At 35.8% G+C, this 115343-nt stretch carries 113 protein-coding genes, 2 tRNA genes and 1 pseudogene (1 of these 116 running past the window's edge); 60 read left to right on the top strand and 56 right to left on the bottom strand.

The features are described from left to right. Window positions 1-562 precede the first annotated feature (562 nt). Window positions 563-1723 carry a hypothetical protein gene (locus tag ABWU69_RS04095; RefSeq protein ID WP_353284989.1) on the bottom strand — a complete coding sequence of 387 codons (1161 nt, stop codon included), beginning with the start codon at window positions 1721-1723 and terminating at the stop codon, window positions 563-565. A gap of 338 nt (window positions 1724-2061) precedes the next feature. On the opposite strand from ABWU69_RS04095, the gene ABWU69_RS04090 reads away from it, so the two are divergent. Further along, complete coding sequence (locus tag ABWU69_RS04090; RefSeq protein WP_353284988.1) at window positions 2062-2229, top strand: hypothetical protein; 168 nt, start codon at window positions 2062-2064, stop codon at window positions 2227-2229. A gap of 150 nt (window positions 2230-2379) precedes the next feature. Here ABWU69_RS04090 and ABWU69_RS04085 read toward each other — a convergent pair whose 3' ends face one another. The 3 genes from ABWU69_RS04085 to gap form a co-directional block, all read right to left on the bottom strand. Further along, window positions 2380-3489, bottom strand: coding sequence for a hypothetical protein (locus tag ABWU69_RS04085; protein ID WP_353284987.1), 1110 nt, complete (start codon window positions 3487-3489; stop codon window positions 2380-2382). Window positions 3490-3642: 153 nt separating this feature from the next. Further along, entirely contained in the window at window positions 3643-4401 is a 759-nt protein-coding gene (gene tatC / locus ABWU69_RS04080) for a twin-arginine translocase subunit TatC (protein WP_265025473.1), read from the bottom strand. Next, entirely contained in the window at window positions 4398-5384 is a 987-nt protein-coding gene (gap, locus tag ABWU69_RS04075; RefSeq protein WP_353284986.1) for a type I glyceraldehyde-3-phosphate dehydrogenase, read from the bottom strand. Before gap ends, tatC begins: the two co-directional genes overlap by 4 nt. A 168-nt stretch (window positions 5385-5552) precedes the next feature. Here gap and ABWU69_RS04070 point away from each other — a divergent pair, with 168 nt between their 5' ends. From ABWU69_RS04070 to ABWU69_RS04055, 4 genes are all read left to right on the top strand, one after another. Beyond that, window positions 5553-6404 (top strand): hypothetical protein, encoded by an 852-nt coding sequence (locus ABWU69_RS04070; protein ID WP_353284985.1) that lies wholly within the window; start codon window positions 5553-5555, stop codon window positions 6402-6404. A gap of 203 nt (window positions 6405-6607) precedes the next feature. Next, the gene (locus ABWU69_RS04065; RefSeq protein ID WP_353284984.1) at window positions 6608-7504 is read left to right on the top strand and encodes a hypothetical protein; all 897 of its coding nucleotides are present in this window, start codon (window positions 6608-6610) and stop codon (window positions 7502-7504) included. Window positions 7505-7668: 164 nt separating this feature from the next. After that, the gene (locus ABWU69_RS04060; protein ID WP_353284983.1) at window positions 7669-8202 is read left to right on the top strand and encodes an HK97 family phage prohead protease; all 534 of its coding nucleotides are present in this window, start codon (window positions 7669-7671) and stop codon (window positions 8200-8202) included. Between the two features lie 135 nt (window positions 8203-8337). Beyond that, the gene (locus ABWU69_RS04055; RefSeq protein WP_353284982.1) at window positions 8338-10788 is read left to right on the top strand and encodes a hypothetical protein; all 2451 of its coding nucleotides are present in this window, start codon (window positions 8338-8340) and stop codon (window positions 10786-10788) included. Here ABWU69_RS04055 and ABWU69_RS04050 read toward each other — a convergent pair. Beyond that, complete coding sequence (locus tag ABWU69_RS04050; RefSeq protein ID WP_265034327.1) at window positions 10785-11957, bottom strand: CCA tRNA nucleotidyltransferase; 1173 nt, start codon at window positions 11955-11957, stop codon at window positions 10785-10787. The genes ABWU69_RS04055 and ABWU69_RS04050 overlap by 4 nt on opposite strands. A gap of 84 nt (window positions 11958-12041) precedes the next feature. Next, complete coding sequence (locus ABWU69_RS04045) at window positions 12042-12956, bottom strand: hypothetical protein (protein ID WP_265034326.1); 915 nt, start codon at window positions 12954-12956, stop codon at window positions 12042-12044. Window positions 12957-13063: 107 nt separating this feature from the next. On the opposite strand from ABWU69_RS04045, the gene ychF reads away from it, so the two are divergent. Then, window positions 13064-14158, top strand: a complete 1095-nt coding sequence (gene ychF / locus ABWU69_RS04040) for a redox-regulated ATPase YchF (RefSeq protein WP_265034325.1) — start codon at window positions 13064-13066, stop codon at window positions 14156-14158. Between the two features lie 117 nt (window positions 14159-14275). Here ychF and ABWU69_RS04035 read toward each other — a convergent pair whose 3' ends face one another. Then, window positions 14276-16069 carry a reverse transcriptase/maturase family protein gene (locus ABWU69_RS04035; protein ID WP_265034303.1) on the bottom strand — a complete coding sequence of 598 codons (1794 nt, stop codon included), beginning with the start codon at window positions 16067-16069 and terminating at the stop codon, window positions 14276-14278. Window positions 16070-16880: 811 nt separating this feature from the next. Here ABWU69_RS04035 and ABWU69_RS04030 point away from each other — a divergent pair. The 3 genes and pseudogenes from ABWU69_RS04030 to ruvX all read left to right on the top strand — a co-directional run bounded on the left by ABWU69_RS04030 (window position 16881) and on the right by ruvX (window position 18533). Continuing rightward, window positions 16881-17815 (top strand): annotated as a pseudogene (locus tag ABWU69_RS04030) (transposase). Beyond that, the gene (locus ABWU69_RS04025; protein ID WP_353284981.1) at window positions 17799-18002 is read left to right on the top strand and encodes a hypothetical protein; all 204 of its coding nucleotides are present in this window, start codon (window positions 17799-17801) and stop codon (window positions 18000-18002) included. The pseudogene ABWU69_RS04030 and the gene ABWU69_RS04025 overlap by 17 nt, the downstream one beginning before the upstream one ends. A gap of 63 nt (window positions 18003-18065) precedes the next feature. After that, complete coding sequence (ruvX, locus tag ABWU69_RS04020) at window positions 18066-18533, top strand: Holliday junction resolvase RuvX (RefSeq protein ID WP_265034323.1); 468 nt, start codon at window positions 18066-18068, stop codon at window positions 18531-18533. Window positions 18534-18577: 44 nt separating this feature from the next. Here ruvX and ruvC read toward each other — a convergent pair whose 3' ends face one another. The 11 genes from ruvC to pheS all read right to left on the bottom strand — a co-directional run bounded on the left by ruvC (window position 18578) and on the right by pheS (window position 26558). Then, window positions 18578-19066, bottom strand: coding sequence for a crossover junction endodeoxyribonuclease RuvC (ruvC, locus tag ABWU69_RS04015; protein WP_253309367.1), 489 nt, complete (start codon window positions 19064-19066; stop codon window positions 18578-18580). Then, window positions 19067-19894, bottom strand: a complete 828-nt coding sequence (locus tag ABWU69_RS04010) for a cytochrome c oxidase subunit 3 (RefSeq protein WP_265025485.1) — start codon at window positions 19892-19894, stop codon at window positions 19067-19069. Window positions 19895-19941: 47 nt separating this feature from the next. Continuing rightward, on the bottom strand, window positions 19942-20523 hold the full coding sequence (locus tag ABWU69_RS04005) for a TenA family protein (RefSeq protein ID WP_353284980.1): 582 nt from the start codon (window positions 20521-20523) through the stop codon (window positions 19942-19944). A 121-nt stretch (window positions 20524-20644) separates the two neighbouring features. Next, window positions 20645-21319 carry a TenA family protein gene (locus ABWU69_RS04000; RefSeq protein ID WP_353284979.1) on the bottom strand — a complete coding sequence of 225 codons (675 nt, stop codon included), beginning with the start codon at window positions 21317-21319 and terminating at the stop codon, window positions 20645-20647. 125 nt (window positions 21320-21444) lie between these two features. Beyond that, complete coding sequence (gene metK / locus ABWU69_RS03995; RefSeq protein WP_265034320.1) at window positions 21445-22617, bottom strand: methionine adenosyltransferase; 1173 nt, start codon at window positions 22615-22617, stop codon at window positions 21445-21447. 64 nt (window positions 22618-22681) lie between these two features. Continuing rightward, window positions 22682-22758, bottom strand: a tRNA-Ile gene (locus tag ABWU69_RS03990). 9 nt (window positions 22759-22767) lie between these two features. Beyond that, entirely contained in the window at window positions 22768-23037 is a 270-nt protein-coding gene (rpmA, locus tag ABWU69_RS03985) for a 50S ribosomal protein L27 (RefSeq protein ID WP_010082252.1), read from the bottom strand. A gap of 10 nt (window positions 23038-23047) precedes the next feature. Continuing rightward, window positions 23048-23350, bottom strand: a complete 303-nt coding sequence (gene rplU, locus ABWU69_RS03980) for a 50S ribosomal protein L21 (RefSeq protein WP_182366585.1) — start codon at window positions 23348-23350, stop codon at window positions 23048-23050. 330 nt (window positions 23351-23680) lie between these two features. Then, window positions 23681-24148: a P44/Msp2 family outer membrane protein gene (locus tag ABWU69_RS03975; protein ID WP_265034319.1), complete on the bottom strand. Its 468-nt coding sequence runs from the start codon at window positions 24146-24148 to the stop codon at window positions 23681-23683. Between the two features lie 70 nt (window positions 24149-24218). Next, on the bottom strand, window positions 24219-25514 hold the full coding sequence (gene glmU / locus ABWU69_RS03970) for a bifunctional UDP-N-acetylglucosamine diphosphorylase/glucosamine-1-phosphate N-acetyltransferase GlmU (RefSeq protein ID WP_265034318.1): 1296 nt from the start codon (window positions 25512-25514) through the stop codon (window positions 24219-24221). Continuing rightward, a complete protein-coding gene (gene pheS / locus ABWU69_RS03965) occupies window positions 25515-26558 on the bottom strand; it encodes a phenylalanine--tRNA ligase subunit alpha (RefSeq protein ID WP_265034317.1) in 1044 nt (347 codons plus the stop codon). 145 nt (window positions 26559-26703) lie between these two features. Here pheS and ABWU69_RS03960 point away from each other — a divergent pair, with 145 nt between their 5' ends. Beyond that, complete coding sequence (locus ABWU69_RS03960) at window positions 26704-28440, top strand: hypothetical protein (RefSeq protein WP_265034316.1); 1737 nt, start codon at window positions 26704-26706, stop codon at window positions 28438-28440. Between the two features lie 570 nt (window positions 28441-29010). On the opposite strand, the gene ccmA is transcribed toward ABWU69_RS03960, so the two are convergent. Both ccmA and ABWU69_RS03950 read right to left on the bottom strand, forming a co-directional pair. Next, complete coding sequence (gene ccmA / locus ABWU69_RS03955) at window positions 29011-29634, bottom strand: heme ABC exporter ATP-binding protein CcmA (RefSeq protein ID WP_265025494.1); 624 nt, start codon at window positions 29632-29634, stop codon at window positions 29011-29013. A 3-nt stretch (window positions 29635-29637) separates the two neighbouring features. Further along, a complete protein-coding gene (locus ABWU69_RS03950) occupies window positions 29638-30069 on the bottom strand; it encodes a hypothetical protein (protein ID WP_006279891.1) in 432 nt (143 codons plus the stop codon). A gap of 196 nt (window positions 30070-30265) precedes the next feature. On the opposite strand from ABWU69_RS03950, the gene aspS reads away from it, so the two are divergent. Then, on the top strand, window positions 30266-32068 hold the full coding sequence (gene aspS / locus ABWU69_RS03945; protein ID WP_265034315.1) for an aspartate--tRNA ligase: 1803 nt from the start codon (window positions 30266-30268) through the stop codon (window positions 32066-32068). A 52-nt stretch (window positions 32069-32120) separates the two neighbouring features. Next, window positions 32121-33383, top strand: coding sequence for an MFS transporter (locus tag ABWU69_RS03940; RefSeq protein WP_353285425.1), 1263 nt, complete (start codon window positions 32121-32123; stop codon window positions 33381-33383). Window positions 33384-33390: 7 nt separating this feature from the next. Here the strand turns inward: ABWU69_RS03940 and ABWU69_RS03935 are convergent, their stop codons facing one another. Further along, window positions 33391-34350 carry an RluA family pseudouridine synthase gene (locus tag ABWU69_RS03935; RefSeq protein ID WP_265034314.1) on the bottom strand — a complete coding sequence of 320 codons (960 nt, stop codon included), beginning with the start codon at window positions 34348-34350 and terminating at the stop codon, window positions 33391-33393. Between the two features lie 175 nt (window positions 34351-34525). On the opposite strand from ABWU69_RS03935, the gene ABWU69_RS03930 reads away from it, so the two are divergent. The 16 genes from ABWU69_RS03930 to ABWU69_RS03855 all read left to right on the top strand — a co-directional run bounded on the left by ABWU69_RS03930 (window position 34526) and on the right by ABWU69_RS03855 (window position 49918). After that, window positions 34526-35821, top strand: coding sequence for a Na+/H+ antiporter NhaC family protein (locus ABWU69_RS03930; RefSeq protein WP_353284978.1), 1296 nt, complete (start codon window positions 34526-34528; stop codon window positions 35819-35821). Window positions 35822-36278: 457 nt separating this feature from the next. Further along, entirely contained in the window at window positions 36279-36548 is a 270-nt protein-coding gene (locus ABWU69_RS03925) for a hypothetical protein (RefSeq protein WP_353284977.1), read from the top strand. Beyond that, window positions 36533-37126: a transposase gene (locus ABWU69_RS03920; RefSeq protein ID WP_353284976.1), complete on the top strand. Its 594-nt coding sequence runs from the start codon at window positions 36533-36535 to the stop codon at window positions 37124-37126. The genes ABWU69_RS03925 and ABWU69_RS03920 overlap by 16 nt, the downstream gene beginning before the upstream one ends. After that, a complete protein-coding gene (locus ABWU69_RS03915; RefSeq protein WP_353284975.1) occupies window positions 37068-37481 on the top strand; it encodes a transposase in 414 nt (137 codons plus the stop codon). Before ABWU69_RS03920 ends, ABWU69_RS03915 begins: the two co-directional genes overlap by 59 nt. After that, window positions 37465-37593, top strand: a complete 129-nt coding sequence (locus ABWU69_RS03910; protein WP_353284974.1) for a hypothetical protein — start codon at window positions 37465-37467, stop codon at window positions 37591-37593. The genes ABWU69_RS03915 and ABWU69_RS03910 overlap by 17 nt, the downstream gene beginning before the upstream one ends. A gap of 54 nt (window positions 37594-37647) precedes the next feature. Further along, complete coding sequence (locus tag ABWU69_RS03905) at window positions 37648-37779, top strand: hypothetical protein (protein WP_353284973.1); 132 nt, start codon at window positions 37648-37650, stop codon at window positions 37777-37779. 18 nt (window positions 37780-37797) lie between these two features. Next, entirely contained in the window at window positions 37798-37938 is a 141-nt protein-coding gene (locus ABWU69_RS03900) for a hypothetical protein (RefSeq protein ID WP_353284972.1), read from the top strand. Further along, window positions 37928-39634, top strand: coding sequence for an ABC transporter ATP-binding protein (locus ABWU69_RS03895; protein ID WP_353284971.1), 1707 nt, complete (start codon window positions 37928-37930; stop codon window positions 39632-39634). The genes ABWU69_RS03900 and ABWU69_RS03895 overlap by 11 nt, the downstream gene beginning before the upstream one ends. 695 nt (window positions 39635-40329) lie before the next feature. Next, window positions 40330-40848 (top strand): hypothetical protein, encoded by a 519-nt coding sequence (locus tag ABWU69_RS03890; RefSeq protein WP_353284970.1) that lies wholly within the window; start codon window positions 40330-40332, stop codon window positions 40846-40848. Between the two features lie 82 nt (window positions 40849-40930). Continuing rightward, the gene (locus ABWU69_RS03885) at window positions 40931-42367 is read left to right on the top strand and encodes a hypothetical protein (protein WP_353284969.1); all 1437 of its coding nucleotides are present in this window, start codon (window positions 40931-40933) and stop codon (window positions 42365-42367) included. A gap of 133 nt (window positions 42368-42500) precedes the next feature. Continuing rightward, on the top strand, window positions 42501-44207 hold the full coding sequence (gene argS / locus ABWU69_RS03880) for an arginine--tRNA ligase (protein ID WP_353284968.1): 1707 nt from the start codon (window positions 42501-42503) through the stop codon (window positions 44205-44207). Between the two features lie 54 nt (window positions 44208-44261). Continuing rightward, on the top strand, window positions 44262-45821 hold the full coding sequence (locus ABWU69_RS03875; protein ID WP_353284967.1) for an ankyrin repeat domain-containing protein: 1560 nt from the start codon (window positions 44262-44264) through the stop codon (window positions 45819-45821). Further along, entirely contained in the window at window positions 45805-45984 is a 180-nt protein-coding gene (locus ABWU69_RS03870; protein WP_265034305.1) for a hypothetical protein, read from the top strand. Before ABWU69_RS03875 ends, ABWU69_RS03870 begins: the two co-directional genes overlap by 17 nt. Window positions 45985-46067: 83 nt before the next feature. Next, window positions 46068-46196: a hypothetical protein gene (locus ABWU69_RS03865; RefSeq protein ID WP_353284966.1), complete on the top strand. Its 129-nt coding sequence runs from the start codon at window positions 46068-46070 to the stop codon at window positions 46194-46196. Between the two features lie 120 nt (window positions 46197-46316). Continuing rightward, window positions 46317-47567: a group II intron reverse transcriptase/maturase gene (gene ltrA / locus ABWU69_RS03860; RefSeq protein WP_353284965.1), complete on the top strand. Its 1251-nt coding sequence runs from the start codon at window positions 46317-46319 to the stop codon at window positions 47565-47567. A 557-nt stretch (window positions 47568-48124) separates the two neighbouring features. Next, on the top strand, window positions 48125-49918 hold the full coding sequence (locus tag ABWU69_RS03855) for a reverse transcriptase/maturase family protein (RefSeq protein WP_265034303.1): 1794 nt from the start codon (window positions 48125-48127) through the stop codon (window positions 49916-49918). A 497-nt stretch (window positions 49919-50415) separates the two neighbouring features. Here the strand turns inward: ABWU69_RS03855 and ABWU69_RS03850 are convergent, their stop codons facing one another. The 8 genes from ABWU69_RS03850 to rpsD form a co-directional block, all read right to left on the bottom strand. After that, window positions 50416-51522 carry an FtsW/RodA/SpoVE family cell cycle protein gene (locus ABWU69_RS03850; RefSeq protein ID WP_353284964.1) on the bottom strand — a complete coding sequence of 369 codons (1107 nt, stop codon included), beginning with the start codon at window positions 51520-51522 and terminating at the stop codon, window positions 50416-50418. Then, window positions 51519-52235: a bifunctional demethylmenaquinone methyltransferase/2-methoxy-6-polyprenyl-1,4-benzoquinol methylase UbiE gene (gene ubiE / locus ABWU69_RS03845; protein WP_265025511.1), complete on the bottom strand. Its 717-nt coding sequence runs from the start codon at window positions 52233-52235 to the stop codon at window positions 51519-51521. The genes ABWU69_RS03850 and ubiE overlap by 4 nt, the downstream gene beginning before the upstream one ends. A 60-nt stretch (window positions 52236-52295) precedes the next feature. Beyond that, the gene (gene lipA, locus ABWU69_RS03840; RefSeq protein WP_265025512.1) at window positions 52296-53159 is read right to left on the bottom strand and encodes a lipoyl synthase; all 864 of its coding nucleotides are present in this window, start codon (window positions 53157-53159) and stop codon (window positions 52296-52298) included. Then, window positions 53152-53466, bottom strand: a complete 315-nt coding sequence (gene rpmB / locus ABWU69_RS03835) for a 50S ribosomal protein L28 (protein ID WP_265025513.1) — start codon at window positions 53464-53466, stop codon at window positions 53152-53154. The genes lipA and rpmB overlap by 8 nt, the downstream gene beginning before the upstream one ends. Window positions 53467-53503: 37 nt before the next feature. Continuing rightward, entirely contained in the window at window positions 53504-53845 is a 342-nt protein-coding gene (locus ABWU69_RS03830; protein WP_010082513.1) for a DUF721 domain-containing protein, read from the bottom strand. Window positions 53846-54297: 452 nt separating this feature from the next. Continuing rightward, a complete protein-coding gene (iscX, locus tag ABWU69_RS03825; RefSeq protein ID WP_265025516.1) occupies window positions 54298-54492 on the bottom strand; it encodes a Fe-S cluster assembly protein IscX in 195 nt (64 codons plus the stop codon). A gap of 30 nt (window positions 54493-54522) precedes the next feature. After that, a tRNA-Leu gene (locus tag ABWU69_RS03820) sits at window positions 54523-54609 on the bottom strand. A 9-nt stretch (window positions 54610-54618) separates the two neighbouring features. Then, entirely contained in the window at window positions 54619-55233 is a 615-nt protein-coding gene (gene rpsD / locus ABWU69_RS03815) for a 30S ribosomal protein S4 (protein ID WP_353282675.1), read from the bottom strand. A 105-nt stretch (window positions 55234-55338) separates the two neighbouring features. Between rpsD and tkt the strand changes: the two genes are divergently transcribed. After that, the gene (gene tkt, locus ABWU69_RS03810) at window positions 55339-57381 is read left to right on the top strand and encodes a transketolase (protein WP_353285418.1); all 2043 of its coding nucleotides are present in this window, start codon (window positions 55339-55341) and stop codon (window positions 57379-57381) included. Window positions 57382-57514: 133 nt separating this feature from the next. Here the strand turns inward: tkt and ABWU69_RS03805 are convergent, their stop codons facing one another. The 5 genes from ABWU69_RS03805 to ABWU69_RS03785 all read right to left on the bottom strand — a co-directional run bounded on the left by ABWU69_RS03805 (window position 57515) and on the right by ABWU69_RS03785 (window position 65933). Next, on the bottom strand, window positions 57515-57661 hold the full coding sequence (locus ABWU69_RS03805; RefSeq protein WP_265034299.1) for a WPE palindromic element domain-containing protein: 147 nt from the start codon (window positions 57659-57661) through the stop codon (window positions 57515-57517). Window positions 57662-57785: 124 nt separating this feature from the next. Next, window positions 57786-59594: an ankyrin repeat domain-containing protein gene (locus tag ABWU69_RS03800; protein ID WP_353285417.1), complete on the bottom strand. Its 1809-nt coding sequence runs from the start codon at window positions 59592-59594 to the stop codon at window positions 57786-57788. A 70-nt stretch (window positions 59595-59664) separates the two neighbouring features. Further along, window positions 59665-60810 (bottom strand): multidrug effflux MFS transporter, encoded by a 1146-nt coding sequence (locus tag ABWU69_RS03795; RefSeq protein ID WP_353285416.1) that lies wholly within the window; start codon window positions 60808-60810, stop codon window positions 59665-59667. A gap of 142 nt (window positions 60811-60952) precedes the next feature. Further along, entirely contained in the window at window positions 60953-62488 is a 1536-nt protein-coding gene (locus tag ABWU69_RS03790) for an ankyrin repeat domain-containing protein (protein ID WP_353285415.1), read from the bottom strand. A 238-nt stretch (window positions 62489-62726) separates the two neighbouring features. Further along, complete coding sequence (locus ABWU69_RS03785) at window positions 62727-65933, bottom strand: glycoside hydrolase TIM-barrel-like domain-containing protein (RefSeq protein ID WP_353285414.1); 3207 nt, start codon at window positions 65931-65933, stop codon at window positions 62727-62729. 1 nt (window position 65934) lies between these two features. Here ABWU69_RS03785 and ABWU69_RS03780 point away from each other — a divergent pair, with 1 nt between their 5' ends. Further along, a complete protein-coding gene (locus ABWU69_RS03780) occupies window positions 65935-66075 on the top strand; it encodes a hypothetical protein (protein WP_265034293.1) in 141 nt (46 codons plus the stop codon). Between the two features lie 350 nt (window positions 66076-66425). Then, window positions 66426-67316 carry a hypothetical protein gene (locus ABWU69_RS03775; protein WP_353285413.1) on the top strand — a complete coding sequence of 297 codons (891 nt, stop codon included), beginning with the start codon at window positions 66426-66428 and terminating at the stop codon, window positions 67314-67316. Here ABWU69_RS03775 and dcd read toward each other — a convergent pair whose 3' ends face one another. Further along, on the bottom strand, window positions 67317-67874 hold the full coding sequence (gene dcd / locus ABWU69_RS03770) for a dCTP deaminase (protein ID WP_265025527.1): 558 nt from the start codon (window positions 67872-67874) through the stop codon (window positions 67317-67319). A gap of 141 nt (window positions 67875-68015) precedes the next feature. Here dcd and ABWU69_RS03765 point away from each other — a divergent pair, with 141 nt between their 5' ends. Continuing rightward, on the top strand, window positions 68016-69032 hold the full coding sequence (locus tag ABWU69_RS03765; RefSeq protein WP_353285412.1) for a substrate-binding domain-containing protein: 1017 nt from the start codon (window positions 68016-68018) through the stop codon (window positions 69030-69032). Window positions 69033-69322: 290 nt separating this feature from the next. Here ABWU69_RS03765 and ABWU69_RS03760 read toward each other — a convergent pair whose 3' ends face one another. Beyond that, a complete protein-coding gene (locus ABWU69_RS03760; RefSeq protein ID WP_265034290.1) occupies window positions 69323-70063 on the bottom strand; it encodes a hypothetical protein in 741 nt (246 codons plus the stop codon). A gap of 126 nt (window positions 70064-70189) precedes the next feature. On the opposite strand from ABWU69_RS03760, the gene ABWU69_RS03755 reads away from it, so the two are divergent. Next, on the top strand, window positions 70190-71650 hold the full coding sequence (locus ABWU69_RS03755) for a TrkH family potassium uptake protein (RefSeq protein WP_265034289.1): 1461 nt from the start codon (window positions 70190-70192) through the stop codon (window positions 71648-71650). Window positions 71651-72003: 353 nt separating this feature from the next. On the opposite strand, the gene mgtE is transcribed toward ABWU69_RS03755, so the two are convergent. Further along, on the bottom strand, window positions 72004-73374 hold the full coding sequence (gene mgtE / locus ABWU69_RS03745; protein WP_353285411.1) for a magnesium transporter: 1371 nt from the start codon (window positions 73372-73374) through the stop codon (window positions 72004-72006). Window positions 73375-73519: 145 nt separating this feature from the next. Here mgtE and prfB point away from each other — a divergent pair. Continuing rightward, window positions 73520-74624 (top strand): peptide chain release factor 2 gene (gene prfB / locus ABWU69_RS03740; protein ID WP_353285410.1). Its coding sequence is split into 2 segments (ribosomal slippage): window positions 73520-73594 and window positions 73596-74624, totalling 1104 coding nucleotides; the frame shifts between segments, so codons are not numbered across the junction. A 198-nt stretch (window positions 74625-74822) separates the two neighbouring features. Here prfB and ABWU69_RS03735 read toward each other — a convergent pair. The 6 genes from ABWU69_RS03735 to ABWU69_RS03710 form a co-directional block, all read right to left on the bottom strand. Further along, entirely contained in the window at window positions 74823-75041 is a 219-nt protein-coding gene (locus tag ABWU69_RS03735) for a hypothetical protein (RefSeq protein WP_265034286.1), read from the bottom strand. Between the two features lie 563 nt (window positions 75042-75604). After that, a complete protein-coding gene (locus tag ABWU69_RS03730) occupies window positions 75605-75910 on the bottom strand; it encodes a DMT family transporter (protein ID WP_353285409.1) in 306 nt (101 codons plus the stop codon). Between the two features lie 55 nt (window positions 75911-75965). Then, on the bottom strand, window positions 75966-76280 hold the full coding sequence (locus ABWU69_RS03725) for a DMT family transporter (protein ID WP_007548371.1): 315 nt from the start codon (window positions 76278-76280) through the stop codon (window positions 75966-75968). A 99-nt stretch (window positions 76281-76379) separates the two neighbouring features. After that, window positions 76380-77486 (bottom strand): D-alanyl-D-alanine carboxypeptidase family protein, encoded by a 1107-nt coding sequence (locus tag ABWU69_RS03720; RefSeq protein ID WP_353285408.1) that lies wholly within the window; start codon window positions 77484-77486, stop codon window positions 76380-76382. 558 nt (window positions 77487-78044) lie between these two features. Beyond that, complete coding sequence (locus ABWU69_RS03715) at window positions 78045-78233, bottom strand: hypothetical protein (RefSeq protein ID WP_265035613.1); 189 nt, start codon at window positions 78231-78233, stop codon at window positions 78045-78047. A 459-nt stretch (window positions 78234-78692) separates the two neighbouring features. Next, a complete protein-coding gene (locus ABWU69_RS03710) occupies window positions 78693-82391 on the bottom strand; it encodes a UvrD-helicase domain-containing protein (RefSeq protein WP_353285407.1) in 3699 nt (1232 codons plus the stop codon). A gap of 81 nt (window positions 82392-82472) precedes the next feature. Here ABWU69_RS03710 and ABWU69_RS03705 point away from each other — a divergent pair, with 81 nt between their 5' ends. The 11 genes from ABWU69_RS03705 (at window position 82473) to ABWU69_RS03655 (ending at window position 89696) form a co-directional block, all read left to right on the top strand. Next, window positions 82473-83339: a 4-(cytidine 5'-diphospho)-2-C-methyl-D-erythritol kinase gene (locus ABWU69_RS03705; protein WP_353285406.1), complete on the top strand. Its 867-nt coding sequence runs from the start codon at window positions 82473-82475 to the stop codon at window positions 83337-83339. A gap of 4 nt (window positions 83340-83343) precedes the next feature. After that, window positions 83344-83709: an Mth938-like domain-containing protein gene (locus ABWU69_RS03700; RefSeq protein WP_265035610.1), complete on the top strand. Its 366-nt coding sequence runs from the start codon at window positions 83344-83346 to the stop codon at window positions 83707-83709. Between the two features lies 1 nt (window position 83710). Beyond that, on the top strand, window positions 83711-84520 hold the full coding sequence (locus tag ABWU69_RS03695) for a metal ABC transporter permease (protein ID WP_265035609.1): 810 nt from the start codon (window positions 83711-83713) through the stop codon (window positions 84518-84520). 131 nt (window positions 84521-84651) lie between these two features. Next, on the top strand, window positions 84652-84840 hold the full coding sequence (locus ABWU69_RS03690; RefSeq protein ID WP_265025545.1) for a hypothetical protein: 189 nt from the start codon (window positions 84652-84654) through the stop codon (window positions 84838-84840). 5 nt (window positions 84841-84845) lie between these two features. After that, on the top strand, window positions 84846-85838 hold the full coding sequence (gene holA / locus ABWU69_RS03685; protein ID WP_265035608.1) for a DNA polymerase III subunit delta: 993 nt from the start codon (window positions 84846-84848) through the stop codon (window positions 85836-85838). Between the two features lie 169 nt (window positions 85839-86007). Continuing rightward, window positions 86008-87054, top strand: coding sequence for a Fic family protein (locus ABWU69_RS03680; protein ID WP_265035607.1), 1047 nt, complete (start codon window positions 86008-86010; stop codon window positions 87052-87054). Next, window positions 87039-87224, top strand: coding sequence for a hypothetical protein (locus tag ABWU69_RS03675; RefSeq protein WP_265035606.1), 186 nt, complete (start codon window positions 87039-87041; stop codon window positions 87222-87224). Before ABWU69_RS03680 ends, ABWU69_RS03675 begins: the two co-directional genes overlap by 16 nt. 175 nt (window positions 87225-87399) lie before the next feature. Next, window positions 87400-87561, top strand: a complete 162-nt coding sequence (locus ABWU69_RS03670) for a hypothetical protein (protein ID WP_265035605.1) — start codon at window positions 87400-87402, stop codon at window positions 87559-87561. A 146-nt stretch (window positions 87562-87707) separates the two neighbouring features. Continuing rightward, on the top strand, window positions 87708-88502 hold the full coding sequence (gene dapB, locus ABWU69_RS03665; protein WP_265035604.1) for a 4-hydroxy-tetrahydrodipicolinate reductase: 795 nt from the start codon (window positions 87708-87710) through the stop codon (window positions 88500-88502). Continuing rightward, complete coding sequence (pstB, locus tag ABWU69_RS03660; RefSeq protein ID WP_265025549.1) at window positions 88499-89257, top strand: phosphate ABC transporter ATP-binding protein PstB; 759 nt, start codon at window positions 88499-88501, stop codon at window positions 89255-89257. Before dapB ends, pstB begins: the two co-directional genes overlap by 4 nt. 283 nt (window positions 89258-89540) lie before the next feature. After that, on the top strand, window positions 89541-89696 hold the full coding sequence (locus tag ABWU69_RS03655) for a hypothetical protein (RefSeq protein ID WP_265035603.1): 156 nt from the start codon (window positions 89541-89543) through the stop codon (window positions 89694-89696). Here ABWU69_RS03655 and rmuC read toward each other — a convergent pair. The 3 genes from rmuC to ABWU69_RS03640 all read right to left on the bottom strand — a co-directional run bounded on the left by rmuC (window position 89693) and on the right by ABWU69_RS03640 (window position 93065). After that, window positions 89693-91024: a DNA recombination protein RmuC gene (rmuC, locus tag ABWU69_RS03650; protein WP_265035602.1), complete on the bottom strand. Its 1332-nt coding sequence runs from the start codon at window positions 91022-91024 to the stop codon at window positions 89693-89695. The two genes, ABWU69_RS03655 and rmuC, sit on opposite strands and share 4 nt — an antisense overlap. A gap of 107 nt (window positions 91025-91131) precedes the next feature. Then, window positions 91132-91467 carry a hypothetical protein gene (locus tag ABWU69_RS03645; RefSeq protein WP_265035601.1) on the bottom strand — a complete coding sequence of 112 codons (336 nt, stop codon included), beginning with the start codon at window positions 91465-91467 and terminating at the stop codon, window positions 91132-91134. A gap of 398 nt (window positions 91468-91865) precedes the next feature. After that, complete coding sequence (locus ABWU69_RS03640) at window positions 91866-93065, bottom strand: phage major capsid protein (RefSeq protein WP_353285405.1); 1200 nt, start codon at window positions 93063-93065, stop codon at window positions 91866-91868. A 48-nt stretch (window positions 93066-93113) separates the two neighbouring features. Here ABWU69_RS03640 and ABWU69_RS03635 point away from each other — a divergent pair, with 48 nt between their 5' ends. After that, window positions 93114-93257 carry a hypothetical protein gene (locus tag ABWU69_RS03635; RefSeq protein ID WP_265035600.1) on the top strand — a complete coding sequence of 48 codons (144 nt, stop codon included), beginning with the start codon at window positions 93114-93116 and terminating at the stop codon, window positions 93255-93257. A 279-nt stretch (window positions 93258-93536) separates the two neighbouring features. On the opposite strand, the gene pyrF is transcribed toward ABWU69_RS03635, so the two are convergent. From pyrF to ABWU69_RS03615, 4 genes are all read right to left on the bottom strand, one after another. Beyond that, on the bottom strand, window positions 93537-94217 hold the full coding sequence (pyrF, locus tag ABWU69_RS03630; RefSeq protein WP_265035599.1) for an orotidine-5'-phosphate decarboxylase: 681 nt from the start codon (window positions 94215-94217) through the stop codon (window positions 93537-93539). 13 nt (window positions 94218-94230) lie between these two features. Next, on the bottom strand, window positions 94231-95622 hold the full coding sequence (locus tag ABWU69_RS03625; RefSeq protein WP_353285404.1) for a hypothetical protein: 1392 nt from the start codon (window positions 95620-95622) through the stop codon (window positions 94231-94233). Window positions 95623-95695: 73 nt separating this feature from the next. Further along, window positions 95696-97246, bottom strand: coding sequence for a hypothetical protein (locus ABWU69_RS03620; RefSeq protein ID WP_353285403.1), 1551 nt, complete (start codon window positions 97244-97246; stop codon window positions 95696-95698). Between the two features lie 68 nt (window positions 97247-97314). Next, on the bottom strand, window positions 97315-100008 hold the full coding sequence (locus tag ABWU69_RS03615; protein WP_353285402.1) for a valine--tRNA ligase: 2694 nt from the start codon (window positions 100006-100008) through the stop codon (window positions 97315-97317). Between the two features lie 136 nt (window positions 100009-100144). Between ABWU69_RS03615 and ABWU69_RS03610 the strand changes: the two genes are divergently transcribed. Then, the gene (locus tag ABWU69_RS03610) at window positions 100145-100282 is read left to right on the top strand and encodes a hypothetical protein (RefSeq protein WP_341812860.1); all 138 of its coding nucleotides are present in this window, start codon (window positions 100145-100147) and stop codon (window positions 100280-100282) included. Window positions 100283-100510: 228 nt separating this feature from the next. Beyond that, a complete protein-coding gene (locus tag ABWU69_RS03605) occupies window positions 100511-102559 on the top strand; it encodes a hypothetical protein (protein ID WP_265035593.1) in 2049 nt (682 codons plus the stop codon). A gap of 45 nt (window positions 102560-102604) precedes the next feature. Here ABWU69_RS03605 and ABWU69_RS03600 read toward each other — a convergent pair whose 3' ends face one another. Continuing rightward, window positions 102605-103120 carry a gamma carbonic anhydrase family protein gene (locus ABWU69_RS03600; RefSeq protein WP_265035592.1) on the bottom strand — a complete coding sequence of 172 codons (516 nt, stop codon included), beginning with the start codon at window positions 103118-103120 and terminating at the stop codon, window positions 102605-102607. Window positions 103121-103264: 144 nt separating this feature from the next. On the opposite strand from ABWU69_RS03600, the gene secG reads away from it, so the two are divergent. Genes secG through ABWU69_RS03585 form a run of 3 tightly spaced genes read left to right on the top strand, consistent with a single transcriptional unit; the run spans window position 103265 to window position 105638 of the window. Further along, window positions 103265-103585 (top strand): preprotein translocase subunit SecG, encoded by a 321-nt coding sequence (secG, locus tag ABWU69_RS03595; protein ID WP_265025560.1) that lies wholly within the window; start codon window positions 103265-103267, stop codon window positions 103583-103585. Next, entirely contained in the window at window positions 103585-105189 is a 1605-nt protein-coding gene (locus ABWU69_RS03590) for a CTP synthase (protein WP_353285401.1), read from the top strand. The genes secG and ABWU69_RS03590 overlap by 1 nt, the downstream gene beginning before the upstream one ends. A gap of 41 nt (window positions 105190-105230) precedes the next feature. Continuing rightward, window positions 105231-105638 (top strand): nucleoside deaminase, encoded by a 408-nt coding sequence (locus ABWU69_RS03585; RefSeq protein ID WP_353285400.1) that lies wholly within the window; start codon window positions 105231-105233, stop codon window positions 105636-105638. Between the two features lie 212 nt (window positions 105639-105850). Here the strand turns inward: ABWU69_RS03585 and ABWU69_RS03580 are convergent, their stop codons facing one another. The 3 genes from ABWU69_RS03580 to ABWU69_RS03565 form a co-directional block, all read right to left on the bottom strand. Continuing rightward, a complete protein-coding gene (locus tag ABWU69_RS03580; protein WP_353285456.1) occupies window positions 105851-106111 on the bottom strand; it encodes a hypothetical protein in 261 nt (86 codons plus the stop codon). 204 nt (window positions 106112-106315) lie between these two features. Beyond that, the gene (locus ABWU69_RS03570; protein WP_353285423.1) at window positions 106316-107521 is read right to left on the bottom strand and encodes an MFS transporter; all 1206 of its coding nucleotides are present in this window, start codon (window positions 107519-107521) and stop codon (window positions 106316-106318) included. A gap of 134 nt (window positions 107522-107655) precedes the next feature. Beyond that, entirely contained in the window at window positions 107656-107793 is a 138-nt protein-coding gene (locus ABWU69_RS03565; protein ID WP_265035589.1) for a hypothetical protein, read from the bottom strand. A 105-nt stretch (window positions 107794-107898) separates the two neighbouring features. Between ABWU69_RS03565 and ABWU69_RS03560 the strand changes: the two genes are divergently transcribed. From ABWU69_RS03560 to ABWU69_RS03550, 3 genes are read left to right on the top strand one after another with little or no spacing between them, the layout of a single operon-like run. Further along, window positions 107899-108132, top strand: coding sequence for a hypothetical protein (locus ABWU69_RS03560; RefSeq protein WP_265035588.1), 234 nt, complete (start codon window positions 107899-107901; stop codon window positions 108130-108132). Between the two features lie 19 nt (window positions 108133-108151). Further along, a complete protein-coding gene (locus ABWU69_RS03555) occupies window positions 108152-108337 on the top strand; it encodes a hypothetical protein (RefSeq protein WP_265035587.1) in 186 nt (61 codons plus the stop codon). Window positions 108338-108348: 11 nt separating this feature from the next. Beyond that, a complete protein-coding gene (locus tag ABWU69_RS03550) occupies window positions 108349-108537 on the top strand; it encodes a hypothetical protein (protein WP_265034312.1) in 189 nt (62 codons plus the stop codon). A 504-nt stretch (window positions 108538-109041) separates the two neighbouring features. Here ABWU69_RS03550 and ABWU69_RS03545 read toward each other — a convergent pair. Next, complete coding sequence (locus ABWU69_RS03545) at window positions 109042-109848, bottom strand: YgfZ/GcvT domain-containing protein (protein ID WP_353285399.1); 807 nt, start codon at window positions 109846-109848, stop codon at window positions 109042-109044. Between the two features lie 174 nt (window positions 109849-110022). On the opposite strand from ABWU69_RS03545, the gene ABWU69_RS03540 reads away from it, so the two are divergent. The 3 genes from ABWU69_RS03540 to ABWU69_RS03530 all read left to right on the top strand — a co-directional run bounded on the left by ABWU69_RS03540 (window position 110023) and on the right by ABWU69_RS03530 (window position 112982). Continuing rightward, complete coding sequence (locus ABWU69_RS03540; RefSeq protein WP_265035585.1) at window positions 110023-110313, top strand: co-chaperone GroES; 291 nt, start codon at window positions 110023-110025, stop codon at window positions 110311-110313. Between the two features lie 100 nt (window positions 110314-110413). Then, on the top strand, window positions 110414-112063 hold the full coding sequence (gene groL, locus ABWU69_RS03535) for a chaperonin GroEL (RefSeq protein WP_265025571.1): 1650 nt from the start codon (window positions 110414-110416) through the stop codon (window positions 112061-112063). A 415-nt stretch (window positions 112064-112478) separates the two neighbouring features. Next, window positions 112479-112982, top strand: coding sequence for a protein-disulfide reductase DsbD domain-containing protein (locus ABWU69_RS03530; protein ID WP_265035583.1), 504 nt, complete (start codon window positions 112479-112481; stop codon window positions 112980-112982). Window positions 112983-113006: 24 nt separating this feature from the next. Here ABWU69_RS03530 and ABWU69_RS03525 read toward each other — a convergent pair whose 3' ends face one another. Beyond that, window positions 113007-113303 carry a type II toxin-antitoxin system RelE family toxin gene (locus ABWU69_RS03525; RefSeq protein ID WP_353285398.1) on the bottom strand — a complete coding sequence of 99 codons (297 nt, stop codon included), beginning with the start codon at window positions 113301-113303 and terminating at the stop codon, window positions 113007-113009. Window positions 113304-113701: 398 nt separating this feature from the next. Here ABWU69_RS03525 and ABWU69_RS03520 point away from each other — a divergent pair, with 398 nt between their 5' ends. The 3 genes from ABWU69_RS03520 to ABWU69_RS03510 all read left to right on the top strand — a co-directional run. Further along, window positions 113702-113965, top strand: coding sequence for a hypothetical protein (locus ABWU69_RS03520; RefSeq protein ID WP_265035581.1), 264 nt, complete (start codon window positions 113702-113704; stop codon window positions 113963-113965). A gap of 243 nt (window positions 113966-114208) precedes the next feature. Then, window positions 114209-114454, top strand: coding sequence for a hypothetical protein (locus ABWU69_RS03515; RefSeq protein WP_265035579.1), 246 nt, complete (start codon window positions 114209-114211; stop codon window positions 114452-114454). Between the two features lie 441 nt (window positions 114455-114895). After that, window positions 114896-115343, top strand: partial view of an alanine:cation symporter family protein gene (locus ABWU69_RS03510; protein ID WP_265035577.1) — the beginning only. It continues 887 nt past the right edge of the window; the window shows 448 of its 1335 coding nt (coding positions 1-448); the start codon lies at window positions 114896-114898; the stop codon falls past the right edge of the window.

Below are 115343 nucleotides of genomic sequence, written 5' to 3'. Positions count from 1 at the left end.
TAACCACGGGGCTTCTTTTGCCTTTTTTTTCATTTGGTAAATTTCTTAACGTTTATAGCTAACATGAAGCTAAGTACGAACTTTGTTAAACACAACAAATGGTGTCATCCCAGTGCTCCTTTTTTTGTCATCCCAGTGCCCAGACACTGGGATCCAGGAATTTTATTAAGTTGGTAAGCATAAAAGTAGCCGTTTTATGCTAAAGTACAACGTTTTGATGATTATGAAAAAGCTGGATTCCAGTGTCAAGCACTGGAATGACACCGAAGGAGCTACTGGGATGACAGGGGAAGCTGACAACCGTCATCCCGCTGCTTGTTAGCGGGATCTAGAGATACCGTGACGGTATGACGTAGAATTGCTGTCATCCCGCTACTTGTTAGCGGCTGAGATACCGCGAATGAATCGCGGGAAACCTTTCTTGGGTTAGTTATAGACAGAAAATGCAAGAATTTCAGAATGATCTGCCTGGTTTTTTATCTAAGTAATACCACTCCCTTTAGCCTCTCTATATTTGCTGAACAACTAAAAAGGGGAGGGGAGTGGCTATAAAATAGTTACACTACATGAACTCATCAGGTGAGTGATAATGATCTGATAAGTGATCTCTAACATCGTGACCTAACTTATCCACATCAGGTTTAAGCAAAGAAAGATTGTCATCGGATTGTTCTTCTGATAAGTTAAGCAAAGAAAGATTGTCATCAGATTGTTCTTCCTCTTTAGACCCAAATAACCATGAAAAGAATGACGAGATAGAATCAATAATGGATTTAATTGCTGAAAAAATATTGGATAAGAAGTTACTGGGTTGCTGAGTATCCTCTTCGGGTTCTTTTCCTTCTGTATGATCTACTTCATCCACATCTTGTTCAGGTTTACTTCTGCTTATAAGTATCTTATCTAACCAGTCGGACATATTCTTGTCTGGATTATGAAAATACATTTGACTTATCTCCTTATTTTCATCAATAGAAATTACTACAGTTGTATTCTGACTTAATTGCCCTTCATTAATGAGCGATTCATGAGAGTTCTTAATGTCTTTGATAAATTGAAGTTTTTCTTCTTCTGCTGAAAGATAACCATTGTGTTGTATATCATAATTGGTTCCTTTATATTTAAATTGAAACATCCATCCACGGTCGTTATATTCATCTACACCCATCTGCTTGCAAATAGCTTTATAATTTTTTTCTTCTACCTCAAGCCCAATTGCATTTGCCATCAGCTGACTATTTACCTGGTCCAATTCCCTTACTTTTGTTGGGGAAAACTTGAATTGAAATACGTGACCCAATTCATGGGCTAAAACATTATCCATATAAGCATTTTTATAGCACATCAGGCTTTCTTCAGATGCCATTCCCCCAGAATTATCAATCATACTCTGATGTCCAGCAAATCTCGGAATTAGAGCACCATATTTCCTATAATCATCTTTATTATTAAAAATATAGATCTGTACAGCTCCTGGTCTATCAATACAAAACTTTGCTTTATATGCATCATAAGCACTTTGGATATCCATTTTTACTTGATCTTGCTCGCGTTGTGATAGGCTATCAAAATTTATGGTGAAATCTAGATCTTTACACCTATAGTTGAATTGATTAGGCAGCACATCTTGTAATCCTGCGTATTTTGTATTCTCATCAAAGTTTCTTGATTGTGCAGTTTTATATAAATTATTATAGTATGTAATAGAGTTTCCGTTAGGCAACTTAGGTATCTGTGCGATCGTTCTTCCATAGTTATCGTAGAAAGAAATGTCAGAATTACCAATCCTAAAATCCGTTATAGATTGCCCACAAGTACCATCGTTTGCACAATCGTGATGGTCAGTCTTCTTATAAGACCATGCGTTGATGTATTTTCCTATTTTGATACCTCACTACCAAACCTTACTATATTATTATCTTGGTAGAAGTTATAATAATTCGTTAACTTGTAAAGTGCCAATTGTGAGGCTAATGAACTTTATTTGTTTGAAACTTTGCTGAAATAGCTCTTTTTATACTATGTTTTATATAGCTAAACTGACTTAGATTTACCGACAATTTGAAAAACGACAAATTCGTCATTCCGCTACTAGTTAGCGGAATCTATACCGCGAATGAATCCACAGCTGTACGAACATTGCAATTAGCAGGTAATTTGCGCAACAGACGGTGTCATCCCAGTGCTCCGACACTGGGATCCAGCCTTTCCATAATATATATTATGTAATTTTCGATACTAATAAAACTATTTCCCAACCTTTCAAACAGCAACTTGTTGAACCTCCAGATTAGCACTTAAGAAGAAGTGTTAAAGTATCTCTTTAAGTATTATATATTAGTATTTAGAGATCATATTTATTATAGATCTTAAAAGTACTCATAACGCGTAAACTATGATACTGTCTGAGCAACACTCGCTACTTTGTTTGAGGTCTGGTCCATCTAGTTTATTACTAGGTTTTAATACTGCATATGTAATGCCACCAGCAACAATCCCGACTGCCAGCGCAGCAGCTACAGCTATACCAACTAAAGCCAATATTGGTAATTGAACACCAGCAGCAAAACATCCACCGAAAGCTATTAATCCAGCTATAATACTAGAAGCACCACCAACTTTCATTGCTATATCAATTGCCATACTCTTCTCAATTTTATAAATTTCGTTTAGAGAATCATGATTTTCAGTTACCCATAAAGAACGTTTTAATCTTTCATAATCACTTTCTACCATGCTAGTAAGAACTTCTTTTAATATACCTTCCTCTTTAGCTGCATCTAAAATAGCTTTAGTTCTTTCTCCCCCATCATTAAAACCTAGAGCATAGACAATCGGTGTTGCATACGTATTTGCACAAATAAGAACCTCTTTTAATATACCTTCCTTTTTAGCTGCACCTAAAAGAACTCCAGCTTTTTCTTTCCAATCATTAAAATCTAGAGCATAAGTAAACGGTATTATATATTTCATATATTTCGTACTATCTGGATACTTTTTACATATATTTGCAGAAGTAAGAACTTTTTTTAATATACCTTCCTCTTTAGCTGCACCTAAAAGAACTCCAGCTTTTTCTTTCCAATTATTAGAATCTAGAGTATAGCCAAGCGGTGTTATATCATACTCCACACCATCTGGGCACTTTTTACGTATATTTGCAGAAGTAAGAACTTTTTTTAATATACCTTGCTCTTTAACTATAAGTAAGACCTCTTCAGTTATTTCTTCCCTCTCATTAAAATCTAGACGATAGCTAAGCGGCGGTACAGCAAAATCTAGAGCATAGCTAAGCGGCGGTACAGCATATTCCACACCATCTTGGCACTTTTTACGTATATTTGCACAAGTAAAAATCGTCAAAAAATCATCTCTTGATCTTCCCTTTAAAAGGTCATTAACACTCTCGCCTTCGCCTTGCTCTATTATTTCCCTTAACTGCTCGTATACTCTCTGTAATCTTTGATTTACCATATACTTACCTAACATAAAAACTTAAGCTTAATTATTCCATATTTTAACAAAAAAATCAACCGGAGTGGCATCACATATCACATACACTCAAACAAGAAAAGGCGCTCAGGTATTCATCTTTTTTTTCAACAACTAATATTCTTGTTTTTTTAAGCACTCTATCTATATTCAATCCTTTGCCTTCTTCTCAATATACCTACATATCAGAATGGACAATTCATATAGAATCAGCATTGGTATTGCAAGCCCTACTTGGCTTAATACATCAGGTGGAGTTAAGATTGCAGCAATAATAAAAATTACCACTATTGCAATTCTGCGTTTATTTGACAAACTTTGTGTAGTGAGTAACCCTACTCTCACCATCAATGTGAGTATTACTGGAATTTGAAATGCAGTGCCAAATGCAAACATAAATTGGAGAACGAGGTCTAAATATTCGCTAACTGATGGCATAAACTCTATTGGTATACCGAAAGATTTCCCACTATGTTCAAAAGTGATGAAAAACTTCCAGGCTAAAGGAAATATATAGTAATAGACTACAGTAGCTCCCGTTACAAATAAAACCGGTGTTGCAATTAAGTATGGCAACAACACTGCCCTTTCACTTTTATATAACCCAGGTGCTAAGAACATATAAAATTGCCATGCAAACACAGGAAAAGAAAACAAAAGTGCGCTCATTATTGCAACTTGGAGATACACAAAAAATGCCTCTGTTAAGTCTGTGTAAATTAAAGAAAAACCTTCGCTACCTTTTGTTGCTTCTATTAAAGGTGCAAGTAAAAAACGGTATATATTTTCCTTAAAGTAGTAACAAAAACCAAAAGCAACGCAAAAAAATAGAAAGCAAAAGATAACTCTTTTTCTGAGTTCCGCAAAGTGCTCATAAAAAGAGGCATATTTGTTCGAGTTTTCATTCATACTTTACTATGGCTCAATAATGCTATGTCTAACATTCTCAGCGAAAAAGCCCACTCATTGTCATACCACGCTGCAATTCTACAGATGTTGCCTGTAACATATGTACCAGTTGAATCCACAATTGCACTATAAGGGTTATGCACAAAGTCTATTGAAACTAAAGGTTCCGCACATACAGAAAGCACATTGCTTGCTGCATCCTTAAACATTTCATTTATTTCTTTAACGGTCGCTTTCTTATCAGTCGTAAATGTAAAATCAACCATAGAAACATTGCTAACTGGAACTCTGACGGCAGTGCCATCTAGCTTTCCCTTTAATTCAGGAATTACAGAACCGATTGTTTTTGCTGCCCCGGTTGTAGTTGGCACCATAGATAGTCCGCAAGCCCTTGCCCTGCGCAAATCTTTATGATTACCATCAAGAACATTTTGATCATTCGTGTAGGCATGTATAGTAGTCATAAAACCGCTTTTTATACCTAGATTGGAGTGTAGAACCTGCACAATTAGAGCCAGGCAATTTGTAGTGCAAGAACCTGCTGATATCACTTTATGCTCTTTTTCGAGCATATCGTTATTCACACCGTAAACTATAGTGACATCAGCATCCGGAACTGGAGCAGAGACAATTACTTTCTCTGCATTGTGCCTTATTGCTTCTTCACGCTTGTTAAATGCACCAGTACATTCAAGTATTACATCAACATTCCAAGGAATATTTTCAGGGCTCCGTTCTCTATATAAAGAAAATTTTCTGCCGTTTATAGATAGCCAATTTTGAGACTCATTAAAATCAATATCACCACTGAATTTGCCATGAACAGAATCATATTTAATCAAATGTGCATGCTGCTCAGCACCGAGCGATCCGTTCACTGCTACAACTTCTATCTGCTTGCTATATTTTTCCACTTCATGGATAGCGCGCAGAACACTTCTTCCTATTCTACCCAGACCATTAATTCCTACACGAATCGTCATCTCTTCATTCAAAAAATTTAATTATAGAGGATATCGCTTGATATTTCATTCTATTCTTTTGACTGCTAATTGGCATTTTATTCCTTAATATATTAATTATTTATCTTGATTAGATAACTATAGTACCATATTATTTAACTAAATATTTAAATATTAATGGTAATTATTATGGATTTAGAAAACTTACAACAAGAGTTGCTTGAAATAATTCTTCTCATAACTGCAGAAAGTAGTGAAGAAGAAGTAAGAAGTATGCAAGATCGAGCATTTAAGATTATCGATGAATTAAGAGATCATATTAATGATAATATAGGAATGAATGATAATCTGAGAATGCCAACTTTAGACTGGATTGCCTTTTGTGATATTCACGATGGTGTAAGGTTAAATAACAGATCTTTGTTAGACTTAGAAGATGCTGTAAAAAGTATCGGAGGGAAAACTTCACAAGAGTTAGGGCAAGTACGTGAGATTCCACGGCAAATGAATAATCTTGGATTAGCGGAAATTGTAGCACAATATCAGGTGCACATGAGAGAAAGAGAAGAGAGAAATTTAAGGATTATCAACTCAATTGGAATATTCGGTGTAACATTCTTAGGAGCTAATCTTGGAGAATCAGAAGTAGGTGAAATTATTGGGGCAACACTTGGAGGATTGTTATCCATGCCAATAACGGTTATGTTACCAGCGGCACTGGCATCAATATTTGTACGCGGAGGGCATATTACATCAAGAAAAGTAACACAAGAGATAATACGCCCAATGAGTGAACCGATGGCTGGATTATCAGCAGCTTTAGGAGCAGGCATGACAATATTACTTACAAGCAGAGCTGGAACAAATATGGAATTTGGAGAATCATTAAGATCTAGTCTTATAGCTGCGACTGGAGCTGGAATTGGTGCTGCATTGTCATTGGCTTTTATTAGAAGAGCGTTTGCTAATCGTTCTGTTGTTCCTGCAAATTTGGAAAATGTTGCCACTGAACAACCAAATATGCAAGGACAGAATATATAGCTCTTTCCTACTTTCTCCTTTATCGTTATCCCAGTGTTGTGACACTGGGTGTTCCGCTATTTTTGTATTTTGTGGCTAAGCAAAGGATATTATTTTGATGCTAATTGGCATTTTATTCCTTAATATATTAATTATTTATCTTGATTAGATAACTATAGTACCATATTATTTAACTAAATATTTAAATATTAATGGTAATTATTATGGACTTAGAAAAATTAAAAAACTTACAACAAGATTTGCTTGGAATAATTTATCTCATAGTTGCAGAAGCTAGTGAAGAAGAAGTGAGAAATATGCAAGATCGAGCATTTAAGATTATCGATGAATTAAGAGATCATATTAATGATGATATAGAAATTAATGATAATCTGAGAATGACAATTTTAGACTGCATTGTCTCTTGTGATAGTCAAAATGGTGTAAGGTTAAATAACAGATCGTTGTTAGACTTAGAAGATGCTGTAAAAAGTATCGGAGGGAAAACTTCACAAGAGTTAGGGCGAGTACGTGAGGTTTCACAACAGGAACAAGCTACGATGTTGTTTAGAGAAATTATGGAGTCTAGGGCAGAACTTATAGCATCTATGCAAGAAGAAAGACGAAATAGAATTTTAGGACAATGGTCAGGAATAGATATATGTCGTGGAGTACTTGCAATATCCGCTGTAATGACATACCCAGAAACTCGTCTGGGAGAATCAGAAGTAGGTAACATTGTTACGGCAACACTTGGAGGATTGCTGTCCATACCATACCTTGTATTATCACGGCAACTGAGATACTCAGACTCCATGGATATTACAACATCAAGAGAAATAGCACAAAGGTTAGTACACTCAATAAGTGAACCAATGGCTGGATTATCAGCAGCTTTAGCAGGAGGCATGGTAATTTTAGGTTTCAGCATAACTAGAAGAGCAATTGGAATAAATGTGGGATTTCAAGAATCATTAAGATCTGGTCTGATAGCTGCAGCCGGAGCAGGAATTGGTGCTGCATTGTCAACGGCTTTGGTGAGAAGGGCGCTTGCTCCTGTCTCTACAAATTTGGAAGATGTTGCAACTGAACAACCAAATATGCAAGGACAGAACAGATAGCTCTCCCCTACCCTTCTGTATACAAAATAGCAAGTCATAAAACCTTGCTATTTTGTTACTTAAAAAAAATACTTCCCCTTTTTAGAGAACTGCATATAATAGATTTGACATTGCAGTGCATTATACAAACAAAATTCCCAATACTATAACCTACAGGAGGCTTTATGAATAAGAAATTTTTCTATTCACCATTGTCAATAAAAAGTATAGGAGAAAACGGTGTATTTTCTGGTTATGCTAGCGTTTTTAATATAGTTGATAAACAAAATGACCTGATCTTACCTGGGGCATTTAAGGAAAATTTAAACAGAAATAAAATAAAACTCCTTTGGCAGCACAATCCAGGTGAACCTATAGGTAGTATCATAGATATTTATGAGAATGATGTTGGTCTATATATAATTGCACATTTACTTTTGGGTATTCAGAAAGCAGAAGAAGTGTATTTGATGCTCAAAACTGGAGCAATTAACGGACTTTCCATCGGCTATATACCTATAGAGTATGATGTTGATCATAAAAGCGGAGCTAGAGTGTTAAAACAAGTGGAATTATGGGAAGTCAGTCTGGTCACTTTTCCTGCAAACTTGGCTGCTCAGGTAATCAATGTGAAAAATCAGAACAATGAACAGGAAATGTTAGCAAGAGCGATAGGAAAAGCAAATGCTGTACTTACAGACATGTGTATTTCTGCTTAAAGTGTATTAGGCGGGCAAAGACTTTACCATAATTTGACGCCTGCGTTAGTATTTATTTAACATTTATACTAATATATATAACTTTATTACTGTTAAAATTTTCTGTAAATTAAAGTTAAAAAATAAGGTAATTTTATGCTAAATATTAATAATACAGTTAATTATAAAATTAATGTTAAACGAAAGGAAAAAAAATACAGCTGGTCTACTGTATTTGCTTGGTTGTACTTAAAAACAATTGGACGAATACTACCAAAGAAATGGAACAAATGGGCAGAAAATATTCTATATTACGATAAAGCTACTGGAAGTAATGAAATTCGGACTGATGATCCTGAAATAACAGATGAAAGTGCTCAAATTGAACCTGAGATTGCAGAAAAAGGGAGTCAAAGTGAAGTAATAAGTAAGGATGAAACTACATTTCAAGATACGACAATGCAGACCGAATACATTGAAACAACGGATAAAAATATTGAAGCTGATTTAGAATCTGAAGTTGCAGAAAAAGGGAGCCAGAGTGAAGTAATAAGCGAGAATGGAGAGGTTCAAGAAGATGAAGAATATTTAGAGAATTTTACAGTGTTGTCAGAAAGTGATAGTACTGTAGAAAAAATAGATAGCATTTTATTGGAGGTAGGTAAAATTGGAAAAGAACATGAGCACCTTGGCGCTGATCTAAAGAAGCTTATGGATAAGTTCGGAGCACAGGGCATAAATAGTACACATGATCAGTTAATAAGTACCATTAAAGATGGATATAAGGGAATTCTTAATGAACAAAATTTGGTTGCTCAGGAAAGTGAAGTTCTTAAAGAGAAGGTACAAGAATTTATTGATATTTTAACAAATTCAGAATCTGTACTGGGTAGTACTTTTAGTGTATTATTTCAGGAAAAGGAAGAAGAAATTAGCAAGCTAGCAGGTGAATTAAAGCAAGCTCAAGAAAAAAATGCAGAATTAGAAGGCAAAGTTGGGAATTTAGATCATGAAATAGGAAGGCAGAAATCAGATATAGACAGATTGAATGATCAATTAGCTGGAATGGAGGAATTGAGAATACAATTGAAAAGCACTCAGGAATCTAAGCAACAATTAGAGAAAGAAAAGATTGATTTAGAAGATAAATTGAAAGATTTAAATAGTCAATTAAGAACTGCAGTAAAAGAGAGAGAAGACTCAAAAAATGAGGTTTCTAAATTACAAAAACAGGTGCAGATCTTAGAAGGAAGTAAAGAATGGGAGTTAGCTGGAATAGATGATAGCTTAAAGAAAGTTTTTTTGGATGTGATAGGAATGTTAGAAAAAGAGCTATTAATAAATAATCGAGAGCAACGACTACAGGGAAAAGAAGTTGACTTAGAAGATAAATTAAAAATTTTAGTCAGTCAGCTAAATGCTACTGAAGAAGAAAAGCAGATCTTAGAAGGGAATAAAGCTGAAGAAATAGAAAGACTAAAGGCAGAATTAAAGAAAGAATCAGATGAAGCGTTACAAGAAAAGCTTGCAGAACAAGAGAAGTTGATTGAGCAGCTAAAAAAGGAACAGAAGCAAGTAGAAAGCCAATTGGAAGCTGATATTAAGAGACTACAGGAAGAAAAAAGGGATCAGTTAACTGAAATAGATAGCTTAAAGGGAAATTTGTCAATTGTGGAAGAACAGTTAAAGCAACAACTACTGTTAAATAATCAAGAACAACAAAAGTTGGAAGAAAAGTTAAAGGATGTTGATAAAAGATTAGAAGATATTGATGAAAAAACTAAAAAATCACAAGAACAAACAAAAGCTCACAAGCCAGATGCAGTGAGTTTGGTAAGCACAGTATCTACTGGAAAATCAACTACTAGCTCTAGTAGATCAACCCTTTCAAAATTGCGGAACTTGCCCAATAAGCTTTTTGGGGATAAGAATCTCAATAACTTTTTATCTAGGAAAAACGAGGAGTTAAAAAAAGGTTTTCCTGAATTTAAAGAAAAGCACTTTTGCCATAACGTGCTTGATGAAACCATAAAATCTCTATCAAATAAAAATAGTGGAAAATTTGAAAGTAAAGAATTACTTAAATTATTAGAAAGTAATTTAAAACAATCCGCAAGGGAGATCATAGAAGCCAAGGTTAAAGAAGTTGTCAACAAACATTGTAACATTGGAGAAAATGTAGGTAAAGAACTACGAGATGGCACGTTAAAAGCCAAGTTGTCACCTTCTGTTAGAAAATGCGTAAAAAAATTAGAATTTAACAAACAAGAAGGGGTAAATAAGATTGTAGACTCTATCTTGCACAGCTTTAATAGCAAGAATAATAATAATAACGACTCAGTAGAATTACTTAAAGAAATTGTTGTGAAAGAGCTAGTAGAAGCTAGAATGAGATTTTTTTTAGATAAGATTCAAGAGTTACAACTGACATCAAGCATAAGAGATAAATTTTTATCTACAGATCAGGGAATGTGTAATCAAACTCAAGGAGGAGTAAACGAATACCAATTAACAGAAAAAGCTAAAAAAGAATACACACCTAATTCCTCGATGAGTCACACTAATACTGTAAGCATACATTCATTGAACAGTCGGAAAGCAAGTTAGAGTAGGCTCTTAACATAAAGCACCAGCTCCTCTTTTGTTAAAGTGTAGGAGCTGTCTTCCCAATGTTGTTTTAGCAACTCCAAGCTCCTACCTAAACTTTTTCCTGGCTGGTGACCTATACTTATTAAATCATCGCCAGATAAAGGAAATTTTGGAATATTGAATGTGTTAGCAAATGAAATGTATTTATCAACATTTTCTCCAGACTCAACACCACAAATTTTTGCTAAATCACAATATAATTCTCTACCAAATAAAGATATGTATTTTTTTTGCTCTTTTTCTGAGAGTTCTGTTTTGATATCGTTGGATAGTAAAAATAGCAGCTTTTTCTTTTGCTTGTTCGAAAGACGTAAAAATTTGCTTACATATTCTCCAAGACTTAGCCTGTCATTTTTGGTGGTCCTAAGGAGTAACGCTAATTTTACTAGTGCATCAGTGCCCAAAAGAAGTGACGAAGACAGAATTTCGCATTTGACTTCTTTTGGAATAATTTTTTGTAACACATCAGATTCTTGCATGCTCTTAAGTGTTGGAAAAGGATCATTGCATTCCAGCAATTTAAGTATTTCATCTCTTATTCTCTCTCCAGAGAGGTTTTGGATCATATGCGAATGCTTTTTGCATACGCTTAGTATTTCATCACTCAAATCTCCGACACATATTTTTGCATGAAAACGAAATGCTCTTAAAATACGTAGATAGTCTTCTTTAATTCTATCTTCAGCGTTGCCTATAAAGTTTAACCTTCGCGCCTTTAAATCCTCGATACCACCAAAGTAATCATATATATGGCCATGCTTATCTGCATATAGAGCGTTAAATGTAAAGTCGCGCCTTGAAGCATCCGCTTGCCAATTATTAGTAAATTCTACTTTTGCATGCCTGCCATCACATTTCACATCATGCCTTAGTGTTGTGATCTCAAAAGATCTTTGATTTAGAACCGCAGTTATAGTCCCATGTTTTAAGCCAGTTGGAATAGTTTTTATATTACGGAGTTTTAGCGCTTTCATCACCTGATCAGGAAGCAAATTGGTAGCGAGATCAATATCATGGACATCACGCTGCAAAATTGAGTCTCTCACACACCCGCCGACAAGCCTAGCCTCACCACCAAATTCCTCTATGGCATCAATAATTAAACTAGTTTCATGGTCAACTTGCATTTAGGTTAGTACGTACTGCAAGTTCATATTATATGAAATGCTTGCAAAAAGCCCCATATAAAAATATATAGGGCTATAAAGATTTTACAGGTGTGGTTGTTGATGAAATGCTTTTTCTATTCTTGGTTCCTCCATACCACATCTTGGTAAATTTGAAGGGTTTTGCTTCTCAGAGCGCTCTATGCGCTGCTTTATATCACTAACGCACTGCTCTACAACATCATAAATTTTTCCATTAGCATTTTCTGCCAATAACTCATCAAATCTCTTCTCAACCTCTGCTCTCTCAGAGATATCCTTTGAAAGGTTACAGTACTCTAAGATCTCGTCTACCTGAAGTTTTTTTGCTAATAGGAAATCTTCTTGTTCTTGCTCTTGTTTAAGTTTAGCTTCCTCTTGTAATTGTTTTGCTAAACTTTTATTTCTATCAAGCAACGGTTCGAAATGCAATCCGCCTTTGTTTATTACATGCACAATACTACTATCATCATAATCAACTTTATTGTATTCACCTGCATTTTTTGAACCTGAATTGTCTATTAATTGATGCAAAAACCGATCTTGTTGGATGTCAATAGCACGCAATGGGTTACTCTCTACAACATGCAATTTCACACCATACTTTTCACAAAGTATTCTGCCTTCAATGTCAGAATCACCCCATCTACTGTTGTTCATGATATTTGCTGTATAATCACTTACAGTCTCATTACGGCGCTGGCCATTGTTATCATAACTATTGGCAATTGCATCTATAAACCATTCTGGCGGATTCTTTTGCGCAAATTCCCTACAATCATTTCTTAATTTTTCGACAGTAACTTGCTCTCCTGTCTGTTGTTCTAGACTTTGTCTGAACGAGTCAAAAAAGCAGCTTCCATTACCAATTGCTTGCCCTACATAAAAATTGTCAGGGTAAGAATTACTATTTAAAGAAGTTACTTCACTTTCAACATTGTAAAAATCACTTAGTAGCTTCTGCTTCTGAGCTGTAGTCATGGTTTTACCTCAATTTAATATATATTACTATACCAACAAAATTGTAACTAATTAAGTATAGCAAAAATTCTTAAATTATGCAATAATTATGGCTTTAAATAGCAAATATGAGCTTTAACTGTGGTATAGTTGGGTTACCAAACATAGGAAAATCAACCTTATTTAATGCTCTTACAGAGTCAAGTGCAGCCGAAGCTGCAAATTATCCTTTCTGCACAATCGAGCCAAATATAGGCAAGATTTCGATAAAAGATCAGCGCTTGAAACAAATCGCAGCAATTGCCGGTTCAGAGAAGGTAATCTACAACCAATTAGAAGTTGTAGATATTGCAGGTCTGGTAAAGGGTGCGAGCAAAGGTGAAGGGCTCGGCAATAAATTTTTAAGCCATATCAGAGAAGTTGATGCCATCGTTCATCTGCTCAGGTGCTTTACGGATGACGATATTAGCCACGTACACAGTAAAATAGATCCAATATCAGATGCTGAAGTGGTAGAAATGGAATTAATCCTAGCTGATATTGATAGCATAGAAAAAAGGCTTCCTCAATTGGAAAAGAAAGCAAAGCAAGGTGATAAAGAGCTAAAGAGACAACTTGAATTAATGCAAGAGGTATTAGCTACTTTAAAATTAGGTAAACCTGCAAGAAGCTTGGAGAATATCGATGGAGATGAGATGAAGTCGCTTCAATTGCTCACAACAAAGCCCGTTATGTACGTTTGCAATGTTGAAGATACAAATGTTATAACTGGCAATGAATTATCTAAAAAGGTAGAGAGAATGGCGGAGGAAAATAAAAGCAAATTTTATTGCATTTCAGCAAAACTTGAAGCAGATATTGCAAATCTTGATAGTGAAGAGGAAAAACAGAGTTTTTTATCAGAATTTGGCTTACAAGAATCAGGCCTTGATGGAGTAGCGCGTATTATGTATGAAGTGCTGAGTATGATAACTTTCTTTACTGTGGGCCCCAAAGAAGCACGGGCATGGCCAGTAAAAATAGGATCAACAGCTGACAAAGCTGCAGGTGCAATCCACACTGATTTTGAGAAAGGCTTCATAAAAGCAGAAACTATAAGCTTTGCAGACTACATAAAGTATGGAAGTGAACCGGCTTGTAAAGACGCAGGAAAAATTCGCTTTGAAGGCAGAGATTATATCGTACAAGATGGTGATATAATGCACTTTAGGTTTAATGTGTAGCTTTCTGGGGAGAAGAAGTAGAGTGGGCAGCCAGCGAGTTACTTGTTAAGTACTTTTCCAACAACCCCTCTCCGAACCACGCATGATCGTTTCCGTATCACGTGGCTCTCCAATAATCTAACGTTTTAAGGAGTCACCATCATATTTTCCATATTGGATTTTCTTATGGCATTCATGACAAACAACAAGAGTTTTCCTCTGTCGTTCAATCATTCTCTTTTTCCATTCCGGTAGTTCAGTATTACGTTTACCTAGCAAATCAGCAAGTTTACGTACGTGATGTACTTCAATCTGCTCTTGTGATTTACATAATTCACAAGTTTGTGCCAATAGTCTTTGCTCTATTTCACTACGCTTATTCCATATTGGTATAAGGTTATCACTTATGCTTACCCATTTATTCCATTTTAGCGACACAGCACCAAAGTGTGTAATTAATGGTATCTTTGATGGTAAACGATCTACTCTGATTTGGATGACTTTTCGTTTTTCACCTTCATCGTTTTCAATCGTCGCACCAAATTTTCTATAAATTTTCCTGCAAGTTGTTTTGTATTTAGATGCTAAAGTCTTTACTAATGATACTTCCATCACATATTTCAGATAACTTAGTGTGTGAAGGTTGTAGGCCATTTTATAGTATTGTACAATTCCTCGATATTCAGTTTGATACTGAGCAACAATACTGTAAGCTGTATCAATTGTACGTTGAGGTAAATGTATCGGTTTACCACAACGCATATATTCAGAACACTTTTTCTGCTTTATATGATGTGGTACACGTAACCCAATACTACCGTTAATACATCGTTGTGTCCGATGATCATGTTTGTCATCTGCATGCAAAACATGTATTTCATAACCCAAAAAATTGGCTTTGCTATCACACGCATGTGTAATAAACGTTTTATCTTCATTAAGCATAAGTTTGAGCTCCTCATTGAGAAACCCAGCAATCTCATTCTTAATTTGTTCAGCTTCATTCTTTGGTCCTGCAAACCCTACCAGAAAATCATCAGCATACCTAACATACCAAAGACGTCGATAATTTAGATCGCAAGAATCCTTAGATGGCATACCCTGCACTAATTGACGCAGTTGTTTTGCTTGATCCCAGTTCCCTTGTTTTCTCATCATCGATACTTGCATGGTTAACCTTAAATATTTTGGATTTGTCCTTCTTCGCTTACCTCGGTTATTTGCTGGTATTAGTATATGCTCCACATGTTTATCTAACCGATCGAGTAATATGTTACTCAGAATTGGACCAATAATAGAACCTTGTGGTACCCCACTATGACTCTTATTGTACTTCCAATTTTCCATATATCCTGCTTTTAGCAGTCGATTGATTAGCTGAATAAAACGGTTATCTTGGAAGCTTTCACTCAGTATTTTCAACAACATAGTATGATCAATTGAGTCATAACATGCACTGAGATCTCCCTCTATAAACCATTTTGTACCTCTGCCTTTTTGCATTACTGCTCTTAATGCAGTGTGGCATCCACGCTTTGGTCGAAATCCATGTGAACATTCACTAAATTTAGGCTCATAGTAGGCTTCCAATATTAATCGGATTACTTCTTGAAGTAACTTATTTGACCATGTTGGCAACCCTAACGGCCTGCGTTTACCACTCTTCTTTAAAATATAGATACGTTTTACTGGTGTCCACCGATATCGCTCATAGCGTAAATCCTCTATGATTTTATCGATTTTCTCCAAAGACATACCATCAACTGTTTCAGTTGTCACACCTTCTGTCATAGCACCTTTATTACGACAAAGTTTGCCATACGCTCGAAGGTAAAGATCACTCTGATAAAGTAGGCGATATACGTTTTTAACCGGCAAATTTCTTTGTCCACGTTCACGTATAATGTTAAGTATTGTTTCAGCTTTCCGCATCTTGCGTACCTCCCAATTTCAACATTCAATTATCTGTCACCCTTTGCCCTGTATGTGGCTTTCCCACACTCCCCGGTGATTCGTTACTTTCACGACTACTACGATGACTCCGTAACCATAGAACTCGCGTTCCTTAGGTCATCCCATGTTCCGTCACTAAGAACTGTTCTAGATCAACTTAGGTTTTCCATTCATCCTCTTAAATAAGTTCACTACTTATCGTTCTACAGCCAGAATGTCACACAAACGAAAGTTTAATCTGTGCTTACCGTAGACATGGGGTTTTAAATGCGATACCCATGGATGTGAAGTCCCACCCCTGAAGATTAGAATTCAAGCAGTTTAGCTTTAACCATATTGATCAGGTGTTGCAAGCCGTTATCTTATACATCTTCAGATAACTCTCGCTTTACATACATGCTCTTGTCCTCCTTCCCTTTCGGGTTAAAGTTAGTTGTTCACCTCGAGGCCATTTATTCTGAACCCCGCTTAGCTCCGCTAAGTATTTCTTAATGCGTACCACGGCGCACACTCTCCTTCTACAGTGTATCCGTTTAGGGGAGAGGTTTAAGAAACAATTGACCTTACCCAGAAGGTATGAATTAGGTATTGCTTGGTTGGAAGCAAGAGAAGATAATCACTTCTCAGAGTGGATAGGTGGCAGGTTGGCACTTTTTCTGAGTGTTCTTGTATAAAGTATATGAAAGAAGACCTCGTTACTCAGATTCTGCCACCGGTGAGGCTCACAAAATGTGATGACCTCGTATAGGAGTTTGGACCAACCAGTACTCTGATATATTGAAATGTGCAATTGGAGGAAAAATATGCGTCACATAGGCATTATACCAATAGTTTTACTGTTTGTTACTTGCAAGAAGGAAAATCGGAGTATATTCAAACGTTTCGCTTAAAAGACTTAAATAATTTTATCAGAAATCTTCAAGAAACAGATGAAATAGCTAACAGGCAATAGCTGTTTTTTTTATGACGCAGTGTCACCTTATGTTAAGAGCGTGGTCTCCTGGACAGTTTGAAGTTGTTCGTCGCTCTGTGAACAAAACGGACAAGCACGATGCGCGAGCTATTGCTTTTTTTCTAAGCAAAGGTATGTTGCCTGAAGCAAAGCAAACAATGCAAGCAGTTAGCTTCTCTTCTTCAAACAAGAGACCAGTTACGGGTATCTTTAATCAATAAAATGCATGGTCTTTTTAATTACCATGGGATAAAAATTAAAAAGGAAGCACTTACAACTAAGGTGGGTGCTATTGGAAAGTATACTTGGGATCCTTTAGAAAAGGTTGAAATTGAAGTAATTAGCTATCATTTGGAAGCTATTCGGGAAAGTCTTAAAAAACTTGAGAAGGAAATTATAGCTTTTGCCGAACAGCTTCCTGAACCTTATCAGCATAAAAGGAATTGGCCCAATTTCTGCAGCTATTTTTATTGCAACAATTGGAGACATTAATGATTTTCATAGGCCTGAGAAACTTACTGCATATTTTGGAATTGTGCCACAAATCTAATCAACAGTGCACGATCGGAACAAACGTGATATTCTTTAGTGCAGTGTACTTGGGTTGCTATACGCTTATCTGAACAGCTTATGTAAAAAAAAAGCGTGGTTCTACTAAGGCTATTATTGCTACTGCCAGGAAATTTCTTACAACTATTTTCTATACTCTTAAAAATGACTGGGTTTTTAAAGATTTCACAAAATTTGAATTTTTTATTGGACAACAATCATAGGAGAAAAAGTGAAGAGAAAGAAAAGGCGTTTTTTTATAATAAAAATGTTTTTTCAAAAGGAGTAGTAATAACAAAAAGAAGAGAATATACAGTTGAGTTTAAATTAGAAGCTGTGTATAAACAGCATAAGCATTCTGCTATTAATTATTGCATTCCTGAGCAATTTGATTCATTATTCTTTTTGTAAAAAATTTTCTTAACTTTCTCTCTACTTTTTCTGGGTAAGGTCACTTTAAAGGAAGTCTAATAGATGCTACATAGAAATCCAGATGAGTTCCTAAAGTCTATTCCAAAAGATAAGCGCATAATGTGCCTTGACATGGGAGAAAAGCAACTAGGCATAGCATTTAGCGATAAAACACAGCTTATAGCCACAGCTCATAGTGTATATTATAGGAAAAATATGAACAAAGATTTAGGTTATCTGCATAGAATATTTAAAGAAAATGAAGCTGGATCAATGGTAATAGGACTACCATTCAAAATGGACGAGCAAGAAACTAAATGGTGTAAAACCATAATCCAATTCGCAAATAAAATAATAAAAAAATATAAAGTAAATATATACTTACAAGACGAAAGCTTCTCAACATCTATCGCAACTCATACACTAAAAATCACTGGAATATCAATCACAAAATCGAAAAAAATAGATGATAAAATCTCCGCATGTATTATTTTGCAACGAACGTTAGACAAGATAAATACAATCAAATAGTTTTTTCAGATCTGGAAATCTTCAAACTGAATCTCATATAAAAGTTACTCAACAAAACAAGAACCTTTCGTATAAGCATGACAAATTGCTACAGCAAGAGCATCAGCAGCATGGTGACATTTTATACTCAAATTTTTAACTATTTGCTTCACCATAAATATAATCTGATCCTTATCAGCATGGCCATTTCCGGTAATGCTTTTTTTTACATAGTTTGCATCATATTCATTCATAGTTAGCTTTGTTATTTTTAACGCTAAAATTACAACCCCTCTTGCATATCCTAAAGTTAGTGAAGATTTAGGATTTTTATTAACAAAAATTTTTTCTACTGCAGCTTCATTCGGAGAATATTGAAATATTACTTTCTTTAATTGTTCAAAAATTATATGTAAGCGTTCACCTGTACCCAATTTACCATCAGTTGATATGGTACCGCCGCCCAAAAATTCAATATTATTTTTCTCGTTCAGGCTGATAATGGCCCAACCAGTCTTGCTTATCCCTGGATCTAGACCTATTATTTTAACCACTTAATAAACGCTTAACCAATAAATAAATAAAAATAAAAATATCCAGACTACATCTACAAAGTGCCAATACCAGGAGGCAAACTCAAAGCACAAATGGTCCTGAAGTGTAAATTGGCCTTTCCGTGCTCTAAATAAACACACTGATAAAAATATTATTCCTATTATAACGTGTGCGCAGTGAAAACCGGTAATCATATAAAAATTGGATGTATAAATAAGCTTTTCTCCTGTTTCTTGTAGAGAAAAACTCGCTTCATGATACTCTATTGCTTGCACTATTATAAAAAAAACCCCAAGCAATATAGTTATGGACAGCATTTTAATCATGCTCTTTTTATCATTTTCAAGTAAAGAGTGATTTGCCCAAGTAATTGTTGTACCAGAAAGCAATAATATTAATGTATTCATGAATGGTAGTGACCACGGATCAGGTGGCAAAATTCCCTCAGGGGGCCATTCAACTTTTTTTGCAGGAGAAAACGCCTCAAATAAAAAAACTGGATCAAGCCAGGCTTTAAAGAATGAACAAAAGAACACTATAAAAAATACGACCTCCGAGAGAATAAATAAGTACATTGCAAATTTGAGTCCATGTTTTACAATGGTAGTATGACATTTATCATAAATGGCCTCCCTTATTACATCTCTCCACCAGTAGAACAGCACCCCTGATACCGCGAAGATGCCTAAAGCTAAACCAAACATTCCGAAAATTTGTTTATGAAGCGCGCCAACTAATCCAAGTGCAAGAATAAGAATTGCTGCTGATATAGCAATTGGCCAAGGACTTGGGTCCACTAAATGAAAATCATGTTCTTTACTTTTCATAGCATTTAAAAAAATACTTACTAAGGATACAAATTAGCTTAAAATTGTCAATGTTCCTTAGGAAATTGATTGAATCTTGAAAAATTATATGCACCGTTCAAAAAATCTAACACAAATTGTGCAGTTATTCTAAACAACTCAAGCATTTTGCTCTTTTCATTTTCTCTTGCTCTGCTGCAATATCCATCAATAATATTTTCCAAAATAATGCATCCAGACTTTACTGAATCACTGTAACAAAAATTAAACCAATCCCTATATCTATTATTTTTTTTGAATCTATTTTTCATGCTATCAACGACAGTCTTGTATATAAACATGCAAGAATACAAAACCGTCATAGCCTCATAGGTATTACTATACGAGATGGATAAAAGAAAATTAGTGAAATTAAAACACTCAAGAGATTTCTTTCCACGACTTATACCGTACATAGTAAAGTAGTAGTTATATAGCACTCTATTAACAGTCACTGCTCTTTGGGCTACTTCAGTAAGCGAGATAATACTACTATAATCTTCCATTCTGGATGCAGTAATTAAGGTGGTACGAATATAATCACCTAAGAACAACGTCTTTTGTTGAGCATAGAATTTGAAGTTCTCTATATTTAGGGTGTTATTCGCCAACTTAACATTAAAAGGATGCTCAATTATATCCTTTAAAAGATTTGACCCGTAACAGCTCCTAATTATGCCACTGAACACTGTAGTTACCGATAAAGATCAAGTCAACGTAAATAATCCGCTGCTAATATTCTTTGCTAGATATATTAGAGTAATACACCTCATCCCAGAATATTACCTCAAGTTCTAATCCGTTACGAAAAAACTCGAGCATCTTTTTCTTCTCCTTATTACTATATTCTCTATACAGCTTATTCACAATCTCAGTTATAGCATCAGCTGTGTTATCCACTATATTAGTATTATAGAGATTAATCCATTTTTTATACTTATTGCTTGAAGGAATGCTATCTTTTACCGTATGTTGAAAGGTGATCTGACACATACCAAAACATGGATAAGAAGCTGCTAAGCTTTCAGCTACTGAATTATGGTATGCAGCACGCATGAAGAAATCAATGAGGGCAGAACTAGATTTCGATCTTTTGTGGCTATCGGATGAGTTACATTCTGTAAACTGCTCCTCACATAGACTTCGCATACTGAATATTTTACGAGCTATAAAGGTTAATTTATCCATTGTTTCAATATCATTAGCTCTAGATGCAATAATTAAAAAAGCACGAGTGCAATCCACTAAGCATAAAAAAGTCTGTTGAACGTAGAACTTGAACTTCTTATAACTTAATTTGCCATTCATCAATTCAACATAAAAAGGATGTTCTTCTATTCTATCAATAAGATCAGATGATTCTTTTATAGCTATGCTACAAAATTCTTCTTTTATGTCATTATACATTGCATGAGCCTCACAATAAAAACTGAATATAATAATTATCACTAATATAGTATAATTATTATGAAAAAGCAATTATACTTTAACAATAAGCTAATATATAAATGTGGGGCTGTAAATCAAAAATTTCAGCAACCTAAAGAAATTTTACTATTACCTTCTATATTGAATTCTCTACAAAGATCAGCAGACAAGTTCATGCTTTCCCAAGAAAATCCACCGTCATTTTCTGACTCTTTACCAAAATGTCCATAACAGGCTGTACGTTTATATATAGGATGATTAAGCGATAAATGCTTGATTATACCTTTTGTTGATAAATCCACACTATTCTCAATAAACTTTTTAATCTTTTTTTCATCTATCGTATTTGTACTAAATGTGTCAATATAGAATGAAGTAGGTTGTGATATACCAATTGCATAAGAAAGCTGCACAAGACAACGTTTAGCCAAACCTGCAAAGACAATATTTTTAGCAAGGTATCTTGCCATATAAGCTGCAGATCTATCAACTTTGGTTGCATCTTTTCCGGAAAACGCTCCTCCACCGTGTGGAATATAACCTCCATAAGTATCAACCATAATTTTCCGTCCGGTTAATCCACAATCACCAACCGGCCCACCAATAACAAATCTACCTGTTGGATTGACTAAGAGATTTTCCTCATGACACATCCATCCTTCAGGTAAAGATGAAACTATGTAAGGGTAAATTATTTCTTTTACTTTTGATTGATCCAAATCCTCAGGGTGCTGTATTGAGACAATAATACTTTCAGCACGTACCGGGAGGTTATTCTCATATGCCAAAGTGATTTGTGACTTTGCATCCGGACCAAGTTTTGCTTCTTTAACTGCGCTCATGATATTTTTCAGAATCGAGTGCGCATAAAAAATGGGAGCCGGCATAAGGTTTTCTGTCTCTGTTGTTGCATAGCCATACATTATGCCCTGATCTCCAGCACCTTGATCCAACCCTATTGCAATGTCATTTGATTGCTCATGTAATAATATATTTACCTTCACTTTTCTCCAGTGGAAACCATCATGCTCATAACCAATATCTTTTATTGTATTCCGTACAATACTTTCAATCCTGCTATTTTTGATGTTAGGTCCGAATACTTCCCCAGCTATAATAACGTTATCTTTGGTGACTAAAGTCTCTATTGCAGCTCGCGCAAAAGGATCAGTGAAAAGGTATTCATCAAGTATTGCATCTGAAATTTGATCTGCTACTTTATCTGGATGACCAGCCGCCACTGATTCACTGGTTACTAAATTTTTATATGAACTCATGCTTTAGGTTTCTGCTTATATAATACCAAAACTGCTATAAAAAACACAGTTAGTAATTATTAAATGGTGGGTCTGGGAAGAGTTGAACCTCCGACCTCACGCTTATCAGGCGTGCGCTCTAACCACCTGAGCTACAGACCCATGATTTATTCAAGCTGAAGCTTTCATATTATCTGTAGGCAAGATATCAATAAAAGTCTTTTTATTTGCTGACCTTCTAAAGCTGACCCAGCCTTCTATTTTAGCAAAAATCGTATGATCTTTACCTATACCAACATTCTTTCCAGGATGGAATTTTGTGCCTCTTTGGCGCACAATTATGTTACCAGGAATAACCTTCCCATTCTTCTTTATTCCTAACCTACGACCTGCTGAATCTCTACCATTACAGGAACTACCACCTGATTTTTTAGTTGCCATATTTTACCTCTTACTTTTGAAGATTAATTTCATTGATACGAAGAACAGTTATATACTGCCTATGACCAGTTTTCCTACGGTAATTTTTTCTTCTTTTCTTCTTAAAGATTATAATTTTTTCTCCTCTGCACTGCTCCAATACTTCAGCTTTAACAGTAGCATTAGATGAATAAGATAAGCCATTATTTGAAATACAAATCACCTTATTGATTTCCACCTCTTTTTTTTCTTCAGCTTCTAACTTCTCTACCTTTATTATACTGCCTTCTTTTACTAAATATTGCTTTCCACCAGTCTCAATTACTGCAAACATGATAAATATAAATTATTGTTATTAATTTTAATCGTAAACGATGTCATATATACTGTCAATATAAATAAAAAACACGACTTAACGTTCTTTTTGAGCTACTTAAATACTTCTATCTTTTTTCACCTTGTTATCTGCTTTTTCTCAGACAGTAATTAATTCTCAAAAAATCTTATTGTCTACAAAAGCAAAACTTGGTCATTTTTAATCCCCCTCACTTTGCTTTTATAGCAGGTCTCTAATTAAAACTCCATAATATGGCTTATTAATTATCTAGCAAAAATTCAGCTTCAATTTGAAAAAAGTACAACCTGTTGCTATTCAGTTGGGGTTTTATAAGTTATAATTTATTCCAAGCTCAAATCCATGATTATAATCTTCAAATGCTTTCAATAGACGGTAACCAGCAAAAACACTTGTCCTTGAAGAAAGCGGAAAATCAAGACCAGAGCTTATTTTATATGAGAAACCAAACTTTGACTGTCCAACAAAATCGATAGCAGCACCTATACCAACATTAACATATAGAGCGATATCTGTGTTTGTAAACTCGTAGTGATAACGTAAATTTGCCAAAATTCCTCCTTGCAGTTTTCCTTTAAAAATACTTGCAACTGAAATAATAGGCTCAACTAAAATTTTTACGCTGTTTGTGTAGTGATAACCGACACTATAACTAAAATCGCCAGAACTGTATGACGAAGAAGTATAGATTCTATCTCTAATAAAATCAACTCCAAAACATGGTACTGACAAAGAAACAGCAGGCAATATAGCTACTAAAGTAAATAATTTTTTCATTTTTACCTCTAAATATCGGTACACGCATGTATACACATATAAACGTTAAAAATAGATAATTATAGTCAAATTACTTTATTTTTTTAATCACTTGCTTTTCTCTTGCTATTGCAAGGCTTTTTTCTGGTACATCCTCAACTATAACACTACCTGCTGCAATTACAGATTCATCATGAATATTAAGTGGCGCAATTAGTGAGCTATTGGCGCCAACAAAGCAATTGCTCCCTATATTCGTTTCATGTTTATCTTTCCCATCATAATTACAAACAATAGTGCCTGCTCCTATATTACTCCCCCGCCCTACTTTAGTATTTCCTATATAACTTAAGTGTTTTATTCTAGTGTTTTGACCAACTTTACTTGTTTTCACTTCCACAAAATTTCCTATTTTTGCCTTATTACCAATTGTTGTGTTTCCGCGTATTCTGGTAAATGGACCGACCTCAGCATTACTTTTAATTAAGCAGTTTTCTAAATGCGAAAATGGCAGTATTTTCGCACCAGACTCTATTTTCACTCCAGTACCGAAAAAAACATATGGGTGAATAACCGAATCTCTGGAAATTTGCGTATCAAGAGAAAAGAAAACAGTCTCTGGTGCAACAAGCGTTACCCCGAAGTCGGTAAAAACTTTTCTTTGATTTTCTTGAAAGTAAAACTCAGCTTTTGCAAGGTCATTTCTGTTATTTATTCCAATTGCTTCTTCTCCACCGGTAATAACGTAACCGACGTTCAAACCATGTTCCACCGCAATGGAGACTATATCGGTTAAGTAATACTCATGAATTGAGCTATTGCACTCTATTTTCTCCACCAATTCACGTAAATTCTTTGCATATGCAACCATTATTCCAGCATTGGCAAGAAACTCTTCATGATTATTTTTATCACTCTTTGCTTCTACGATCTCTATTAAAGAACCATCCTTGATAATCAACCTACCGTACTCTTTATTGCTGGTTTTAAAACCAAGACAAACTAGGGCTTTGCCCTCTTCTAAGCAACTAACCATTTTAGTTATTGTGCTGCTTTTTATGAGCGGAGTATCTCCATACTGCACAACGACTATGTTCGAATCTGGCAATTCTTTCAGGTTTCTCATCGCAGTTTTGACTGCATCTCCCGTACCGAGTGTTGATTCTTGTGTAATTAACTGTATATCCTCAAAGCACTTTAGTCTTTCAATTAAAGGCTGATCAAGTACAACAGCAATATTTTCAGGATTTAACTGTTTTGCATTGTAAATGACATGCTGGAGCATGGAAAAACTGCCTATTTTGTGTAGGACCTTAGGCAAATCTGAATTCATCCGCCTGCCATGCCCGGCAGCAAGTATAATGAACGTATGAGTTTTACTTATCACTTATCTTAAAGATGAAAAATGAAAACCATAATGATCAAGCCAGCTGATTTTGTTGTCATAAAAGCTCCTTAAGTCGCTAATTTGATATTTTAGCATTGCAAGCCTTTCTATACCAATGCCAAACGCAAAACCGCTGTATTTAGTGTGATCTATTCCAACATTTTGAAATACATTTGGATGCGTCATACCGCATCCCAGTACTTCTATCCATTTACTACCTTTATAACTTATGTCCACTTCTGCAGAAGGCTCGGTAAAAGGGAAAAAACTATTACGAAAACGTATCTTCAGCCCTTTATCTCCAAAAAACTTATTAAGGAAGTGATGAATAGTAAATTTTAACTGGCCCATATTGACGTTTTCATCGACATATAACCCTTCTATCTGGTGAAACATAGGAGTGTGAGTTGCATCAAAATCATTTCTGTATACCCTACCAGGGGCTACTATTTTAATAGGGAAATTTTTTGTTTTTTCCATGGTTCTAATCTGCACAGATGAGGTGTGAGTGCGCAGTACCATTCTTTTATCGTTTATTTTATTCTTTAAGTAGAAGGTATCTTGCTCCTCTCGTGCAGGATGATGACTTGGAGTATTCAGTGCATCAAATACATGAAATTCATCTTCAATGTCAGGGCCATCAACTGCTTTAAAACCCATATGTGCAAAAATAAGCTTTACTTCATTTATAACTTTACTGAGTGGATGGATCTTGCCAATTTTTTCTGGTCTAACGGGCAACGTAATATCAACTGCCTCGTTCTGCAATTTAAAGTTAACTTCTTCTGTTTTTAGTACATTTTCCCTATTCATGATAAGATGGTCTATCTTATCACGTAAAGCGTTAATAACTGCGCCTAAATCACGCTTTTTCTCTGCATTTTCTATCTTTTTTAAGTTATCAAAATAAGCTCTAACTACACCCTTTTTTCCCAAATATAATAGCCTAACTTTTTCTAAATCTTGCAAAGAAGAAGCATTCTCAATTTCGGAAACTGCTTTATCTTCAAGTGAAAGTATGTCATCTAATAACTCTTTATTCATCTTAAAATGCTGGCTTAAACTTTCATTATAGTGAAATTTTAAATATCATCAACAATCCGAAAAATTGCCCTATTCTGATTATTAATTTATTGACCGATTAATCTTTTTTATTTACCTTTGTGTTGATGAATTTGCTGTATCAACTATGCACAACAGTAACACTGAAACTAAGAATAAGTATAAAATAGAGGATTTACCTAAGCTCTTTAAGGAAAAATCCAAAAACATAAGTAAAGCATTTTCTAGCGAAACAATTAAGATCAGTACTATTCGCTCGAGAAGTATTGAAAGCAATATACAAAAATTTTCATTTGAGCTAACAGCAACAGATAAAGACACCTTTAATATAAGATTATTTAGAATAAACCCTTTAATTGATTTTTTCAAAATCTGCCTTCCTCAGGAAAAAAATTTTACAGTCAACATGAAAGTGCCGAAAGAAAGCAGTGAATTATATAATAACTACCGTAAAACTAACAGTTATAAAACTGTAGAAGAATTCATAAATAATGCTCCATCTAAAATTCTCTTACAAGGAGTAACAATAACACTACAAACAGATGCTAAAGACATTAACCTGGATAATTTGCACCAAATTGGGTCATTTTTAAACGAAAAGTCAAAACATGCAGAAAAAACTAAAAATGAAGACAAAAAAGAACAGAGTGAAACTAACCAAAAAAATGCACAAAATAGACAAATCGTACCAGTTACAGGCTCATTTGGCTTCGATGTAACAAATAATGGAAAACAAGTTACACGCGCTTCGATAGCAGTTGCTGCAATGCATGAAAACGTTTTCTGGTTTAGATCTTTTTTCTGTCTACCCAATCTTTTTAATACGTCACAATTCTTTTCTCAACAATTGCCAAAATTTTCTATACAGAGCAACAATATACTATTTGGTGTCATTCCAGCGCTTGACGCTGGAATCCAGGAAAAAAGAAACATGGATCCAAGTAGTCAAGCTACTCGGATGACAGGGGGTAGTATAGAAAATCCAATACCTCAAGAAGCAGAACAGAATGTAGGTCAAACTACTTCGCACACAGAGTATTTTAAAGCTAATAGAAAAAAATCGAAAAAGCAATCTCAAGAACTACCAGAAGAAGAAAAACAATCTACCATAAAACAAGCACGAAATGATGCTAGAGTAGCTATGATAGATAACCAAATTGAGCACAGGGGGAAAAAACTCGATGAAATATTTATTGAAGTGATGAGTGGATACAAAAATCAAGATCCAGAAACATTTTGCAATATTTTCAGCTCAGTATTCAATATTGTTTACTTTCAAGATAAACAATTACATGCAATATTAGAGCCAGGCGAAATATCAGAAGTATTACAGATACTCGAAAGGCCACAACCTCTTAGTAACTCACTTTTAGGTAAAGAATATTTACAAAAACAAGTATATAGAAAAAAAGAGCAATTGCTTAAATTAGTTTCAGGTGTTTATATACAACAACCTTCTCCACAACATGAAAATACTCCTCACAAATCTACAAACCCTTTACCAATTAAAGATCTTTCACCAGCAACAAATGAAGCTAAAACTCTACCACCTACTAACATTACACTCAAATCATCATTAAAAACTGTATTTTCCTCAAAAAAGGCTTATTTTTGTCTATTTATAATAGTAGCATCTGCATCGACACTTTGCTTATGGCATTTTCCGTTAGGAAAAGTGTCAATGTTAAAAGGATTAGTGCCACCAGAAAAAAGAGAAAGTATTGGGTTAGCATTGAACATAGGACTACCAATATTAATCGCGCTATGTATTTTGAATTTAGCTCGCTTTATATATTCTGAATATTCTATAGAATCTGTTAAGCAAGTAAGTGAAAACGATCCCCTTTCTCACGCCTATAGCTAGTGCAGGCTCAGTTTTTCTACGTCATACCGCCGCGGTATCTCTAGATCCCGCTAACAAGCAGCGGGATGACGATTGTCGTTTAGCTACAAACGTTAAGAAATTTACCAAACGGAAAAAAAGGCAAAAGAAGCCCCGTGGTTGGCTAGTTACTTACATTATACTTTCAAGTATGGCGTTTTTTTATTCTAAACACTTAATAACCGCGATTCAGCTGCTTTTAAATGCAACTAATCTAAATTATAAACATTAAGAAATTTACTAAACAGAAAAAAAGGCAAAAGAAACCCTAGGGTAGCTAGTTATTCACTATCCATTTTTTAAGTTGGCGTTTTTTGATGTTTTAAATGCTTTATAAGCGTATTTCAGCTTGTGTAGGTAAAAACCTAGAAATTTGATAAAGACATAAGGTGCACATAGTGCAAAAAATTAAACATGAGACGCCAAATACGTTGAGTTTTTTTGTCATTTAATCTGTACAGAGAAGATAAATAAATAGCTTCAGTTTCATGATAAAGGGGCTGGCGAAGGGTGTCAAGTAAGTTTTTTCGTTTCTCAACGTGCTGCCAAAAACTATGCAAGAAGTCTATTGAAATCGCGTATATCGATCGTTGTAAAATCACACAATTGCTCTGTAGAGCTATGTCCTGTAATAATTACTATACCATTTTGCTCAGAGCGTATTGAGATTAGGTTCAGCACTAATTCACACGTCGCACTATCAAGATTACAAAATGGTTCATCTATCAGCCAAACGTTTGCATTAGAAATCAAGAGGCGGGCAAGCGCAACTCTTCTTCTCCAGCCTGCAGAAAGTTCGCCATATCTAATATTAAGTACAGGCTGTAACTGCAAGCAACAAACAGCTGCCACAATCAATTCCCTAGTATTTCGTATTCCTGCCCAGAATTCTATGTTTTGAGTAACAGTTAAGCTATCCTTGCAGGCATTTTTATGCCCTACGTAGACCATAGAAGGTATATAGGATTTTGGATCATCATATATGTCTTTTCCGCAGTGCCTTATATTGCCTGATACCGGCGGCAAAAGTCCAGATAAACTTCTAATTAAGCTGGTTTTACCACTACCATTTGGACCAGTGATTAGAATCTTTGATTTTGGCTCAGCTTTAAAGCTAAGATGTTTAAATAATACTTTGTTATTACGAGCGCAGGATAAATTTTCACATTCAAGCATGGATTATCTGCCCTTCCCCTTATGTTTACCTTGAGTTGAAGCCTGAGCTTTTACAAACAGCTCCCAAAATCCTTTCTGGCCGCCTTCTCTATGTATCAATTGTGCAAAACGCTGCATTAAACCATTACCCATCATAACCATCTTTGTCCATTTACCTACCGGTTTTGCTATGTCAACTATTTCTGGATCTTCTTTATAAACTTGCACATCTTTTTGTTTCTCGCGTAGCGTTTCTTGTTGCTTCAGCAACTCTTTTTGCTTATTTTTTTGATACAATTCATTGAATTTTCTGTCTTCTTCCCACTCTTCTTTAAAAACTTTTCTAGGAAATATGATTTTTCTAATGCGATTTTTGTATATTTTTCTCAAAAAGAGAAATACTGCAGCTACAGCAAGTAATGTTACGCTATATAATATGATCTGTGTAAGTGGCATTTCCTGTATCTAATTCATTAAAAATACCCTTATTATTATACCATAATTATAGAAATTGTGCAATTTTTTTGCGGGTAAAGACAGTATAAAAGCAACACTGCTCTATTTCGTAAATTGGACAAATATCTGACGAATGGGCTTGTATGTAGTAAGGTTTATTTCTATACTTTTTAAAGAATTTAGAAGTGAAACAAATATGAACTGCTATAAAACTCACACGTGTGAAGAATTAAGGAAGAACGACGTAGAAAAGGAAGTTACCCTCTCTGGATGGTTATATCGTAAGCGCGATCACGGTAACTTAATTTTTGTTGATTTAAGAGACTTCTATGGAATCACTCAACTAGTATTTAATAATGATAAAGATTTTTTTGATGAGATTTCAAATTTAAAATCAGAAAGTGTGATCACTGTTACAGGAATAGTTGAAGCTAGAACTGAAGATACGGTAAACAGCTCTATCGCAACCGGAGAAATTGAGGTTGTAGTTAGCAATTTGCACGTTGAATCGGAAGTCGAGTTCCACCGTGATGAAGAAATAGCGAAAGAAGAGAGAAGTATATTAGCGAGCATTGCTGGCGAACAAGAATACCCAGAAAATATGAGATTTAAATATCGGTTTCTTGATTTAAGGCGTGAAAAAGCCCGCAACAATATTATTCTGCGCTCACAAATTATTGCAGAACTCCGCAAGCTCATGATAGAGCAAGGGTTTTTGGAAATTCAGACTCCAATACTTACTGCTTCATCTCCTGAAGGTGCACGTGATTATTTGGTGCCAAGCAGACTAAATCTTGGTAAATTTTATGCATTGCCACAAGCTCCACAGATTTTTAAGCAATTGCTTATGGTTTCAGGGTTTGATAAATATTTTCAAATTGCACCGTGTTTCCGTGACGAAGACGCAAGGGCTGACCGTTCTCCGGGAGAGTTTTATCAGCTAGATCTTGAAATGTCTTTTGTGACTCAAGAAGACATCTTTCAGATTATTGAGTCTACCTTATATAAAATGTTCGCTAAATTTTCTCGTAAGTCTGTTGATAAAGATTTTCCACGTATTACATATAAAGAGGCAATGCTCAAATATGGTTCTGATAAGCCAGATCTGCGCAATCCACTATTAATCAGCGATGTTACAGAAATTTTCCGTGATTCAGGGTTCAATATTTTCAAAAGCAATATTGAGCGTGGTATGGTAGTGAGAGCCATCCCTGCACCTAAAACAGCAGAGGAACCACGCAGCTTCTTTGATAAAAAAATAGAACATGCGCAAAAAGAATTCGGTGCTAAGGGTCTTGGATATATAACGTTTTATAAAGATGGTACTGCGAAAGGCCCAATTGCTAAATTTCTTGATGACAATAGGCTAAACCACATAAGAGAAATAACGAATGTAAAGCCTGGAGATAGTGTGTTTTTTGCTTCTGACAAAGAGAATGAGGCAGCAACAATTGCAGGAAAAGTGCGCACTCTTTTAGGGTCAGAATTAGGTCTTATAGATGATAATATCTTCAAGTTTTGTTGGATCATTGATTTTCCCTATTTTGTATATGACGATAAAAGTAAAAAAATCGATTTCTTTCATAACCCATTCTCCATGCCACACGGTGGTCTGAAAGATTTAGAGGAAAAGAATCCACTCGATATCCTTGCTTACCAATATGATCTTGTTTGCAATGGAATAGAGTTGTCAAGTGGAGCAATTCGCAATAACAAACTGGACATCATGTATAAGGCCTTTGCCATTGCAGGTTATAGCCGGAGAGAAGTTGATACAAAATTCGGTGCACTTGTGCGTGCATTCAGATTTGGAGTACCACCTCACGGCGGAATAGCACCAGGGGTTGACAGAATGGTTATGCTGCTTGCTGATGAGCCAAATATTCGTGAAGTAATCTGTTTTCCTATGAACCAGCAAGGTGAAGATGTTCTAATGGGCGCCCCTTCCAAAGTGGACAATAAACATTTACGTGAACTGTCTTTGCAGGTCATTGAATGAAAAATTTTATAGCGAAGCAAATAGCATATTACATTATGGCAAATTGAAAATCATGAATAATATCCAAAAGGCAATACTATCAAGCATAATCTGCAATATGATTATATGGTATGAAGTAACTCTGTTTGGAGTTTTAACGCATATAATAAGCAACGTTTTTTTTCCTTCAGAAAGTAATTATTTAAGCACAATCAAATTTCTCGGTACCTTTGCAGTTGGCTTTGGATTTAGGCCACTTGGTGCATTTATTTTTGGCTACATTGGAGATAAATCCGGTAGAAGGAAAGTTTTACTTACTTCAGTGATATTAGTTTCAATACCATCTACTGTAATTGGAGTTATACCCAGGTATAAAGAAATAGGAATATTTTCTTCTATACTACTTCTATTGTGTAGAATCATGCAAGGAATGGCAGCGGGTGGAGAAACAAGTATCAACTCAGCCTTTTTAATAGAGCATTCAAGCGATAAAAAAAATCTAGGATTTCTGGGAAGCATGAAACCTTTTAGCGGCGCTCTTGGTTCTCTTACATGCTTTGTAATGATAGCTGTTTGCAAAAAGTTTACAGGTGAAAATTATGAAATTTGGGGCTGGAGATTGCCTTTCTATTTCTGTTTCATTATGGGCATAATAGGTTTTTTAACAAGATATATAATGGAAGAGAGCTTAGCATATAAAGTGCACGATCAAAATAAAAGCTTATCTAATTCTCCATTTTTAGAGTTAATCAGGGACTATAAAAAAGCATTTGTGATAGCAATTGGACTTGGTATTGCTCAAAATGCAATCGTTTATTCAGCAATCATGTTTTACAACATATCTGTAAAAGAACTTATTCTCTCAGGCATCAATATTAAAAATGTAGTAAGGATTATAGTTGAAATTACATTTGGAGCGTCTGCAGTGCTGTTTGCAATACTGTCTGATAAAGTTGGAAGAAAAAATGTAATGATTCCTACATTAGTAGCTCTAGCTTGCGCCGGTTTGCCGGCACTTTCGCTATTATCATATGATAACCACTATATTGTAACGCTCACTTTTCTATTGATAAGCGTACCGATAGGTGCATCTTTTGGAATATATAATTCTCTTGTCTGCGAGTTATTTCCAACGAAAGTTAGGTGCACGGGCTTTAGCCTCGCAAATAACATATCTGCAGGAATTTTTGGCGGCCTTTCTCCATCTGTATGCATATGGCTTATAGAAAAAACCGAAACAAAACTTGCAGCAGGCATTTATCTTACTGCCTGCGCATTAATTAGCCTAATATCTGTGCTTCAAATCAAAGCCAAAGACAGAAAAGTTGATTGGTGAAATCGTTTCAGTCGAAAAATAGCGCTTCAATAGACTTTTCAATGTGCTTAGGAATAGGAGCGGTAATAGTGATTTCTTTATTATTTGGTAATTTTAAAGATAAAGAATGTGAATGAAGGTGAATTTTACTTGCTACTCCATCAATAAAAGCTTTTTTACCACCGTATTTACCGTCACCAAGAATAGGGCAATTTATATGAGCTAAATGTGCACGTAACTGATGGGTTCTGCCGGTAATTGGTTGTAATTTTAAATAAGCAACATTGTGTTTGGATTTTGCTATAATTGAAAAATGCGTAATGGCATTTTGAGGTGAATTTTCATCAACAACTACCTTTTCTTGACCAGAAATATATTTTTTCGCCAATGGATAGTCTATTGTTCCACTATCCTTGCTCGGTATGCCAGAAGTCAATGCTAAATAAGTTTTTTTTACTCTTCGTCCTTTAAATTCCTCCATAAGGTATCTTGCAACATTAGCATTGCGTGCGAATATTATCACTCCACTCGTATCTCTATCTAGCCTATGGACAATTTTAAATGTTTCTCCCTCTCTTATTTGGTCAAGCAAATCACTAATACTAATCTTTACTTTTACGCCACCTTGAACGATGACCCCTGCGGGTTTGTTTATAGCTAATATATATTCGTCTTCATATAATATGTTCTCTCTTAGCAGATTCACTAACTTTTCATTATATTTGCGATCAGAATTAGCGTTTTCAATATAATTCAAGTGCTTCAGCGTTATAGTTTGCCCAGAGTTTACTCTGTCACTAGACTTTGCTTTGCAATCATCAACTTTGATTAATCCTTTCCTTAAAGATTTTTCAATTACAGATTGCTTTAGATCAGGAAAGATTCTTCTGATGTACCTATCCAGCCTAACGTTATCGTCTTCTACTGATATGGTTTTTATATTCTCCATTACTTTATTTGGATGTATGCTAATATCAGCTGTTTGCATGACATAAAATAAAGTATAGCACAAGATATAAACTCTTCGGCTACATGTGCTATTTATTTAGTAGATTAAATATGAAGTTTAAAACTCTGCTATTAACTTCCTGTAGAACTAGTGAAAACCAAACTTGCTTAAGACCACTTAATTAGTTATAGTTGTAAGTTTGAGGTACAGTGAAATGACAGCTTTTGTCCCTTTGATCATTTTTTTAATCTTATACCTTGGAAGTGGTGCTTATTTTTCTTTTATCGGAACTGATAATCCACTTCATCAGGTTTCACCAGTAATATGCTTGTTACCAGCACTATTTTTTGCTGTCTCACGTGGTACAAATAAAATTCAACATAACATAGATACTGTTATCAAGGGCATGGGTGACAAAAATACCCTTACTATGTGCTTGATTTTTCTATTTTCCGGAGCATTTTCTGCGGTTACTCAATCAATTGGTAGCGCAGACACTGTTGCTAATTTAATTCTTAATTTCCTTCCAGCACGATTACTACTTCCTGGAGTATTTTTGGCTTCTGCTTTTATTTCAACTGCGATTGGTACATCTATGGGAGTTGTTGCGCTGATGGTACCTATAGCTGTTAATCTGGCAAAAAGTGGAGCTTTTGGTCTTGAAATAGGAACTGCAACTGTAGTAGGTGGTGCTGTATTTGGCGATAACCTTTCGATGATATCTGATACCACCATTGCATCTGTTTCTTCACAGGGAGCTTCAGCAAAAGATAAACTTAAAATGAACTCTAAAGTTGCAATTATTGCCAGCATTATAACACTCACCTATCTGGCAGTAATTTCAAGTAGTACAAAAATTATTTCTATATCAAATTTAGATTATTATTCTATAATAAAAATTATTCCTTACATTTCTTTAATAATCATGGGGCTGCTTGAAGTCACCACTTTAGTAACAATAACTGTAAACATAATTATTGCTGGTGTGCTAGGAATAACTTTTTTTGACTATGCTATCATTCAATTTCCTCATGACGTGTATGACGGTTTCAAAAAAGTAAACGAGATAATGATATTTGCTCTATTTATCGGTGGGTTGAGCCATATAATGTACAAACAAGGTCAAAAAGCGTTGCATAAACTCATCGATGAAAGCAATATCACAAAAACTAAAGCTGAATTTGTGATAGCAGGAATTGCGTCTATGTTTACTACCTTGGTTGCCAATAATACCATTGCTATTTTACTAAGTGGTGGCATTGCAAAAAGACTCGCACAGAAACACGATATTGCACCATACCGCAGTGCATACTTATTAGATGTTTTTGCTTGTGCTACAAAAGGTATCTTACCTTATGGTTCTCAACTATTGCTGGCAGGTAGCATCGCCTTTGTATCACCTGTTTCTTTATTAACACAGGTATATTACTGCTTTATTTTAGCAGCAGTTACAATAGGCGAAATAATCATCAACAGCAGAAAAGAGAAACATCGTGCGGCTGCAACTTAGAGTTTCTCTTTTTTTACCCATAAGGAACGGAATTACTTGACACCCTCCGCCAGCCCCCTTATCATGAAACTGAAGGTATTCAGTTATCTTCATCTGTGCAGATTAAACAGCAAGAAAACAACGTAGTTGGCGTCTTATTTTTAATTTTTTGCACTATGTGCACCTTATGTCTTCACAATATTTCTAGGTTTTTACCTATATAAGCTGAAACGCGCTTATAAGTCGTTTAAGACAGTATAGTACGCCAATTTGCAGGATTAGAGAGTGACAACTAGCTAACACGGGGTTTCTTTTGCCTTTTTTTCTGCTTAGTAAATTTCTTAAACATTTAAACAAAGGTGAGTTGCATTTAAAAGCAGCTAAATTGCAGTGTTTAAGACTTAAAAAAACGCCAATACTGAAAATAGACAATTACTAGGGCTTCTTTTGCCTTTTTTTTCGTTTGGTAAATTTCTTAATGTTTATAGCTAAAAGAGCCCAAGAGAGGTGTCATTCCAGTGCCCCTGTGATGTCATTCCAGTGCTTGACACTGGAATCCAGTTTTCCATATAATCTCATCGAAAACGTTGTAACCACTTTCTATGCTAGTTTGCTTGTAAACAAGCAAACTTTCCTGGATCCCAGTGGGCTTTGTTGCATAGCAACCGAAAAAATCTGGTGGCTACTGACAAAATTCATTATAAATAACCATTTAACTGTTGAAGAAAAAATATGCCACAGAAAATGAAAGTCAGTAACCAAAACGAATATAACAAATTCCTTGAAAAAAGGGGAAATATTTTTCGTTACATCGATGAAGCTATCGAAAATTGGTATGAAAATAGTCCAAAAATGCAGGGCGGCAACTATATTTACAGTGATAAAGTCGTAATTTTGGTGCATATAATTGTCAATCTTTTTAGAATTGGTTTAAGACAAACGGTGGGGTTTATAAAAGGATATCTGCAACAAATAGGAAAAAAATTGGCAGTTATCAGCTATTCACAAGCATCAAGAAGGTTTAAAAAACTTAATATTAAGATAAATGATTGCAGGGTTGATAAAAGCAACATGGAAAATATTGAAATTATCATAGATAGCACAAGTATCAGCATTTACAGTAACACTCCTGGCCACAGTAAGGAAAACAGTGCAGATAGAAAGTACCGAAGCTACGAGCAAGTAAGAAAGTTACATGTTATGTTAAGTGTGAATAGTAAAAAAGCTATAGCTGCAAGATACAGTAATGGCGTCTACTCTGACCACTATGGAGCTTGCGATTTGCTTGAAGAAGTTAATTTTCAGCACAAAATTATATGCAGATAGGGCATACGATAGGCACAAACTTTATAAATTGTGTAAGAAATACGATATAAAGACAAAAGTTCTACCAAAAAAGGATGCAGCAGAACATTCAAAAATAGATTATATGTCTGACAGAAATGCTGCTATTAGGTTAATAAAATTATATGGACAAGATGGTGTAAAAGAGTGGAAAAAGGAAGCAATTTATGGAAAGAGATCTTACATAGAAGGATTTTTCTCAAGGTTGAAGCAAGTATTTGGATTTAGCTTTAGGAATAAATCTGAAGTAAATCGTGAAAAAGAATTACTAATTAAGTGCTATTTGCTCAACAAATTCACTGATATTGGTATGGCTAAATTTGAAATCATTACATAAATTTGTCGTAAACCATCACTGCTTAAGGTGCTATGCAACAAAGCCATCCCAGTGTCTGGGCACTGGGATGACAGCTAGCCTGACAATCGTCATCCCGCTGCTTGTTAGCTGATGAGATACCGCGGCGGTATGACGGTTCGCGGTGGCATCCTCGTCATCCCGCTACGTGTTAGCGGCTAAGAGATACCGTGACGGTATGACGGTTCGTGACAGTATGACGGTTCACGGCAGTATGACGATAAGCTCGTCATCCCGCTGCTTGTTAGCGGCTAAAAGATACTGCGGCGGTATGACGTAGGACCGCTGTCATCCTGCTTTGTTAGCGGATGAGATACCGCGGCGGTATGACGGTTCGTGGCGGTATGACGTTAGCTATTGTGCTACACCTTTCCCCTTTCCCCTGAAACTAAAATCTATATACTTAACTTTAGGAACTTCAAAATACGATGCGATCTAATATTAGGCAGTTATTTTACTATATAAAGCCTAATCTATCTTATTTCATCATAGCTTTTATTGCAGTTTTATTTTCAGCCTTAACGATCCTCCTCTTTGGCAGAGGCTTAAGCAATATAATTGATTCTGGTACAGAGCACGATTTTACTACCAAACTATTAGTTGCAATACTTATAGTTTTAGCCATTTCTCTCACTGCATTTACTCGGTTATATTTCATTGGCATTGGCAGCGAGAAAGTTATCGCAAGAATCAGATATGACTTATATAGCAGTATCACTGACTTGCAACCAAGTTTCTTTGAGAACACAGGCGTACAAGATGTTATCTCAGCGTTGATTACTGATACCTCTATGCTGCAATCAATAATAAACAGCAGCTTACTAACCATATTACGAAATTTTGTGATTCTGATTGGTAGTGTTGCCATGTTATTATATACAAATATACAACTAACTGCGTATGCAGTCGCAATAATACCTATACTACTCATTATCATGACCTCACTTGGAAAAAAAGTGCGTAGCTATGCACGCTTTGCCCAGGATAAATTAAGTGAGCTTGCGTCATTTAGTGAGGAAAATTTTCGATCTATAGTGACTATCAAATCGTTTGTACTCGAAGAAAATGAAAAAACCCGTTTTAAGGAGTATTTAAACTCAGTATCAAAATCATACGTAAAATTAGTACTCTTGCGTGCTATTCTAGTAACTCTAGTTATCACGTGTGTGATAGGTTCACTAGTTGTTTTGCTCTTTTTTGGTATTAAAGAAGTCTTAAGCAATAATATAACTATTGGAAAACTCTCCTCATTTGTGTTTTATTCAGCGCTCGCAGCAGGAGCTATAAATAATTTGAGCGATAATATCAGTGATTTACAACGAGGTCTTGGAATAGTAGAGCGTTTATTTGAATTTAAAAATATGAAAAGCTCTATAGCAGATCCCGACGATCCTATAAAAATTTGTAGTGTTCAAAAAGGAATTTCGTTTAATGGCGTAACATTTTTTTATGCTGATAAGCCAGCATTAGATAACGTATCATTTTCTATAGAGGCAGGTCAAGCAGTATCAATTGTTGGACCATCTGGCAGTGGTAAAAGCACCATTTTAAAGCTTCTGCTCCGTTTTCATGATCCAAATAAAGGTAGCATTACTATCGATGGGCACAATATTAAGTCAATTGCGCTAAATGACCTCAGATCGTTGTTTGGCTTAGTGCCACAAGATCACATGATATTTTCTTGCTCAATAATGGAAAATATACTATATGGCAAACCGGGTGCTGAATATGAGGAAGTAAGGCAAGCAGCTATCGGTGCTTATGCGATGGAATTTATTGATAAGCTGCCTGATAAATTTGATACATTTGTAGGAAAAAGAGGGTTAAAACTTTCTGAAGGACAAAAACAACGTATTGTAATAGCAAGAGCCATACTCAAAAACCCTCAGGTTTTAATACTGGATGAAGCAACCTCCGCACTTGATTATGAAAGTGAAAAACTCGTGCAAAAAGCATTGAGCAAGTTAATGCAAAACAGAACAACAATCGTAATTACACACAGATTATCAACCGCACTTAAAACTGACAAGATTATAGTAATTAATCATGGAAAAGTAGAAGAAGTAGGAACTCATGACTCTCTAATGAGTAAAGACGGGCTATATGCAAAACTGGCGAAGATACAGTGGAATTGAAAGAAAATTTAAATCATACCGTTAGTTGATATGCTAGATTTATAATCACAATTATTAAATCTTTAATTATTGTGATTTATAATAACATCATAGTATTTTTTTAAGGATTATTATGTTTTCTCATTGCAGTAATTTACCAAAACTACCATTTACGGGTTATAATTTGCCAGCTTTACCAGCACCAGTATCGAACTGTGCACAAGCTTGTGCACCTGCATACGCACCTTGTGCTACTAATTCGTGCCACAATCATTTTAACTCATATCATAACTATTATGACACATGTCATAATCCTTGTGATGAATTTGGGTTTTTTTGCTAGAGGATTGTTTTTAAACAACTCATAAACGCATGTCTAGCTATACATGCTTCCAAGAGCACATGGTTTCCCATGTGCTTCACATTTTCTTGAAAATATAATAAACAGGTGCTTACTTATTATTCACAGTAACCATATATTACAATTTATTTCAGCAACACGACTAATTTGACTACTGACAGCTTCTTCTTGGAATCTTATCATTATTCTACCATAGTAAAACTTTTAACTCTAATATCTGCTACATTAAAGTCGTATTTTGAAATGTACTGTAAGTTAAGGACTTTGTGTATGCTAATTTTAGTCTTTAAATTATTATTATTTTAACTATTATATACTATAATTATAGTAATTTTTAATTACTAAGGAAACTATTATGAACTACAATCTTTTTTCACAATCATACGCTTCTCCATACACGGCTTACACCTCTGAACCACGAAATTGTGCACACGTGCATCCGTGTATTCCTACACATACAACTTGCACTCCCAAACTATGGAACCACCATCCTTGCTTTGAACCATGCAACCCTACCACCATTAACATACGTATACCACCTTGTCCACAGCCTGAACCTAAACCTGAACCTAAAGAACCAATTGACTTTTCAAAGCTTGCAATACTAATCAACCCAGTTACTGGCGAGATTCTTGATGCCACTACTAAGGAATCTACTGGTAAAAATTTTAAAGAATGTCAAAAAATTATAGAAGAAACTAAAAACGATCTTGAAATTGGCCCAAACAATAAACTCATAGGAGGATGTGATAGCGATGCTTCATGTAAAGCTTGTGTGGATGCAATAAATTCTTCCATATCAGATTCACGTAAAGTAACAGCATTTTTTTCTGAAGAGATGTCAGTACCAGAAGATACTTTTGAAGTTATTTAGGAGCACTACAGAGGTGGGTATTCACTGCACCTCTACTTATAATTAATTTTTAATAATCATGACTTACCAATGGAGGTATACTATGTTAAAAAATAACCTTTTTTATCCATGTCAACAGGGTAAAAGCTATATACATCACCGACCACTTAGAATATGTGATACTAATAATATGCCGCTGGTAATCAACAAGGATAAGACCGGTGGATGTGATAAGAATGCAATACAGAAGGAGATAGAAGGTAAAATAAAGGAAAATGTTAAGAATGAACTGAAGAAAGACCTTAAGTGTGAAATTGATGATAAGACTAAGGGTGAAATAAAGGAAAACGTTAAGAATGAACTGAAGAAAGACCTTAAGTGTGAAATTGATAATAAGACTAAGGGTGAAATAAAGGAAAATGTTAAGAATGAACTGAAGAAAGACCTTAAATGTGAAATTGATGATAAGACTAAGGGTGAAATGAAGGAAAATATTAAGAATGAACTGAAGAAAGACCTTAAATGTGAAATTGATGATAAGACTAAGGAGGAAATGAAAAATAAAATAAAAGACGAAATAAAGGATGAGATAGATTGTAAATGTGATAAGGATGCTATACAGAAGGAGATAGAGGATAAAATAAAGGACAAGTTGAAAGAATTTATTAAAGATACTGTAATTGAGGAAGTCAAAGGTAATATTGATAAAGAATGTCCTCCTGAAGATGGTATTATTATTATGCCTAAAGTAATCACTCCAGAACACGCTATAATTAACAAATGCGGAGCTTACTCTGGCTATTATAAATACTCTCCTGAGAATCAGGTAGGTCATTATGCTTTTAATACATCAGATATACTAAAGAAACTGTATCCTGAGATGTTTGATAACCCTAAAATTATGGAACACATAAAATCAGGTGCAAATGCTCCATATTCAGCACATAATTTTAAGCTTGCTTTTTCAGATGATATTAACTATGCGTGGGGTAGCCCTAGCAACATGTGGTGTAAAAAGTGTACAGAACTTCCCAATGACTCCGTTTGCAAGAGTGACACAGAGACTAAAAGTCTTTGTTATTCTGCAAAGAGCAGTTACGACACTAAAGAATATAGCAAAAACTTCTTTAATGAAGAATGTCCTAACCTTGTTAGTAAACCTATTCAAATGGGATCGGAAGAACAAAATATAATTACGAAGCAGGGTATGCCGCTGTTGCTTGTTAATTACAAAACAGGAAAGATAATAAATAAAGATGGTGAAGAAACTGATCAGCATTATGCTGTATGTCAGCGTTACCTTAAAGATGATGGTAGACCTAAATCGATAGAGGATTGTGGTAATGGTGAAGCCTGCAAGAAGTGCATTAAAACACTGAACGAATCCATTTGGGATGCTGGAGATAAAACGATTATATTAAAAATTCCTGCGTTTAATGACCAGATGCTCAAGTCCGATATGGCAACAAGTGCAACAAGTATATATGAAAATGAGAACGATAACGCTTCTTATTATACTAGCAATAACGACTTAATATAAACCATAACTTTTCTGGGTCTTTCGACCCAGAAAAGGTCGCCTTACACCAAACAAAGAATAGAGATAAGATAAACCTTCAACTAGCCCCACTTATTCGCTATATTGTTGGAGGTTTTCATAGTTTTTCTAGTTGATGAACATTTTTAAACAGGTTTCCTCTCTAATTTCCAGCAAATTAAATGAGTTGAAGCAAAGGGGTGTTATAAGCACGAATGCAACAAACTTTATCGTAGAGCCTCCAAGCAATAGAGCACATGGAGATATTTACACAAACGTTGCTATGGTGCTTGCAAAGCATGAAAAGAAGAATCCCATTGAAATTGCAGAGATCTTAGCAAGAGAATTTAAACCTTTTGATGAAATTGCAGAAGTGGAAATAGCAGGCCCTGGTTTCATCAACATGCACTTAAAAATAGAAGTGTGGCATGGAATTTTAAAACAAATAAATGAGCTAAAAACAGAGTTTGGTACCCTAGATATAGGGAACAATCAGGCCATCAATGTTGAGTTTGTATCTGCAAATCCAACTGGTCCACTGCATATTGGTCATGCAAGAGGGGCAGTATTTGGTGACGTTCTGGCAAATTTATTGAAAAAAGTTGGTTATAAAGTTACTAAGGAATACTATATTAACGATGCTGGAGCGCAGATAGATACACTAATAAAGTCAGTATATTTGCGGTATAAGGAAGCTCTGGGAGAAAAAATCAGTATAGAAAAAGGTTTATACCCAGGTGAATATTTAAAACCGATAGGGGAGGAGCTGGCTAAAAAATATGGCAAAGAGCTTCTAAAAAAGCAAGATAATCAGATAATTAGAGACTATACTTTAAGTTCTATCTTAGAACTCATAAAGGAAGACATGAACTTACTTGGGGTAAGTCATGATGTTTTTACTTCAGAGTATGAGCTACAAAAAAGTGGCAAAATTGAAGAGAGTATAAAGATATTGTCTGACAAGGGTCTAGTGTATGAAGGGTACTTGGAGAAACCAAAAGGCAAAGAAAGTGAAAATTGGACTTCCAGAAAAGAAATGTTATTTCGCTCTACAAAATTTGGTGATGACGTTGACCGCGCATTGAAGAAAGAGGACGGCAGTTGGACTTATTTTGCCTCGGATATCGCTTACCATTTTGATAAGATATCACGTGGTTTTAACAATATGATCTTAGAGGTTGGTAGTGATCATAGTGGTTATATCAAAAGGCTCAAAGCAGTCGTCTCTGCGCTAAGTGATGATCAAGCGAAAATAGAGGTAAAACTGCATAATATTGTGAATTTTTTTGAGAATGGCAAACCTGTTAAAATGTCCAAAAGATCAGGAAACTTCCTCACAGCAAGAGATGTAGTGGAAGAAGTTGGCAGGGACATAACTCGTTTTATAATGCTAACACGCAAGAATGATATGGTCTTGGACTTTGATTTTGCTAAAGTTAAAGAACAGTCAAAAGACAATCCTATTTTTTACGTGCAATATGCGCATGCTCGTGCTCATTCGTTAATGCGTAATGCTCCAAAAGAGCTCCCAACAGCAGATCCTTCACTTTTAAAGACCGATGGGGAGATATTCCTCATAAAAACCTTAGCAAAGTGGCCAGATGTAGTAGAAACTGCAGCAAGGCTTTATGAGCCACACAGAATTACTTTCTACTTACTTGAAGTTGCAGAAGCGTTTCACGTTTTATGGGGGTATGGCAAGAGTGATTTAAACATGCGTTTCATACTGGAAGATAACTTAAACCTCACCGCTGCAAGAATGTTTCTCGTCCAAGCCTTAGCGCACGTCATCGCTTCTGGACTTTCCATCTTTAATATAGAACCTTTGGAAGAGATGAGTTGACTTTTTTGCCATAATACATGATAATTAAAATATTATTGAAGTAGGGGTAAAATTATGACAATGAACTATGAGCAGTGGAAAAGAATGTTAAGCGCAGTTGATAAGGAGGAAGGCTTAAGTAAGGATAACGTAATTGAAAAAATAAAAGAGAAATTAAAAGCAGAAAATGGAGAAGATGAGTATAAAAAGTGGGAAGAGGCTGGTTTTAATGTAAATCACCTATTTGAAACTGATGATACATTGTCTTCATGGTTTTCATGTGATAAACTTACGTTATTGCATTTAACTGCTCGCAATAACCTAGGAAATGTGGCAGATGTCCTATCAAAAGTAGAAGGAATTGATGTTAATGCAGCTGCAAAAAATCCTAAATATACCCCTTTGCATATAGCCGCTCTTTATGACAGCGAAAAAGTAGCAGGTGCTCTGTTAAAAGCAAAAGAAATTGATGTCAATGTTGCAACATTCTTTTTACCTCCTTTACATTTAGCTATTAAGTTTTACAGCTATAAGGTAGTAGAAGTTCTATGTAAGGAAAGGCCAGATATTATCAATGCAAAAAATAAGGATGGCGACACTCCTTTACATCAGGCTATCTTTCCACCCAATGAACAAGCCATATGTATTTTGCTAAAAAATGGAGCAGATGTTAATGTAGTAAATGAATATAGAAATACTCCTTTACATGAGGCTGCTTGCGGAAGCAACACAGATATATTGAATATTCTCATAAGAAATGGAGCAAGTATCGATGAAGTAAACAAGTTTGGAAATACTCCTTTACATCAAGCTGTTAATCACAAACGTGAAAAGGTAGTAAACATTCTAATAGAAAACGGAGCAAATGTTAATGCAATAGGGAAAGGTGGTTATGCTCCTTTATATTTGGCTGTTGAGAATAATCATGTGGGAATAGTGAATTCTTTATTAAAGAGAGAAGACATAAAGGTTAATATAATGGATGGGGACGGCGACACTCCTCTATATAAGGCTGCTTCCAAGGGTTACATAAAGGTGGTAGATACTCTATTAAAAGCAAAAGGAATCAATGTTAATGTAATGAATAGGGACGGCGACACTCCTTTATATGAGGCTGTTTTCAATGGTCACATAGAGGTGGTAGATGCTCTATTAAAAGCAGAAGGAATCAATATTAATGCAGTACATAAACCATATTTGTGGACTCCTTTACATTTGGCTGCTAAAAATGGCCATATAGATATAGTACGAGCTCTAGTAGAAAAAGGAATAGACCTTTTACTGAAGGATCAAAATGGTAAGACTCCAAGAGACTTAGCTAAAAATGATGATATGAAGGAGCTTCTCAAGGAAGCAGAAGAAACCCAATTGAGACAGCTAGCAATTAAACGAGCAACTAAAAACGGTATTATTGCCGGCTGTTTAACTGCATTATTAGGTGCTGCAGCAGCAGTAGCACTTTTTGCAACCGGAACAGTTGCAGTTGAGTTAATACCTATAGTAATAGCAGTGGCTGCAATTGCAGCAGCAGCACTAGCAGTTAGTGGTATCACATATATGATGTTAAAACCTAGTACTAAAATAGATGAAGTGGAAGAAGAACAAGGCATAACTGGGGATGAGCGGAAAGCTTGATCTGCTGGATTCCAGTGTCAGCTACTTTCATGACATCATCCTTTTTTCTGGATCCCAGTATCGGCTGTGTGCTGCAGTAACAAACAAAGTAATGTTTGTGAGAAGCTTTATTGAAGATGAAGGAAGGTCCTTCGAAATCGGTTTTCAGGAGCAGCCACCTTAAGTGGCTCTATTTAAGAGATAGGGTCATAAGCGTTAAGGAAAAATCAGCATATAAGCTGGAAGGTGTGGATCAGAAAGACGAACGTGAGTGAACCACTGATGAACGTGTCGAAAAGGGAAGTGAACATCGAAAGGGGGAGTGAGTCGTTAGGAACCAGTCGATTTGATGCAAAGCGAGATAAGCAAGAGGCTAATCCTCAAGTTTTAGAGTAGCGATACAAATCACTGGGGCGGATTAACTCGTAGTAGTGAAGAAGTGGTTGTAATGACCATGGAGCGAAGGGGTTAAGCTAGTCGACTTTAGTAAATCATTCAACTTGTAGGAGGATGAAAGTGATTGAACGAACAAAGCCTTTTGACATACCAAAATCTCTAGTGTTTTTGGCTTATAAAAGAGTTAAAGAAAACAGAGGAGGAGCAGGTATTGATGATCTAACAATTGAAAAGTTTGATCAAGACTTAAGCAAGAACCTTTACAAGCTATGGAATAGGCTATCATCTGGTAGTTATTTTCCACCCGCAGTGAAGGCTTGTGATATAACTAAGACAGATGGAGGGACAAGGACACTTGGAATACCAACTGTCTCCGATCGTATAGCACAGGAAGTTGTAAGAAGTGTTTTAGAACCAGAGCTTGAGAAGGTATTTGATGAAGATTCATATGGTTATAGGCCAAATAAATCGGCATTAGATGCCATAGGACAAACCAGGAAGCGATGCTTCGACCAAAATTGGTTAATAGAGTTTGATATCAAGGGAATGTTTGATAACATAGACCACAATCTACTGATGAAAGCAGTCAGAAAACACACTGCAAACAAATGGGTTCTCTTATACATACAAAGATGGCTAGATGCAGATATACAGCTTGAAGATGGAACAAAGATAAAGCGTCTCAGCGGAGTACCGCAGGGAGGTGTAGTGAGTCCTATCTTAAGCAACCTATTTATGCACTATAGTTTTGATGTATGGATGAGGAGAGAATATCCAAGTATAAAGTGGGCAAGATATGCTGATGATGGTGTTATACATTGTGTAAGCAAGAACCAAGCACAACTAATTTTGAGTCAACTTGAACAGAGACTGAAGATTTGTAAATTGGAAATAAAACATACAAAGACCAAAATTATCTATTGTCAAGATGGAAAGCGGAAGGAGAATCATGAGAATGTATCATTCACATTCCTTGGGTACGAATTTCGAAAAAGACTTGTACGAAATAGAAAAGATGGTAGTTTATTTGTAAGTTTTACTCCGACTGTAAGTAAAGAAAGTTTGAAAAAGATGAGAAAAGAAATTAGAGGCTGGAAATTTGCTAGAAGAACAAACTTGGAAATAGAAGATATATCACGAATATGTAATCCAATTCTAAGGGGTTGGTTTAACTATTACGGGAAGTATCACATAACTGCGCTAGAGGACATAATAAGAATGTTTAATAGAAAACTCAGGAAGTGGTTTCAGACAAAGTATAAGAAGCTGAGTGGGCATAAAACCAAAGCAGCTAAGTTACTAGAAAGAATCGCAAAGAGTAGACCAAATCTTTTTGTACACTGGAAATTAAGTATAGGACTAGGGCAATGATTAGTGGGAGCTTTATGAGATGCGAGTGTGCGCCGTGGTACGCATTAAGAAATACTTAGCGGAGCTAAGCGGGGTTCAGAATAAATGGCCTCGAGGTGAACAACTAACTTTAACCCGAAAGGGAAGGAGGACAAGAGCATGTATGTAAAGCGAGAGTTATCTGAAGATGTATAAGATAACGGCTTGCAACACCTGATCAATATGGTTAAAGCTAAACTGCTTGAATTCTAATCTTCAGGGGTGGGACTTCACATCCATGGGTATCGCATTTAAAACCCCATGTCTACGGTAAGCACAGATTAAACTTTCGTTTGTGTGACATTCTGGCTGTAGAACGATAAGTAGTGAACTTATTTAAGAGGATGAATGGAAAACCTAAGTTGATCTAGAACAGTTCTTAGTGACGGAACATGGGATGACCTAAGGAACGCGAGTTCTATGGTTACGGAGTCATCGTAGTAGTCGTGAAAGTAACGAATCACCGGGGAGTGTGGGAAAGCCACATACAGGGCAAAGGGTGACAGATAATTGAATGTTGAAATTGGGAGGTACGCAAGATGCGGAAAGCTGAAACAATACTTAACATTATACGTGAACGTGGACAAAGAAATTTGCCGGTTAAAAACGTATATCGCCTACTTTATCAGAGTGATCTTTACCTTCGAGCGTATGGCAAACTTTGTCGTAATAAAGGTGCTATGACAGAAGGTGTGACAACTGAAACAGTTGATGGTATGTCTTTGGAGAAAATCGATAAAATCATAGAGGATTTACGCTATGAGCGATATCGGTGGACACCAGTAAAACGTATCTATATTTTAAAGAAGAGTGGTAAACGCAGGCCGTTAGGGTTGCCAACATGGTCAAATAAGTTACTTCAAGAAGTAATCCGATTAATATTGGAAGCCTACTATGAGCCTAAATTTAGTGAATGTTCACATGGATTTCGACCAAAGCGTGGATGCCACACTGCATTAAGAGCAGTAATGCAAAAAGGCAGAGGTACAAAATGGTTTATAGAGGGAGATCTCAGTGCATGTTATGACTCAATTGATCATACTATGTTGTTGAAAATACTGAGTGAAAGCTTCCAAGATAACCGTTTTATTCAGCTAATCAATCGACTGCTAAAAGCAGGATATATGGAAAATTGGAAGTACAATAAGAGTCATAGTGGGGTACCACAAGGTTCTATTATTGGTCCAATTCTGAGTAACATATTACTCGATCGGTTAGATAAACATGTGGAGCATATACTAATACCAGCAAATAACCGAGGTAAGCGAAGAAGGACAAATCCAAAATATTTAAGGTTAACCATGCAAGTATCGATGATGAGAAAACAAGGGAACTGGGATCAAGCAAAACAACTGCGTCAATTAGTGCAGGGTATGCCATCTAAGGATTCTTGCGATCTAAATTATCGACGTCTTTGGTATGTTAGGTATGCTGATGATTTTCTGGTAGGGTTTGCAGGACCAAAGAATGAAGCTGAACAAATTAAGAATGAGATTGCTGGGTTTCTCAATGAGGAGCTCAAACTTATGCTTAATGAAGATAAAACGTTTATTACACATGCGTGTGATAGCAAAGCCAATTTTTTGGGTTATGAAATACATGTTTTGCATGCAGATGACAAACATGATCATCGGACACAACGATGTATTAACGGTAGTATTGGGTTACGTGTACCACATCATATAAAGCAGAAAAAGTGTTCTGAATATATGCGTTGTGGTAAACCGATACATTTACCTCAACGTACAATTGATACAGCTTACAGTATTGTTGCTCAGTATCAAACTGAATATCGAGGAATTGTACAATACTATAAAATGGCCTACAACCTTCACACACTAAGTTATCTGAAATATGTGATGGAAGTATCATTAGTAAAGACTTTAGCATCTAAATACAAAACAACTTGCAGGAAAATTTATAGAAAATTTGGTGCGACGATTGAAAACGATGAAGGTGAAAAACGAAAAGTCATCCAAATCAGAGTAGATCGTTTACCATCAAAGATACCATTAATTACACACTTTGGTGCTGTGTCGCTAAAATGGAATAAATGGGTAAGCATAAGTGATAACCTTATACCAATATGGAATAAGCGTAGTGAAATAGAGCAAAGACTATTGGCACAAACTTGTGAATTATGTAAATCACAAGAGCAGATTGAAGTACATCACGTACGTAAACTTGCTGATTTGCTAGGTAAACGTAATACTGAACTACCGGAATGGAAAAAGAGAATGATTGAACGACAGAGGAAAACTCTTGTTGTTTGTCATGAATGCCATAAGAAAATCCAATATGGAAAATATGATGGTGACTCCTTAAAACGTTAGATTATTGGAGAGCCACGTGATACGGAAACGATCATGCGTGGTTCGGAGAGGGGTTGTTGGAAAAGTACTTAACAAGTAACTCGCTGGCTGCCCACTCTACCTCACGTAGGGTTCTGCGAGGGGCCAGGAAGGAAGTTTTCCTGGTCTACTCTCCACTTGGATAACAACTAGCCTGACAACCGTCATCCCGCTACGTGTCAGCGCCACGCACAACTGCACGAACGTTGTAGTTTGGGCCACCAGTGGGCAGTGCCCAGACACTGGTTCTATGCAACTTAATTAAAAACGTTTGTTTTAGCGTAAGACAACTACCTTTAGCTCATCAGCTCAGTTATAAGCAAAATTTCTGGATTCCAGACTGGAATGACACCATTTGCTGTCTTCAAAAATGAATGTTCGTACAGCTATGCATAACTCTTTCAGATTTCATAATATCTCTTGCCACTCATCTGAACAGATACTCATTTTGGAGGGATACCAATAATAGTTGTGAGCGGCTAGTCCACAAGCATAACACGCTCACGAAACTTTAATGCGATAGCTTGATTTCTACTGAAAGACAGCATTATGCCAAGTGCGATGCTCGAAGATAAAAGAGAAGAACCACCATAGCTAAGTAGTGGCAGGGTTATGCCGGTGGTGGGAAAAACACTTAATGTTACCCCTGTGTTTATTATGAATTGTGTGATGAATTGAATTGAGATACCAAGAATCACCAATAGATTGAATAATTCATTTTCCCTATATGCAACGTAAAGCAAGCGGGCGGAAATGATGCCAAATAACATCAATGTGGCTAAGCATGTAATCAAACCAAATTCTTCTGCTAAAACAGAAAACACAAAATCTGTATGACAATCAGGAAGAGAGGTTTTTATGCTACCTTCACCAGGTCCAACTCCAGTTAATTGACCTCTTTTGAATGCTTCTAATGATTTTGTGACTTGAAAGTTATCGCGTTGCGTAAAAAAGACAAAATTGTAAATCCTTTGCTTTATATGTGGGAGACATAAGTAAGCTATTGTAGTTCCAGTTGTAGCCATTCCTATTATGCATAGAAAGTATAAAAGTGGTATACATGCAATAAACATTTGACCAATAAAAGAATATGTTAAAAGCATGGACATACTGAAATCAGGTTGCAAAAGTAACAACACAAAAACTAACAGAAATATTATGATTGATATGTGCATTTTAAACTTCATTCCGCTGGCTAAGATACTAGCTATGACAACAGAAAAAAATGGCCTTACGAACTCAGATGGTTGAACTGAAATTTTGACAATATGTAACCATCGTTTCGCACCTTTTACCTCTATACCAAGTATTATCGCAGCTGCCACTAGAATAGTAAATAAAATGAAACCTGCGAATGAGAGGTTAAGTATAGTTCTTGTGTTGAGAAAAGAAAATGTTACTAAGGTAATCAGTGATAGAACTATATAAATTGTATGGCGCCGTATAAAATAATCCTGTGGTAGAGAAAGACGCTGCGCAATTACAGGGCTCGCTGAATAAACAAGAATGAAACTTATAGTGAGCAAAAAAAACACTGGAAGGATAAGATAATAATCTAGGGTTCTATACCAGAGTTTAATATTCATTTTGTTCCAATGTGTAATGCCACTATTCCATAGCTCATATTATGAAACTCAACATTCTTAAAGCCTACCTCTTCAATTTCCATTTTAAAATCAGCCTGAGTTGGAAATTCTCTGATGCTCTTCACTAAATATTCATAAGAACTCTCGTCTTGAGCAACTATGCTGCCAATTTTAGGAATTACTTTAAATGAATATAAGTCATAAAGTTTGGTAAATATCTCATTTTGATAGTGCATAGGGGCAAATTCTAAGCAGATAAATTTTCCATGTGGTTTTAATACCCTGTGCGCCTCATTTAAAGCCTTCTTGCGGTCAGAAACATTTCGAATGCCAAAAGCTATTGTGCAATAATCAAATTCGGAGTCTTCAAATGGTAAACTTTCTGCGTTCGCACATACCCAATCAAAATTAATTTGGTTTGAATTTATAGCTTTATCACGTCCTCTGCTTAGCATATTCTGATTTATATCGCATACTGTAACCTTAGCACTTGGCTCTTTTCTTACTATTCTTATTGCTATATCTCCAGTTCCTCCAGCAACATCTAAAACCTTAGAGTTTTTTGTAAAATGCACACTATTTACCATTTTATCTTTCCATAATCTGTGCATTCCAAGGCTCATTATATCATTCATGGTGTCGTAGCGACTTGCCACGGAATCGAATACCTCTTTAACTAATTGTGATTTCTTCTCGATTTTTATAGTAGACATTACGTAAAGTCGCTCAACTCCTTTATAATTAGTAAAAATTAATTTGAATTAACATAAATATTAACGACAGGCCTTGAGCCTGTTAAAATCTTCTTCAGCGTGGTATGATGACCGAGTTAGTGGGCTTGATGCAACCACTAAGAAACCTTTGGAGTAAGCAATGTATTTATAATGCTCAAACTCTTCTGGGGTAACATACCTATCAAGTTTTGCATGTTTTGGAGTTGGTTGTAGATATTGACCAATTGTAATAAAATCAACTTCAGCACTGCGCAAATCGTCCATAACCTGAAGTATTTCCTCTTTTTTTTCTCCAAGACCAACCATAAGCCCTGACTTTGTGAAAACTTTAGGATTAATCTGCTTTACCATCTTCAGTAAATATAGTGAATGAAAATAGCGAGCTCGTGGTCTTATTTTTGCATACAATCTCGGCACTGTTTCAATATTGTGGTTATAGACATCAGGTGATGCAACAGCAATTGCTTCAAATGCTCCTTTCTTATTTAAAAAATCAGGAGTTAAAATCTCTATTGTTGTTTCTGAAGTTATCTTTCTAATTTCTTCTATGCACTTTATAAACTGATTTGCGCCACCATCTGGCAAATCATCACGATCAACAGAGGTAATGACAACATGTTTTAAGTTTAACTTTTTTATCGCTTTTGCTAAATTTTCTGGTTCATGAGGGTCTAGTTTATCAGGAATGCCAGTTGCAACGTTGCAAAATGCACAAGCACGAGTGCAAACAGAACCAAGAATCATCACAGTAGCATGACGTTTATTCCAACATTCACCAATATTTGGACATGCAGCTTCTTCACATACCGTATGTAAGTTATGCAGTTTAACGATGTTTAAAGTTTCATTGAATACTTCACCGGTCGGAGCTTTTGCTCTGAGCCATTGAGGTTTGCTATGCATCTGAAACGGCTAACTCTACCTCTTGCTTTACTAAAACTTTTTTCAACCTTCTTTTTATCTTCTGCGCTTTCTCACTTAGTTTAATCGTTCTTGTGTTGAGCAAAAAAGCATCTAAATCACCTTTGTAATCTATAGTTCTCAAAGTTCTTGTTGCCACACGAAATCTAAACTTTTTATTCAATAGATCACTTGTTAACGTAACCTTATGTAAATTTAAAAGAAAGGTACGCTTTGTTTTACGATTCGAATGTGATACCTTATTACCAAAAGATTTTTTTCTATTTGTTAATTCACAAACTCTACTCACTTCAATATACCAAATTATTCTATGTACTTAGATTACCTTATATAGTCAAATAGTCAATACTCTCTTGCTTAATTTTTATACCATATACTGCTTTGTAGCCAAAAAATATCGTAATTTTTTCTATTATAAGAGAAATCATATGCTGAATTTCTAATGCTTTACTGCCATTTGTTACTACCAGATGCAATACACCCGAATTTATATTCTGTGCATATGAGATCTTTTTCGGTTTTGTACACTCTGCTATTTCTTTCCCTACTATATTTCGCCAGTTTAAAATCAGACGTATTTCATTTTTGCTAATCTTATTTTTCATGCATTTTAATGCGTAATTTTCAATTATAGACTTTAATTTTTTTGGACCGCTACGTTTGAGCATTTTTCTGTTTTGTTTCTAGTATAACTAAATAAGTAAGGTTTACTACTACATTGGATTTCCTCAGTGCCAAATCCAAGTAGCTAACACTGGGATGACAACCTTCTAACTACTTTACAAACCTCTAGCCTCACACCATAAAAGCAGTATTTTTATGTAACAATCTACCTTAACGTAGCACTTGTTAAGTAAGTCGTTCCATTCAAAAATTTTTGTTTTGCCTCATAATTAACCTTCTAGCTGTTTTAATTGTAATTAGTTAAATTATTATTAACCTGAGTGAATTTTAAATTAGATTTAAAAAGTACAGTATTGTCTAAAATGAATGATATACGGTGTCCGAATTTTAGACTCCTTCTTTTTTGTTGTCATCCCAGCTGGAATCCATTTTTCTTTTTTTTCTGGATTCCAGCGTCACGCGCTAACTTTTAATAGCGATAGTTATTTCTTATTTGTTAAGATCTTTCCTCAATCCAAGCTGCTTGAATGGCTTCGAGTATTTTCTCGTTACAGCGTTTTTCATCATCATCAAATTCCTCTAAACTCAAGACCTTTTTTTTAAGCTCAGTGAATCTGATACTAATTATATTCTCATCTGAAAATTTTTCCTCCAGAGCTTCTACAATATCTTCTATATCAAGCCATTTCATACTTTTTTGTATTTATCTGCTAAGTTAAATTGGTGCCCATGGGGAGACTTGAACTCCCAAGGTCGCAAAACCCACGGATTTTAAGTCCGCTGCGTCTACCGATTCCGCCACACGGGCTTTTTTTACCTATCTAGAGTAAAACTCTACTACTAAATTGACTTCCATGTCCGCTGAATAAGGAACCTCAGAATATTGAGGCGACCTCAAGTATTTCACTGAATGCTCTTTACTATCTGTCTCCAAATAATCCGGAGCCTTGCGCTCTTGTTTTTGTTCAGCCTCTACTACTACAGGGATTTTTGCTGCCCTTTCTCTTATTTTTATTATATCACCTGGTTTCACTCGATAACTTGATATGTTAACCACCTTATCATTAACTGTAACGTGCTTATGAGATATGAGCTGCTTCGCTGCATAAATTGTTGGCACAAGACTAGAGTGGTATAAAACAGAACTTAATCTCGATTCTAAGATACCGATAAAATTATCAGCCGTATAACCCTTTCTGTTATAAGCATCTAAAAATGTACGTCTGAGCTGCTTACTTGAAATCGCATAGTAAAACTTAAATTTCTTATGCGCAGCAAACTGCTTACCAAAGTCGGATAACTTCTTGAATCCAAGAATACCATGTTGACCAGGAGGGTATTTCCTTTTGTTTACTGGGTCTTTAGCTCTACCCCATAAATTTACACCAAGTCTACGGCTAATCCTATACTTTCTAGTGATAACAGTTGTCATATAAAAACTCTCACGATTCAACTCTAGATTATTAAGGATTTTAGCACTCAGTGTCAACTTGTTTTTGCTGGTATAATCTTTTATACTTCATTTTTAAGTTTTTCTATGAATCATCTACCTTTGGAATCTATGGCAAACGCCATCCGTTTTTTATCAATTGATGCAGTACAAAAAGCAAACTCTGGACACCCAGGTATGCCACTTGGCATGGCAGATGTTGCAACTGTCTTGTTTGCTAAATATCTGAATCATAATCCTGATGATTCTAAATGGTTCAATAGAGATCGCTTTGTTTTATCAAACGGTCATGGGTCAATGTTACTATATTCAATATTATATTTGACAGGTTATATTAGCATAGATGAGCTAAAAAACTTCAGGCAAATGGGATCCAAGACCCCAGGTCATCCAGAGTTCGGCTTGACTTCTGGGGTAGAGGCAACAACAGGCCCGCTCGGTCAGGGGTTTGCCGCTGCTGTTGGCATGGCACTTGCTGAATCAATCCTTAAAAAGCAATTCAGAATCAATCACTACACTTACGTAATGCTAGGGGATGGCTGTCTTATGGAAGGAATAAGCCATGAAGCAGCATCACTTGCTGGACATCTTAAATTGAATAAATTAATAGCCCTTTTTGATGATAATGATATCTCTATAGATGGCGCTACTTGCCTTTCCTGTTCTGATGATGTAGAGAAACGCTTCTTAGCGTATGGATGGAATGTTGACAAAATTGATGGCCATGATTTTGATGCCATATCCTTTGCAATAGAGCAAGCAAAAAAGTCTGATAAACCTACAATGATCTGCTGCAAAACCATTATCGGAAAATTTTCAAGCCGTGCTGGCACATCCTCTGCTCACAGTGGTGCTTTTTCGGAGGAAGACATCAAACAGATGAGAGAAAAATTGGATTGGAACTACGAGCCATTTCATGTGCCAGAAGATGTGAAAAACGCCTGGAAGAAAACTGTTGAGAGAGCAAAACAAAATTACACGATGTCATTCCAGCGCGTGACGCTGGAATCCAGAAAAGAAGAAAAAGAATGGATCCCAGTGTCAAGCACTGGGATGACAGAAGAGAATGCTGGGATGACAGGGTATCATGCAGAACTTCAAAGACGGTTAGATAAACGTCTACCAGATAATATCGATAGTGTTTTGGCTAACTTGAAGAAACAAATACACGAGACAATGCCAAACGAAGCTACTCGATCTTCTTTCGGCATGGTAATGGAACTTTTAACACAACATATGCCGGAATTAATCGGCGGTTCTGCTGATCTTACTGGGTCAAATTGCACTAAATATAAGCACATGCAGGTAATAGATAGTAATAATTATAGTGGTTCTTATATCCACTATGGAGTGAGAGAACACGCTATGGCAGTTTGTATGAATGGTATGGCTCTTCACGGCGCGATTCTTCCTTATGGTGGCACTTTTTTGGTATTTTCCGACTACTGTCGTCCTGCTATACGTCTTTCAGCTTTGATGAAACAGCAGGTTATCTATGTGATGACTCATGACTCAATTGGAGTAGGGGAAGATGGCCCAACTCACCAACCAATAGAGCATTTAGCTTCTTTGCGTGCTATACCAAATTTGTATGTTTTTAGACCAGCCGATGCAGTTGAAACTCTGGAGTGTGTTAGCATTGCACTCGAAAAGAAAGAATCTCCAGCACTGTTTGCGCTCTCAAGGCAAAACGTAAGTTACATGCATTCTGATATCGATCAATCTGCTAATCTATCGAAGTTTGGTGCATATATTTTGTGTGAATGTTCAAAAGAATTAAAAGTGACAATATTTGCTACCGGATCTGAAGTTGAAATTGCAGTTAAAGCAAGGGAGAAATTGCAGGAAAAAGGTATAGGTACAAGGGTTGTTTCTATGCCATGCTGGAGGCTTTTTGACGAGCAAAGCGATGAATATAAAGCGGCGATATTAAATAATGACAGCATTAAAGTTGCAATTGAAGCTGGAAGTGAAATGGGTTGGCATAAGTATATAGGTTCAAACGGTATATTTATTGGCATGAAAAGCTTCGGAGAATCAGCACCTTATAAAACACTCTATGAGCATTTTAATATCAGCGCTGATTACGTAGTAAAATGTGTGTGTGAGAAGTTAGGTTGCATTCAGTAAACCTCTTGCATAACCATATGAAAGCCCACTCTTCTTTGTCATTCCAGCACGTGATGTTATCCAAGATGATGTCATGCCAGTGCTTGACACTGGCATCTAGTTTTCTTTACAAATTCACCAAAAGTGCTTCATTCTATAACGCAAAACCCATACTCACCAAACCCAATGCATTACTTGCAATTAAGTTTCCTGGATCCCAGTGTCTGGGCACTGGGATGACACCTCTGGGCACTGCCGTCATAAAGGAACCAGTGTCAGCTACTTGAATACATACCACCATGTCATTCCAGCGCGTGACGCTGGAATCCAGAATTTTTTAAACTGGATCCTATATAGGATGACAAAAAAGTAAACCTTATCTGTGTGAGCTATATATTTCATGTTCTCCTTATGAAGCAAATGGATCAATCAGGTGAACTATGAGAATCATACTGTGAATCATCAACTGGTTGTTCAGATTCGGATGATGATTGTGTTGGCTCATCAGACCCAAACAACCATGAAAAAAAACTACCAAAAAATGATGCAACTAATGAAAAAGGCTTCATAAGTATACTAAACAAACTACCAAAAAAAGAGCTCGCCTGTTCTTCTGTTTGTGTAGAAGCAACAGGATTTACAACGTTGTCTTGTACATCAGTTCCTTGTCCTGCACTGGTGGTGGGTTGTCCCCCCTGTTGTGTTTGTGGTGTTCCACTCCCCGAATTTACAGTTTTATCAGCTTCTTGCTTTGTAATGTCTGATCCTGATTGAGCATCACCTTCTTGTTTTTCTTTCTCTCGTGTACCAGCATCTTCCTCTGAATTTTCTTCATTGTCCGTCGATGGCTTATCCACTGAACCGTCGCCAGGGTTTTCTGCTGCTTTTAATAGAGTTTTTATTTCTTCATCAGTAGTTAAATTAAAAGGGGTTTTTCCATATTTATCTTGTGCACCAACATTTGCTTCTGCGTTTATTAGAGCTTCTACTATCTCTTTTCTACCATATACTGCAGCCCAATGTAAAGGAGTCCTCTCATACTTATCTACTGCATCAACAATTGCTTCTGCGTTTATTAGAGCTTCTACTATCTCTTTTCTACCATATACTGCAGCCCAATGTAAAGGAGTCCTCTCATACTTATCTACTGCATCAACAATTGCTTCCATTTCTATTAGAATATCAACCATCATTTCACGGCTCCACGATACATGCGGTAATGTATTCCAGTTGCTTTTTTCAATTACCAGGTGTAAAGGAGTCTTTCTATCTATATTTTGTAAATTAACATTGATACTTTCTACTCTCAGTAGATGGCCCAATTCACGTATCTCCATCGCTTCCTTTTTTAAAAACAAATGCAAAGGGGTATCTTTATTTTCATCTGTTAGATTAACATTGATGCCTTTTTTGTCCAGTAGAGTGTAGAATTTATCTCGATCTATATCTAGGTCTGCTTTTTTAAGAATTAAATGTAAAGGGGTTTCTCCTGCATCATTTTGTGCATTAACGTCTGCTCCTTTATCAAGTAGAAATTTTACTATCTTTTCTGTATCTTTATATCTACTTTTAGCAGCAAAATGTAAAGGGGTACTTAGACCATCACTTTTTGCATCAACCTTTGCTCCTTTACTAAATAGGAATTCTACTACGTCTTTATGGCCATTTTGAGCAGCCAAATGTAGAGGAGTCTCTTCAAATTCATTTTCTGCGTTAACCTGTGCTTTTTCTTCTTTATTCAACAGATTTTCTACATCATCGATATTACCGCTTTTAGCAGCTTTAAACAGTTTGTCATTGGCCTCTTTTATGCTTTGTAATAGATCTTTTATTTCTTCATCAACAGCTAAATCGAAAGGAGTCTGTCCTTTATCGTTTTGTGCATTAACATTTGCTTCTTTCTTTAATAGGTCTTTTACTGCTTTTAAGTCGCCTAGCCTAGCAGCCAGATGTAGAGAAACCTTACAATGCTCAGCTTCTACTTCTTTATATTTATTCAACACGTGGCGTTCTCGAGAAGAGTCATAAGCAATAAAATTTGCTCCATTATCTAATAGAACTTTTGCTATATCAGAATGATCATTTTTAACAGCCCAATATAGAGTATTACCTTGAGATCCATCATATGCGTCAACATCTGCTCCTTCGCTTATTAGGCGTTTTACTTCGTTAGTATCACCTCTTTTAGCAGCATTAATTAGAGCAACATCTATATCTCTGTTTGAATCACTCATCCCACACCTCCTGTAAAATTATATTATCACAGCAAAATCGTTAATAATTCATGAGCTCTGGGTTACATGGTTATTCTTCGTGTTTTTCAGTATATTTGAGCAGGCTGTACATAAGAACCGCAATTGTAGAGCATATTATTGTTAATAGTAAATTTGGTAAAATACCATAGCGAAAAAATTTTCCTACTATATATATTCCAATAGCCCCAAACATCATATTGCAGAATGAGAGGACTGCACTACCAAGCCCTATACCTTTGATTGTTTCTAAAGCAGAAGTTACGTTATTGCTTATTATTAATGCAAGTCCGATATTGGCTGGAATCCAGGCAACTTGAAGAATTAATATATTTAACTTGTCCGCGAAATAAAAATATACCAATAAACTATCGGATATTATCGGTAACACCAAACCTATTATTAGCATTTTGCTCACCCCTACTTTCGGCACATATCTTCTATTAATTAAAGTTCCAATTATGTAAAATATGACTATGATCGATATGAGGTAGCCAAAATACTGTACTTCAATGCCCATTGATTCAAATATGAAAGGATAGTTAGCAATGTATGCCCAAAGCCACATGAAAGTTAATCCATGAATGGCTGAAAACCCAAGGAAACGATAATTTCTAAATATTGATATATATTGCTTGAAAATATTAGTAGTTATATTTTTATTCACAGTGAGTGTTTCTTGTAACTTAAAGTAAATAAAAATAAGCATAGCAATTGCCGCAAGTGACATAATAAAAAACAAAAATTTCCAACTATACCCATGTGAAATTATATAACCGCCCACCACTGGAGCTATTCCAGGTGAGAGTGCCACTACCATATTTAACTTTGAAATTACTCTCGAGTATTCACTACCCGAGTACATATCCCTTATTGCTGCATACCCAACAACACCTGCAACACCAGCCCCTGCTCCTTGTATGAAGCGAATTAGTATCAAGAGCATAATACTGTCGGCTATATAACACATGACACTTGCCAAAGTAAAAATTGTCATACCAATCAGCATCATTGGACGCCTACCATAATGGTCTGACAATGGCCCATAAATTAATCCAGATACCGCAAATCCAACTAGATTCAAGCTAATTGTAAGCTGCACTACACTGCCTTCTACTTTAAAATAATTGGCAATGCTTGGTAGTGCAACTGAGTATAGGTCAGTTGCCATATCGACAATTGCTACAGACAATATCATAATAAGAGAGATGATATTTTGCGAAAGAGCTGTTTTCACTTAATGATTTACTGGATTAAATATACTTAATTATAATATATTTTTTTCATTAGTATATTAATTTAACTACTGAAATTAAGGGTAGCTATTCGAGAAAAGGAGTTTACTCAGTATTGGGCTTCAAAACCATATATGTAGCTCCACCAATTGCTAACGCAGATGTTGTAATTGCAGCAACTGCTCCCACTATAGGCAGAAATCCAACTGTAAATACTGTTGCAAAGAGCGTTGCCGCTACAGTTGCACCAAGTGCTGCTGTTGATCCACCACTAACAATACCCCACTTGGTCGCATCATATTCTTGTTGTTTTATTTCTGCAACCCTAAAAATCTGTACCAAATTTTCGTCTGTAGCTAACTCTCTTGGAGTTTTACTATCAATATCCTTCGATAAAGGATTTTTCCCTTTTTCCAGTAAAGATTCTACTATTTCTGTACAGTCGTAAATAGCAGCTAGGTGTAAGGAAGTACTACCTTTTAGTAACTTGTGCGTCTTGCTTTCTACTACACATCTCACTAAATGCTCTACGACTTCTTTCATTCTTGGCTCTTCTTCCATTAGGCACTTAACTATTTTTGTGTGATTGTTATAGAAAGCAATATTTAAAGGAGTATCTCCGTTCTTATTTACTGCACTCAGATCTGATCCTTTTTCCACCAGAAGTTTTACTATGTCTGTATGACCATTGGAAGCAGCCAAATGTAGGAGAGTATCTCCGTTCTTATTTACCGCACTCAGATCTGATCCTTTTTCCATTAGAAGTTTTACTGTGTCTGTATGACCATTGGAAGCAGCTAAGTGCAGGGAAGTATTTCCTTCTTTATTTACTACACTAAGGTCTGATCCTTTTTCCACCAGAAGTTTTACTATGTCTGTATGACCATTGGAAGCAGCTAAGTGCAGGGAAGTATTTCCTTCTTTATCTACTACACTAAGGTCTGATCCTTTTTCCATTAGAAGTTTTACTGTGTCTGTATGACCATTGGAAGCAGCCAAATGTAGGGAAGTATTTTTGTTTTGATCTTTTATATCAATATCTGCTCCTTCTTCTAACAGTAATTTTGTAACATTTATATCTCCAAAATTTACAGCGAAATGTAGTAATGTAAATTCTTTTGGGCTATCTTTAAAAAAATAATTTATATCGAACCCGCATTTTTTCCACTGATCATATTCATGCATCATGTGTTTTATACTATGACGTTCCTGCTCTAATTTTTTGAGCTCATTCTCATATTTCTTGAATTCTATATCAAATTTTGCTTCACTATATTTTAGACTATCACTATATTGCCTATATTCCCAATCGTAATCGGGTGTATTATATTCCAGTTTACCGTTATTAACATTATTACACAGTTCCTGTAATAACTCATTATCGGACTTGTGTTTTAGCAAATTTATCTTTCTGTTATAATCTTTATTCAATGACTGTATCTCTCTATTGTGATCGTAATTCAGCAGCTGCATTTTGTGGCAAATAGATTGACGGCATTCATTGATTTCATTTGACCTTCTTGTGTTATATTCTTGTAATTCATCTGCTATCGTTATAGCTACATCTTTACTATATACACTTGAATTACGCTCTATCTCTTGTAATATCGTTTCAAATTCGTTTTCTATAAAGCTTACCACACTATACCTCAAAATAAAAAAATATATTAAGATTGTACACATATTTAACGAAAATGTAATAATTTTAATATCGAACAATAAAGTCAGTGGATTATGAATCTCTCTAAAAAAATCTTTTTGCTTTATTTTCTTAGAAAATGAGTGAAGATATCAGCTACATGTTTTTAGTAAAGCTATAAAAGCAGGAATTTCAATATCTTATCTTCAATTATTCAAGTTTAAGTTTAAATACTGAGCATCAGTTGTTCAGGACCTTTGCTTCCGTGTTATCCAATGAATCACCATAAGTCACTGCTTTTAGGTAAAACTTTTTTCCCCTTTGCACTTCGAAAGATATTATTGAATCATCAAGTAGAACAAATTTTTCACCTGCGGTGTCTTTAGTACCTTCTTGCCCTCTAATTAGGTTGCTAAGCTTATATTTATTTTTATCTATGAGTTCAGCATTCTGGAATTTTATTACCTCTTTTCCAACTAGTGCTAAATTTGAGTTTGCAATTGGGCTCGTGCTTGGCAGCTTACCAAAACGTAATACTACTATAAGCCCCTCGTCGATAGATTCCATTACATATCCATAAGTAGACTGCTTATTTGTGCTTGCGATAGGTTTATAATCCTTATCGTCGCCCGAAATAAAGAGTGTTGCTCCTTTCCAATTCTTTTCCTCATTAATTAAAGTAAAGCTTGCGCTATTACCTTTAACATACGGTAAATCTATCATTTCTATGATGGTTTTGCTGATGTGAGAAGGAGGGTATTCCTTCAGCATAAGTGACCTTGTTGAAGGAAAAGAGAGCTTATATATAGAGCGATCATAACCAACACCGCTTACTTGAATAGACATGCTTTCAAATTTCGTTTTTATAATTCTCACCATATGCTTTTTCTCACCGTCTAAAATCGTTATTACATCACTTGGCGCAAGCCATGCATATTTTATCGGTAGCTTGAAATTGTATATATTTCTCTCTTGCCACGAAGAATAAAGTAAAACCTCAGCTATATTTTGCGCCTCTCCCTCCTCCATAATGAGCGGTATTTCAACTGTTATAGCAGTGCCTTGCTTTGGCAACTCAGCATATTTAACATCAATTGGATAGCCAAAATTGCGATTAAAATAAACGACGTTAACTTTATTGTTTAAATCCAGCTGACTAATATTAACAAGTTGCATTTGCTTTGAATTGTTACTGAAGACCATTTCACCAATTGGTATTCCAGTCGTAACTGCCCTGCCCTTTTGGATAAATTTCAGTTTAGAGTCCTGTTCAACCACATCAAAAAAATAGCAACTTTGCAGCATTTTAATAATAGAACGTACGGGTTGCTGGTCGTTTATCACATATCCAGACAATAACCCTTTGACGCCACCTGTATCAAACTGATCGCTTTTTAAACCTGCTTTTTGTAATAGATCCGATAAAACATCGGAAATATTAAGCTGTGAAAGCTTTCCCTGAATCCAATGTCCTGTCTGCCAGTTATGGCAGTCAGCCCACACATCACATAAATTGGGAAAGTAAGGAAATGGCCTTGCATCCCATGCCCAGAGAAACATTTTTTCTACCATTTCCGAGCTTTGCCACTTTTTTAGCGTTCCTTCAATTGCAATTTTCTGTGAAAGAAAGCTCACCTCTCCGTTTGAATATCGTGGATATTTGCTCTCTATGCTGCCTTTATCAACAAACACATTTGGCTCATTAGTGCAGCCGTTCATACTGGGAAATCCATACTCAGTAAACCATATTTTTTTCATTTTTGGTTGCCATTTTGTTTTACTACCACCGGGGTTTATGTGAGTTTCACTCCACCATTTCTCTATATTTTTCCACGCATACCTGCTGTCGTTATACTTTACTTTTTCAGGCTCACTCTTTGAGTAATCATAGAAATAATCATACCCCACTCCACTGCTCCAACCACCCATTACATCTTCCGCGGAATAACCAAAAGGAGGCTCTGGACTATCAGTCAGTGGAAAATAAGCATCTATGCCAACAACGTCAATGTACTGTGAAGACCACAGTTCATCCATATTATACCAACCATCATATGAATGGTATTCGCTCCAATCTGCGGCGTAGGTAACTGTTACTTCTTTCCCAAGATCAAGTTTTATCTGCTTTGCAAGCTTAACTAGCTCTATAACGGCAGGGTAATTACCTTGTTCATCCTTAATTTTGGTAAGTTGCACAAATTCAGAACCAATGATAAACCCTTCCACTTTAGTTTGTTTGGCAATGCTTGCATAATGCTCTATAAATTTGTTATATTGATTCTCAAAAAAATCACTTATATCCCCAGGGGTCCCGCTCAATCTTCCTCGCCACTCTTTGTTCTTTGTATCAAGTAAGGGCATCGGATAGAGTATTACCTTATAACCTCTGCTGTGTAGCTCTTCTATATATCTAGTCAACGCTGCATCACTAACTGTGCCACCATACCTTGGGTTTCCATTATCATCTTTTGAAATTAGCTGAGCATCATCTCTGGTACTACTTCCTACTTGCCAATCATCAGGCACTACTGCAGAATCATCTTGAAATTCAACTGCAGGATATATTTTACAATCTTTAATGTTCAGATCATTCACAAACCAATTGACTACTACCGATACCCACTCAATATTTGGTAAATCTTCTTTTAATTGATCCAAAGAAAGCATTGCATCACTCTTTTTAGTGTGGTTGTTGTGATTTACCCTTTGCGCCAGCCCATATGGGATATATTGGTTGCTGCTTATTTTCTCTTGCGCGATTTTCTTCTGTATTTTCGTATCATACACAAACTCTCCTGAACCTGGTATTATATTGATATTCCGAATATTTTTCGCTACTGAAAATTCATTTGACTTTAATGCAGTCCGCACTTCAAATGTAAATACCGGAACACGATTATTATAGTCTGCTAAAGGAAAATTCTTGATGACTATGTAAGATATTCCCCTATAAGCCGGCATACCTTCGATTGACGACATAAATGGATCAGGATTTTGGTCTTCTCTGCCGCTGTAAAAAGTATAATCTATTTCATCAAAGCTAAGTGATGTTGTATCTGCCCAGATTCTGTTTAATTTTTCTACTTTCCCCTTGCAGATCGCAATTGCAAGCGTTGCATAGTAATTATATGTAACGTTCATACCTCTTCCAATTTTACTTTTGGTGGTTATCGCCTCTTCTTTTATTGGCTGTGACCAAATAATGTTCCCTGCAACACGAGCAGTGCCATAGATAATTGGGATCGTTCTGCCGTAGGTTGAGGTTTGCACTTGCAGATTTTTTAGCCTTGCCCCATGCGTTACTTTTTGCTCGGCATCCAAACCAAACATTGCGCTATCTAGCTGTGCACCAAGAAGAGCACCGAGTTCTGAGCCGATAATCCGGCCAATTGGACCAAAAATGCTGCCTGCTTGACCAAAAATTGATGATAAAATTATTGTAGACATAATGATCCTCCTTTTGATAGATTTTTTTGAAATTGTTGAGAAAAGATCCAAGTGTCACGCTACTTGGATGACACCTATAACCTTGTCATCCCAGTGTCAAGCACTGGGATCCAGGAATTTTGATTGGACAACGAGTTGGTAAGTGTAAAGGTAGCTAATCTTATGTTAAAACACAACGTTTTTAATGGGATTGCGTGAAGACTGGATTCCAGTGTCAAGCACTGGAATGACACCATCCTTTTTTCTGGATCCAAGTAGTCAAGGCACTGGGATGACAAGAAAGGGGCTACTCGGATGATAGATACTATGATAAGAAATTCAATAACTTACAATGAATAGTTGAAGTTTTTAATTAAGAAAAGCACATGAGTAAATCGTGTAGCTATAATTATTGTAAGCAACAATGAAAAAGTGCGGAAGTAAAAAATTTATGTTGATTTTACAATATTAATTATTAGTATAATTAGCATGATTATAAGTATGGTAAAACCAATGAAAGTTAACTTATCTAAAGAAAATAGTGAGAGAGTCTTATCCGGTGCAAAATGGATTGCTAATCTTGGTCAAGGTTATTTTGCATCACTGAATAATAATAGCACTAAACCAACTAGCTCTGGAAAGAGGTTAATTGATGCCTTTTTACTTGTTCCAATTATTGTACCCACTGCTATAACAGTATCATTAATTGGTCTTACCTACCTATTTTTGAATGCCGTTAATGCTCAAAAAGATGATTCTAAATTATCTAAAGTAATAAAGTTTATAGTTAGATCTCTAATCTATATAGCTGCTGCTGTGATTTTAATTCCGTGCATTATATTAAATATAATGACTTCACTGATACCTGCACTTATTTTTTATTGCATTAATATAGATTTCCTTCATCAAAAAAATACAAGTATAGAAAACCAAGCAATAAATGAAGTTAATGATGAAGAGTACAAGAAACGTATTGAAGAAGAAGTTGGTAAATTGGAACAGCAAAATGGTGCAGATCATGATCAACCAAATATAGAAGTAATATCTCGAGCAATGGGAGATGAACAAGCTATAGATCGGACCATTATAGCAGGGATTGTAAATGATGATATTAAAGACGGTAAAGGAGTGATAAGAACAGTTGAAGATGACCACAATGTAGCTATAAAGGGGATAATTGCTGCTGGTGAAACAGAAGGTTATGCTGTCGGTTTTGGTTTACAATGTAGCCTTATTGAAGAGGGTGGCGTAGACCTTCAATGTGGTCTTAGCACACGCATTGGAAGTAACAAAAAGCAGGCAATTGAGCGTCTTAGACAAAGTGAATCAGTACGCACTTTGCTATCTGGTGATAGTGGAATATTGTCTATAGAGCAGCCTGGTAGCTCACAACGAAAGCAGTAATTATTTCACCAGCGGCAGAGTGATACCATGCTGATTCATATATTTTCCTTTCATATCATCATATGATTTCTCACACTCACTTTCGCCGCTTAAAAATACGAATTGGCATGCGCCTTCATTAGCATAAATTTTTGCAGGAAGTGGAGTGGTGTTTGAGAATTCGAGTGTGACATGACCTTCCCATCCAGGTTCTAAGGGAGTAACGTTTACTATAATTCCACACCTTGCGTAAGTTGATTTACCAACACAAATGACCAGTACATTCCTTGGTATACGAAAATATTCCACTGTACTTGCAAGTACGAAACTATTTGGTGGAATTATGCATACATCTGTTTCTCTATCTATAAAACTATTCTCAGAAAAATTTTTAGGGTCCACAACAGCTGAATTAACGTTAGTAAAAATCTTAAATTTATTATCCACTCTTGCATCGTAACCATAAGATGATAGTCCAAAAGATATGACACCTTTGCTGCTTTTGTGATTCACAAAAGGCTCTATCATTCCAAAGTTTTCAGCTTTTTCTCTTATCCATTTATCTGGCATAACTGCCATAACTGTTCCTTAAAGTTGTGTAATACTTACAATAATATAAAATAAAATTTAAATGTAAACTGTAGCTTTTGTCATGCAATTAAAGCTTTTCAGTTTGATTTTTTATTACAATAATTAGATTTATGTTCTTAACTAAAAATAATGCTTAGAAACTTTCTCCTGATTTTTGTATTCGTATTATTCACGCCGCTGTCAAATGCTGATGCCAGGAAATACATCAGAATTGTTGGGTCTTCAACTGTTTTTCCTTTTATCTCATTTGTAGCCGAGGAGTTCAATCGTGTATTCTCCTTTAAGACTCCAGTTGTAGAATCAATAGGAAGTGGATCAGGGTTCAAAATGTTTTGCTCAGGAATAGGGGAAGACACGCCAGACATCACCACTTCATCTCGCCCTATAAAGGAAGTAGAAAGAGAACTATGTAAAAGGAATAAAATTAATGAAGTGATAGAGATCATCATTGGCTACGATGGAATTGTCATTGCAAATTCAAATCAAAGCCATAGATTTGATTTCACAAAGAAGGACTTATTTGAAACTTTATCTGCATATTCTCAAGAAAATGATAAATTAGTAAAAAATAATAAGAAGTTTTGGTCTGATGTAAATCAAGCCTTACCAAAAACAGAAATTGAAATTTATGGTCCACATCAAAATACAGGTACATACGAAACTTTGGTTAATTCTATTATGCTTGATCAATATTCATGCATGAATTCAAGAATTTTTAAAGAGAATTATAAAGATCAGGAAGAAAGAAAGAAAGCATGTGGTAATATAAGGGATGATGGAAGGTATATAGAAGTTGGAATTAATGAAAACATAATAATACAAAAATTGAAAAGTAACAAAAACGCCTTAGGGATATTTAGTTTCAGCTTTTTAATGAGGAATCAAGATAAAATACAAGGAAGCACAATTGCAGGAATTGAGCCAACCTATGAAAATATATCATCAGGAAAATATATATTATCAAGACCTCTATACCTTTACATAAAGAAAGAACACCTGGATACTGTTGATGGATTCAGAGAATTCATTAAAGAAATTATAGATTCGATCGGCATTGAAGATGGGTACCTATCTAGGCTTGGTCTAATCCCACTTTCAAGTGAAGATATAAAGAAAGCTTCAGCAAAAGTTTATGATATAACGTGACGGCAACGCTTCTTGTATCCGTTCAGGATAGCGGCAAGGTAGTATAACCATAGAGTAAAAGTGAGTTTACAACAAATGGTGTCATGCAAGTAGCTGACACTGTAATCTAATTTCACTTTATGATGGTGTCATTCCAGTGCTTGACACTGGAATCCAGGAAACTTAACTTTACACCAGGTAATAAAAACTGGATCCCAGTGTCTGGGCACTGGGATGACACCCTCCTGGTAGCACAACGTTCGTACAGTTGTGTGTCAGCTACTCGGATGACAGTAGATAATGTAAGAAGTCTATTGATTCAATAACTGCTCGTTTTTGTCAAATACCTTGTCTACACTTGGATTTTTCACTTTCTCACAAACCTTAGCAATACCAGCACCTATTAATATAACTGCTGCCAAAACTGCTAAAGCTAATGTAACTGCAGGATACGCTAGCACATAGGCTGCAATAGCACCAGCTACGCATAGTCCAACAACGCCTAGAGAAATCTTCCCTTTGTGTTCACTCCAGAAGGTTGTTTCGTTCTTTTCTGGGGTTTTGTTGCCAGTAGTAGGTTCAGTAGTGTTAGTTGCTATAGGAGCGTTGGAATCAAGACCCATTACCCTCTTGTGCTCTTCCACTTCTTCAATAACTGTTTTAAGAGCAGGATATATATCTGTGTTATTAAGGTCAATTTTTCCTTGAAAACGTTTAAGATTATCTATTGTATCCGTAAAATATGGTTGATCTTCAAAAAATTTTGTTACCTTGCAACCACACAAAGAATCACGAGTTTTTTGATCAGCCTCCTTCCAAATTAGTTCAATGATCTCTACTTTAGTGTTAACGCTAGCTTCAGGACAGTCAATAACAAAATCTAAAATGGTACCTTTGTCACTAGTCAAAGTCCTCTTGTGGCTCAAAACTGCTTGTATATCATTATGTTCATTATTGTCGAGTACGTTCTGGACTTCTTGAAAATTGCCATTCCAGACTGCCTGTCTTAATGAACCTAGAATTTCTTCTTGTGCATTAGTTAATCCAATCATATCTTACCTCTATTTTCTATAGCTTAATTATCACACATATTTACAAGTAAGTCAAGTGCGCTGTTACAACAAAGTGCTTGACGTTAGAGTAGCTTTTATGGCTTTGTATAGCGAGGAAGTAACTCTATGAAAAATCATCAACGTTTACAAACTTTACGTTCAATTGCATTTATTGTGGGAATATTCCTATTGTTATTTAGCTTAGCAATGCTTATTCCTGCTATTACCAATAAGTATCTCAGCTACGAATGGAAAAATTTCCTCGCTGGATTCATAATTACCTGCACATCTGGCGTAATTTTTATTTTACTCGGTAAATTAAGTAGATTGCATGGCATGCCAGCAATTTTTGCGGTTACTAGTTGCACCTGGATTGCCTTGTCTTTGTTTGCAGCTATTCCTTTCTATTTTGATAATCTGAGCTATGTTGATGCATTATTTGAAACGATATCTGGCATCACAACCACAGGGGCAACTATATTTGATGATATTGAAAAGCAATCTTCGGGAATACTGCTGTGGAGAGCAATGCTGCATGGCATAGGTGGTTTTGGTGTAATCACTTTAGGAATTGCAGTTTTTCCTATGCTCAAGATTCTCAGCCTAAATAATTTACTTTATTCTGAATATTCAGATGCTACCAAAAGGAAGTTGCCGAACACGCGAAGCGTAGTGGTTCATGTTACGGCAATATATTATGGCCTAATTTTGTTATGTATATTTTCCTATTATCTAGCTGGTATGCCACTGTTTGATGCAATATGTCACGGAATGTCCGCTGTATCAACTGGTGGATTTGCTAACTATAATGATTCTATAGGGCACTATAATAACCCTATGTTAGAAGTCATAACGATCATTTTTATGATTTTGGGTTCTCTGCCTTTTCTTAGCTATTTAAAAATTATAAGACGGTTAGACATTTGCTATGACGAACAGGTCTCTTACTTTGTTAAGATAGTTATTGTTTCATCTTTATTTGCTTGTTTTTGGTTGTATAAAAATGTTGATTTAGGAGTGTCATTATCATTTAGATGCAGCACATTTACCATCACTTCCTTGATTACGTCAACTGGTTATGCAATCTGTAATCATATAGATTGGAGCTTCATTTCAGTCTTAGCTTTTTTTCTAACCTTTGTTGGTGGATGTAGTGGTTCTTCAAGTGGTGGCATCAAAATCTTTCGTTTGATCATTTTTCTAAGGTCTATAGAAAATCACTTTCGCCTTTTATTAAACCCAGGCGCAGGCAATAGGGTAAAATTCAATGGAAAAATTCTGGAGAATGATGAAGTTCACTCTGTCTTTATATTTTTTGCAATTTTCATGTTAACGTTTACCATTTCATCAGTAGTGATGTCTTACTTAAGCAATGCAGACTTTATAACTAGCATCAGCTCAGTCTCTGCAACGCTTACAAACTCTGGTCCAGGATTTAGTAATTTAATAGGCCCTTCAGGTAACTATTCTTCTTTCAGTAATGAAGTAAAATTATTTCTATCGTTTTTAATGCTGCTTGGCAGACTTGAAATATTGCCAATCTATTTTTGTATAGGCAACTTATTCTTATTTAATAGAAAGAAATAGTTGGTGAAGTTGTGAAACTTGATATTATAGCTAAACTGACTTACGACAATTTGAAAAACCGTCATTCCGCTACTAGTTAGCGGAATCTATGCCGAGATACCGCGAATAAATTCACAGCTGTACGAACATTGTCTATCAGGAGGGTGTCATCCCAGTGCCCAGACACTGGGATCCAGGAATTTTATTAAGTTGGTAAGCATAAAAGTAGCCGTTTTATGTTACAATACAACGTTTTGATGATTATGAAAAGGCTGGATTTCAGACTGGAATGACACCATTCGCTGTACAGTTTACCTTTAAAAATGAATGTTCGTACAGCTATGGAATAAATCGCGGTATAGCTATAGATAGTGTCAACTGTTTAATAAAAAGATCGTAGCTAAACCAAGAAATATAAGAGCTGAGAGAATATCAGTTGTTGCCGATGTTAGGATTGAAGAAGAAACGGCAGGGTCAGACTTTAAACGATGAAGCATTATAGGAATGAAAGTTCCGATGAACGTTGCAATAATTGACATCATAATCATGGAGACCACAAAAATCATCTCCACTTTGAAGCTGTGAAACCTTATTGCTAACACTACTAATGAAATAGTAGATAAGATCACCCCGTTTATAAGACCTATTAAAAACTCTTTTACAAGTATTCTTTTTGCATTCTGCTCAGTTAGATATTTTGTTGCGATTGCCCGGATGGTTAGTGTTACCGTTTGCGATCCTGCATTTCCACTCATTGATGCAATTATCGGCATGATTATTGGCAGTACTATAAAACTTTTTATTACATCATCGAAAAAGCCAACTACTATGGAACACATTGTTGCAGCTAAGAGGTTAAACAGTAACCAAGGTAGCCTTTTAATTATAGTTTTATGTATAGGGGCATTTATATCGGCTTTAGAAGATACACCGCTTATTTTGAGTACATCCTCTTCTGTTTCTTGTTGAACAACTTTTATCACATCTTCAATTAAGATCACACCTATAATTTTACCATTCTTATTTACTACCGGAGCTGATAATAGAGAGTAATCTTTAAATATTCTTGCTACTTCCTCTTGGTCTACTCCAGTTTTAATGATTTTTATGTCATGATCCATTATCTCTTTTATTATTGTGTCTCCTGAGTGAGATATTACCTTATTTAAATTAACACTGCCTATAGGCTCTAATTTTGAGTTGATAATGAATATCTGGTAAAATTTTTCTGGTATTTTTTTATAGTTGCACACAAATTCTGTCAGTTGATTTATTGTCCAATAATATGGAGCTATAACCATATCTTTATGTATTAACCTCCCTGCACTTTCTTCTGGGTATGATAGCAACTCCTCTACTGATTTCTGAGTCTTGCTGGGCAAATAGTAAAGTATATTTTCTACAGACTTTCTATCTAAATCTTTCACTATGGTTACTATATCTTCTACATCAAGGAGCATTAGTAACTTTGCTGTATTTTCTATTCCCAATGTTTCTATGATCTCTATTTGTAAATCTGGCACTACATGCACTAGGGCATCACTTAACAAATGTTGATCGAGGATATTAACTAGTTTCTCCCTGTGATCACTGATTGAAGTAGATAAAAAATAAGCTAACTGAACGCTATCTATCGTTTTTACAATATTACGAACATTTTCTAGCTCATCGTTATCAAGTGACTCTATTAAGTCATCAATAGCCTTTTTGTCTAAACCATAATGAGAACTTATTTTAATATTCATTATTTTACCTTTAAATATACGTGCTTGATTCCGTTGAGCATTAAAGTATAATAAAATTATTTCAAATTAACTACTATATGGTTAAATTTCTATTTTGTTTGCTGTTATTGTTAGTAATAGTAAATATATTAAAATCTAAAGTATAATGAAAACTTATTCAGAAATTCTTGAACACTTTCAAAGCTTAAATAAAAGTATTTCTCTTATCAGGAGGTGTCTTTGACATAGAAAAATTAAAGTTGCGTCTTGAAGAGCTTGACTCCCAAGCTGCAGATGATGATCTGTGGCAAGATAACCAAAAAGCACAAGAAATTTTAAAAGAACGTTCTAAAATTAAGAATGACGTAGAGTCGTTTTTAAAGCTGGAAAGCGACTACAGTAACGCTATCGATTTAATGAAATCCGCTATTGATGAAAATGATGAAGAATTTTTCTCCGAAGTTGAAAATGAACTGGTAAAGTTAGAAAAATTAATCAAGTGTAAAGAAACAGAATCCTTATTTACTGGTGAAGCAGATAACAATGACTGCTTTTTAGAAATCCACTCAGGAGCTGGCGGAACCGAGAGCAATGATTGGGCTGAAATGCTGATGCGCATGTATGTAAGGTGGGCAGAAATTTATCACAACTTTAAAGTTGAAGTTGTAGAAAAATTAGAAGGAGAGTCGGTTGGTATAAAGTCTGCAATGATAAAAATCGTTGGAGAAAAAGCTTATGGATGGGCAAAAAGTGAAAGTGGAATTCACAGGCTGGTTAGAATATCGCCGTTTGATGCAAATGGTAAACGTCATACCAGTTTTGCAAGTGTAGGAGTAACTCCAGTGATAGAAGATTCAATTGATATTGCTGTGGATGAAAAGGATCTGAAAATCGACACCTACCGTGCTTCCGGAGCAGGCGGTCAGCATGTGAACAAGACTGAAAGTGCGGTACGCATTACGCATATTCCAACTGGTGTTGTAGTTCAATGCCAAAATGGTCGTTCTCAACACAGAAATAAAGATGAGGCGTTAAAATTACTTAAAGGACGTTTATACCAAATTGAACTGGAAAAAAAAGAACAAAAGATGGCTGAAGAGTATGGTAAAAAATGCGATATAGGCTGGGGCAATCAGATCAGATCGTACGTTATGCATCCATATCAAATGGTGAAAGATTTAAGAACTGGACATGAAGTAGGCAATATAAATTCTGTTTTTGATGGTAATATAGACTGTTTCATAGTTAGTGTGCTTACTAAGCAAAATTAGACTTTTATAGCTAAAGTAATTTAGGCTTACTGACAACCGTCACCCCGCTGCTTGTTAGCGGCTAAGAGATACCGCGGCGGTATGACGTAGGGCTGCTGTCATTCCGCTACTTGTTAGCGCCTCGGCGGTATGACATGGGGCTGTCTAGCTATAAGAATTCATTTGGTGGTATTACATATAGCATATTAAAACCTAGTACTAAAATGGACGAAACGAAAGAAGCGCAAAACGTAAATGAAAAGAAGGAGCTGTGTAGAGAAGGTTGACACAGTTGTTATAAATTTCCACTAGGCAGCCAGTGCCCAGACTACTTGGATCCAGAAAACTTAACTTTATACCAGGTAATAAGAACTGGATCCCAGACTGGGATGACAAAAAAAGGAGCACTGGAATGACACCATTCGTTGTGTTTAACAAAGTTCGTACTTAGCTTCATGTTAGCCATAAACATTAAGAAATTTACCAAGCGAAAAAAAGGCAAAAGAAGCCCCGTTGGTGACTAGTTATTTATATGTACTTCAAAATATTGGCGTTTTTTATTCTAAACGCTTAATAACCGCGATTCAGCCGCTTTTAAATGCGACTAACCTAAATTATAAACATTAAGAAATTTACTAAGTGGAAAAAAAGGCAAAGAAACCCTAGGGTAGCTAGTATTCAAGTTCTCCCTTGTCTATTTGACGTCTTTTACTGTCTTAAACGCTTTATAAGCGCGTTTCAGCTTATATAGGTAGAAACCTAGAAGTTTTATAAAGACATGAGGTGCACATAGTGCAAAAATTAAGCATGATTTACGCCAAATACATTAAGTTTTTTGTCATTAATCCACTGCAGAGATTGCGAAGATAAATAAATAGCTTCAGTTTCATGGTAAGAGGGCTGACGGAGTTTGTCAAGCTATTTTTTGTAGCTCTCATAAGCTGGATTCCAGTTGCATGACAAGATGGAGTGCCTTTAGTGTCATCCCAGTTTGGGATCTCTTATTCCATTTTATCAACAGTTTGTTTTGCAGTATCAAACAATTTTAATCCTATAATCCCGAATGTAACTAAAATAAAGCATATTACTTCGAATAAATTAACTGGTTCATTAAATAGGTAAACTCCAAGTATCGAAGCTCCTATAGCGCCCACTCCAGTCCAAATTGCATAGCATACTCCGATAGGTATAGAACGTGTAGCGAGCGAAAGTAAATACGTACTAAGAGCCATGGAGAATATGCTAATTATTGATGGTACAAGATGAGTAAATCCATAACTATGCTTAAGTGTTATGACCCAGAACACTTCAATTAGTGACGATAAGAGTAAATATATCCAATTCATGCATAAATTTTTAGGTTTAAATAGAGAGCTTTAGCCCTATGGTTCCTATTACAATTAAAACGATACATAAAACTTGAGATAAATTAATATTCTCTGTGAAAGTGGTTGCACCAATTATAGTTATTCCAATTGTGCATATTCCAGAGGAAACTGCATAGCATACTCTAATAGGTAGAAAGCATGCTGCAAGAGATAAAAAGTAAATGCTAATGATCATAATTACCAATGTTGCAATCGAAGGCACAACTTTAGTAAAACTGTTACTAAACTTTAGCGTTACAGCCCACAGTATCTCTAGGATACTGGACAGCAACAAATATAACCAGCACATTTTCGTAACATTTCAATCTTGTATTGTAACAGAAATTGTTAGTCAAAACTACACTAAAGTGCAATAGATCTCTCTTTCGGAATTGCTTTAATATCAAACTTAAAACAACATCCTAAAAAACTTTTCTATGAAATTCAATTCCTGCACGTCATTTGCTGCATAAAGTGGTGTAGTTTGTTGTTCAATGCCTGGTATTTCTACAAAAACTTTGCCCACTTCTTGACCTTTTTTAATTGGTGCAGGTATCATATCTTTATATTCAATACGCACCTTAATTTGGTCATGCAATTTGCGGTTGTAAGTTATGGTAACATCGTTTGCAACTGTGACAGGTACTTTTCTATCTTTCCCATAAAGAACATTTACTTCCTCAACTACACTGTCTTTAACGAATATTTTCTTGGTGTTAAAATGATTTAAGGAATATTGTATCAGTCTTTTTGCTTCTTCTATTCGCTCTTTCTCAGTGTTTAAACCATTTACAACAGCAAAAATTCTCCTATCATTTCGTTTTGCAGATGCTACAATGCCGTAACCACCAGCATTTGTATAACCGGTTTTTAAACCGTCAACCCCAATGTCGTGAAAAAGTAGAAGATTTTTATTCTTTTGTGCAATTTCATTATATGTCAAATATTGTTCAGAAAATAAATCATAATATTCAGGAAAATCGGTGAAAATCCTTTTTGCCAGCATTACCAAGTCTTTTGCGCTCATGAAATGATCTCCATCTGGCCACCCGCTTGAGTTGACAAAATGACTGTCATTCAGATTCAAATTTTGTGCAACCTCATTCATTTCAGCCACAAAATTCTCTTCTGATCCTGCAATGCCCTCAGCTAGTGTTATGCAGGCATCATTACCTGAGACTATTGTAATTCCTTCAAGTAATTCCCTCACCGTAACAAATTGACCTTCTTTCAAAAACATAGAAGAGCCTTTTCTTTCCCACGCTTTTCTGCTTACTCGAAATTTATCCTCCATATTTATTATTCCAGCTTTTAGATAATCGAAGGCTATATATAAAGTCATTAGCTTGCTCATTGAAGATGGGGCCATTTTTTCATCGGAATTATGGTCAAAAATGAGCGAGTCTGAAGCTAAATCTAAAACTACTGCTTGCTTTGCTTTGGTTCTAAACTGGTATGAGTATGAAGAAAAAGGAAGTATGGAAACTAATAGCAAAATTACCAATCTGCTTAACATATTTATAATTTTAAATTTACAGTGTACTAATTAATAGTATAATTTTACAGGGGCATTTCAATAGATCTCTTACATAAGAATTCCTTGACACATTTCGCCAGCCCCCTTATCATGGTACTGGAGGTATTCATTTATCTTCAATCTGTGCAGATTAAACGACAACAGTATTACGTGATTGGCGTCTTATTTTTAATTTTTTGCACTATGAGCACCTTATGTCTTCACAACATTTCTAGGTTTTTACCTATATAAGCTGAAACGCGCTTATAAGTCGTTTAAGACAGTATAGTACGCCAATTTGCAGGATTAGAGAGTGAACACTAATTACCACGGGGTTTCTTTGCCTTTTTTTCTGCTTAGTAAATTTCTTAAACATTTTAGCTAAGGTTAGTTGCACTTAAAAGCAGCTAAATTGCAGCGTTTAAGGCTTAAAAAACGCCAATACTGAAAATAGACAATGACTAGGGCTTCTTTTGCCTTTTTTTTCATTTGGTAAATTTCTTAATGTTTATAGCTAAAAGAGCCCAAGAGAGGTGTCATTCCAGTGCCCCTGTGATGTCATTCCAGTGCTTGACACTGGAATCCAGTTTTCCATATAATCTCATCGAAAACGTTGTAACCACTTTCTATGCTAGTTTTCTTGTTTACAAGCAAACTTTCCTGGATCCCAGTGTCTGGGCACTGGGATGACACCATTCTTTTTCCTGGATTCCAAACTGGGATGACAGCTAGCCTGACAATCGTCATCCCGCTACGTGTTAGCGGCTGAGATACCGCGGCGGTATGACGGTTTGCGGCGGCATGACGATAAGCTCGTCATTCCGCTACTTGTTAGCGGCTGAGATACCGTGACGGTATAGTAATTCGTCATCCCGCTACGTGTTAGCGGGATCTATGCTTTGAGATACCGCGGCGGCATGACGATAAGCTCGTCCAAAAGAATCATAGCTGGGTTGACTTATATTACTTAGCTTTAAGATAGCTATGCTGAGATCCCGCTAACACGTAGCGGGATGACGAGAAAGGAGTGGCGGTATGACGGTTCGCGGTGGCATGACGATAAGCTCGTCCAAAAGAATCATAGCTGGGTTGACTTATATTACTTAGCTTTAAGATAGCTATGCTGAGATCCCGCTAACACGTAGCGGGATGACGAGAAAGGAGTGGCGGTATGACGTAGTAGCTATCTCTTGTAATCAAATTTTATCAAAAGTCAGATTGCAGAGTTAAATCTTCTACCCAAATAACCACACACTCTACTTGCTTGTTTGGATATATCTCTTGTACTAAGGTTTTATAGATCAACATCTGTTTTTTTATTTCATTTAATGAGGAAACAGAAACGTTACGGTGTGATTTATAGTCAATTATGATTGCTTTATCTTGCGTTATGCATAGCCTATCTAGTCGTACTAATACTGACTTGCCATCAATTGTTCCACTCAGTGTAATTTCTGACTTACCTTCCAAATCAAACAAATAGCCATATTTTTCATTAAAGGCTAATATTTTACTGTAAATTTCATCCTTATCTTCACTGGTGTTTATATTGTCAAGATATTTTCTGACCCAATTTTTTCTCCTTTCTTTTTCTATCTTGGGCATATACTGCAATATGCTGTGAATGATCAGGCCTCTTGCATAACCATCTGTCATCCCAATGCTCCTTGTTGTCATTCCATCACTCTCATCTGTCATTCCAATACCCCTATTTGTCATCCCAGTGCTTGACACTGGGATCCAGGCCTTTTTTTCTCCAGGTTTCAGCGTCACGTGCTGAAATGGCACCGGAGAGTGAGCTGACACTTGTTCTCCTTCTTTTTTACTGGATCCCAGTGTCAAGCACTGGGATGACAGGGGAGGATGCTGGGATGACAGGGGAGGATGCTGGGATGACAGGGGAGGACGCTGGGATGACAGGGGAAGATGATGGGATGACACCGAAGGGTGGGCTAAAGCTGGCGGAAGCGAAATCACTGGAACGTCAAAATAATCACGTTTTTTATAAATGTAAGGGTAGTTTGCATTCACACATAGCACTTCAACTTTTTCTTTAAATATTGGCTGTAAGTATGCTTGTTTCTTTTCATATGGTTCTCCATACTTAGTGATTAGATCATACCAAGAGCCCTTTTGCACTGGCTCTTTACTTAAGATGTATAACTCATCTTCAGCACGCGTGAGTGCTACGTATAATAAACGCAAATATTCATTATAATCCTCTAGTTTTTTCTCTCTTTTTACTTGATCGCAATAAGCGTTGTTGTTTTTTCCACACCAAAATGGCACTTCTATTCCATCAAAGATAATGCTTTCACTGTTTCTTGGCACTGTGTTTGTATCAACCAAAAATACTATGGGAGCTTGCAGACCTTTTGATTTGTGAATTGTCATTATTCGCACAGCATTGCGTTCTGATTGCATATCATTCTTAATCTCCGGATTATTCTCCTTGATCCATTGAACAAACGCTTGAAGAGATGGGTTCTCAAATTGCAACACAAGGTTCATAAATTCGTCTAGAACCTCGAAGCACTCAAGACCTAGCCTTGCAGCAAATTTCTTCTTACCTGTGCGCAGTATATGCGTGAATAATGCGAGAGGGGATTCTGTGCGAGATAAGTTAATGAGATAGTTTAATTCACTATAGATAACCACAGAATAATCCTGAATTCTTTCCCATAGTGAATGCTCTTTACGATCATATGCAATGTTAAATAAATCATCCTCGGTAAAATTGAATAACGGTGATTTTAAAGCATTTGCAAGAGCTAGATCATTTGCCTGGAGAAGTAAAAATTCGGCCAAAGCTATTAAGTCCTGCACGGCTATATAGTCCATAATTCTAAAATAATCTCGGCCTACAACTGGTACGTTTGCTTTTTTAAGTTCGCTTATTATGTAATCAACTAACACGTTTCGTTGTCGTACCAGAATCATAATGTCCCTTGGTTCTATATGGCGATCTTTAGCGACTAAAATCCGCCCTTCGTTTAACCAATTGTGAATTCTGTTGGCTATTGTTTGAGCAAGTAATCGATCTGCTATTGTATAACCTTCCCTGCATGTCAGAGGAATTTGTAAAGCTTGCTGTTCTTTCTCTTTGCGCCTTGGTAACGCTGGCCAAATTTCAATATATCCTTGGTCATTTTCTCTATGTGGAACATGTTTTATTTCATTATCATTAAAAGATATTTCTGCGCGGAAGTTATTAAATATTCTATCTACAAGTGTTAAAATTTCTGGAGTTGAGCGGAATGACTTTTCAAGTTGGCATGATATCCAACCAGTTTTCGTATGAAAGTATTGTTGCATGTAGTTGAATAGATGGGGATTTGCTCCTTGAAATCTGTATATGGATTGTTTTACGTCACCAACAACAAATAAGGTTCGCTTTTCATCATTACCGGCAAAAAATTCATCGCAGAGATTTGTTATAATTTTCCACTGACTGATGCTATTGTCTTGTGCCTCGTCAACAAGGATGTGATCTATTTTTTGATCCAAGTTAAACAATATCCAATCTTTGTAGTTTGGATTGCTGAGAAGATTTGTTGCTAAGTCAATTATATCATTGTAGTCAAGCAGTGCATTTTTTGATTTTTCGCTACTATATAGATCAATATATACTTTAAATATACCAAGTAAGCTACTGGTTCTCTTGAATATTTGATAAGAGTCCATGTCTCTTATATGAGTAAACACTACATTCTGAACGCTCTCTATTATTTGCTCTGCATCTCTGAATTTCTCCAAAATACTTTTTGTTGCAATGGATGATATGCTCTTTTTTTCGTGCGATTCTGATTTTAGAAATACCTTGGCTAGGTTTTCTACTTTAGTGTCATTCCACTTTATTCCGGTGTCATCCGAGTAGCTGACACTGGTTCTTTTTTTCTGGATTCCAGTGTCAAGCACTGGAATGACACCATTTGGTACGGACGGTTTTGTGCTATTAAACCAATCAGAGAGTATTGCACTATAACTCTGATCTCTTTTACTGCCTTCACTTAATATCTCGGCTAGTCTTTCCACGTGCTCAATTGTTTCACTCTGTAAGTCATGAATTTCATCTGGGGCGCTCAATTTATCTTTGATATATTTCGAATCATTTGCTGACGCAAATCTTTTTACACATAAAGTATAAAGCAAATCGCGTAATTTATTTTCATCAATTTCAGTTGCAATGAAGTTTATACTATCTTGCACAGCCTCATTATGAAGCACTTTATTGAATATGATGGAATGTAATTCTTTACATTCACTCAGCGTACAATTTGGGGCGATGCCAGCTTCTATGGGAAAGCTGGAGATTAATTTGTAACAGAAAGCGTGTATGGTTTGTATAGTTAGACCAAGATTTTCCAGTTCAGAGAAAAGCCTTCTTGCTCTTGTTAAATAATCTTTATTTTTTCTGGATCCCAGTGTCACGCACTGGGATGACAAATAAGGGTGCTGGGATGACAAGTAGGGGTGCTGGGATGACATCGAAGGGTGGGCTACTGGATTTTCACTTAAATCATGGTTATGTGGTGCTATCACCTCAGCATCATTCTCCGTTATTTCTGCGTCATCCCCTGTCATCCAAGTAGCTGACACTGGGATCCATTCTTTTTTTTTACTGGATTCCAGCGTCACGCGCTGGAATGACATTGGAAAGAAATCTAGTTGTTCTAGATCTGCCACCAACACACTCTCTGAGCATACCGCCCACTTGCTGAGTATGCTGTGAATGCGATTCTCCATTTCGTTTGCTGCAGCGTTGGTAAATGTTAAGCAAAGAATATTTCTTTTGTTTTCTAATAAAAGTCTCAATACTCTGTCTATTAAGATTTTTGTTTTGCCTGTACCAGCGGACGCATTTACCCATACAGAGAAATTAGGATTTATGGCATTTGATCTCATCAGAAGTGCGAAAACCTTATAGAAGTTGACTAAAATAGCATTATACATATAATGTAAAAATAGTGTTAGTGAAGATATATAATGAAAAGTTTTTGTGTAAAGGCGCCTGCAAAAATCAATCTTTTTTTGCATGTTGTAGACAAAAAAGAAACAGGGTATCACTTGATTGAAGGTTTATTTGTCTTTGCTAATCTCTCTAATTTTTTGGAAATAAAAGTAGGTGAGAAGGATTCTAGATACGATAACTCTACAGTTGAATTTATAAACTCCGAGTCTAAAATAAATAACCAATATAACACTGTAATGAAAGCGGTTAATCTGCTGCTTAGGCATGCTCCTGTACGCACTAAAGTCACTGTAAAGGTTGTAAAAAACATACCAATTGCTGCAGGACTTGGTAGCGGATCCTCAGATGCTGGAGCTGTGGTACGTACGCTAGGGAAGCTGTGGGAGATTGATAGGACGATTTTAAATGAAATAGCCTTAAACGTTGGTGCTGATGTTCCAGCAAGTGTAGATAGCAAGCCTGTTTTTGTTAGAGGTATTGGCGAAGAATTGTGCTATGTCCAAAAATTTTCCTTACCCACAAATGTGGTGCTTGTGAAACCGAAAAAAAAGTTTTTGAGTACACCAGAGGTATTTTCCAAACATGAAGGAGAATTTTCTGAGCCAATTAAATGGAGCGATGACGCTGAAAAGGATTTGTTGAAGCTTCTTAAAGAGACGAGAAACGATCTTCAAGAAATAGCAATAAGCCTTGTACCTGAAATTAAGGATGTGATATCAACACTTAAGTCACAAGAAGGCTCTATACTTTCTCGCATGTCAGGCAGTGGTGTATCATGCTTTGGAATATTCGATAGTGAGGAAAATGCAAAAGCTGCTGCAGCTAATATCAGAAAAAAGCAACCAGAATGGTGGGTATGTGACACTCAATTAATAGTTTGACTTTATGGATATAACTCCCTTAATTTCCGAGAATAAAAATCTTATAAATGGTTACAGGGAAGGAAAATTTTTGGTGAATAATAGAGAGTATTGCGGCTCAATTATAATTTTTCCTGAAAAGGTGATTGAATTGAAAGAAAGTGATATAAATAGCAAGGAACATTTTAAATCTTTTTTAACAGAGGAAATAGAAATTTTGATAATAGGTACTGGTAAAACACGCAATATACTAAGTTCTTCAGTGAAGTCCTATCTTATGGAACAAAAAGGTTTAAATTTTGAATTTATGACAACCGGTGCAGCATGCAGAACCCATAACATTTTGATATCCGAAGATAAATTTGTTGTCAGTTATCTAATAGCCATATAGCATGCTTGAAATGTTTACCCAGGACTTTTTCATCAACAGTCTAGTTGCAGTAGTCGTAATTAGCCTAGTAACAGGCGCTTTAGGATCGTTTATGATATGGCAAAGGTTATCTTATCTTGGTGATAGTTTGTCCCATTCTTCATTGCTCGGTGTTGCACTTGCTTTGATTTTTAAGATTAGCCCATCGCTTAGCATAATGCTCATTGCAATTACATTTGCTATACTACTTTCTCTTAATTTTAACAGATTATATTCTGCTGATACGATATTGAACATTGTTACCAATGTAGTTTTATCATCGAGTTTAATACTTATGTCTTTTCTTCCATCGGGCAATAATAGTATTATTAGCTCACTGTTTGGTGATATATTAATGCTCGATCAAAGTGATATAGTATTGATTTTTTTAACCTCTGTAATAGTTACTTTGATATTAATATTTAGATGGCGTTATTGGTTAATGATTTCAATTAATCAAGATTTAGCAGTAGTTGAGAAGATTAATGTTAATTTTGTTAGACTAGAATTTTTAATCACTCTTGCTATATTTATAGCAATTGCTGCCCAATTAATAGGAATATTACTCATTGCTGCATTCTTGCTAATACCAGCAGCATCTGCAAGGCTCATTTCGAAAACTCCAATGCAGATGATTATTGTTGCAACAGTTTTTTCTGTGATTTCTGGGATATCGGGTCTGATGTTATCTGCAAGTTTTGATTTGTTAACTGGACCTGCAATTATACTTGTTGCAGCTGTATATTTAATTATCGCTTATTTTATAAGGCTAGTATTAAGCAGGTTGGCTTAATTTTAATCTCGAATGTTAATAATTTTGTAATATACTCATTATAAAACATCACTATCTTAGCACAAAATAGTCTTTGCTATATTATTGTTTATGTGCTAATGGTAAGGTGTTAATTTTATGGAGTAAGCAATATGAGCGAAGAAGGATTTTTTTCCAAATATATATCTCAACCTGTGAAAAAATTTTATAATTATATTACAGGAAAAACAGAAGAGTCGGATAATGTGCAGAGTACGGCAGATGATGTGCACAATATTGCGCAAGAAAACTCAGAGTCTTTGGATGCTCATGTACAGTCAAATGAGAATGATATCATATAGATGGCATGAGGGTCACACCATCCAAAGTTAAAAAATTCCTAGAGAAACCTGATGCTTTAAGTGGTGTGTTAATTCATGGAAGTGATAACAGTAGGGTTGGTTTTTATGTACAAGAAATAATTGCTAATTTGGATGAGTATTCAGTTCAGGTGATGGATTTTGCAATAGTGAATAAGTCACCCGGTTTACTGTTTTCTGAATTGGCAAACATTTCGATGTTTACCAGCAAAAAATTAATTAAGCTGATAAATGTGAGTGGAGGTATATCCAAAGAGTTAAAAAACGTATTGGATTATAACGCAAGTGGTCACTATGTAATGATGGTAGCAAGTGATCTTCTACACAATTCTGCAACCAAAAGTTATATGGAGAGTTCAAAAATTTTTGGTGTAATTGCTTGCTATAAAGACAGCAACAGCAATCTTTGTGACATTATATCAAGTTACTTAAAACAAAATGATATAAAATGCACAAATGAGATAATCTACCATTTGCAATCTTACTTTAACCATAGAAAGCTACCTATACGTTCAGAACTTGAGAAATTAGTTTTGTACTTAGGGAAGAGAAAAGACCTAAAACTTACTGATATAGAATTATGCTTTTCAACTTCTGGTAACGACTATGCTACACTTGATGATCTATGCTCTGCCATAGCAAGTAAAGATATGTCGCGCTTCATTAGAATTTCTGATGCATTGATATCGCAAGAAAATTTTTCACCGATAGCGCTAATTCGCATTATATCAAATTATTTCCTACGCCTTGAAAACGTTTTGCTGTCAGTGCAAGGTGGAATGAGTGAGCAGGCTGCGATTGATCAGCTAAGCCCTCCATTGTTTTTTAAACAATTGCAGAGCTTTAAATCTCATTTGAAAAGTTTGCAACTTTCAGAACTTAAGAAGATCTTGGGAAAATTGATAAGCTTAGAAGTTACTTGTAAAAAAACTGATTTAGATCATAAAATGATTTTTCAACATGCACTGACGGGTAGCTGACTACTCGGATCCAGCCTTTCTTATAATTTCATCAAAATGTTGTATTTTAACATAAAATAGCTGCTTTTATGCCTACCAAAATTCATTCTTTAGTGTGTGTCTCACAAGTATTCTTTACTAATAGGATATTTTCGAATATAATTGAATATAACTAGATAAAAATACAGATATGTTTGACATTTCAAAAATTGTAATAACACCTGAAATGTTAAAATTAGTTGCTGAAATTGATGAATTTAAAGGAGCATGGCAATTGTTTGGTAATTTAGCTCCAGAACGTTTACAAATGCTCAAGAAAACTGCAACAATTGAAAGTATTGGTTCTTCTACTCGTATTGAAGGGGCAAGATTATCAGACCGTGAAGTTGAGCAATTACTATCCAAACTTGATACACACTCATTTCGCTCTCGGGATGAACAAGAAATAGCTGGATATGCGTGCGTGTGTGAAGAAGTATTTCAAAACTTTGAAAATATGCCGTTTACAGAAAACATTATAAAACAGTTTCACATCTGGCTTTTACAATTTTCATATAAAGATCAAAGGCACATGGGAGAATATAAAAAATTCCCCAATCATGTTGAGGCGTTTGATGAATCTGGAAAAAGCTTGGGCATAGTTTTTGAAACAGCCTCTCCATTTGAGACAGCAACACAAATGCAAGAACTTATTTATTGGACTAGCCAGCAATTAGAGGTGAAATCGTTACACCCTCTATTAATTATTGGCATTTTTATAGTTACTTTTTTAGCTATTCATCCCTTCCAGGATGGAAATGGCAGATTATCACGCATTCTCACAACTTTCTTGTTACTAAAGTTAGGGTATATCTATGTACCTTACAGTTCCCTTGAAAGTATAATTGAAAGTAATAAGGAGAGTTACTACTTAGCTTTGCGTCGTACTCAACAATCCTTAAAGACGAGCAGCTATGATTTTAATCCATGGCTTATGTTCTTTTTAAGGTCACTACAAAAGCAAAAATTTCATCTTGAACAAAAGGTGTCACATGAAAAAGTGTTAAATCTCTATTTACCACCACTTTCTGCTAAAGTATTAGCACTACTCAGCAAACATGGACGTCTTACAATTAAGGATTTGGAAAATATTACTAAAGCGAACCTTAGTACCTTAAAAAAACACGTATCTAATCTCGTAAAGAGTAATCACATTACTCAGCATGGAAAAGGCAGAGCAACTTGGTATGTAATATAGAGCTCAATAATATATGTATTCATTTTGAATTGTTAAATTATTCAGCTATAGAATATAGATCACAGCTGTACAAACATTGTAGTTTGAGCCCACTAGATCCCAGTGCCCTATTCTTGTCATCCCAGTGCCCAGACACTGGGATCTCATTTTACTTTATAATGATGTCATGAAAGTAGCTGACACTGGGATCCAGAAGACTTAATTTCAACCAAATAATAAAGGCTAGATCCCAGTGTCACGCACTGGGATGACAAAAAAAGGAGCACTGGAATGACAGCAGTCCTACGTCATACCGCGATTCATTCGCGGTATCTCTTAGCATAGATCCCGCTAACAAGTAGCGGGATGACGGTTGTCAGGGTGTCATCCCAGTACCTTCTCCTGTCATCCCAGTGCCCAGACACTGGGATCCAGAAAAGTTTGCTTGTAAGCAAGCAAACTAGCATAGAAAGTGGTTACAACGTTTTCGATGAGATTGCAGAAAGGCTAGATTCCAGACTGGAATGACATCGTTCACTATGTACCATATTGCAATAGTTGTGGTCAAGGCACTGGGATCTGAAATTGCAGTGTTCGTACAGCTATAGAATATAGATCAGAAGTGACAGAGCTTAAAAAAAGGCATAACATTCTTAATAAACGTAAAAAGCTTTATGAAAATCAGAGTTGGAGTAATAGGCTGCTTAGGCAGAATGGGCAAGAAAATACTCAATGAATTAATTACAAATACCAAAGTGGAAATAGCAGGTGCTGTTGCCCGTTCAGGCAGTAAGTACATAGATTCAGATATTGGATCAATTATAGGCTGCGGTTCCAATCTAGGAATTAAAGTTACAAGTTCTATTAGTGGCATATTTAAGTTATCCGACGTTGTAATAGATTTTACAACCAAAGAATGTATGTTAGACTGCCTTAAAGCAGCTGTAAAATTTAAAACACCGCTGGTTAGTGGCACAACTGGAATAGAAGGTGTCGATTTAAAAGAATATGCTGCTGAAGTTCCAATATTATGGTCAGCAAATATGAGTGTTGGGGTTAATGTATTGCTGAAATTGGTAAAAAAAGCTGCTGAGCTTTTAGGTAATGAATATGACGTTGAAATTTGGGAAATGCATCACAACTTAAAAAAGGACTCACCATCTGGAACAGCTATGGAACTTGGCAAAACAATTGCTAACGCTTCAAAAGTGGATTTTCAGTCCAATCAATATCTACATAGCGGTTCAAACATAAGAAAAAAGGGGGGAATAGGTTTTGCAGTATCTCGTGGAGGTGGAGTAATAGGAGATCACAGTGTGATGTTTGTTAATTCTGATGAACGGATAGAACTAAACCACAAAGCAATTGATCGCACAACGTTTGCTAGAGGAGCTGTTCAAGCAGCAGTATGGCTATACGAAAATAAAAGAGAAATTCCGGGGCTCTATTCAATGCAGGACGTTATATGAGCGATATACACGCTTCCGTTAACAATCTAAATCTTTGGTATGGCTCTAAACAAGTTTTATTCGATATAAATTTGAATATTTATAAAAGAAAAGTTACTACTTTTATCGGACCATCTGGGTGCGGTAAATCAACATTTTTGCGTTGTTTTAATCGTATGAATGATTATGTACCTGGATGCAAAACTGTTGGTGAATTAGATATCGATGGGCTGGGTGATATATATTCACGCGATATGGATGTTGTGCTACTCAGAGCAAAAGTTGGCATGGTATTTCAAAAGCCAAATCCTTTTCCAAAATCAATATATGACAATGTTGCTTATGGGCCAAAACTGCATGGTATGGTGAAGGATAAGCAAAAATTGAATGAGATGGTGGAAAATAGTTTAACTAAAGTTGGCTTATGGGAAGAATTAAAAGACAGATTGCAAGATAGCGCACTCAATTTATCTGGTGGCCAACAACAGAGGCTATGCATCGCTCGCGCAATTGCAGTGAAGCCAACTATTTTATTAATGGATGAACCGTGCTCTGCTCTTGATCCAATGGCAACCAATGCAATTGAAAATCTTATACAAGAGCTGAAATTAAGATTTACCATAATTATGGTAACTCATTCAATGAAACAAGCTAAAAAGTTATCTGATAGTGTAATTTTCTTTCATAATGGCAAGATCGTTGAATCTGGAAGCACTCAAGAAATATTCGAAAATGCTCAATCTCCCTTAACAAAGGAGTATATCCTGGATCATTAAATTTCTGTCATCAAAGTAGCTTGACTACTTTAAAAAATGTACCCGTATGCCGTATCTGTCGTTCAGCATGGTATAGCTAAACTGACTTAGATTTACCGACAACCGTCATCCCGCTAGCGGGATCTAGAGATACCGCGCAACTGTACGAACATTGCGATTTGGGCCCATCAGATCCCAGTGCTTGACACTGGAATCCAGGAATTTTATTAAGTTGGCAAGCATAAAAATAGCTGTTTTATGTTAAAATACAACGTTTTAATGATTATGGAAAGGCTGGATTCCAGTGTCAAGCACTGGAATGACAAGAAGAGGGTACTTGGATAAGAGGCATTGCCCTTCTGGTAGGCCCAAATCGCAATGTTCGTACAGTTATGGAATGAATCGCAGTATGACACAGGGAAACCTTTCTTGGGTTAGCTATAGTGCAATAGAAGTCTAATCTACTTTCAATTCTCCAGTATGTAAATTGCGTGGTAAAGATTCTAATTCCTTTGCAGTACTTAAACTTTTATTTTTTGCATGTATACCAAGCTTATTGAATTCTCGGGCAGCAGGAAACACCCTTGCTTCAAGCGAACCAGCGGTTTTATTGTAATGATCGACAGCGCTTTTTAAGCTCCTGCGCAAATCATCAAAGTTTTCACCCATTGTGCAAATGCGCTCATATAAAATATGACCTAGTTCACTGATTTTCTTTGCGTTTTCAGCTATCATCTCTTGCTTCCATCCATACGCTATTGCTCTCAGCAACGCAATTAGAGTGATCGGTGTTGCAATGATCACTTTTTTTTCCACTCCAATCTCTATCAAAGCGGGCTCATATTCCAGTGCTGCGCTAAAAACCCCCTCCCCTGTTAAGAAAAGTACCACAAGTTCTGGCGTATTTTCAAATTGATTCCAATACTCTTTTTTACCCAAGTCATTTATGTGTTTTTTTATTGCCAGGGAATGGTTCTTTAATTTCTCCTTTTGTATTTGCAAATCATTTTGTGATATAGCATCCATGTAAGAATCAAGCGGCACTTTAGCATCTATTATTATTTGCTTTCCAGATGGCATTTTGATTATTAAATCAGGACGCAATAAATTATCCTCGTTTTTATCAATCACTGACGGCTGAGTAAAAAAATCGCAATACTCAATCATTCCTGCCATTTCTACCACTCTTTTGAGTTGCATTTCACCCCATTTGCCCCTAATGTGAGGTTTCCTCAGGGCATTAGCAAGGTTGGAAGTTTGGTTCATCAGCGCTCCAATTTGCTCCTTTAAACCTTCATAGGCCCCTACCCTCTCCTTTTCTAGCTCACGTATTTCATTATCGAATTTTTCTAATTTTTCTTTTATTGGAGTTACAACTTCGTTGATCGTTGCTTGTCTTTTTTTGAAATCGCTTTCCGTTTCTTTTAATTTACTATCGATTACTTCCTTTGCTAAGCTCAGAAAATTATTGTTATTTGTTTGCAAAGCATCAAGAGAGAGCGCTTTAAAAGTGTTTGTTAATCTCTCCTCTGCTTTTGTTAGTAATTCTATTTCCTTTTTCTTTTCCTCACGTTCTTTTTGCAAAGTTACTTCAAGTTCTGCTCTTTTGACCCTTAAATCAACTATTTCTTCATTCTTCGTAAGCAAACTTTGCTTTGTTTCTTGAAGTTCTTGCTCTAATTTACATAAATTACCCTCAAGGTTTGCTTTCTTTTCGCTCAGTTTTTTTACGATAATGTAGAAAAATAGTAATAGAAAGACAACCAGAGCTATAGAATTGAAAAGCATCAGAATAAAAAAACTGCGTTTACAATTCTATATGATTTTTGTGTATATAAGAAAGAAAAAAAGAGCACCTATAAAAGGCGCTCCTTTTGAAGAGTTTGCTACAATGATTATGCATTAACTGATAGATCATCGCCAACAGTGTGTTGTTCTGCTTCTGGACTAGTAGTTTCTGAATTTGGTAACCAAGGTTGGTTTTCTTCTGCATCAAAAAACCCCTCTTCTAAAGCAGCAGGTGAGTTTGCTCCCTCTGGAATAACAATATCATTAATAGCAGTACCATTAACTTGAGATTCACTTGGTACTTGACTTCTCGGTTGACTAGTTCCACCTGCTTGATTTGTCTTGTTACCAGACTTCCACCCTGATGAAATTTTTCTTGCAATCCATGAAATCCCTGTGTGATCAGCAATCCACTTAAAAAACTTTTTTATGTTTTTCCACATATTTTACTCCTTAAATTAATAATAAATTAACTGAATTATTTCATAAATAGTATAACATGTCAACCATTTTTTACTTTAAAGAGAAAATAGACTTCTCACATTATAAAAAACCATTAGCCCACTCTTTGATGTCATTCCAGCGCGTGACGTATAGCTGTACAAACATTGAGATATAAGAGTAATTTGTACCAAGAAAAAAAGATGTCATCCCAGTGCCCAGACACTGGGATCCAGGAATTTTATTAAGTTGGTAAGCATAAAAGTAGCCGTTTTATGTTACAATACAACGTTTTGATGATTATGAAAAGGCTGGATTCCAGTGTCAAGCACTGGAATGACAGGAGTGGAGCTATACAAAAAGAAGTAAAACGGCTATAAAGATGATGCTGCGGAAGTTTTTAGTACTTGCTCGCAACTTTCAACAATTTAATAGCACTGGTGTTTACAACCTCTCCGCCGACACGCTTAGTGACAAAAAACCTCACATAAGGTTTATTCGTATAAGGGTCTCTTAATATTCTCATTCCTCTGTTATCTACAATCTTATAAGCTTGTTTGAAATCTGCCATCGCAATTACTGGTAGCTGAATGTTTGATGCAGGTGGCATATCGGCAGACTGGTATACTGGCACTCCCATTAAGGTATCTGGAGCTTCAAGCGACAAACTTGGTTGCCAAAGATATTGACCTGTTTGAGCTTTTAGTAGCCTAACATTCTTCAACGTACTCCTGTTCATCAAAAATGACGCATTTTTGGAATAATATTCGTCCAGAGAGTAATACAACACCATTATTGAATCGCTATCCAATTTTTCAGTTTTAACTTGCTCTATTTTATTATAACTGTTTCCATTTTCATAAGCTAAAATCCCTTTTGGTTGAAAAGTGCCCTCACCCTTAATGAAGGCTTCGCTTTCTTCCTTGCTAAAAGTCTCGGTAATCTTTTCCACCAGCCAACTCTCAACATCGACAAACGCATCATCGAGTAACTTTTGTGATATCTGTGGTTGAGCATATAACTCGTAAGTTGTTATGGAAATTTTTTGGATTTTAGGTGTGTCCGTATCTTTTGCAAAATCATACTTAGATTTATTACCACCGTCCTCATCATCTACTGTTTCACTACTCCAACCTGCACCGGCACGGTCAAAATCTTCTATAATGTAATCCAATGTTTCAGTAGAGATTCTTTGACTGGAGCATATTTGTCGCATTGGGGACGAATCAGTTACGCGCTTGTTTATGCGTTTTACAATATGCGGAGTAACTAGATACCCTCCGATATCATTATCATCTCCACTGAGGGTTTTGTGTGATAAACCGCTTTCCATTCCCTTGCGGATATAATCAGAAAAATATTTATCGCTTGTGCTAAAATCTGTATTTACTTCTGGACGTTGAGCTGCAGTTTCGATCAAGTCTAAACGCTCTTTGCAACTATCAATGGTATTATTTACCTTGCATAGCTGCTCAATTGTTGCAGAATCAGCACGTCCTTTGCTTTCAATTTCTTTTAGTTTGCGATCATTTATTAATTTAAATTGCTCCCATGATGAAGCGAGTTCATTGATACGGTGAGCGATATCGGTAAGTGACATAATAGCCTCCTTTGAAAATGAAATGAAAATGGAAATAAGGTAATAGGAATGGTACTCATAGATGTTTCCCACAGTTGTACGAATATTGCAATATGGTACATAGTAAACGATGTCATTCCAGTGCTCCCTTTCTTGTCATCCCAGTGCTTGACACTGGGATCCAGGAATTTTAATTATAAGAAAGCACACTAATTAATAAGTATAAAAGTAGCTGGAAAATAAACATTTTTGATATGGAAACCAGTGTCTGGGCACTGCCGTCTTGGATGGAAAACTGGATTCCAACGCCACGCGCTGGAATGGCATCATTTTTTATCTGTTGAAAATGTAAATCGGAAAATAGCGTGGCACTTTGTACCACGCCTAGTACTGTAAGCTTAATTCAGTAATTAAATTAAGCGGGACAAAATAAAAGATAACAACACTATATAATGTTTGTTTTTTTATGTCAAGCACTTTTTTTTATCTGCTTCAATTAGTAAGAGATTTCAATATTAATTCTGCACTACTTGCAGGATCATCACTTCTTGTAATGGGCCTACCAATTACGATATAATCAGCTCCTGAATTTATTGCTTCTTTCGGCATTGCTGTCCTTTTTTGGTCGTCATGACCTGGATCTATACGAATTCCTGGAGTAATAATTTTAAAGTCTTCACCGCATTCTCGGCGCACTTCTTGAGCTTCCAATGCAGAACAGACTATTCCATAGAGTCCAATCTTTTTTGCAAGCTTTGCAAGCAAAATTACCTGTGATTTTGCCTCTCTTGCTACTCCAAGCTCGTTTAAATCCTCATTGCTCATACTAGTTAGCACCGTTACTCCAATCAGCTTTATTTTTGTGCCTTGCACTACACTTAGCGCTTCTTCAAGCATTTTTGTTCCACCGCTGATGTGCAGAGTTAACATTTCAACGTTCAGAACTTTTATTACTTCAACTGTTTTAGCTACAGTGTTTGGAATGTCATGCAATTTCAGATCTAAAAAAATTGGTACATTGCATTTTGCAACTTCTTGCACTCCAGAGAGACCATGAGCAGCAAAAAATTCTAATCCCAGCTTTACCATGCCAACTTTACCACACAGAGCATTAGCTAGAGAAATAGCCTCATTTAAGTCTTGTGTATCCAGTGCACATATTATTGGGTTCATTATCTTGCATGATTTATTTTATAATAAGACTAATTGTTGTATTGTCAAGTTCTACATTCCGGAATTGACTGCGTCTACAACGTTCTGCCCATGGTGAAATTGGCAACTTGGTCGGAGTGGATAAACAGCTGTTAGGTAATCCATATCCAGAATCTCCCTCGGATTCATATCCAGGATCTCCTGCATGTAAAGGAACAGATGTTTCGTTTGGCGATGATGCATATACAAGATCTTCCAGCAAAGAAGCAGGCGTTTCGTCTGACAAAAGTCGTGCAATTTCTTTTTGTAACGCAAACTTTAATATTTGAGTCGTGTTTAATATTGCTTTTTCATCATTATCTCCTGTTGGTCCTTCTATTTGGTCTGTTATACAGCTTATCAACAGTTGCATAAAATCTACTTGTTCTTTCTTCTCTTTCAAAAAACCTTCTTCAAGTTGTTCTATTTGAGTAGCTTGCTCCCGAAGTGAATCTTGTAACTCTTTTACCTCATTGTTACAATCTTTTCTTATTCCGTCTAACTCAGAAGATTGATTTTCAATTAAACCATTTGCTTCATCTAACTCTTTAAATCTCTTTTTTAATTCTTGAGATAAGTTTTTATTTTTCTGATTAATTTCTTTAAATCTACATTGTAACTCATCTAATTCTACATAAAGTTCTTCTTGTCTTTTATATAATTCTTCTTTTTTATTATATAATGTATGTTTTTCTTTACATAATTCCTCTTTTTCTTTAGATAATTTTTCTATTTCTTTATGAAATTCTTCATTTTTTAACTCTACATGTTTATTATTGTCTATTTTCCTTTTCAATTCCGTTATGCGTTCTTCTTTTTTAGCTATATCATTTTCTTTTTCTTGTAACTGTTCACATAAACGCGAGATTTTACAAAGTAATTCTTCTTCTTGCTCACCAAGCTCATCTTTTTCCTTCATTATTTTTTCTAATTTGCCTGTTATTTCAAATACAAGGTTTATTTTAGCTTCTAATTTTTGCTCTAAAGATTCTTTTTCTTTAAGAAGAGATTCTTTCTCAACTTCTGACTCATTTACTTTCTGATTCAATTTTTTTGCTCTCTTGTCTAAATTTTGCTTTTCTCGAGTTAATTCACGTGATTGATTCTTTAATTTTTCCACTTCTTTGTTTGCAGCTTCTTTTGCCAGAGTTATTTTATTTTCTAACTCTTGCTCTTTTTGAGCGAATTTATTTCTCTCAATCTCTATTTTCTTATTATTACGAATTATTTTATATAAAAGTGCAAGCACCAAAATAGATAATGCAGCTAAAGCAAGAATTAGAGGAAGAGGCACATTAGAAGTTACAATAAGCGCTAAAGATGTAAGTAACGTCAAGGAACTAGCTATAAAATAAAATGTGTTAGCTTTGTTAAACAAATTGCTCATTACCCCTCCTCCATACACAAAGCAGTCTTGTATATATTTGTTAAGATTCTCTTATCTGTGGAGGTTACTGCACTTACATCTTTAAGGTGTGATAGGAATTATTTGTTGTATCTTTAAAAGGCGATGAATGAGGGCTGTTTATATTTGTATCAAGACTTTCGTGATTTAGTTGCTCTGAATTTTCTTTATTCTCATCCTCATCTTCCTTTTTAGGAGATAGAGATTTTCTAAGATATCTTCTTGGTGTGGATGTGTGAGGAGAAAGTGGTTTCGGGAAAGTTAGTCCATTAGCGAGCTTATTTTCACCTGTTCCTTTAAATTCTGATGAATGTTCACTACTTATATCTAGTTGATTATTTATACCTAACTTTTCATATATAGGTTGCATAAATTCATCAACTGCTTCTTGTATACGGTCTGTATCTTGCATGTCTTGTTCTTCTAAATTAAAAAGTCCTTGCTCTACTCTTTCTTTCACTACACTGAGTACAGTAAATACTGTTTTCGTTACATATTCTCTCTTTTTTTCTTCAAATTTATTTACATTTTTCTTGTAATCATCCTTAACGTTTATTGATTGATTAACAAGTTCTTCCTCGTCTGCTTTTAAAGATAATAATTCCTTTTCCAGCTCCTCAATTTTAGATAAGTGCTTTTTCTCCTTTGTACTTAATTTGTCAACTTCATTTTTAAAACGAGTGTGCTCTTGACGCTCATAACTAACTTCACCTTCTAATCTTTTCTTTTCCCTTTCCAACTGGTATAACTTCTTCTCTAATTCTTTTATGTCGTTACTTAATTCTTTTGCTCTTTTCTCCGAATCTTTTAATTTCTTCTCCAGAGAGGAAGTTTCATCCCTTTTTGTTCTTAACCGCACTGCTGCTTCTTTCCTTTTCTTTTCTAAATCTGCTATTTGTTCTTCTAACGAAAGAGCTAAAGTTCCTTCATGTTTTAATTCATTTAACTGCGCTTTTAAGGAATCTACTTCCTTTTGAGATTGAAGTAATTCCTCTGTTAAAGAATCTACTTTTTTACTCAATGTTATATTTTCAGTATGTAACTCTTGTTGTTTTGAAAAAAGCACATTCTTCTCATGTTTTAACTGATCTTCTACTTTTGCACTCGGTTCTGTATTTTTAATACGTAACTCTTGTATCTTCTTCTCCAGATTCTCTATTTCACTTTTTAATTCCTGAATTTCACTATTCTTATCACTTAACTCTTTTATAGCACCATCTAATTTTTGCTGTGCATCATCTTGTTGTTTCTTTAACTCCTCCACTTCTTTGCTTGCAGCTTCTTTAGCTTCTTCTCCCAGAGTTATTTTATTTTCTAACTCTTGTACCTTACTCTCAAATTGTTGTTTTACGTTAGCCAGCTTTTGCTCTTTTTCAGCAAATTTATTTTTCTCAACCTCTATTTTCTTAATCATTTTACATGAAAGTGCAAGCACCAAAACAGAAAGTATAGACAAACTCAAGGCAACAGGAAGAGCTACATTAAAGGCTGCAACTGAAGACAAGAACTCAACATAAGGAGCAACAGCAAGTGTCCCAGATGCAAGCAATGCTAAAGTAGCAAAAGCACCAGCTATAAGATACGGTGCATTGGTTTTACTATACAAATCCCTCATCCTCACAACTAATAATGATTATAATAGCATGGATATCAAAGGAAGTAAAGCTATAAAAATCAGTATAAATCTATATTCACTATGTATTTCCCGTCTTCAGTTTTAAGCTCAGACTGCATCCACTCTATCATTTCCGCATTGCAAACTACCTGCAAATCATCCTGTGCAGATTGATCTAACTTATCCTCTTGTACGCTCGCTTTTATCATCAACTTTTTTATCAGATGCTTAACTGATACATTATTATCTGCCTTCATCTTTCTGATAATGTTTAATATCTGAATAACATTATCTCCCATTTCCTCTGAATATTTATCATAGATAAGTTCTTCTTTGCTCGGCCAATTACTTTGATTGTGTACAGAACTATAACTATACAACTGGTGGTATATCTCTTCTGTAATGTATGGCAAAAAAGGTGCAAATAACCGCAAAATAATATTCAGTACATACGCCAAGCTTTGTTTTGCACTTAAACTGCTTCCGTACGCACGTTTTTTTACTAATTCCAAGTAGTTATCACAAAAATCCTTCCAAAAAAATTCCTCTACTGCGCCCAAAGCTTCGCAGTATTCAAACTGTAATAGGTTATTCGTTGCTCTTTCTATAACTTTGTATAACTTAGACAATATCCACTTATCCATTGTCTCGTGAGCAGAATTTATGCTCATCACTTGATGCTTTTCCATGAACATGGAAACAAACTTGCTAGCGTTCCAAAGTTTTGTAACTAGGCGCTTGCCAATTTTGAATATATTTTCAGAGTAGACTGTATCAACTCCAAGCCTTGAGTTCGCTGCCCAATAGCGCACTACATCAGCTCCATAAGTTTCAAGTATTACATGAGGAGTGATGATATTACCTTTTGATTTACTCATCTTTTTCTTATCATCGGCTAAACACCAACCGCTGATCATAATGTTTTTCCAAGGTAAAGAATTTGCATGATAATATGCCTTTAAAATAGTATAAAAAGCCCAAGTTCTTATTATCTCATGGCTCTGGCTGCGCAGATCTGCAGGAAATATTGTATTATAGCGATGATTTGGTAAGCTAAACTCACTGTTTACTGCCAGTGCACTCAGTTGAGGAGTAATTGAACTTGTGGCCCAGGTATCCATTACATCTTGATCTGGAATAACCTCTTCTTTGCTATACCCTTTTGGCAAATCTTTGAGTGGATCTATAGGTAGGGCCTTTATTTCAGCTAGAATAATTTTACCTTCTTCTCCCTTACGTTTGGAATACCACGCTGGAAATGGCACACCAAAATAGCGCTGCCTTGAGATGCACCAGTCCCAATTTAGCCCTTCTATCCACACTTCCATACGTTTACGCATAGTAGCTGGATGCCAATTGCATTCTTTTACTTTATCTAATACTTGAGCTTTTTGCTCTAAGGTCTTGATAAACCATTGATAAGTAGGCAATATCTCAAGTGGTGCACCAGACCTTTCTGCGCATTTGACAGAATGAGAAATGCTAGTGCTTTCTATCAAAAGTCCTTTTCTACTCAGGATTTCGATCATCCTCTTTCTTGCTTCTTTAACCTTTAGTCCATTTATTTCATTTAGTATATCGTCTGTCATCCCAGTGCGTGACACTGGGATCCATTCTTCTTTTTCCTGGATTCCAGTGTCACGCACTGGAATGACGCCGGGGTGTGGTAGAATGACGCCTTCTTTTGTCATCTGAGTAGCCCTTTCTCCTGTCATCCCAGTAGCCCCTATGGTGTCATCCCAGTGCCCAGACACTGGGATCCATTCTTCTATTTCCTGGATTCCAGTGCCACCTATGGTGTCATCCCAGTGCCCAGACACTGGGATCCATACTCTTTCCTTCTGACCATGTGGTGGATGCAGGTTCATCCTCCCATCCTGATCGATGATAATTTTCATCGGTAGATTATGCTTTTGCTGCCAATATATGTCGAGTTCATCACCAAACGTACAGCACATAACAAGCCCAGTGCCTTTATCTATTTTAACCTTATCATCTGCTATTATTGGAACTTTCTCCTCTGCTATTGGCACCACGGCTGTTTTTCCGATCAGATGAGTGTAGCGCGTATCCTCTGGATGACAAAAAACTGCAACACATGCTGGAAGTAATTCAGGTCGCGTAGTTGCAATATTGATCTGCTCATTTTCTTCAGTAGAGAAAACTATCGTGTTTAAGGATGACTCAAAAACTTTATCTTCTATTTCTGCTTGCGCAATTGCGGTTTTATCAACCGGGTCCCAAAGGATGGGCTGCATTTTTCTATATGCATATCCCTTATTATATAGATCAATAAACGACATCTGTGAAAGCGTCACAGTTTCCTTGCTGATCGTGTGGTATTCCAAATCCCAGTCATAACTAATGCCAACTGATTTAAATAATTCCTTGAATTCTTGCTTTGATTTCTCAATAACCTCATGGCACATCTCTATAAATTTTTCTCTGCCAACTTCTTTTGCACGGGTTTTATAGGTTTGTTCAACCAATCTTTCAGTGGGAAGCCCGTTATCATCAAACCCAATTGGGTAAAACACATCTTTTCCCAGCATGCGCTGAAACCTTGCAATAAAGTCCGTGTGGCAATAGCTAAATATATGGCCAATATGGAGTTTTCCCGATATTGTCGGCGGAGGTGTGTCTATAGTGAAAGTGTTATCCTTTTCACCATTCCATTTATAAACTTTACTGCCTTCCCATAATATGTTGCATTTGTCTTCAATTTCTTTAAAGCCGTATTTTTCTTTTAACATAAATATTTCTCAATTTTAAGCTAGCTAAGGTTTCCCTATATATATTAACTAAGTTTCCTGGATTCCAGTGTCAAGCACATAACTGTACGAACATTCATTTTTGAAGGTAAATTGCACAGCAAATGGTGTCATTCCAGTGCTTGACACTGGAATCCAGCCTTTTCATAATCATCAAAACGTTGTATTTTTACATAAAACGGCTACTTTTATGCTTACCAACTTAATAAAATTCCTGGATCCCAGTGTCAAGCACTGGGATGACACCCTACGGTGATTTCCATGATTACATAACACCTAAAACCATGTCATTCCAGCACGTAACGCTGGAATCCAGTAAGCCCTACTTATTATTTTAGCTATAGCACAATTAAGTAAATACAGCAGTTTTACGCCAAAATTTTTTGTTTACGAACATAAATTTTCTATGCTATGATAAAAATATTACTTGACCTTAGGTTCTAAAGGTATTATGTAATGTTAATTATACATATTGAGGTTTAATATGCTTACAGGGATTAATGGTACAATACGGATTGCTGGTAATAAAATAGTGCTTGTTATAAAAGAAGATGATTATGAAGAATTTAAAAAGTATAAAGACGTAGATAAGAGTGGTGATATAATTGATGACAAGTTTTATGCGGGCTATACGCTAAATAATAAACAACTATATGTTACTGGTTTTTATCTTCAAGAAGAACTAGGAGATGATATAATCATAGATGTAAAATTCGTTGGGGAAAAGGGTGGCAAATATCATGGTCGCCCAGAAGAAATGAAAAATCTGTTAGGCCTTAACGATGAGAAAGAGGAGGTTGTGGTAAAAGACCTATCTAAACATCCCATGATACAATTGTTAGAAGAGAAAAATGCTAAAATAACAGAATTGGAAGCTGCAAATAAAACAATTGAGGAGAAAGTTGAAGAATTAGAAACTGCAAAGAAAGAAGCTGAGGAGAAAATAACAGAATTAGAAACACAGCTAAAAACCCGACCAGATGCTGCTCAGTTACAAGAGAAAGAGGATAAGATAAAAGAATTAGAAGCTAAAGATCAAGAAATAACACAATTAAAAACTCAAAAGGGTGCAGTTGAGAAGGAAAAACAAGCATTAGAAGATGCAAATAAGAAAGCTAAAGACGAAAAAACAACATTAGAAGAGCAGTTAAAGAAGAAAGGCGAAGAATTAGAAACTGCAAATAAAACAATTGAGGAGAAAGTTGAAGAATTAGAAGCTGCAAAGAAAGAAGCTGAGGAGAAAATAACAGAATTAGAAACACAGCTAAAAACCCAACCAGATGCTGCTCAGTTAAAAGATAAAGACGAGAAAATAAAAGATTTAGAAGCACAGTTAAGCAACCGACCAGATGCTGCTCAGTTAAAAGATAAAGACGAGAAAATAAAAGATTTAGAAGCTGAAAATACTGATGTTACAACGTTACAGACGGCAAATCAAGAATTAGAAGCTGCAAAGAAAGAAGCTGAGGAGAAACAGAAAGAATTACAAGGTCAATTGGAGAAAGCTAACAAGAGCAAAGAAGAATTAGAAGCTGCAAAGAAAGAAGCTGAGGAGAAATTGAAACAAGAATTAGAAAAGGAAAAGGAAGAATTGAAAGCTAAAACACAAGACTTACAAGCTAAATTAACTGGAGCTGAGAACAAACAGCAAGAATTACAAACTCAATTGGACACAGCTAACACGGAAAAAACAGACTTACAACAGCAACTAGCAAGTTCAACAGATGAACAGAAGAAAGTTAATGATGCAATTGATAGTTTATTTACTGAAGAGTTAAACGGAGGAATAAAAATTCTCATCGAATCAGAAGGTCAAGAGTTAGAAGGCAAAGTTAAGAGCTTATATGATGAAAAATTAAAGAACACAATAGAAGATATCATAAGCAATAATTTATCAGAAGTACAAGGTAAGGAGTCATTGCATAAAGAGTTACAGGGCAAAATAATATCTTTAATAGAGGGTAATAAAGATAAAAGTGTAGATGCAATTGTGGAGTCGATTAAGAAAGAGTTAAAGAACAGTATAATAAATGCAAGTAAGTCCAGTAAGGAAGTTGCGGACTTACAGCAACTGTTAAAAGAGAAAGAGAAGGAAATAAGTACACTAAAGGTTGGAGTTGCTCAGTTACAAGCTAAAGATGAGGAAATAACACAATTAAAAGCTCAAGTTCAGCAGTTGCAAGCTAAAAATGCTGAAGTTGTGGAGTTAAATAAACAATTAGAAGAGAGTAAAAGTCTTGTTGATAAATTACAGAAGGAAAAACAAACATTAGAAGATAAAAGCAAAACAACTGAGCAACCAAAACAAGGCAATGGAGCACGGTACACTGCTACTGTTGGTATGGGTCTTGCTGCTGGACTGATAGCATTTACTGCACTTGAACGTACAGTTAGGTTAGATATGTTAGTAATGATTGGTATAGCAGTAGCATCTGCTCTTGTAGCCGGTGGTATTACATATGCAGCATTACCTAGTACTCAAGTAGATGGGGCGAAAGCACAAGAAGTAGATGGGAATAATAAAGGGAAGTAACAAGGGTTGAGCCATACGCGTCAAGTAAAACACTTGACGCAAACTTCAGTTTTTGTATTCTTTCATTAGCATAATATAATTTTGTGCCGACTGTGCAATATGTTTAATTTCTTCATTCGACATTTTTTTGAAGAATTTTGCTGGCCTGCCAGCCCATATTTCACCACTTTTTATCACTTTTCCGTGTGTTACCAGTGAGCCAGCAGCTACCATAGCTTCAGGCTCCACAACTGCATGGTCCATCACGGTAGAGCCCATACCAATAAACGCTTTATCATGCACCGTGCATGCGTGCAACATACAAAAATGTCCCACTGTTACCATACTGCCAATAATTGTGTCACCACCTGGGTTTCTATCCACATGAATTACCGTTCCATCTTGAATATTTGTTCCATCACCTATTTTTATTGATCCAACGTCTCCTCTGATTACACAATTAAACCAGATGCTTGCATCTCTTCCTATTTCAACCTTGCCTATGATATGCGAACCACCTGCAATGAAAGCACTTTCGTCTATTTTTGGTTCATAATCTTTGTATTTTAAAATGTGATACATATTAAGCCCAAAGTTTTATGCATATGTTAATCAAAATAAGGTAAGCAGTAAATACATACTTAGATTTCAAGCTACTTGGGTAACAGATGTTCTTGACTTACGTGCTTTGTACTGCTAAGATTTTTATTTTCAGCCCTATCTATAATGTCAGTAGCGGTATTAAGTATATTTCAAATAATATTGGTTGTTGTGTTAGTAATTTTAGTGCTCTTGCAGCCACCTGGGAGTAGTTCATTAAGTGGTTTTAGTAATACACAACAAGGGGTCAATTCGATGATTCCGGTGAAATCTTCTGAAAACCCGCTCAGCAGAATAACGGCTATTGTTGCTGGATTGTTTATTATAAACACATTGCTATTGTCAGGATTATGTTCAAAAGACGTACATAAAAAATCGATCGTAGAAAAAATTATATTAGAAAAAAAGCAAGAAAGTGAATCTACTTCTGTTCCATTTGAAAATTAATGAAGGAAGCTAAATTTATCTTTGTCACAGGTGGAGTTGTATCGTCGCTTGGTAAAGGCTTAGTTTCTTCAAGCGTTGGTGCGCTTCTTCAAGCTCACGGTTTTAAGATCCGTATCAGAAAACTTGACCCGTATCTCAACATTGATCCTGGGACAATGAACCCAACTCAGCACGGAGAGGTGTTTGTTACCGAGGATGGTGCTGAAACTGATTTGGATCTTGGGCATTATGAGCGTTTTACTGGAATTAAAGCAACAAAAGATGACAATATAACAACTGGTAAGATATATCATGAGTTATTGAAGAAAGAGAGGCGTGGTGATTATCTGGGCAAAACTGTGCAAGTCATTCCTCATGTAACAGATTTAATCAAATCGTTCATTTTTAATGGTACGGAAGGTTTAGATTTTGTAATATGTGAAATAGGCGGAACTGTAGGTGACATTGAAAGCCAACCATTTTTGGAGGCTATACGCCAAGTTAACTACACATTAGGAAAACAAAGAGTTATCCTTATTCACTTAACTTTAATACCATATCTTACCGCAGCGCAAGAATTAAAGACAAAGCCAACGCAGCATTCAGTTCGAGAGTTAAATTCCGCGGGGTTACAGCCAGATATTATATTATGCCGCAGTGAGAAAGAAATTTTCGATAATCAAAGAGAGAAAATAGCTAAGCTTTGCAATGTTTCTTTATCCAATGTGATACCTGCTCCTGATGTGAGTCATATATATGAGTTACCGGTGTTGTATAGCCAATGTGGGCTTGATACGCAAATTTTGGAGCACTTTCATTTAAGTGAGCCAAAACCAAGCTTGATTGAATGGGATCAAATAGTGCATTCCATAAGGCACCCAACACAGGAAGTTACTGTGTCTATAGTGGGAAAATACACCGAATGCCCTGATGCGTATAAATCACTAGTTGAAGCATTAAATCATGGTGCAATTAGTAATAAAGTCAAAGTAAGGATAAATTGGGTTAACTCAAGAGAAAAGGAAGAAAAACCTAAAAATGAGAAGCTTATAGAAGAAAAATTACAGAATTCTCATGCAATCCTTGTCCCAGGGGGGTTTGGTGATGACGGAGTAGAGGGTAAAATATTAGCAATAAATTATGCCCGTACAAATAATATCCCATTTTTCGGAATTTGCCTTGGTATGCAGCTTGCAATTATTGAGTTTGCTCGTAATGTTGTTAAGCTTGAAGATGCACACTCTGAAGAATTTCATAACTGTAAACATCCAATCGTTAAGTTAGCTGGTGATCAAGATGACGATCTTGGTGGAACCATGAGACTTGGGGCATACAAATGTAATATAAATGCAAACTCTAAAATGATGGATGCATATAGTAACACTACTATTTCAGAAAGACACAGGCATAGATACATAATCAATTCAGATTATAAAGATGATTTGGAAAAAAATGGGCTTCTATGCAGTGGCATATCAGAAGATGGAACGTGCATAGAGGCAGTGGAGTTAGAGAGTCATCCGTGGTTTATTGGTGTGCAGTTTCATCCAGAGTTTCAATCAAAGCCGTTTTCTCCTCATCCTCTTTTTATATCGTTTATTAAGGCAGCAGTTAATAAAATTTAAAAAAAGAAGATTAGCAAAGGAAAGTGTTCAAGTATCAATATATGGAGCTTGCCATAGAGCAAGCCAAACTTGCTCAAAAAAATGATGAGGTTCCCATAGGTGCTGTAATAGTAAGTAGAAGCAATGTTGTTTCTTCTGCACACAATATATCCAGCGATCCAACTGCACATGCAGAGATGTTAGCGATCAGACAAGCATTTTCAACTTCCACGCTTTATGATTCTGACATATACGTAACATTAGAACCATGTCCGATGTGTGCTCAAGCTATTTCCTTTGCTAGAATTAAACGATTGTACTTTGGAGCTTATAATCCAAAAGGTGGAGGAATTGAAAATGGTGCTAAGATATTTCAATTTTGCAGCCATATACCTGAAGTTTATGGTGGAATATTAGAAACAGAATGCTCTTTTTTGTTAAAGGATTTTTTTGAAAGACTAAGGACCTAATTAGGTCTAACAATTTCAATTAGATTTCTCTGTCATTCCAGCGCGTGACGTACAACAGAGGGTGTCATCCCAGTGCCCAGACACACAGCTGTACGAACATTGTCTACCAGGAGGTTGTCATCCCAGTGCTTGACACTGGGATCCAGTAAATTTATTTCCTATATATAAAAAGTTATTATGTTTATATACAGACACATCAGGAATGGAAAGATTTATATGATAAAATTGCATGATAAAGGCTGGATCCCAGTGTCTGGGCACTGGGATGACATCATCCTTTTTTCTGGATTCCAGTGTCGTATCCGTTCAGCAGAGTGGCAAAATAGGTAGACAAGGTGATCTAAAAAGATAATCATAGAGTAAATGTGAGTTACAATAAATGGTGTCATCCCAGTGCCCAGACACTGGGATCCAGAAGACTTAATTTTAACCAAGTGGCTGCATAATAAAGGCTGGATTCCAGTGTCAAGCACTGGAATGACATTACAGGGACACTGGGATGACACCCTCCTTAACCGTCATACCGCGATTCATTCGCGGTATCTCAGCCGCTAACATGTAGCGGACCGTCATACCTTAACATAGATCCCGCTAACAAGCAGCGGGATGACGGTTGTCAGGGTGTCAGCTACTTAGATGAAACCCTTTCCCGGTCTATCAAATCACATAAGAGAAAACTAAGACCAATCACATTTTTTATCTTGTGGCTTTATTTGCAATATTGCTACCACACTGACCAACAAGCAGAAGACTATATAAAGCCCAGCAGCAAGGTTTGTTTGAGGAAATGTTACAGTCAACCAAATACAAACCATAGGGGTAAATCCTCCATGTAATGCATAAGAGATGTTACGTGATAAGCTTACGCCACTAAATCTGACATTGGTGGGAAAGAGTTCAGATGCAACTATTCCTATGGGAACTATACCCCTTTCTATTATAGAGAGAACCATTACGCTCAACGCAATCACAAGATAATTTTTGTAGTAATATGCAATAGATAACGCAGGACAACACAGTGCCATTGTAATTGCTATAAATAAGATTGCAGTGCGCTCTTTTCCAACTTTATCAGCCAACATTCCAAACGCTATTGAAGATATCGGCATTAATATACTGGTTATAATCAATACAATTTCGTTGATATATGTCGTTACATAAACATCCACTGATGCTATTTCCTTTGCGAGTGTTCGAAGAAATATGGTAAATCCAACAGCAACATTAACAGGTACAGATATTAAAATAGCAAGTATAAGAGCTCTCTTGTGGCGCTTTATAAGCTCTATTATTGGCAAATCAGGTAAATTTCTTTGTTTTCGATTTTTTTCATATGCTGGAGTTTCTCCCAATGTGTATATGCTATACGCGCTAATTAATCCTAAAATAGCTGAGAAAATAAATGGCAATCTCCAACCCCAGATACAAAAATCAGTAGTTTTTTTGCAGATAATTACTATCACCGCAGAAAGCAGTACACCAATGGAACGACCAAAGCCCATTATTCCAAAATACATCCCTAAGTTCTCTTTCCTACTGGATAAATGCTCTATAAGATAAACAGAACTTCCTTGTTCACCACCAAGTGCAATTCCTTGTGTCACATGGATTGCAAGAAGCAATATAGTAGAAATTATACCTACTTGATTGTGACTTGGAATAAATGCAATGAGACTTGATGGTATCGATATTAGCAAGATAGTAATTATTAATGCTATCCTCCTTCCATACCTGTCACCAACGTGACCAAATATGAATGCACCAAGTGGCCTTACAATTGCGCCTAGCCCTACAATTCCAAATAATTGCAGTATGTTACTGTAGACATCTTTTGCAAAACAAAACTCTCTGCTGATTATGTTAATCAAATCAATAAAGAGCATGTAGTCATACCATATTGCGATTCTGCAGAGTATGGTTGATATCAACACCCTTGTTTGCACTAAATTCAATTCGTAAATGTTTGCTTATTCTATTCTGGCTGCTTTTTGGGATTTTACAACCTAAACATATATAGCTAAACTGACTTAGATTTACCGACAATTTGAAAAACCGTCATCCCGCTACTAGTTAGCGGATGAGATACCGCGAATAAATCGCGGTATGACGTGGTTGTCATTATTCCGCTACTTGTTTTCCGATACAAATTCGTCATCCCGCTACGTGTTAGCGGGATCTATTGCCGAGATACCGCGGCGGTATGACGTGGTTGTCATTATTCCACTACTTGTTTTCCGATACAAATTCGTCATCCCGCTACGTGTTAGCGGGATCTATTGCCGGTTGTTCAACAGCATTACTAGGCACTGCAATAGTAGTAGCACTTTTTACAACCGGAACAATTGCAGTTGAGTTAATATCTATAGTAATAGCGGTAGCCACAGTCGCAATAGCAACACTAGCGGTTGGTGGTATTACGTATATGATGTCAAAGCCTAGTACTAAAGTGGAAGAAGTGGAAGGTATTTGTTCAGGAGAACGGCAAATAAGGTAGACAAGTAATCTAAAAAATAATGCCTCCTTCTCCTGTCATCCCAGTACCCTCTTCTTGTCATCCCAGTGCCCAGACTACTTGGATCCAGAAAACAAGTCAGGTTTCCCTACGTCATACCGCCGCGGTATCTCTAGATCCCGCTAACAAGCAGCGGGATGACAGCAGTCCTACGTCATACCGTCACAGTATCTCTAGATCCCGCTAACACGTAGCGGGATGACGATTGTCAGGCTAGCTGTCATCCCAGTTTGGAATCCAGGAAAAAGAATGGTGTCATCCCAGTGCCCAGACACTGGGATCCAGGAAAGTTTGCTTGTAAACAAGCAAACTAGCATAGAAAGTGGTTACAACGTTTTCGATGAGATTATATGGAAAACTGGATTCCAGTGTCAAGCACTGGAATGACATCACAGGGGCACTGGAATGACACCTCTCTTGGGCTCTTTTAGCTATAAATATTTAAGAAATTTACCAAATGAAAAAAAAGGCAAAAGAAGCCCTGGTCATTGTCTATTTTCAGTATTGGCGTTTTTTAAGTCTTAAACACTGCAATTTAGCTGCTTTTAATTGCAACTCACCTTAGTTTAAATGTTTAAGAAATTTACTAAGTAGAAAAAAAGGCAAAAGAAATTCCGTGTTAGCTAGTTGTCACTCTCTAATCCTGCAAATTGGCGTACTATACTGTCTTAAACGACTTATAAGCGCGTTTCAGCTTATATAGGTAAAAACCTAGAAATATTGTGAAGACATAAGGTGCACATAGTGCAAAAAATTAAAAATAAGACGCCAACTACGTTGTTTTCTTGCTGTTTAATCTGCACAGATGAAGATAACTGAATACCTTCAGTTTTATGATAAAGGGGCTGGCGAAATGTGTCAAGCAGCTTTTTCGTTTCTATATGCGCTACCTTAAGACTTCAACGTCTCAACGCACCTGACCCCACTAGCATATAAATTTGCATGGCTCTTTCCAGTATTAAGCAATGCAAGTCCAATGTTGTCTACACTAGAGCGCAGTTCCCCTATTTCCTCATTATTTTCATTTGTCACTTTAGTGCCAATATCTGGAAGTGCGTTATCCCCCTCAACAAGGTAAAGCTTTCTTCTGAATATTTCTTGTCTGCTCATTCGATTTACGACTTCCTGACCTATATAACACCCCTTATTAAAGCTTATACCGTTTACTTTATCGATTAAAAATTGCAGTGGGAACGATGAATTTTGTACCATATCTTTTGCTCCATCTGGAACGAGGTTTTGAATTCTAACTTTTTCATACTGAGTAAAATCCCCAACTGGCTCCTTTATTTCACCTTTATGTATGATCCTCATTCCTAGCAGTTTGTGCCTTGGATCTTGAAAAATAACTTGTGACTTACCACTACACTCCGTTGACTTAGTATTAAACAAAACTCCAACCTTATATAGTGCACTAACGTCTTTAATCTTCACCCTCAAATAAGTTTTAAGTAAATCTAGTTTCTCGATTATTTGCTGCAAGTGCATGTTTTCGCACTCCAAGAGGGTGTATTTACCATATTCAATAAGAAAAAAATCATATAGATATTTTCCTTGAGGGCTAAGCAATAAAGAGTAAATGGCTTTTTGGCTATCCAACTTATTAATATCATTGGTTATAATACTCTGCAGAAAATCTCTAGTGTCAGGCCCATATAGCACTATCACACCACGACTTAAGAATGGTATATAACTCATGAAATCTCCATAAATAAATCTAAATCTTATTATATAACATTAGGCTCTTTTAGAAACTGCTTTTGGCGTACATATTTTATAATGGTGTGCATATTTTACAAGCTCCAGCCCTTGAAATCTAACTTACGAGTATATATATAAAGTTATAGGTTAATTTGTTGAGAGGAAAAGCAAATGTCAAATGTAAGTTTAAATGTATTGGATGATAGCGTGCTGATCAAGCCTGTTAGCGAGGAAAAGCAAGGTGGAATTATGCTTCCATCAAGTGCTGAAAAGAAACCTACTAAAGGTGAAATTGTAGCAACTGGTGAAGGTTCACGCAACTCAAATGGCGAACGCGTAGCTTTAACTGTGAAAGCTGGTGATAAAGTGTTCTATCGTCAATGGGCTGGTACAGAAATAGAACATAATGATGAAAAGCTTATCGTGATGAAAGAGTCCGATATACTTGCTGTCATTAAATAGCAGTCTTTATTTTACTAAACTGAAACAAAGCGCAACATGGCGCATTGTAAATGGTTTTATTATAGTTTTCTAAATTTTTTATTAACAAGAGGTGATAAAAATGACTAATGTAGTAGTATCAGGTGAGCAGTTGCAAGAAGCCTTTCGTGAAGTCGCAGCAATAGTAGACTCAACGGTGGCAATAACTGCGGGACCTAGGGGAAAAACAGTAGGGATTAATAAGCCCTATGGAGCACCAGAAATTACAAAAGATGGTTATAAGGTGATGAAGGGCATCAAGCCTGAAAAACCACTAAATGCTGCAATAGCAAGCATCTTTGCCCAAAGTTGTTCTCAATGTAACGACAAAGTTGGTGATGGTACAACAACGTGCTCAATACTAACTAGCAATATGATAATGGAAGCTTCAAAGTCAATTGCTGCTGGAAACGATCGTGTTGGTATTAAAAACGGAATACAGAAGGCGAAAGATGTAATATTAAAGGAAATTACGTCAATGTCTCGTACAATTTCTCTAGAGAAAATAGACGAAGTGGCACAAGTTGCAATAATTTCTGCAAATGGTGATAAGGATATAGGTAACAGTATTGCTGATTCCGTGAAAAAAGTTGGAAAAGAGGGTGTAATAACTGTTGAAGAAAGTAAAGGTTCAAAAGAGTTAGAAGTTGAGCTGACTACTGGCATGCAATTTGATCGCGGTTATCTTTCTCCGTATTTTATTACAAATAATGAAAAAATGATCGTGGAGCTTGATAATCCTTATCTATTAATTACAGAGAAAAAATTAAATATTATTCAACCTTTACTTCCTATTCTTGAAGCTGTTGTTAAATCTGGTAAACCTTTAGTTATTATTGCAGAGGATATCGAAGGTGAAGCATTAAGCACTTTAGTTATCAATAAATTGCGTGGTGGTTTAAAAGTTGCTGCAGTAAAAGCTCCAGGTTTTGGTGACAGAAGAAAGGAGATGCTCGAAGATATAGCAACTTTGACTGGTGCTAAGTACGTCATAAAAGATGAACTTGGAATTAAGATGGAAGATCTGACACTTGATGATCTTGGTACTGCTAAAAATGTTAAAATTACTAAAGATAATACCACAGTTGTCAGCGAAAATAGCGATTCTGACAGTGTGAAAGCTAGAATCGAGCAGATCAAATCTCAAATTGAAACTTCAACTTCTGATTATGATAAAGAAAAGCTAAGAGAACGTTTAGCGAAATTATCAGGTGGTGTTGCTGTGCTAAAAGTTGGTGGAGCAACTGAAGTGGAAGTTAAAGAACGTAGAGATAGAGTTGAAGATGCGCTGCATGCAACAAGAGCTGCAATTGAAGAAGGCATAGTTCCAGGTGGTGGAGTTGCGCTTCTTTATGCTTCATCTGTTCTCGACAAATTAAAAGGTGCAAGTGACGAAGAGCAAATAGGCATAAACATTATCAAGAAAATTCTCAGTGCTCCAATTAGAAGGTTAGTTAAAAATGCTGGTCTTGAATCTGCTGTTATAATTGACTATTTGATTAAGCAGAATGATAAAGAGCTTATATACAACGTTGAGGCTATGAATTACGCTAATGCATTTACAGCTGGTGTGATTGATCCAGCAAAAGTGGTGCGTATTGCTTTTGAAACAGCGATATCTGTTGCGAGTGTGCTGATTACTACTGAATCTATGATAGTTGATGTACCAAGCAAAGAAAATGCTTCATCTCCTATGGGCGCAGGAGAAATGGGTGGCATGGGTGGATTCTAAGTAGAGTGAAACCGTGGAGCAATTGCTCCACGGTAGTTCCAAAAAATCTCACATTTTACTATTCGTTAAAGGTAATACGTTTGGTGCAGAAATGTACTACTGTTTGCATCCGTTTCACTCTTTTATATTATGGTTGTCTATAGCTAACCCAAGAAAGGTTCTCCTACGTCATACCGCCGCGGATAGATTCCGCTAACAAGTAGCGGAATGACGAATTTTTGTTTTTCAAATTGTCGGTAAATCTAAGTCAGTTTAGCTATATGTGTTTTCCACAATGACTTATTCTTTTCACCCATTTATATTACAGTTGTATATATTAGAATAATGCTATGTTAATAAATAATCTATATAATACTATTAAATATAATAATTAAAATCTAAATCACTTTCTCTATAAAAGGAGAATTTTACCTTAATGAAAATACATATATATTTAATATTGTTTTTATTTTTTTCTTGCACTCAACTATATGCTGATGAGGAAATTGCAAAATTTGATTTACTTATTGGCGAGATAAATGAAGCAAGCCTCACTCTTAAAGGTGCAATAAGGGTTACAGTAGAACCAGGCTGGCACATATATTATAAAGATCCTGGAGATTTCGGTTTTCCCACTTCTTTTGATTGTAAGGGTAACACATTAAACATAGATATTTACTGGCCTACTCCAAAGGAACATAGAGATAAAGTAGGAAGAGAGATATTTATCAGTAACGTATATGAGGATATGGTATTATTTCCCTTTAAGATGAATGTGTTTTCAAATCAAGGGTATATTGACCTTAACTTCCATATAAATTATGCGATATGTAAAGATAGGTGCATCCCTAAAAGTGCTGAGATAAAAATCAAACAGCCACTAAAGAATTTTATAAATTCTGATGTCAATGAACTTATAAATGAGTGGTATGAAAAATAGAGTTCTCAGGGGGCGAGTAAGTTATCAGTCCAGTGATAGGTTCAATAGTTTAAAAATGTTATCCCTATGTCCTATTGAAATAATAGTTACTATGCGTTTTGCGGTATTTACATGGTAATCAGCAACTTTTATTCTTCTATGTCCCTTTAATCTATTGCGTAATAATATACCATTACTAACAGGATCAGTCTCAAGACGCTCTTTTATTGCGTTTTTAATACTTGGCTTTACGTCCTGTGGTAAGGAAGGCAAATTTCTCTTAATAACATGTTTGAAATATTTAATAGTATATCGCTTATTTCCAGATGCCTTCACTATCATCTACTTCTTCTGCATCATCATCACTTAATTCTCTAATCACTTTAGAAAACGCTACATCTTCTACTTCAAGCTCGATCGCTTCTTTGACTAGCTTTCCTGTTAATTTTTAAACAGTTGTTTAGTGGCTTTAGCTAGTTCAATAAGGTGTTGTGAAGTTTCTGGGTCGAAGGTTACATTAACTCTTGAATCTGCCATAAGTTCTACCAAAGTTTATGAGTAATTATACAGCATTTTCCTGAATTTTTCAATAAAGAATTTGCAGATTAAATAATAAGAGGCATAAATCTTTTCAAAAGATATCATAAGCTATATCTCTGAAAAGCAATTATACTGATATTAGTATATCATTAATATTTACATGTTAATATTATATTGATTTTTTAATTAAGGAGTATATTATGGATATGGATAATGTGTTAAAATGCAGAGATAAATGTACGGTACTTGGTTCTGCAGATGGAAAAGGTAATAGAGCTGAGATGGTAGATATTGATTGCTTTGAAAAATGTATTTCTCAGAGTCCTCAAAATTCCCCATCTCATTCATCAAAACCAACACTTAGTGGGAAATTAACAGCTAGTGCAAATAATCTCCTTGACGAGAGCTTGAAATTATTGTCTATGGCAGATGAAATACATGATCTAGATCCAATGTATCTTTAATCACAATAAAAAAAGAAGATATTGAATATCTTCTTTTTTTTAATACGATTACTTCTATAATTAGCTACTTGAAAACAGATAACCTGTTTTTTCTGAAAATTAAGAACGATAAAAGGCATAAATCTTTTCAAAAGGTATCATAAGCTATATATTACTGCTCTGAAAAGTAATTATACTAATATTAATATAATATCTGCATTTATATGTTAAAATTATATTAATTTTTAAATTAAGGAGTATATTATGACAAAACATACACAAAAACTTGATCTACGGAATTCCATGAATAGTGAAAATGAGGTACCCATACAACATACATACGGCGATTGCGTCAAAATATGCGACCAAAGACACAATAGTGGTACGTACTGGCATAAAGTGTGCAAGCACTGGTGTAATAATACTAATTTTTCATATTCTCAACCTCATTCACAAGAAGTAACACTTAGTGAGAAATTAGCTAGCTACTGCAGACAATCTCTCTGCTGAGAGCATAAAATTATCACTTATGGCAGATGCAATACACGCTCTAGATACAATGTATCTTTAATCACAGTAAAAAAAGAAGATATCCAATATCTTCTTTTCTTTTATACGATTATTTCTATTTATCGTATATATCACAACTTCAGTATACGTGGCAGCTTACATTTAGTTAGTCAACAACGCGAACAGAGCGCAGAAAGAAGCGGAAAAATACTTTGTAGAGCTTGACACTGACTTTGACTAAAAACTGAGTATGAGAGCAGCTAGTATTATGTTAAAATAAAAATTTTTGATATGGAAAACTGGTCCCAGTATCAGCTACTTGGATGACAGGAAAGGGGTGCTAGGATGACAGAAACGAAGTCATACGAACTCCCATAGAAAATAGGTTAGGTATTTTCAACTTTTGTATGTATACTTAAGTCAAAACACTCACTTTTACAGATGGATACAGTAAAGTTTGTTTTATTACTGCCAACAATATTACTCATGCTAGTTGCTGGTGTTTACCTATCGGTTAAACTAAAATGGCTACAGATATTTAGATTACCATACGCCCTTTCACTCCTTGGAGCTAAAAAAGGAGAAAATAAATTTTCTTCTATAGCCGCCCTGTTTACAATCTTAGGGGGAAATTTAGGAGTAGGAAATATTTCAGGAACTGCTGTTGCTCTAAAAACCGGGGGACCGGGCTCTATTTTATGGATGGCGATAATTATTGTTATCACTTCTGTGATAAAATATGTCACTTGTTATCTAAGTATAAAAACCAGAAAGGAAAAGAACGGACGGTTTATAGGTGGCCCCGTAGCCTACATGGCTGATGCATTTAACTCTAGAAAAGCTACAATTGTGTTTCTAGTTGTTATGATGATGGTTTCAATAACAGTTG

The sequence above is a fragment of the Wolbachia endosymbiont (group A) of Beris morrisii genome (assembly GCF_964028185.1).
Taxonomy (GTDB): Bacteria; Pseudomonadota; Alphaproteobacteria; order Rickettsiales; family Anaplasmataceae; genus Wolbachia.
The sequence above is the reverse complement of the archived record's forward strand: the minus strand, read 5'-3'. Positions and strand labels throughout refer to the sequence as shown.

Excerpts from the sequence above, each read along its gene's own strand:
- ABWU69_RS04085 (WP_353284987.1), bottom strand. The coding sequence starts at position 3,489 with ATGTTAGGTAAGTATATGGTAAATCAAAGATTACAGAGAGTATACGAG.
- tatC (WP_265025473.1), bottom strand. The coding sequence starts at position 4,401 with ATGAATGAAAACTCGAACAAATATGCCTCTTTTTATGAGCACTTTGCG.
- gap (WP_353284986.1), bottom strand. The coding sequence starts at position 5,384 with ATGACGATTCGTGTAGGAATTAATGGTCTGGGTAGAATAGGAAGAAGT.
- ABWU69_RS04070 (WP_353284985.1), top strand. The coding sequence starts at position 5,553 with ATGGATTTAGAAAACTTACAACAAGAGTTGCTTGAAATAATTCTTCTC.
- ABWU69_RS04065 (WP_353284984.1), top strand. The coding sequence starts at position 6,608 with ATGGACTTAGAAAAATTAAAAAACTTACAACAAGATTTGCTTGGAATA.
- ABWU69_RS04060 (WP_353284983.1), top strand. The coding sequence starts at position 7,669 with ATGAATAAGAAATTTTTCTATTCACCATTGTCAATAAAAAGTATAGGA.
- ABWU69_RS04055 (WP_353284982.1), top strand. The coding sequence starts at position 8,338 with ATGCTAAATATTAATAATACAGTTAATTATAAAATTAATGTTAAACGA.
- ABWU69_RS04050 (WP_265034327.1), bottom strand. The coding sequence starts at position 11,957 with ATGCAAGTTGACCATGAAACTAGTTTAATTATTGATGCCATAGAGGAA.
- ABWU69_RS04045 (WP_265034326.1), bottom strand. The coding sequence starts at position 12,956 with ATGACTACAGCTCAGAAGCAGAAGCTACTAAGTGATTTTTACAATGTT.
- ychF (WP_265034325.1), top strand. The coding sequence starts at position 13,064 with ATGAGCTTTAACTGTGGTATAGTTGGGTTACCAAACATAGGAAAATCA.
- ABWU69_RS04035 (WP_265034303.1), bottom strand. The coding sequence starts at position 16,069 with ATGCGGAAAGCTGAAACAATACTTAACATTATACGTGAACGTGGACAA.
- ruvX (WP_265034323.1), top strand. The coding sequence starts at position 18,066 with ATGCTACATAGAAATCCAGATGAGTTCCTAAAGTCTATTCCAAAAGAT.
- ABWU69_RS04010 (WP_265025485.1), bottom strand. The coding sequence starts at position 19,894 with ATGAAAAGTAAAGAACATGATTTTCATTTAGTGGACCCAAGTCCTTGG.
- ABWU69_RS04000 (WP_353284979.1), bottom strand. The coding sequence starts at position 21,319 with ATGTATAATGACATAAAAGAAGAATTTTGTAGCATAGCTATAAAAGAA.
- metK (WP_265034320.1), bottom strand. The coding sequence starts at position 22,617 with ATGAGTTCATATAAAAATTTAGTAACCAGTGAATCAGTGGCGGCTGGT.
- rpmA (WP_010082252.1), bottom strand. The coding sequence starts at position 23,037 with ATGGCAACTAAAAAATCAGGTGGTAGTTCCTGTAATGGTAGAGATTCA.
- rplU (WP_182366585.1), bottom strand. The coding sequence starts at position 23,350 with ATGTTTGCAGTAATTGAGACTGGTGGAAAGCAATATTTAGTAAAAGAA.
- ABWU69_RS03975 (WP_265034319.1), bottom strand. The coding sequence starts at position 24,148 with ATGAAAAAATTATTTACTTTAGTAGCTATATTGCCTGCTGTTTCTTTG.
- pheS (WP_265034317.1), bottom strand. The coding sequence starts at position 26,558 with ATGAATAAAGAGTTATTAGATGACATACTTTCACTTGAAGATAAAGCA.
- ABWU69_RS03960 (WP_265034316.1), top strand. The coding sequence starts at position 26,704 with ATGCACAACAGTAACACTGAAACTAAGAATAAGTATAAAATAGAGGAT.
- ccmA (WP_265025494.1), bottom strand. The coding sequence starts at position 29,634 with ATGCTTGAATGTGAAAATTTATCCTGCGCTCGTAATAACAAAGTATTA.
- ABWU69_RS03950 (WP_006279891.1), bottom strand. The coding sequence starts at position 30,069 with ATGCCACTTACACAGATCATATTATATAGCGTAACATTACTTGCTGTA.
- aspS (WP_265034315.1), top strand. The coding sequence starts at position 30,266 with ATGAACTGCTATAAAACTCACACGTGTGAAGAATTAAGGAAGAACGAC.
- ABWU69_RS03940 (WP_353285425.1), top strand. The coding sequence starts at position 32,121 with ATGAATAATATCCAAAAGGCAATACTATCAAGCATAATCTGCAATATG.
- ABWU69_RS03935 (WP_265034314.1), bottom strand. The coding sequence starts at position 34,350 with ATGCAAACAGCTGATATTAGCATACATCCAAATAAAGTAATGGAGAAT.
- ABWU69_RS03930 (WP_353284978.1), top strand. The coding sequence starts at position 34,526 with ATGACAGCTTTTGTCCCTTTGATCATTTTTTTAATCTTATACCTTGGA.
- ABWU69_RS03925 (WP_353284977.1), top strand. The coding sequence starts at position 36,279 with ATGTTTATAGCTAAAAGAGCCCAAGAGAGGTGTCATTCCAGTGCCCCT.
- ABWU69_RS03920 (WP_353284976.1), top strand. The coding sequence starts at position 36,533 with ATGCCACAGAAAATGAAAGTCAGTAACCAAAACGAATATAACAAATTC.
- ABWU69_RS03915 (WP_353284975.1), top strand. The coding sequence starts at position 37,068 with ATGGAGCTTGCGATTTGCTTGAAGAAGTTAATTTTCAGCACAAAATTA.
- ABWU69_RS03895 (WP_353284971.1), top strand. The coding sequence starts at position 37,928 with ATGCGATCTAATATTAGGCAGTTATTTTACTATATAAAGCCTAATCTA.
- ABWU69_RS03890 (WP_353284970.1), top strand. The coding sequence starts at position 40,330 with ATGAACTACAATCTTTTTTCACAATCATACGCTTCTCCATACACGGCT.
- ABWU69_RS03885 (WP_353284969.1), top strand. The coding sequence starts at position 40,931 with ATGTTAAAAAATAACCTTTTTTATCCATGTCAACAGGGTAAAAGCTAT.
- argS (WP_353284968.1), top strand. The coding sequence starts at position 42,501 with ATGAACATTTTTAAACAGGTTTCCTCTCTAATTTCCAGCAAATTAAAT.
- ABWU69_RS03875 (WP_353284967.1), top strand. The coding sequence starts at position 44,262 with ATGACAATGAACTATGAGCAGTGGAAAAGAATGTTAAGCGCAGTTGAT.
- ABWU69_RS03870 (WP_265034305.1), top strand. The coding sequence starts at position 45,805 with ATGAGCGGAAAGCTTGATCTGCTGGATTCCAGTGTCAGCTACTTTCAT.
- ABWU69_RS03855 (WP_265034303.1), top strand. The coding sequence starts at position 48,125 with ATGCGGAAAGCTGAAACAATACTTAACATTATACGTGAACGTGGACAA.
- ABWU69_RS03850 (WP_353284964.1), bottom strand. The coding sequence starts at position 51,522 with ATGAATATTAAACTCTGGTATAGAACCCTAGATTATTATCTTATCCTT.
- ubiE (WP_265025511.1), bottom strand. The coding sequence starts at position 52,235 with ATGTCTACTATAAAAATCGAGAAGAAATCACAATTAGTTAAAGAGGTA.
- lipA (WP_265025512.1), bottom strand. The coding sequence starts at position 53,159 with ATGCATAGCAAACCTCAATGGCTCAGAGCAAAAGCTCCGACCGGTGAA.
- ABWU69_RS03830 (WP_010082513.1), bottom strand. The coding sequence starts at position 53,845 with ATGCTCAAACGTAGCGGTCCAAAAAAATTAAAGTCTATAATTGAAAAT.
- iscX (WP_265025516.1), bottom strand. The coding sequence starts at position 54,492 with ATGAAATGGCTTGATATAGAAGATATTGTAGAAGCTCTGGAGGAAAAA.
- rpsD (WP_353282675.1), bottom strand. The coding sequence starts at position 55,233 with ATGACAACTGTTATCACTAGAAAGTATAGGATTAGCCGTAGACTTGGT.
- tkt (WP_353285418.1), top strand. The coding sequence starts at position 55,339 with ATGAATCATCTACCTTTGGAATCTATGGCAAACGCCATCCGTTTTTTA.
- ABWU69_RS03805 (WP_265034299.1), bottom strand. The coding sequence starts at position 57,661 with ATGGTGGTATGTATTCAAGTAGCTGACACTGGTTCCTTTATGACGGCA.
- ABWU69_RS03800 (WP_353285417.1), bottom strand. The coding sequence starts at position 59,594 with ATGAGTGATTCAAACAGAGATATAGATGTTGCTCTAATTAATGCTGCT.
- ABWU69_RS03795 (WP_353285416.1), bottom strand. The coding sequence starts at position 60,810 with ATGATATTGTCTGTAGCAATTGTCGATATGGCAACTGACCTATACTCA.
- ABWU69_RS03785 (WP_353285414.1), bottom strand. The coding sequence starts at position 65,933 with ATGTCTACAATAATTTTATCATCAATTTTTGGTCAAGCAGGCAGCATT.
- ABWU69_RS03780 (WP_265034293.1), top strand. The coding sequence starts at position 65,935 with ATGATCCTCCTTTTGATAGATTTTTTTGAAATTGTTGAGAAAAGATCC.
- ABWU69_RS03775 (WP_353285413.1), top strand. The coding sequence starts at position 66,426 with ATGAAAGTTAACTTATCTAAAGAAAATAGTGAGAGAGTCTTATCCGGT.
- dcd (WP_265025527.1), bottom strand. The coding sequence starts at position 67,874 with ATGGCAGTTATGCCAGATAAATGGATAAGAGAAAAAGCTGAAAACTTT.
- ABWU69_RS03765 (WP_353285412.1), top strand. The coding sequence starts at position 68,016 with ATGCTTAGAAACTTTCTCCTGATTTTTGTATTCGTATTATTCACGCCG.
- ABWU69_RS03760 (WP_265034290.1), bottom strand. The coding sequence starts at position 70,063 with ATGATTGGATTAACTAATGCACAAGAAGAAATTCTAGGTTCATTAAGA.
- ABWU69_RS03755 (WP_265034289.1), top strand. The coding sequence starts at position 70,190 with ATGAAAAATCATCAACGTTTACAAACTTTACGTTCAATTGCATTTATT.
- mgtE (WP_353285411.1), bottom strand. The coding sequence starts at position 73,374 with ATGAATATTAAAATAAGTTCTCATTATGGTTTAGACAAAAAGGCTATT.
- ABWU69_RS03725 (WP_007548371.1), bottom strand. The coding sequence starts at position 76,280 with ATGTGCTGGTTATATTTGTTGCTGTCCAGTATCCTAGAGATACTGTGG.
- ABWU69_RS03720 (WP_353285408.1), bottom strand. The coding sequence starts at position 77,486 with ATGTTAAGCAGATTGGTAATTTTGCTATTAGTTTCCATACTTCCTTTT.
- ABWU69_RS03715 (WP_265035613.1), bottom strand. The coding sequence starts at position 78,233 with ATGACGATTGTCAGGCTAGCTGTCATCCCAGTTTGGAATCCAGGAAAA.
- ABWU69_RS03710 (WP_353285407.1), bottom strand. The coding sequence starts at position 82,391 with ATGAGATCAAATGCCATAAATCCTAATTTCTCTGTATGGGTAAATGCG.
- ABWU69_RS03705 (WP_353285406.1), top strand. The coding sequence starts at position 82,473 with ATGAAAAGTTTTTGTGTAAAGGCGCCTGCAAAAATCAATCTTTTTTTG.
- ABWU69_RS03700 (WP_265035610.1), top strand. The coding sequence starts at position 83,344 with ATGGATATAACTCCCTTAATTTCCGAGAATAAAAATCTTATAAATGGT.
- ABWU69_RS03695 (WP_265035609.1), top strand. The coding sequence starts at position 83,711 with ATGCTTGAAATGTTTACCCAGGACTTTTTCATCAACAGTCTAGTTGCA.
- ABWU69_RS03690 (WP_265025545.1), top strand. The coding sequence starts at position 84,652 with ATGAGCGAAGAAGGATTTTTTTCCAAATATATATCTCAACCTGTGAAA.
- holA (WP_265035608.1), top strand. The coding sequence starts at position 84,846 with ATGAGGGTCACACCATCCAAAGTTAAAAAATTCCTAGAGAAACCTGAT.
- ABWU69_RS03680 (WP_265035607.1), top strand. The coding sequence starts at position 86,008 with ATGTTTGACATTTCAAAAATTGTAATAACACCTGAAATGTTAAAATTA.
- ABWU69_RS03670 (WP_265035605.1), top strand. The coding sequence starts at position 87,400 with ATGACGGTTGTCAGGGTGTCATCCCAGTACCTTCTCCTGTCATCCCAG.
- dapB (WP_265035604.1), top strand. The coding sequence starts at position 87,708 with ATGAAAATCAGAGTTGGAGTAATAGGCTGCTTAGGCAGAATGGGCAAG.
- pstB (WP_265025549.1), top strand. The coding sequence starts at position 88,499 with ATGAGCGATATACACGCTTCCGTTAACAATCTAAATCTTTGGTATGGC.
- rmuC (WP_265035602.1), bottom strand. The coding sequence starts at position 91,024 with ATGCTTTTCAATTCTATAGCTCTGGTTGTCTTTCTATTACTATTTTTC.
- ABWU69_RS03645 (WP_265035601.1), bottom strand. The coding sequence starts at position 91,467 with ATGTGGAAAAACATAAAAAAGTTTTTTAAGTGGATTGCTGATCACACA.
- ABWU69_RS03640 (WP_353285405.1), bottom strand. The coding sequence starts at position 93,065 with ATGTCACTTACCGATATCGCTCACCGTATCAATGAACTCGCTTCATCA.
- ABWU69_RS03635 (WP_265035600.1), top strand. The coding sequence starts at position 93,114 with ATGGTACTCATAGATGTTTCCCACAGTTGTACGAATATTGCAATATGG.
- pyrF (WP_265035599.1), bottom strand. The coding sequence starts at position 94,217 with ATGAACCCAATAATATGTGCACTGGATACACAAGACTTAAATGAGGCT.
- ABWU69_RS03625 (WP_353285404.1), bottom strand. The coding sequence starts at position 95,622 with ATGAGCAATTTGTTTAACAAAGCTAACACATTTTATTTTATAGCTAGT.
- ABWU69_RS03615 (WP_353285402.1), bottom strand. The coding sequence starts at position 100,008 with ATGTTAAAAGAAAAATACGGCTTTAAAGAAATTGAAGACAAATGCAAC.
- ABWU69_RS03605 (WP_265035593.1), top strand. The coding sequence starts at position 100,511 with ATGCTTACAGGGATTAATGGTACAATACGGATTGCTGGTAATAAAATA.
- ABWU69_RS03600 (WP_265035592.1), bottom strand. The coding sequence starts at position 103,120 with ATGTATCACATTTTAAAATACAAAGATTATGAACCAAAAATAGACGAA.
- secG (WP_265025560.1), top strand. The coding sequence starts at position 103,265 with ATGTCAGTAGCGGTATTAAGTATATTTCAAATAATATTGGTTGTTGTG.
- ABWU69_RS03590 (WP_353285401.1), top strand. The coding sequence starts at position 103,585 with ATGAAGGAAGCTAAATTTATCTTTGTCACAGGTGGAGTTGTATCGTCG.
- ABWU69_RS03585 (WP_353285400.1), top strand. The coding sequence starts at position 105,231 with ATGGAGCTTGCCATAGAGCAAGCCAAACTTGCTCAAAAAAATGATGAG.
- ABWU69_RS03570 (WP_353285423.1), bottom strand. The coding sequence starts at position 107,521 with ATGCTCTTTATTGATTTGATTAACATAATCAGCAGAGAGTTTTGTTTT.
- ABWU69_RS03565 (WP_265035589.1), bottom strand. The coding sequence starts at position 107,793 with ATGACGAATTTGTATCGGAAAACAAGTAGCGGAATAATGACAACCACG.
- ABWU69_RS03555 (WP_265035587.1), top strand. The coding sequence starts at position 108,152 with ATGCCTCCTTCTCCTGTCATCCCAGTACCCTCTTCTTGTCATCCCAGT.
- ABWU69_RS03550 (WP_265034312.1), top strand. The coding sequence starts at position 108,349 with ATGACGATTGTCAGGCTAGCTGTCATCCCAGTTTGGAATCCAGGAAAA.
- ABWU69_RS03545 (WP_353285399.1), bottom strand. The coding sequence starts at position 109,848 with ATGAGTTATATACCATTCTTAAGTCGTGGTGTGATAGTGCTATATGGG.
- ABWU69_RS03540 (WP_265035585.1), top strand. The coding sequence starts at position 110,023 with ATGTCAAATGTAAGTTTAAATGTATTGGATGATAGCGTGCTGATCAAG.
- groL (WP_265025571.1), top strand. The coding sequence starts at position 110,414 with ATGACTAATGTAGTAGTATCAGGTGAGCAGTTGCAAGAAGCCTTTCGT.
- ABWU69_RS03530 (WP_265035583.1), top strand. The coding sequence starts at position 112,479 with ATGAAAATACATATATATTTAATATTGTTTTTATTTTTTTCTTGCACT.
- ABWU69_RS03525 (WP_353285398.1), bottom strand. The coding sequence starts at position 113,303 with ATGATAGTGAAGGCATCTGGAAATAAGCGATATACTATTAAATATTTC.
- ABWU69_RS03520 (WP_265035581.1), top strand. The coding sequence starts at position 113,702 with ATGGATATGGATAATGTGTTAAAATGCAGAGATAAATGTACGGTACTT.
- ABWU69_RS03515 (WP_265035579.1), top strand. The coding sequence starts at position 114,209 with ATGACAAAACATACACAAAAACTTGATCTACGGAATTCCATGAATAGT.